The sequence below is a fragment of the Segatella bryantii genome, assembly GCF_022024215.1.
In the GTDB taxonomy this organism is placed as follows: domain Bacteria; phylum Bacteroidota; class Bacteroidia; order Bacteroidales; family Bacteroidaceae; genus Prevotella; species Prevotella bryantii.
This window is the reverse complement of record NZ_CP091798.1, coordinates 2207672-2323014: the sequence shown is the minus strand read 5'-3', so window position 1 is coordinate 2323014 and position 115343 is coordinate 2207672. Positions and strand designations below refer to the sequence as shown.

Below are 115343 nucleotides of genomic sequence, written 5' to 3'. Positions count from 1 at the left end.
CTATTTTTATTTGGTGGTCGCATAATCCAGATCATCCGGGTTTTAGTGGAATCCGCTGGAACCGTTTGTTTACTTTTGTAGATAATATCAAATAAACTCTAAAATACGCAGGGGTGGATTTTTATGTCCATCCCTCGTTTTGTCAATGCACATAGGGCAGATTTTTAAATTTCTTCTGGCTTTGATTATTGCCACGCTTGTGATGTTGGCTATCAGAACCTTTATATTCACTATCTATACTGTGCCTAATCAAGATTGGCGTCCTGATTTTGAAGCTGGTGATCGTGTTATAGTGAATAGAATTTCTAATGCTCCTATTCTTAAGGGTGATATCATAGCCTTTACAGATACAGTAGATGCTACAACTAATATAGGTAGGGTATTATATCTCCCCGGCGATACTATTAAGTATGGTAAGGAACTCTATCGTATTCCACTTATTTGTTGCAGGCGATGTGGGTGCAAGGATTGTAAACTATATTTGGTAAGGATTGGTAAACAACGTGTGTTGGTGCATAAGCATCAGATTATTGGCAAAGCTAAAAAAATATATCATTTAAAATTTTGAAAACAGCATTACTTTCTTCTACTTATTTCGGACCTGTTCAGTGGTACCAGAAATTGAATCGTTTTGAACATTGCTTGATAGAACAGCATGATAACTTTATGAAGCAGACGTTTCGTAATCGTTGTCTTATTCCTACTACTAATGGAGTTCAGGCTCTTTCTATCCCAGTAGAGCGTCCTGTTGATGGCAGACTGGATAAGACTCCGATGAAAGATGTTCGTATCAGTGACCATGATAACTGGCGTCATCAGCATTGGAATGCATTGTTATCTGCTTATGGAGAAAGTCCTTTTTTTGAGTATTATGCGGATGACATTCGTCCTTTTTTCGAAAGAAAGTGGGAATTTCTGCTTGATTATAATCAGGCGATAATGGAGAAAATGTGTGAATTGCTCGACATTCATCCATCTATTGATTTTACTGAGAGCTATGTCATGGCAGATTCTGTAATTGATATGACGGATTTCCGTGATGTTATTCGTCCGAAACACCCAGGAGAGGATACCGATTTTGTACCAAATACTTATTATCAAGTATATCAACAGCGTTTTGGGTTTCAACCGAATATGAGTGTTCTAGATCTTCTTTTTAACGAAGGTAATGAGGCTATATTCTATCTATAGTTCGGCTCATTAGTCCATCCTTATTATTCTTTCTATCAAAGCCATGAAGAAAATTATCCTATTATTTTTGTCGTTTTTAATGACAATATCTTTATCAGCTCATTCTTCTTTTGTAAAGGAGCATGCATTAAAAGATTCTTTGTTGGGCATGTTGGCTCGTTTTACTCAATATGTCAGTACTGATTATCAAGATATCGATGAAAAATATGGTTGTTTTCGTGGAGAGAATACGATGGGAAGTGATGAAAGAGGAGTTCGTACCAATGCTGATTTGAGCATGGTATGCGCATTCTTGTCCCATTATGCACAGGGAAAAGTAAAGCTGCCTCATCCGGTAACTTGGCAGAGAATAGATAGTATCGCCTATAAATCGCTTTCTTTCGCTTTAGATACGCATAAAGCGGTACATCTAAGAACTTGTAGGGATAAGCGTTATTGGGGCTCTGTAAGCAAGAAAGATCATCAGTGGGAAAGTAGTCTTTGGGCTTTGTCGGTAGCGTATTCTGCTTTTTTCCAATGGAACAAGTTGTCTTCTGCGCAAAAGGATAAATTATATCGCCTGTTAAAGGCTGAATGTAATTATGAGTTAGAGCGTGACATTCCTACTGGTTATCAAGGTGATACTAAGGCGGAGGAAAATGGTTGGGAAGTAGGTGTCTTGGCTGCTGCTATAGGTCTTTTTCCAAATGACTCTCTTGCATCTCATTGGTTTGAGCGTATGCGTGCTTTTGCTATCAATAGTTATTCTCATCCTTCTGATGCTACGAATAATAAGGTTATCGATCCTTGGTTTGATTCTAAAACGGTTGCCGATTTGTATCAAGGGGCTAATCTTTATGAGGATTGGACACTTCAGAATCACGGTTTTTTCCATACAAGTTATCAGAATGTTGTTATTCAGGAATTAGGTGAAGCTGCTTTGGCTCTGCGTCTGTTTCAAGGTGAATATATTAAATGGAAGTCAAATGCTTTATTGCATAATTGCGATCAAGTGACGAAGAATGTTTTGAATTGGCTTACGTTGCCTGATGGCGAGCAAGCTATGCCGAATGGAAACGACTGGAGCTTGTTTCTGTATGATCAGTTAACAAGTTATTCTACTATGGCTTGTATGCTTAGGGATGTTGATGCGCTTTATTTTGAGAATCAGGCTTATAAGCAGATTCGACATCGCCAGTTGACGACTTCTGATGGTAGTTGGCTTTTACGACCAGATGTAGGTGGACGTAGGATGGGGGTTCAGTCTCATCGTGTCATGATGAGTTGGTTGATGCATGAGATGTTATCTACTTCTGAGATGCAACCTACAGTGTGGAGTGAATTTCAGAAGCGACATGCTGAAGCTAAATTTTTTCCATGTCAAAGGATAGTTCGTACGTTAACTAAGAATTATTTTGCTTGTTTTTCATGGAGTGAGGGTAAAAATAGTTATACGGGTTATATTGCTCCTTTAGACTTGAGTAATAATAATTTGGTCGTTCCTTTTCGCAAGTTTAATACAGGTAACCTTTTAGGCTATATACAACTGCAGAATAAGAATATTAATGCACGTCCTATAGATACTCCTCATTTTATGCTTCAAGGAAATTATTTTCAGGTTAAGGGGCTTTTAATAGAGAATGATTCTACCTTGAAGCGTTCGTTCACATTAACTAGTAATGGGCATGGATTAGATTATCGTGATGAGGTTTTAGTGCTTCGTGATACAGAAATTCAGGCAGATCGTACTGGTATGATAGCTATTAGCACAGATGCTTTTACCTGTACAGAGAGAGAGATTTATCAGAAAAAAGGTAAAACAAGTATTGATGGCTTGTTGGAAGTTAAAGCTGATACGCCTTTGTCAGCAGAAATAGGCGATGGATCCGTGGAAAATTCGATTAATACGATTAAAGTATATCCTTTTGCCAAAAGTGAGAAAAAAAAGTTGTTTAAGGGAGAGCGTTTACATCATCGTGTCAATTTTACTATTAAATAAAATGCGATATATCTCATTTATTTGAAGATTAGAGTCGTCATTTTATTCTCGTCGAATATTTCTTGAGCTACAGCTTGTATCTGTTCAGCTGTAATAGCCTCTATTTGTGCATAGAGATTCGTAATATCTTTCTCCCATCCATAATAGAGAAAGCTTTTACCAAAGTCTATGGCGAAGTTTTCTCTATTATCACAGGCTACACCTACTTGGCCTTTAATCTGTTTCTTTGCAGCTTGTAACTGATGTTGGGATAGCGGTTTGTCTGTAAATTTTTGCAGTTCTCGGCGAACAATACGCAGACACCGATTTACATCGTTCGGATCACAACCAAAGTAGGTACACCATAGTCCTGTATCGCCATAGCTTACCATACTGCTTTCTACTGTATATACGAGACCGTTATGTTCTCGAAGCGCTAAGTTGAGTTTAGCATTCATACCAGGTCCGCCTAATATATTATTGAGCAGGTAGAGTGGCATGCGGCGTTGATCATGGATGGCATAGCCTTGATTACCAATCATGACGTGAGCTTGATGAGTACCTTTATCATAAATATATTTTCCTGGTTGATAGCGTAATGGTAGAGGTTCTTTTTCTGGTTCAATAAATGGCTTCTGTTCTGGAAAATCAGCTGTATACTTTTCAAGCAATTTTATTACTCGTTTAAAGTCTACATCCCCATAGATAAAGAATATTGCTCTCTCTGGACGATAATATTGATGTGTAAAGCGCAAGGCATCTTCTGTTTTAAATTGGCGTACCTGTTCAGCTTTTCCTAAGATGTTATGACCTAATGGATGACCTTTGAATACAATATTTTCGAATTCATCGTAGATAAGTTCAGCAGGAGAGTCGTTGTAGCTCTCTATTTCATCACAGATTACTTCTACTTCTTTATCTATTTCAGCTTGTGGATAAACGCTGTGAAATACGATATCGGTTAATATATCAACAGCGCGATTGATATGATCTTTAAGAACTGCAGCATAGTACACTGTTCCTTCTTTATTGGTAAAGGCATTCAAGTCGCCACCCACACTTTCTAAACAATTTAAAATATGCCAGGCTTTTCTTCGTGTAGTACCCTTAAAAGTAGTATGTTCACAGAAATGAGCTAATCCTTCCTCACCAGCTTTTTCCAGTCGAGTACCAGCATTTATTTCATATCCGCAATAAACAACAGGTGATGTACTTCCGAGGTGAATAACTCGGAGACCATTTTTCAACGTATACGTGTTATATTTCATATCATATACAAAATTACAAAAAAACTTTCATTAATTGGTTCGGGTGACTTTTCTTTTTGTTATATTTGCATTGCAAATATTTATAATTATGCGTAAAGTTATAGGAATAGGCGAGACCGTTCTCGATATTATATTCAAGCAGGGCAAGCCTGTAAGTGCTCTGCCAGGTGGTTCAACATTTAATGCCATTATTTCGTTGGCTCGTTCTGGAGTAAATACCACATTTATTAGTGAGACGGGTAATGATAGAGTGGGTGATCAGGTTATTAGTTTTATGAAGAAAAATGGTGTTAGCTCTGACAATGTTAGTGTCTTTCCGGATAGTCGGACACCATTAGCATTAGCTTTTTTGGATGAGAATAATAATGCTGATTATATCTTCTATAAAGATCATCCTCACGATCAACTCGAGTTTTCTTTTCCTGAGGTAAATCGCGATGATATTGTTCTTTTTGGTTCCTTCTTTGCTGTTAATCCTGTTGTTCGTCCACAGGTAGCTGGCTTTTTGGAGTATGCTAAAGAGCATGGTGCTATCTTGTACTACGATGTTAATTATCGCCCATCTCATCGTACAGATATTATGAAGATTACTCCAAACTTGCTAGATAATCTTGAGTTTGCGGATATTGTTCGTGGTAGTCATGAAGATTTTGATGTGCTTTATAAGATGCCAGATCCGGATAAAGTATATACGTCAGAGATTTCTTTTTATTGTAAGAAGTTTATCTGTACCCTTGGCGCTCAACCTATACAGCTGCGTGCGGAGGGTGGTTTCAAGAAAAGTTACCCTGTTTCAGATACGGATACTGTAAGTACAGTCGGAGCTGGTGATAACTTTAATGCGGGTCTGATTTATGGTATGATTAGAAATCATATTACCCGTGACGATATAGATCATGGATTGACAGAGGAACAATGGGATAGTATTGTTACGGCAGGACAGCAGTTTTCCACAGAGTGTTGTAAGGATATTTATAATTATATTTCACCTGAGTTTGGCGCAAATATGGAAGCGTTATTGAAATAATATATCACTTTCTATAGTGTCGAAACAATAAATCGGGTTCACTTCATAAGAAGCAAACCCGATTTATTGTTTCGAATAAACTTATTCTTATTTTCCTCTATTACCTTTGCGGGGACGGCGAATAGCCCAACCTTCTTCACTAAAATCAGGCTCATTATCCTTGAACTTTACATTTTTAGCTTTGTTTATCAGATCTCTCCAGTCCTCTTTTTTGCCACCTTTTGGGTAACTATTTTTACGGTCATGACGATCACCTTTACGTCCACTACCTCTACGCTCGCTTCTGCCGCTGTTTCTTCCGTGTCCAGCTTCGTCTGCATCATTACATCTTACCTCACGGCCCTTATATTCTAGACCATTAATCGTGGAGATAACCTTGTTGGCATCTTTTTCTGGAACTTCGATATATGAGAACTTAGAAAGTAAGTCGATATGACCTACAGCTTGGCGGTTCTTCATATTTTTGTTCAAGAATTGCATGACCTCACCAGGGTAGAAACCATCAGCTTTACCTAAGTTGATAAATAGTCGGCGATAACCAGGTTCTGCTTTGCGTGGACCTCTGCTCCTATCGTTTCGTCGATCACCTTTTCCACCACGTTCAGAGCGAATCTCACTACTCTTTCCTGTAGGCTGGATAATCTCTGGTGCATTCTTATAGTAATCTAAGAATTTGCCGAAAGTTACAGCTACCATCTTTTTGATGATATCTTCCTTGTCAATATATTCAAACTGGCGATTGATATCTTCCATATATGGAGCTATCATATCTTCATCTACATCAGTCTTCATGATATCGTTCATCACCTTGTAGAGCTGCTTTTTGCAGATTTCCTCTGCCTTAGGAAGCTCACCAGCAATGAATTCCTTACCAATTTGCTTTTCGATTTGGCGTACTTTCCACTTTTCCTTCACATGGATAATACTGATTGATGTACCCTTGCGACCGGCACGGCCAGTACGACCACTTCGGTGAGTATAACTCTCGATATCATCAGGTAATCCATAGTTAATAACGTGAGTCAATTCATCTACATCAAGACCGCGAGCTGCAACGTCTGTGGCTACGAGGAACTGGGTAAGATGATTGCGGAATTTCTGCATAGTAAGGTCACGCTGCTGTTGGCTCAAGTCACCATGAAGTGCTTCTGCATTGTATCCGTCCTTAATCAGCTTATCGGCAACCTCTTGTGTTTCAACCTTGGTGCGACAGAAGATAATACCGAAAATGCGTGGGTGGAAGTCTACGATACGCTTCAATGCCAAATATTTATCTTTGGCACTTACCATATAGTAGATGTGATTTACGTGTTCTGCACCTTCATTACGGCTACCTACTACGATTTCCTTATGATTATGGAGGTAATTCTTGGCGATACGCTCTACTTCCTTACTCATTGTGGCAGAGAAAAGTAGGGTAATATGGTCTTTAGACAATCCTTCAAAAATGGTATTGATACTTTCGGAGAAACCCATGTTCAGCATCTCGTCAGCTTCATCAAGTACTATATTCTGAACGTTTTCCAGCTTGGCTACACCGCGATTCATCAGGTCAACCAAACGACCTGGAGTTGCTACAATGATTTGTACACCGTGTTTCAGGGTACGAATCTGTGAACCAATATCTGTACCGCCATATACGGCAACGATGTGCATGCCATCTATGTATTTGGCAAACTCGTTTAAATCGTCAGCAATTTGCAGGCAGAGTTCGCGAGTAGGACTCAGAATAACTGTCTGTGTAATTTTGGTGGAAGGGTCTGTATTTTGTAATACTGGCAATCCATAGGCTGCGGTTTTACCTGTACCTGTTTGTGCCAATGCAATAACATCACTTTCGCGACTTAATAGGTATGGAATAACTTCTTCCTGGACTGGCATTGGATGCTCAAATCCAAGTTCACTGATGGCGCGGCAAATATCTTTGCTTACACCTAATTCTTCAAATGTCTTCAATCTTTTAACCTGTATTTAAATGTGAAGGACAAACACCCTTCCCAGCCATTTAAATAGAGTGTATTTCCTTCGTTATAAAAACGGAACTTACAAAGTGTAAGTTTTATCGGTTGCAAAGTTACTAAAAAACATTGGAATAATTTCCAAAAGTTGAATAAATAAAAAAATATTTTCCTTTTTTGCTTTTTTCTCCTATCATATTTTTATCTTTGCATGATATGAAAATAGCAGTATATTGTTCAGCAAATCGTAATATTGACCCTGATTTCTTCACAGCAACGGATGAATTAGGTAAATGGATGGGGTCTGAAGGCCATACATTAGTTTATGGTGGTTGTAATATGGGCTTGATGGAGTGTATCGGCAAAGCTTGTAAGGAGAGTGGTGCTATGACGATTGGCGTAATACCTACGCTGATTGAGAGCACTGGTCGTACCAGTAAGTTTGTGGATGTAGAGATTCCTTGTGAGAACTTAAGTGATCGTAAGGACTTGATGCTTACACAAAGTGATATTGCTATCGCTCTTCCTGGTGGTATTGGTACGTTGGATGAAATACTTTCTATGGCAGCTTCTCATACGATAGGATATCATCAGAAAAAGGTTATCCTTTATAATTTAAAAGGCTTTTGGAACCCTTTTATTCAAGTATTGGATGATTTGCAGCAGAAAGGATTTATCCGGGGTGATTATCATGATAGCATAGAGATAGCATCTTCTCTTGAGGATATTCAGAGAATAATAGCAGATATTTAGTGTTTCATGATATCAATCAGAATTTTATATATCAAAAAAAGGCTTACTTCCAATACGGAGCAAGCCTTTTTTTGATATATAAAATTTTCTTTATTTTGCGTTGATTTCTTTAATCAGACGGTCTGCATGTCCCCATTTGTCAATCATATAGAGTACATAACGAATATCTACACCAATACATCTTGCCAAGCGGCTATCGAAATTGATATCACTGCTCAAGCTATCCCAGTTGCCATCAAAAGCCAAACCGATTAGTTCTCCTTTACCGTTAAACATAGGGCTACCAGAGTTACCACCTGTAATATCGTTATTGGTCAAGAAACAGAGTTGCATCTTACCAGTCTTTTTATCCTGATACTGGCCAAAATCTTTCTCACTCATGAGCTGCTGCATAATAGGTTCAGCCTGATAATCGAAGATTTTTTCACCTTTCTTCATCTTTTCTACGATACTTTCAGCTACAGTGTAATAACCAGAATCTTTACCGCCAAGATCAAAGCTGCTAACCTGACCATAGCTCAGACGCATGGTAAAGTTGGCATCGCTATAGTGTGGTAAATCCTGTTCCATACGAATTTTTGCAGCGCAGAGATATTTCTCCTGTTCGTCGATACTATCGTTGAGGAGACCGATACCCTCGCGAAGGTCTTCACGTATATCCATGAGGTCTTCGCCATAGATGACACCTGGATCTTTCTTATAGCTTTTGCTATTGAAGTAGATTTTGGCATCCTTTTTCATGATGATAGACTTATTATAAAGGAAGTCTACGTATTCTGTATAGTTGCCACCAAATTTTTTATCAATAGTTTGATAGAATTTAGGCAGATATTTACTGTCTACATGTTCGCGATAATTCTTAAGCAGGGTTGCGAGTACTTCTTTGTCAAGAGGTGCGTCCCAGTCATTGCTATTATCTTCAAACTGGAAGTATTGTTTTTTGGCATTATCCTTAGGACCCTTTACTTCCATACCATTGTTCAATTTCAGTGCTCTTACAGAGAACTCAACATCACTTCTGCGGCTAAAAGATTCTGACCAGTTGGTCAGTACGTATGAAATCTCCATACGTTTCTTATAGAGACGAGCCAGAAGATCGAAATCTACTTTGTGTTCTAAATCCTTAGCAGTATCTTGCCAAGCTCGTATTTTAGCTTCGAATATTTGCTTCTGATTAATCAGACCGATAGAATCGATGCATTTGTTCATACCCAGTGAGTTTTTCCAGTAATTGGCACTATGAGCGAATTTTGAATCATACTTGATACGTACACCTTCGTCAGCACGCATGTGTTTCTGCATCACTTCTTGTTTTACACCACGAACTTGAGCCATTGGTGTGTTGAGCGAATTACGGCGTTCTTGAATGCCATAGCTAGAAAGATAACGACTAGTACTACCTGGATAACCGATGGTCATGGCATAATCTTTATCCTGATAACCCTGTAGACTTACTTGTGCCCAGCGTTCAGGCTTGTAAGGTACGTTGTCTTTGCTATAGGCTGCAGGACCATTAGTTTTAGGATCTGCATAGATACGGAACACAGAAAAGTCGCAAGTTTGGCGTGGCCACATCCAGTTATCTGTTTCACCACCAAATTTACCCATACTCTTAGGTACTGTAAAGACTAATCGGAGGTCGGTGAAGTCTTGGTAGGTGGTAGCATACCATTTATTGCCCTCATAGAATGCATCGATATCAATGTGTAGGGTTGAGTCGATTTTCTTGATAGAATCTGTCATGGCATTCTGTAGAGAGTCTATAAGTAGAGCTTTCTGGTCAGAATTTAATTTGTCAATATGTTGTGCGTTGATATAGTCTGTAATGTCTTTCTGTTCTTTCATAAAACTTACAAACATATCTTTATTAGGCAATTCCTCTGCATAGCTATTGGCTACAAAACCATTAAGCATGTAGTCATGTTCTATGGTAGAATGGCTACGGATAGCTTCGAAACCACAGTGGTGGTTTGTGAAGACCAAACCATCTGGAGACACAACGACACCAGAGCAAAAGCCCGAAAAGTTAACTACTGCATTTTTAAGTGAATTCTTACTATTATACAAATCGTTATAAGGCATAGTGAAGCCTTCTGCCTGCATAGTCTCATACACTTGTTGAGGCAGGTCGTAAAGAGTCCACATACCTTCGTCTGCATGAACTGCAGGTATGGATGCTGCTACGAGGAGAGACATTGTCAGTCCCTTCATCATTAATTTTTTCATCTCTCGTTATAATTTGTTTTGATTAATATTATTTTTTGATTTTTTTTATAATAGGTCCCAATGGAAGATCTCTCTTCACAATGAGAGCAATAAAAAGCATAATCAGTATAGTGTTGATAGCTAATGCAGCTATCATTGGAAGATAGTTATTGGTTGCAGATATAGCTCCAAAAAAGATAAGGGTTACACCAGCATAAAGTGCGATATCTTTTAATGGATATTTAATTGGATAATATTTCTGACCAAAGATATAGCTGATAATCATACTTATGGCATAGGATATAAATCCTGCCCATGCACAAGCCCAATAGCTGAATCTTGGAATAAGTAGAATATCTACTACAATCAGAATGACAGCTCCAATACCTGAAAAGTATGCTCCCCAAATCGTTTTGTCGATGAGTTTGTACCAGAAACTTAGGTTGAAGAAGATGCCAAACATGATTTCTGCAGCCATGACGATAGGTACAATTTCCAATCCATCCCAATAACTTTTTCCTACGATGTAGCGTAAAATATCCATATAGCCCATAACACAGAGAAAAGCTAATAGGGTAAAGATAATATAGTATTTCATGGCAGAAGCATAGGTGTCCTTATTATCTTTGTCTTTAGATTTACCGAATACAAATGGTTCATAAGCATAACGGAATGCTTGGGTTATCATAACCATAATCATGGCAATTTTGATGCAGGCGCCATAGATACCAAGTTGTACTCGGGCATCTGCCGCATTACCGTCATATACGTAAGGGAATATAATTTGTGACGCACATTGGTTAAGTTGGCCAGCTAATCCCATTACGAGTAAAGGCCATGTATAATTGAGCATGCGCTTGCATGTAGCTGCATCAAATGGGTTCTTGATTTCTTTTAATTCTCGTCCCAGCATAAGCAATACGATAGTAGAGCAAGCTAGGTTGATATAGAACACCCATACTACATCGAGAGTAAAGTTGGCATCATAGATACCAAATAAATTCCACTTGAAGTATGGTAGAATGATGAGATAGAGTAAATTGAAAGTTATATTTAACGTGATATTTAGTACTTTCAATGTTGCAAATTTCATAGGGCGATGTGCATATCTCAGATAAGCAAATGGGATAGCGGTAAAGGCATCGATAGCCACAGTGACATACATTACCAAAATGTATTCTGGATGATCTGTGTATCCTAGCCACCCTGCTATTTGCTGATTGAAGAGAATGATAATAGCTGCAAAGAGAATGGAAGTCGTAGCCACCATTTTCAGCGTTGTGGCATATACTTTTTTAGGTTCTTCACCATCTTTACTCATAAAACGGAAGAATGTGGTTTCCATTCCATAGGTCAGAATGATGATAAGTAGAGCTACATAGGCATATACGTTAGTAATAATACCATATTGTCCGCCAGCAGCATTAAATTTTGCGGTCTGAATCGGAACGAGCAGATAGTTGATAAATCGTGCCATAATGCTGCTTAATCCGTAGATAGCAGTATCCTTCGCTAAAGATTTTAAATTTGCCATTTATTTTATTGTTATTTTTATCTTATTTTTTTTTGTGCTTCTTTACGATGAATACCTTTTATGCAAAGAAAAGGTAGGCAATAAAGATTGCTGCTATGACACCTGCCAAATCAGCCAGCAGTCCACAAGCTACGGCATGGCGGGTATACTTGATATTGACACTACCAAAGTATACAGCCAATATATAGAACGTTGTGTCTGTTGATCCTTGAAAAATGCAACTCAATCGACCGATAAAACTATCCGGTCCGTAATTTTTCATAGCTTCTAACATTAATCCACGAGCACCGCTTCCAGAGAGTGGTTTCATGAATGCAGTAGGTAAAGCACCTACGAAATCGGTATTTAGCCCGCATTGTTCGATGCACCAAGCTATACCGTTAATCAGCATGTCCATAGCTCCAGAAGCGCGGAATACACCTATGCCTACAAGGATAGCAACTAGATACGGAATAATTTTCACAGCAGTGGTGAAACCTTCTTTTGCTCCTTCAATAAATGCATCGTATACATTGATTTTCTTCCATACACCAGCAAGGATAAAACTCAAAATAATACCTAATAAAATGAGGTTGCTGGCTAAACTGGTTACTTGGCCCATAGTGTCCTTATCCATTTGCCCGAATGCCCAGATGATGATACCTACAAAAGCGATGATACTGCCTAATGTGGCTAATAATACGGGTTGTAAGATATTAATTTTCTGCCATAGTGCGGTAATGATGATACCTGCTATGGTTGCTACGGCTGTAGCTAATAGAATAGGGATGAATACGTCGGTGGGGGTTGCTGCTCCATAAGAAGCACGGAAAGCAAGAATGGTAGTTGGAATAATGGTAAGTCCACTGGTATTGAGTACCAGAAACATAATCATAGGGTTGGTTGCGGTATCTTTCTGGTTATTAAGCTCTTGCATCTGGCTCATAGCCTTAAGTCCTGTAGGCGTAGCAGCATTATCAAGTCCAAGCATGTTTGATGCTATATTCATAAAGATACTGCCCATCACGGGATGGTTTTTCGGAATATCTGGAAATAGCTTTGAGAAAACAGGACTAAGTATACGTGCCAGTACATTTACAACTCCTGCTTTTTCTCCTATCTTCATGATGCCTAGCCATAAGGCAAGTACACCGGTAAGGCCGAGTGAAATCTCGAAGGCATTCTTAGAACTATCGAAAGTTGAATCGACAATTTTTTGGAAGATAGTTGTGTCTCCCATCAAAAGACCGATAATCGCAAAAATAAATGCGATAACGAAAAAAGCTATCCAGATATAATTTAGTACCATAGTGGTTGCAAAAATACGAAAAATAATGAATAATACCATCATTTACAGTGATTTATTCATTTTTTGCATGTTTTGCTTGTCCATCTTATAGTATCATTCCGATGATTTTTACTTTTTGATTTCGGGATAGATCACCAGGATTGCTTCCTGGGGCTCCTTCTGGTACTTCTTTGCCTACTTTGTGATAGTATTCTTTCCAATAATTGGTAATTTTACCGGTCTTATCGTGAAAACTCATTGGGATGGGCTCAAAAAGAAGGTGTCCTTGTTTGTCTTGGTAGCATAGTTGAACGAGCTCACTACAATAGATTGCACTGTCGTTGGGTTCAAAATAGAAATCATAGGGCTTTCCGATATATCTTTTGGCCTTGTCTATCGATGTCTTGATGTCCCATTTTGAATGGATTCTGCCGACATAAATATGCTCTTTTCGGCGATTTAATCGATTAAAAGTGCTGTCAATTGGCTGAAAGATAACTCCCTTGTGGGTAGCTTCTAGTATATATGGTTTACCTTGATTCTTTACGACTATAGACACATGACTAATGAGTGTGCCCTGAAAACCATTTGTAACATCAGTTATTGGATTGTCTGTTGCTGATGCATAAAAGAGCAAATCGCCTTCTTGGAGTTGTTCGGCAGTGTATATGCTCTGGCTATATGTGGGTTGCTGTGCGTAGCCTATGAGGGCTACACACAGCAAAATACAGTTTACTATAATTTTTTCCATTTATAGGGTAATGTTAATTTTTGCACCAGCAATAAACCAGAAACCTGGTTGTTTCAGACTTCCAAAGTCTACATAGCGATGCGAAATGAGGTTGTTCCCTTCAATATAGAGACTGTAGGTAGGCTTATTCCATGATAGACGAGCATCCAAAATGCTGTATGGCGAATATTTCTTCAGGATATTTGTCTTGGTCGTTTGGTCATAACCTGTAGCATACCTTCCATTTCTCTTTTGAAATCGGTAGTTGATGCCTAAATCCAGGTCTTTCCAAAGATTCATCTGCAGGTTGGCTACAAGTTTATGTTTCAGATACTCTAAAACATAGCGACTTGTAATGCCTTCATATTGCTTCTGATTTTGGTTCAAATAAGCATATTGTAGGCTGAATGTTTTCAGTATATGTTGGGTTGGCAAAATCTCTCTAAAGTTGAAAGTAAGGTTTGCCTCTACGCCAAAAGCGTTGATTTTTCCGAAATTTGTAGTCGTTAATACTGCAGAATCGGCCTTTTCATCGATAATCCAGTCAATCAGATTCTTATAGTGATTATAGAAAACACTAGCAGATGCTTGAAGGGCATTACCATTATATTTGGTACCAAACTCTAGGGCTGTTAATTCTTCTGGTTCCAGATTTTTATTGGCATTATAGCCTTTACTGTTGTAATAGAGCTCTGTAACCGAAGGCATACGCAATGAAGAATTATATGAAGCGTATATTTTCCAGTGCTCGCCAAATCGGTAATTGGCATCAATACCTGGATATACGCGCATATTCATTTCAGACCAGCTATTTTTAACAGCAGTTAGACCCAAAGATAGGGTAAAGTTGTGGAGTAGAATATTATGCTCGAGTACAAACTGAATGTTAGTTCTGTTGATACCGTTAGTATAGTTGCGGTCAGTACCAGCAATATGATGTACTCGGGATAGTTTTTCACCAAGATTTCCACTTACCAAATCTTCCTCGCGTATCTCAGCACCAAATGCAGTTCTACCAGCTCCCCAGTCAAAATAGCCGTTCAGATTTACGCCGAAAACATCGGTGCGATGATAATTATATGGATAGGCATCAGGATTATCGTGGAAAAGCTCAAAACGGTCCATATTTCTATTCCAGTAAATCAATGGATGGAAATGAAAGTTACCCGTTTTGTTTTCGGCTTGAATAGACGTGTAAGTTTTTGTAGTACGCTCGTACTGCTCATCAGAGTAGTTACTGTAGAAGGTATTACTTCCATACCCCTTTGTGCTTAGTCCTGCATGCCATCTTACGATAACTTGTTCGTCCTCATATCCTCCCTGATAGAAAGCCTTACCACCATTGAAATTCATGTTGAGATTGCCTGCATTGCTTCTGCTATAGCCATCACTCCGAGTAAAATTACCAGAAAAAGAGTGATTCCATCGGCCGTAATTTAGTTTCAGACGTGCTCCCATCTTGCCATAACCATAGCTTCCGCCTTCTGCGTATGCAGAAACCGAAGATGCGTCATGCTGTTTGGTTACAATGTTGATAGCTCCAAGGAGAGATGAAGTTCCATAAACACGAGCAGCAGGTCCTTCTAGAACTTCGATGCGTTCGATATCACTAATATCACATGGGAAATCGAAAGCGTTATGACCTGTCTGTGGGTCGTTAATGTTGACCCCGTTGAGGAGAACTGTAATCTGCTCATAGTTGCCACCTCTGATGCTGACATCTGTTTGGGCTCCGATAGGACCGCGCTGTCTTACATCTACGCTGGCTACGTATTTCAGCAGATCGTTAATACTTTGTACTGGAGCAGTCGCAATTTCTTCGCGACTCAGTACAGTTACCATTCTCGCTTGCTGACTCATGGTCAGTGGCGCTCTTGATGCAGTGACATTCACTTCATCAAGCTGCAGTACCTTCTGGTTGGTCACAGAGTCTACCTCTGCGAACTCTACCTTAGTACTCAGGCCTTCAGCTTTGGCATGACTTAGTGTAGCAACACTAAGAGTGCCTACAAGAACTTCTTTTCCCAAAACAGAGAAAAGAGAGTAGCCCTTGTTAGAGAAGCGTTTAAACTTCAGGCTGGAGCGCTTGTTTAAAATTGGTTTGTACATTTTGGTTAATTAATAATTATATTCTGCATTTATCGCAAAACGGTTACAAAGGTATGAAAAATAGTACAATTTTGAATAAAATTATTCAAAATTGTACTAAAAAATTATTTATGCAATGTTTTTACTGTCTTTTCTTCTGCTACTTTCGGTATTGTTCAGCATACCGTTGAGTACGAAGGCGACTATCGTTGGTGATCCTGGTGTTTTTAACTTTTCTCCATTTTACGATCCTGCATCAGGTGTCATCGGTCTATCACTTACGTTTTTCCCTTCTGAAGAGGGAGACACGGTTTACATTCCTGATTATATCTATGAGAATAATCAGTACAAGTATGTAGTTTGCATTAACACGGGCGCATTTTTTGACTGCCATGCAAAATACATTCGTCTGCCAAATAATAGATGTTTCCGACTACGACGATTGGCTGGACTAACAAATGATACCGAGCATGTCAAAAAACTGCGCGAATGGATTAAGCGCAATCCCAAACGTGCGAAAGAATTAGGTTATACCAATATGTAAAAAGACGATATGCCAGACGGCAAATGACATTAATATCGTACATACATAATTATTTATAACAAAGAAAGGGCAAAACTTCAATATGGGTTTTGTCCTTTCCTTTTTTGCTATTTATATTTCATGTAAGTTTTCTGCGGCTTTCTCATGGGTAGTGAACGCCTTTTTCAAACGTTCGTATTCACCCATACCTCCCTTGTAATGGCTTTGGATTTATCCACTAAACGTCATTCTTCGAAAACATATTTTTCGGACTGAGGCACTCTGACTTCTAACAAAAATGTATCATAGATTCTCTATGCAACTATGTTGCATAAAAGGGAAGACAGAAATAAAAATGTTTATGCAGACATAAAAAAGGAGTTACGCAAATTGCGTAACTCCTTGATTTTCAGTGTGGACCAGCTAGGGCTTGAACCTAGGACCTCCAGATTATGAGTTTGGGAGGATGATATTTAATGATTTTTAGCTAAAATAATTCGTGTTGATTATCAATGAGTTAGTAATTTTGTGATTGTTAAAGATAGGCTATTAAACCCTATATCAAACTTAATTTGTTTTCCCATTGTTTTCCCGGTTTTCCGGGAAAACATCGGGAAAACACAGATAGACTACAGTATGGGAGACAAGAAATTACAGACCACATTCCGTACAATGAGATACGGAGCCTGCACATTCTCGCTTATCCTCGATAAGCGCCATCCGAAGGTGAAGAAGGACACCTTCCCAGTAGCCATGCGCTATACGATAGACCGGAAGTCATGGTATCATTACATTGAGGGGGAGTATACGGAGCGTGACTTTTCACGCATTTGTACGCTTAATGCCCGATCGGTTCGGTCGGATGCCTACGAGAAGAAGTTGGAGTTTGACAGACTGTTCGACAAGTATAGTGGCATCATCTCGAAGCTTGGCAATAATCTGTCGTTAGACCGTATCAAAATGGTAATCCTTGGCGTAGGTACGCACAAGGAGGCTACCTTCATGAGTGTATGGGAAGATATGATCCATAAACTCAAGACAGAGAATGACGGAGCCCGTTGCACGACGGCTGAGTCGTATGAGTACGCTTTGCGTTCATTCCGGAAGATTATGTGGAAGCACCCTATAACTGGGTTCAAGATAGGGAAGGAGGAGATAGAGCAGTGGAGTGACGGGATGAAGAATGGGGTAAAGGATGCCCAGGGAGAGACTGCCGGCAAGATCAGTGATACAACTCGCGGCATCTATCTGCGCTGCTGCCGTGCAGTCTGGAACGAGTGCGTACGGCAAGGGTACCTTGTCAACAAGGAATATCCTTTCTCCAATATCCGACAGAAGGATCTTGTGGCTATTCCTAACGGGAAGACGCGCAAGGACCGTTATCTGACGGTTGAGCAGATGACACGGCTCTATCAGGTGTTCATCAACAATGAAAAGTCAGATAGCTGGAAGAGTGGCTATGCAGAGAAAGCTCACCGCTCGCTCGGGTTGTTCCTGGTCCAGTATCTCTGCAATGGCTTCAACCTTGTGGATGCCAGTGAACTGCGTTATAATTCCTATTACTTCAATTCTGAGCGAAGAGCGTTTAAGTTCAACCGCATCAAGACTACGAACAGGAGTGAGAGTGGATCAGAGGTCATCATCCCTATCATCCCGGCTCTTCAGCGTATCTTGGACGACATCGCTGCAAAACCCAAGTTGAATGCTCTCGTCTTCCCTTATATCCTTGATGGGGCAACAACGAAAGCGGAGAAGCGCGTGCGCACGTCAGCAGAGAACTCCAACATTCAGGACCGTGTCATCAAGATCTGTCAGGATGTGCTTCATTGGGAAGTAAGGCCTTCGGGTACCTGGTGCCGCCATTCCTTTGCCACCAATCTTCGTAATGCCGGTGTGGACATCAATTACATCTCTGAGAGTATGGGGCATAGTTCGAGTGACCATTCCATCACGGAACTCTACATAGACCACTATCCCTTGGAAAAGCAGATGGAATACAACTCTCTGTTGCTCAACCTTGAAGGGAAGAAGACCAAGCATGAGCTGCTCGTAGAGCAGTTGTCATCGATGTCAACAGAAGAATTGGCAGCATTGCTTGCGCAATCAAAATAAATGCCTTATATTTGTAGCCACAACAGAAAACGCCTATGGACAGTAATAAACCACATTTCGTTTCATCCGCATTCAAGAAGGATGAGGAGTATATACATTGGCTCCAGAAAGTCAAAGAGCAATATCGCAGCAGTCAGGCAAAGGCAGCTATGAGGGTTAACGATGCCATGATCGAGTTCTATTGGAAGCTCGGTCATGACATTGTGGATCTGAAGGCTGAATCCAAGTGGGGGACTGGAGTGATAGAACAACTGAGCCTGGATATGAAGACTGCTTTTCCAGATGTAAGAGGATTCTCAACTACAAATCTGTGGTATGTCAAGCAATGGTATGTATTCTACAGTAAGCAGTATTCAAAAATGCAACGGGCTGTTGCAGAATTACAAAAACTAATAAAACTCCCACAAGTTGTGGGAGAATTATTCGGTAAAGAAAAACTGCCACAACTTGTAGCAGAAGTAGGACAGTCGCCAAAAGTCCCACAAGCTGCGGGAGTTTTGGCCTATCCACGTTTCTTCAGTCTCGTTCCTTGGGGACATCATCGTCTCATCATCAATAAGTGCAAAGATATTGACGAAGCTATCTTCTATCTCCTTAAGGACATTGATGGTCATTGGAGCCGCAGTGTTCTTGAAGACTTCATCGCAGAGGGCCTATATCAAGCGCAGGGTAGTTTGCCATCCAACTTCGATACAACCTTGCCCGAGGACTATAGCGCGAAGGTGAAGGAAGTGTTGAAGGATCCTTATGACTTCGGTTTCTTGAAGATGCCTCTCAAATATCAGGAGCGTGACCTTGAGGATGCACTCACTCACAATATCACCCGCTTCCTCCTGGAACTTGGCAAAGGTTTTACTTTCTATGGCAGGCAGGTGGAACTGGTTGTGTCTGGCACGTCTTACTTCCTCGATATGCTGTTCTATCATGTTCGGTTGAAGTGCTACGTGGTAGTGGAGTTGAAGGTCACCGATTTCAAGCCGGAATATGTGGGCAAACTTAACTTCTATGTCACTGCCGTAGACCGTTTACTGAAACAGGACGACGATAAGCCGACAATCGGTCTCTTGATTTGCAAGTCGAAGGACAACACAAAGGTGGAATGGTCATTCGATGGGCTGAACAAACCTATCGGTGTTGCCGCTTACGACCTGAAGCGCTTCCTGCCAACCTCTGAGGAGATGGAATCACAGATCCGTCTGATGATGGATGAGCACGACAATAATACGTAAATAACCGTTTTATGAGCAATAAGAAATTCATCGCAGAATGCACAACATATGACTTCAAGCAAGCATTGGAGCGTAGAAAGGTTAAATCATGGCTGAAGTCAGTCTCCGCTTTCGCCAATACCGAGGGAGGCAGTCTGTTCTTTGGCGTTGCTGATGATGGTAGCGTCATCGGGTTGGATGATGTCCAGTCGGATGCAGAATTCATCAGCGAGATCATCAAGACGAGAATCGATCCTATTCCGGATATGGTTCTGACGCCATTTGAGCGCGAAGGCAAGCACTTGCTTGAGGTTGCCATTAAACCGGGACAGACGACACCTTATTATTACTACGAGAACGGTGCACGTACAGCTTTTGTGCGGGTTGGCAACGAGAGCGTAGAGTGTAATAGCCAGCAGCTATTGTCTTTGGTGCTGCGTGGCTCCGGTCATACTTGGGATAGCCTGAAAAGCCAGGAACATGCCGACAAGTATTCGTTCCGTATGCTTGCCAATACCTATGAGAAGCGGACACATCAGCAGTGGAATGACAAGTTGATTGAGTCTTTCGGTCTTGTCACTTCTGATGGGTACCTGACTAATGCTGGGTTATTATTTGCCGATAATTGTCCTGTCTACCAGTCGCGTTCCTTCTGTACGCGTTGGACAGGCCTGCAGAAAGATGATGCCATCAACGATTCAGAGTATCAGGGCAATCTCATCTATCTCCTTGAAATGACCACAAGCTTCATCAGAGCTAACACGGCAACGCGATGGTATAAGTTGCCTACGCACCGGATGAATATACCGGAATATTCTGACCGTGCCATATTGGAGGCAGTCGTTAACCATCTTATTCATCGTGACTATATCGTGATGGGAAGCGAGCTGCATGTGGATATCTACGACAATCGTATAGAGTTCTACACCCCGGGCGGAATGTATGATGGTGGCCAGCCTATCCAGAATCGTGATATCGACACCGTACCATCGCGTCGTCGTAACCCCGTCATTGCAGATGTCTTTGCCCAATTGGACTACATGGAGAAGCGTGGCTCTGGTCTTAAGAAAATGCAGAATCTGGAGTCGACACTTCCTACGTACAAAGGAGTACTGACGCCAACGTTCCGCAGTGACCCTCATGCATTCTTCACGACCTTCAGGAACATGAACTATGGTCTTACGGATGACGATTTCCTGCAGATTATTGGTGACCATGGGGAAGGTGTCATAGGGGTAGGTATACCAAAAACTACCCCCAAAGGTATACTAAAAGGAGAAAGTTCACCAGAAACCAGCTCTAAAGGTATACCAAAACAAGGTATACCAAAAGGAAAGGCTATACTAAAACGAGGTATACTAAAACCATTGGGTAAAACTGCTCAACTGATTATAGATATGATGGTCTCTGATCCAACATCAACTACGGAAGACTTTGCAGCTGCTGCTCATGTTTCAATTCCTGCTATCAAGAAGCATCTAAAGAATTTAACAGAAAAAGGAATCATAACCCGAGTTGGGGCTGCTCGTGGTGGTTTCTGGAAAGTCTTGAATCCGAATAAGGATCAATCATAGCTTGCTACTACTATTAGGGCAAGAGCCCGCAAGCTATCTAATCGAATGCTTGCGGGCTCTGTCATCTTAGTCGTTGTTCTCCTGGCGCTCCTTCCAGCGGCGGAAGGTGTTGGGATTGTTCTGTCTCATGTATATGCCGAAGGCAGCAGCATCCTTATTGGTTTTCTCCCGCTGATCAGCTTCCTGACAGCGCTCCTCATACTCTGCAGCCTTGTCAGCATATTCGTTAGCTTTTACTATTCCTCCAATAACTGCTGTGACTGCTATGATGACAATCAATACAAGTGTCAGAATATAGTAGACACGGTTCTTGTAGAATGAATTGAGCAGTTTGGCATGCTCGTCACAGAGGAACGCTTCCACTTTGTCAGGGATCTTGCTTAGCAGTTTCTTAATCCATGTCGCCAAATCCTTCTTGAACTCTTCCAACATATAAGTGTTGGCATGGATACAGTCCATGAGATCCTTCCGTCCCTCACGGTCTGCGAAGTCCTTGGGAGTGCCATCCTCATTGAGGTAGACATTGCAGAGCTCTGCTGAGAGGTCAAACATCCTGTCTGAGCTCTCCTTGTTCTCTTGAGCACTCTTCTCCATGGACTTGGCTGATTCTGCCATGGACTTGACGATCTTGTCAAGATCGGCCTTGGTGATGTTTCCTACCATACCGGTCATATCCTTTCCCGGCTTGTCTGCAACTGGGTTAGAGACATAGTCTCCGAGTCCCTTCTTCTTGTTGTTGAAATCCATACTCTTCATGATTTATCGAGGTTAGACTTAAGTTGTTTGATGTCGGTGATCAGTGACATTGCCTTGGCAATGTCGCTCTTGTTAGAGCCATTGGTATTCATGTGCCGCACCAATTGGTTAAGGTTGTTGCCCAGGTTGGTGAGCGTCTGACGGTAGCTGCGGGTGTCGGGACTGAGGTCTCTGACCTTCCGTCCAAGGATAACCTGACGGCAGTAAGCCGATGGCTTGTGTCCTTTCAGCGCTGCGTTGTTCGCAACCTGCTTCATCTGCTCTTCTGTCAAGCGGATGGTGATACGGCAAGGCATGGTCATCTTTGGCTCCACTGCCTTTACCTGCTGTTTTGATTTTGTTGTTGTCTTCTTTCTCATAGTGAAATGTGTTATTGAATATTTCAATTTAAGGACGAATTTGTTATTAGTAGCCGTAATAGCCGGATTCCAAGCGCCACTTCTCATCGAGATCGTCACTGCTTCCGTGATGCCCTCCGACTTCATGTTCCCGGTTTTGACCATGAGCAGCACCTCCTGAGGCATTGAGAATACCAGAGCCTTTTCGGCCATAGGAAGTCTTTGCGGTTTTGGTCGCCTTGGAATTGCCTGTAGTTCGCTTGACTGTCTTCCTACTCGTTGTAGCAGCCTTTGCTTCCGCAGCCTTGCGTTCTTTCTCTACCTTGGCTTTGAGTTCCTGATACTTCTTGGTGCCGACCTTATCAATGCGCTCCTTAACTGTCACGTTGACATTCAGTCTTTGGAGTAGTAGCAGATCTACGCCGAGTTCCTTCTCGATGGAGTAGGTACGAGTTTTATCGTCGTCCTCGTCGAAAATCTCGGCATACAGACACTGCTCATACGGATCGCGATAGAGGCTAATGCCTTCTGAGACTAGCCGACTGAGGAAGTTGGCATCGGTGGTAGTCTTGTCCTGTGCCAGTTTCTCAATCATGTACTTGCACCTCTGCTTGCGCTGCTGTGCCCTGATGGCTCTGCGCTGCCGCTCCTTTAATTCACCCGGATCTTTCTCTACACGTGTATAGGTGCGTTTCTTATTCTGCTCTTTGCATGACAGATGTCTCTCATCCGCATCGGAAGGTAGAGGATCTTCCTTCCTTGTTCCGACAGCCTTCTGATGTTGCCGTTCCAGATACAAGGCACGGGGTGCTGCCTCGAGTCCATATTCCTCACTGACCTTGGCTGCCGCGCGAACAGCATTCTTCTTGATGAAAGAATCACGTAGTCGTCTGCCATCGACCGTCGTTGTGAGGATAGCAATGTGAAAGTGCTCGTTGTCTGTGTTCTCATGATGGGCTACGACAAACGGACAGTCAAAGACATTGTTTCCCCTTTGGTCAAGCTCGCGCATGAAGGCATCTATCACATTGCGTTCGAACTCCACGCGGTCAGCCGGATTGTCAATACTTCTTATCTTCTCCGTGTCACCGTTACTCATCGAGATAATGATGTGGTAGCACATCGGTGAGTACTTATTGGCTATTGCCAGCCAATCATCAGCCATCTCCTTAGGCGTCTGTCCTTCGAGAGTCTCATTGAGGTAGAATACTTCACCTCCCTTCTCCGAATTTTGTCCGTAGCTGAGCGTGTAGGTCACGTTGTCTGATCGTAATACTTTTGCTATCATCTTAGATATATCTTTGTTGTTAATGTCAGACATTTCCCGCAAAGGAAGTCGAAGCTTAGCGAAGACTTCCCGGGTCTCGGGGTTTCCCTGAGCAAGGGTGGCTTGGCGGACAATCTCGGAGAGTTGTCAGACAAAGCCACATCTTGCACTATCAACCCGTTCGAGACATCATTTGCATGGCACTGTCATTCGTAGATCATACCTGTTGTCAGACAATGTCTGCCATCACAGTCCCCACCCTTTATGCTTGGGCTCCAAGGTGAGATTTTGAACAGGACCGGTACCCTTAGCAATCTTGTCGGACTTTTCTGCCTCCTGCTGTCCTTCTTCAGAAGATTGGTTCGTCAGACACTGTGAGTTCGATGTCTTGTCCGTTGTCAGACGGTTCGTATCTTTCAGCGATGGGGAGATAGCCTCTTCGTTGTCAGACATCTTAACGACATACTTCTCATAGATGTCTGACGGCATCTGCATCCTCATTCGGGAGGCAAGAGATTCGTAACCTTTGAAAATGTCAGAACGGTTTACTGCTGTCCCCTTGCAGGCATCGTTGATATCCTTGAACATTTGTCTGCCATCAGCCGTGTTGGGGAAGAATGTCTTGACCGACAAGAAGTCGGGATTGTCACGGATGAACTGCTGCGCCTTCTCGATGTTCTGTCTGCCATTGATGATGAGGTGGTAGGTACTGCTGAAGGACTGGCTCACCTGGTTCTTGTGCCACATCTCCATCATCGCGAGGAAGTCAGATGGACTGTCGTAGACAAAACAGTACTGGTTCTTCTTGATCTTGCCGATGGTGGTGATCGTACTTTCATCATAAGGTCTCCAGGCAGTGTCGCAGAAGACCATCCAGTTGTCGTTGTCGGCGGGGAAAGCCAACAGATACTTATCCTTCGACTTCTGAGGGTCATTGACCTCGACTTGCTTGCAGAACTGGTCAAGCACATCTGTGGAGATGCCGTGGCGGGTCATCAGTTCATAAACTGATTCATCGATGTCGTCGGTCAACGTCGTCCTGAACTTACCTAATCTTACTGTTGTCGTCGGGAAACTGCCCGGCAGAGTCTCAGATTCCTGATAGGCATTGAGCATGAGCTCCATGTGATCGTGGTAGTTGCCGTCGAAGTCACGAGGCTTGAAATTCAGATAGTCGATAAGTTCAGCCGTCTGACCATGAACACCGTCCTTACGGGATATCCATTCATTGCGGGCCATATTGACTGTGAAATCAGCAATGAAGCCGTTAGCGTTAACTACTGCACGGTAATGACGGAGCGACTGCACCTGCTCATAGTAGGGGAACCTCATGGCGGTGAGGAGGTCTGAGATAGGCACCTTGTTCATCTCAGAGCGTGAAACGAAAGTTGGAATGTTGTAAATCATAGTTCTTGAGATTTGAGGGTTAAACATTTTGTTCACTTGTAGATTGATTGAGACCTTTGCACAGATACTCATTGACATCATTGAATGGAAGCATCTTCTCTGAGCGGTTCTCTGCATTTACCTCCTTTCTGATGATGTCAAAGGCATTCTTTCCTGCATGGTCATTGTCCAGATAGCACCTAACCGACTTGTATCCTTTCAGAATCGGTATCGCCTTGTTTGCCATGCCGACACTGTTCAGAATCACATAATCGTATTTCTGACGGCACTCCGGCTTCATCATCGTTAGGAACGACAGATAGTCGAAGAAGCCCTCGAAGACACAGACGGTTGTGTTACCTTCCTTCTTGCATCGTGTGGAGATCGCCTTGCACGTGCAGATCTTCGTCGTCGGACTTCTAAACTCCCAACCACCCTTGTCGTTCTCGAAACCGATGGCCGAGTTCATGTGGCCGCTCAGTCGGTAGTCTACCTGATGGCATTCCTCTTTGGCTACATCAAGATCGATGCAACGCTCTTTGCAATAATCAAGGAAGTAGGTACTGGTTAGCGGAGATGCTCGTATATCGGTGAACGGTGAAGGACGCTGGCGTTCATAGTGTGTGTCACTGGGCCGGTAGAACATCTGCTTGTATGTTCCCTTACTGAGAATCTCCTTTGCCTTGATGAAATCCACGTTCCAGAGCTTCATCACGAGGTCGAAGATGCTGCCTCCTTCGCCGGTGCCATAGTCATGCCATACGTTCTTGTTGACATTGACACTGAAACTTGGCTTGGTCTCACTCCGGAACGGTGAGAGAAACTTCACTTCGCCGCGTGAGTTCTCCGGCTTGGCAGGTCGATAGCCCTGATGCTCCAGGTAGCTGACGATAGGTATCTGTCTCAGCTCATCTGTGTTGTTTAGGTTAGTGTTCATGACTTTTTATATAAATGGTTAGTATTTTTGTTGCTTTGTTGCTAAGCGCATCTAACTCTATGTTTATCAGAGTATACCGATAGCAACAGAAATTTCGATGCGTGTTGCTGTAGTATCAGTTCTGTAGCTATGTCAGCAACAACAGCAACATTAGAACGGTAGGTCCTTGTCGTCTTGTTGCTCCGTAACTTGTTCTGTATCAGTATTCTCACTGTTGTCAGCAACAAAGCAACAAAATCCGTATAGGTTCTGTAGTTTTTCTCTCGTCACTGTGTAGTATCTGCCCTTGCCCTGACTGCAAGTGTAGTTGCCAGGGATCATCACTCCGTAGGAGTACTGGTCGTAGGCGCTGGCAGAGGCACGGGGATGAAGATGCCACAGTTCCTTCAGCACTCTACGGATACCCGGGTCATCACACTTGATGCCTTTGTCTGAGAGCATAGCCTTGATGTCGCCCGATACGAAGGAGAAACTGTCGATACCCATACTGTCCATCAAGTCGAGACATAGCTCATACATTGCCGACTCAATCTGTGACCGCGAGTTCATCATAATCCGCGTCAGAGCCGGTGTCATCAGGTCCTTCGGGTTGAAGTACATGCGACTGGACTTGGGAACGGACAGACTTCTCTCATTCTTCAGATGATACATCAGATGAGGAATCTCCTTCTCGACCTTCGAGAGGAAGTTGACATCGTCACTCTCCAACTTCGGCACCTCACGCACCCAGTAGCGTGTCTCACCTGGATCGATGATCAACGGTTTATCGACGTTGTTGGAGCAGAAAATGAACTTGGCGAAGAACTCCTGCTGCACCTTGTCCTTCCCCTTAGCTTCTATCTTATAGATAGGAGAGGTACTCAGGTTCTTGATGCGCTCAGATGACTCCCGCTTGCTGAGCATCGCCTCGTCAACACAGATCAGAAGCATCCCCGCCCAGTCAGCGTTGAACTGACTACCGAAGTCCTCATTGGTGTTGAAGGTCACGTTGTCGCCAAACCACAGATGGAGGAAGTGCATGAAGGTCGACTTGCCCGTATTGCGCTCTCGCGAAACCAGTACGATGATGGGTAACTTCTGCCGTGGCTGCAGATAGAGCAATTGGAGATAGTCGTAGCCGAGCTCCTTCTGGTCACCGAAGATGTGCTGCATGAGTTTATCGATGTTCGGGAACTCACCTTGCTCCGGCTGGTACTTCATCGGGTGATAGAGGTTCCAGAACTTTCCATCTACCACCTGCTTAGGATGGACGTTGTCGGGAAAGATGATGAAGTCATCATAGCAAGGCACATCCTCAGCTACCTCCTGCCCATGATCCTTCTTGATGGTGCTGTACTTCCACCGGATGAGTTGCTTGGCACGAGTACCGTCGGTCATCGGCTTGTACACGATCTTATAATAATCGGTACGCACGCGTATGTAGAGGTCAGTATTCCCCTCCTGGGGAGAATACTGGTTTGCTGACTGCTGGGCTGTCATGCACACACCTCCTTTCCTTGTTTCTTGGCTTTGGCAGCCAACTCCAGAGCGAGGTCTGCGTCGATGACGATCTTACGGCCTACCTGGGTGATGGCACCGTCAATGATGCCACTACGCTTGATACGGTTGGCAGTCGGGATACTGCACCCGAAGGTGTCGGCGATACCCTTGATGCCATAGACTAAGTGTTTGGGCTTCTCAGCCTCAGTCTTGTACTTGTTCGCCTGATCAGAGATCAGTGATAGGTTACTGGCTAGGAAAGCGAACTGCTCTCCGGTCATCATGCAGAGCGGCGTCTGCATGAGTTCTTCAATGGAAAAGATTCCAAGTTTCATAGGTCGTGTGATTAATAATGGTTATACTTCTTGACAATACCCAAGGTACGCCTTATCGTTGTCGGTTGCAAAGTTAGGGAGGGGAAAATAATTCTTTGTCCTTTTAATTACAACTACAATTAAGAGGACAGAAAAGGGCATAAAAAATGGATAAAAAGGAGTGTCATTCCCTTTTATCCATCATTTTTCGTCTTGTTTGAGGTTCAAAGGTCCTCAATCGATCTCATTGAACAGTGGTATCCATTTCTGTGTCGCCATGCGAGCATTACGGTACTTCCCTTTCCTGTACTCTGCATAATTCTCAGCAGCCTCTTCAGTGATATTATACTCTTCGCATTTGCAGAGCAGATAAGCCTCACGGGCTCGCTTCAGGTCGCTTGGCATCTTATCTCCAAGAAACTCCGTGATTGCCTGACAGAAGTTTCCAAAGGTACAGCGCTGAATATGCACCTTTTGGATAAGTTGGAATTTCTTCTCTATCTCTTCTGGATCATTCATGCTGCGAGTCTTCTCGGAGGGTCGTCCGCCTAACAAGTAGAACAGGTAGCCCAGCGAGGTCGTATCCGGCTGACGCAAGCGATAAGCCCTGATTAAATCCTTCAGTCCCTCCTTATCGCCTGTCAGTAGATCGTCCAAGGAAAGGCAATCCTTCTTTCGCTTCCCTCCTGGGAGTCTAATCTTTGATAGAATACGGTTGATTAAGTTAGAAGACTCATCGGGCTCCGATTCTGCCGTTGCCTCCCATCCTTTTTTATCCCGCTCATAACCCAGTTCAAGGCTCTTCTTGACAAAGAGCTGTGTCAGCAGATTCTTCGCCACATACCCCATCATGCCGGACTTCTGCTTGTCTAAATTTAAACGCATCATAGTCATCATCTGTCTCATGCCACCGTCAAAAGCACAATAATAATAGAGACAATAGGAAAAGTCATCATCCGTGTGCTCGCCTATCATGACCATATTACGCAAAACCTCGGGGGCAAGGATCATAGAGTAGACGAAGGCCATTCGCTGTGCCATATCCACAAACATCTCACTGCTTCTCACGTTGCCAGTTTCATCTGTAACAAAGCCTTCATCATCCACCTCAGCATACAGGTCATCCAAGTAGCAACGTAGCAACTCTGGTTGTTCTGCCTTCAGTCGGTCAAAGTAGTCGTTCGTGATTAGGCATGTCTTGTTGTCTGGAGCCATCTCTTCTTCTGGCTTGAAGCACTTCACTTCTCCAGTCTCCGCATGGATGGAGAGAACCTTACCGCCTTGCAGAAACTCTGCAACGATAGGATCATACTGCTTGATAAATTCAGGGGTCTCTTTCTCCGAAGGGATATCTGCACAGTAGAGACGGAAGATGTAGCTGCACACCTCCAGGCGGTCTTGGGGTATACAGTCTGTAGCGAACTGCATAAGTTTCATGAAGAAGGAAAGATCCATCTTGCCGACACCCTCAGCTTGTTTTTTGAACGCATCGTACCGTTCCTTATGCATCTTGTGCCATGCCACTACTGTCTCCCTGAGCACTTTTGGGTCTGTGGGCGGAATCATTGTTTCTGTTGCCATAAACTCTCTTTTTGTTGCTTTTTGTGGTTACGATTTTAATAGGAATTGTCAATTCGCTTACAAATATACAATCTAATCTTGGTCGAAGCAAGCCTTTTACAAATTCTTCTTCCATTTTCACAGTCTTTCATAGTTTTCTTGTTAGCAACGCAACCTTAATTTATGCTAAATGAAAGATTTTCTTTAAATTTCCCTTGAAAAATTAATCGATTACAAAAATATACTTAACTTTGTTGCGAAATCCTTTTTCTCAAGCCAAATGGATGAAGTTTTTTTAGGCTGATATTCATGATATGGTGGAAAGAGACGCTCATGAGGAGTGTCTTGGAGAAGGATATTTTGATAAAGGCGTTTTATCTGACGCTTTGTTCTTGACGTATAGAAACTTCGCAAACTTCTTATCCTGTCAAGGAACATGGCAACGATAGATGTCCAGAGGTGTGTAATCACCAACTCGATGGTATACCTTATTGTAATGGTATATCAGAGATGTGATATACATATCGGCGTGGGCTTCTGCGTTGCTCGTTCTGACAGGATTGGGCAATGCGAAGGTCTCTATACGTGGAACGGGTAGCGAAAGTTCCACGCTTTTTTCATCCCCACCCTAAAAACTATATGGACACGTTGACTAAGTGGACAACCGACGGAGCGGCAATCTAACTCCGAGTGCTCGATTAATCTCTTGCACGATCCCCAGTGAGACTAACAATGGGGCGTCGGTAGAAAATGCCCCTATCGATTTAGCTGCCTGGTATGTTCTTAGAGTTTCTTATAGTCGGGAACAAAAGGTTTATGATTGGTTGAGAAATCAGGGATTTGAAGTCTATATTCCACTTCATTACGAAGAAGTTCTGAGTGATGGTAAGCGCAAACGAGTTAAAGTTCCTTTGCTTCACAATCTCATTTTTATCTATTCAACGCGCACAGACATTGACCTTGTGATGAAATCATCATCAAATAAATACATTTCGTATTATTATGCACATTTTAAAATGGATACTTTTGGGAAGAATCCTCCTTTAACCATCCCCAAGCGGCAAATGGACAATTTTATCCGTTTAACAAGTATCGAAAGCGAACACATACTCTTTGTATCTCCTGCCCACGCAAAGAGACCTATACACCTCGTAATCATCCGTCTGCAGGTAATCCTTGTAGTTTCCCAAAAGTTCTTCTCCTACTTTGCCGCCCCTTGATCCCTCGTACAAATAGTTGTACCGGACAAGGTGCAGCAATGGCGCTCGGAGCGTCCATATATATTCTTTACAGGCTTTATGCTTCTCCTTGTTGACCACCGGTATAGTCGTCCCGTCGCATTGGACATATCCTGTCTCATTGAGGATGGCCTTGGACAACTCTTCTGCAAGGGGTTTAAGCAACTCAGCCATAGGCTTGAAACACCCCTCCAAGGTCGTCTTCTTCAAATCGACTCCCAAATTGAGATATTTCTGGTGTTGTCTGTAGTAGGGCATATAATAGGCGAACTTGTCAAGCATGAACTCCACGATGGCGTTGTTCCCGAACATTCCTTGTCCGATAATCATCGGTGGCAGTTTTGCAATCATCATTCCCTTCTGTCCCTCCGGAACCAAAACCTGTCCGTTGACAAGGCCGTAGACTGGGCGGTCAATCCGGAGCACATAGACTTTGCCAGGTACTATCTCCACCTTTTCAGTATACTCATGACCGACAATCTTGTAATTCGACATGTCCACTCCGTCAGGCTCGACGACTACCGTAACGACGGGATAAGAGGGATTCTTGATGGCTGACCTCGTGGAACGCGGCTTTTTTGCTTGTGTGGATTTCAGCTCCTCCCGCTGTTTCTCGAGTTCCTTGTCAACCTCTTCCCGCATTTTCTCAATCTCCGCAGTGGGCTCATCCTGCCATTCTGGGAATGGGATGGTGAGCTGGTTCTTGTCCAGGGCACGTACTTTCTCACTGACTTTGCCGTAGAACTTGCGGACGAACCAAGCTACATTCTGCTTCAGCTTGAGGATCTCCTTGGCCTGCTCCTCTATCTTTGCATCTTTCTTCGCGATTTCTGCATCGTAGTGCTGACGCTGTTCCTCCGCCTGTCGCATGAGTGTGGACACCATGGCGCTGACCTCCGCAAACTGGTTTTGCAGAGTTTCTGTTTGTCGGCGTAATGTCTCAATTTCACTCATGTCTCATCTATTATTATGTACAAAGGTAACAAAAAAATACGACATCACAAAACGTAAACGCCTTTATTTACTGGCGTTTACAACGTTTTTTACCTTGGCGCACGAGTCCTTTTCAGCCGCTTGTCCGGCCTTTCCCTTATGCCCTCAACCATGACCATCAGGTCACGCCATTCCATATTGAAGGACTTCGTTGAAGGGTCATACTCGGGCAGTTTGAAGACTCCTGAGCTGAGTTTCTTCATATAGAGAACGAGGCCCCCGTCCTCGGCGGTAAGTATCTTACAGGTGTTTCTCCGCTTGTTGACGAAGATGAAGCAATCACCAAGCTTAAGCTCCATACCCATCTGGTTTATAACAAGGCCGGTCAGCGTGTTCCAGCTCTTCCTCATGTCGGTGGCCCCAGGACAGAGAAAGTAGCGCATTGTATCGTTAAGGCAAAACATAGGCCGAGATAATTGCGGAGATGATTTTCACTGCCTTCTGTTGAGCCTTGCCATTGAACCGAATGCTCATACCGTCGGGCAGATCAATGGCTATGCTGTCCTCATGCGGGAAATACAGAAGCCAAAAATATTTTTTATAATTTTTCCCTGAAAAGTTAACCATTATCAAAACATTTTCTTAACTTTGCGATTGTGAACCCTATCCTAAGCCTTCGAAGGATGACTGTCACAGAAGCAGAAGTCCACAAGTTGGTGGGAAGAGATGCTTATGAGGAGCGTCTTGATAGTGAGAATCATATATATGATTAAGGCGTTTATCTGACGCTTTGTTCTTGACGGCGCGAAATCTGGAAAATTTCAATTACAGTCAAAGAGCATCGCAACGATAGATGTTCATGGGTGTGTATTCACCAAGCCAGAGGTATACCTTATACTATAAGGTATGCCAATGGTGTGCTATACATACTGGCGTGGGCTTCTGCGTTGCTCGTTCTGACTGTAATGGGCAATTCCAGAGCCTCGCGACGTGGGACGGGTAACAGGTAAGGATCCCACGTCTTTTTTGTATATAATCACTGATTAAAAACTAATTGACTGTTTTGGGATCTGCAGTGGAGACGTATGAATATGAGGCATGTCTGCTTGATCTCTTTCTTAATGATGATTGCTTTATCTGCATGCACTACTAAGTCATCCGCATCCTATACAGAAGAGGAAATCCAAGAAATTGCATCTTCTGATGATTATGATGCAATGATAGATGCCATGTATGCATGTGTCGATGAATGCGGAGCTGTAAAAGATGAGTATCTTGATGGGAATATGCCAGATAAGGAGGCAAAAAGTAAGATAGATGAGATAACAGACAGATATGCTCCTGTATTATCATCACTGGAAAGTGCAGACTCAAGGGGCGATCTAAACTACGATCAGCACAAAGCCTTGATTGATATCACCAAGCAGGCGATGAATCACGTTATGGATGGTGTAAACAAAGTAATGGATGATATTGGAATATCCGGCGACGATATTGAGGATGCCGCTGATGATCAATAGCCTTTCAGGTATTATCTATTGAATCAATTAAACTAAGGAAATATGAAAACAAAAACTTTTCTCAAAGCCAAGTTAGCCTTCGCTGCGATGATTGTGGCAGGTTGTTTGACCGGCTGCGGTTCAAGCAATAATGGCTCTGATTTTCAAACTCAGTTGGTAAATTACCTGAAAAAAGACTTACCTGTTGTGACAACTTCCTCCAACAAGTATGCTGCTTACTTTGACTTTTCGGGCGTATACATCGCTTACAATGATCCAGCTACACACCAGACCTTTAACAGTCTTACTCAGAAGGTGACCGGCGAGGCAAGTTCGTTCGACATCTATTCCCTCGCCAACGCCAAGATTCAGTTGCTATCCGGTGCCAACTCTCCGGCAGCTCTCTTCCAGAAGCTGCACGACTCTAATCAGCAGGGACAGCTCTGGGCTCCTATCGAGAAGACACTACAGAAGATAGCTGACGAAGGTCGCCCGGCACTGTTGGTTACTGATTTCGAGGAATACACTAAGGACGGCGTCATCTATCGTCAGGCTTATGCCACTCCTTATTTTGAAAAATGGCTCAAGCGTGGCGGCGATATTCAGTTCTATGTGACTGACTACGTAGAGGGAAGCCTGCACAAGCATCTCTATTACGTGGTGTTCGACTACAACAACCACAAACTCAGCAAGATGGTAGCCGACGCCCTGCAAGGAGCCCCGAAGAACTACCGCACGTTCACGCTCTCTGTGAATAGCTATCCTATGGCTACCTCCTATCCTTCAGCAAACCAAGGTGGTACCTATCATGACGAGAATGGCGAGGACGTAGTGTCAATGTCTGCTGAAGACGGCAAAGACGGTTCATTCTTTATGATGGACAGTCTGCGAGCAGAAAGCTACAGTTTCGACGCTTCATGGCAAGATATTCTTAACAACGCTCATCAGCAGACCCTTGCCAACGGTGTACAGGTGCCTTTCCACCATCTCTTCAGCAATCTCTTCATCAACCTCTCCCATGCCGATTCCTACAATATCAAGCAGATGGCAGTGGTCGTTACCGATGTTGAGAAGGACTTCACGCTCTTCAACGACTGGAATACAGCTATGCTCAACAAGCCGGTCAAGAAGCACGATACCGACGGAGTATACCTCGACTGGGATGGTCATGAGGCCGGGCAGCAGTACTATGACGACAACGGAAATCTTCTGCCCGAATACAACTATCCGAAGATTGCCCAAAGCCAGCAGCCAAAGGTGATTAATGATATGCTGGTTTTCAACAACGGTCTTTTTGAGCAGACCAAGGCAAAAAATCCGGCACGGACCGAGCTCGCCATCGATTTTGACCCACGCTTTAACGGCACCATCGTCGGACAGAGTGAGAATCAGGCCAACGATCTACTGCGCATAGACATCGTGGTTGCCGATGCCGACATTTGTCCACAGGACAAAATAAACTCTCTCTTTGCATGGGATGGCAACGACTGCCTCTCTTCCGCCATCAAGAATGTGCTTCAGGACATGAAGCCCATCGGCAGACCCGTCTACAGTTATTTTGTAAGAATCAGATAATAACAAAAATCTATAATTATGGTAAACGTATCAAGTGCTTATATCTTAGCCATCATTGTATGTGCCGTCATGTTCATCATTTCGGCAGTAGTTGCTAACCTCATTTCCTTCAAGCCTGACATGAGTGATGTCGCCCAGCGCAAAGTTTGGTTCTGGGTGCTTGGTGTGCTGAATGTGGTCGTCGGATTAGGCCTGAACTATGGTATCTTCTTTACGAAGATCCATGCTCACTCTAAGCAGAATGACTTTCTCACGGCTATGGCCATTGCAGCGGCTGTATCCTTCATTCTCTATGTAGTGGCAGGATTCATTGCAGCCAAGATTTCCAAGACAGGAAAACTTAGTAACTGGTTCTAAAATAGTTGCTCATGAAAGATCAATTATTTGTCATTGCCATTGGCGGCACAGGCATGCGATGCCTCGAGTCGTTTGTGCATCTGTGCGCCATTGGCATGTTCGACAATGAAGAGATAAACATCCTTACCCTCGATACCGACCAGGGAAATGGCAACAAAGCCCGGGTCGAGAATCTGATAGACCTCTATCGGAAGGTCAAGAGTGATGATTCCCAGCAGGTAGACGGTGGCGACAAGAATACCAATACGTTCTTCTCTGCCAAGTTGAACCTGTATAAGTTCTTCACAAACTACTCCAACGATAACGCCAACACCTATCAGAAACTCTCAAACGTGTCCACGGCAAGCGTAGAGCAGCGTGAGGAAGATAAGGAATTGTCTGACTTGTTCTTCCAGGATGATACCGTCCAGACGTTCAATCTCGAGCATGGCTATAGGGCTCAGACCCATCTTGGCTCGATGCTGATGTATCATGCTATTTTACAAGCCGTGCGTAATGCCACGACCAATAAGGACAAGGCACACGACGAGGAGAAGGCTTTGCTCAGCTTCCTTACCCTTCTTGTGCAGGCAGGCCAACAGGCACGCGTTTTCATCTTCGGTTCTGTCTTCGGTGGTACAGGCGCTTCGTCGATACCTGTTATCCCACGTGCTCTCGCAGATGCCAGCAAGATAATGGGCGGCAATCAGCTCAGTCTGGAAAATGGAGCTAAGTTCGGGTCTACGCTCCTTACAGAATATTTCACCTTTGCCTCTCCTGATCGCAGTAAACTGCAGAAAGAAGGTGTCATTGCGTCAGCCGACAACTTTGCCATCAACAGTCAGGCAGCTTTACAGTTCTATCAGGACGATCCCACGGTGAAGAAATGCTATAAGAGGTTGTATCTAGTTGGTTGGCCTTTAAAGGACGAAGACTTCAGTGAGGATAATGGACAGTCTCCTACGGGTGGCGCTGAGCAGAAGAATCCTTGTCATGTTGTAGAGCTGATGTGTGCTTGTGCCGCTTACGATTTCTTTACCCTTAGCAGTGATACTATCGACAACATTAAGTCTGCCGAATACCGCTACCGTTGCATCGAGACAGTGAACAATGTGCTTAAGTTCAAGGCATCTGATTTCGTAGATCGGGGGGAGTTCTTCCTCAACAAGTTAGGTGCTTTCTTCTCGTTAGCCCATATCATTCTTGCCAAGCACCAAGCAGCATGGATTGGCACTAAGAATGGTGGCACTAAGTCGTTGCTTGATCGCTTTAGTACCCAGAACATCAAAGATTACAGCACAATCACTGATGAGCAGGCAGGCGAGATAGACGAATACATGAGAATGTTCGCATACTCAGTTTCCAGCAAGGGCGATGTCATTGTGCCAGGATGGCTGTGCCAAGTCAACAATTCTGTTGGTTCGAGTGAGTTTCTCTTTGCTCCATCCGCCTTTCCTCATTCTGCTAAGGATATACAAAAGATAGATCCGGGAGCTATATTCATTGACAACAGTCATAACTGGGAAAATCCATTGTTGAGCAATCGCTACGATTATTTCATCAAGCATACGATCACGGATTCCAACAGTCGGCCAAAATCGGAACAGAATGTGAAAACGACGAAGGAACGCTTCTTAGCCCATCTTTTCAATGGAATTACTATCGCCCAGAAATTTAAAATTTAATTTTGCTTCATGGACACTAAAGCTCTTATAATAGATACCAATTCTAACGGCAAGCTACAAGGAAATCTCGGCGCTTGGGAGGATGCTACAACACAGATGGGGCGTGTTACCCCGAATATCATTACTCCTGACGTTCAGAACTCAGATGACATAGAGGCCACCAGTATCGCCGCAGCCGTCTCCGGTATGCCTACTCCCTTTGCCCGTCCTACGCTCTTTGCCCGTGCGCTCGCAAGCCAGAACTCAGGCTCTGGCATATCATCCGGTCTCGCGAAATACTATGCTTCTCTTGTCGATGAATGGAGAGGCTTGATAGCCTGTCTGGCCCTTGATGCTGCAAATGGCAAGCTATCTGTTGACACCATTGAGCTCGCTTACTCCGACGGAAAGGATGTATCGCAGACAGCGAATGTGCTTGAGCCAAAGGGAGCCTTTGGCAATATGCTCCTCGATAAGCGCAGCCAGTGGTGTGACCAGAAGGCTGCAAACATGAACCTTGCCAAACCGCGGATTTGTATCATCAAATACAACGGCATGGTTGTCGGCGGTACGTCGCCAGACGTGCTGCTTTTTACGGCTCCGAAATATCAGATCGATGAGCCTTTAGCTTATGTCAACCCAAAGACCCACCGATTCACGGATCCGCAGACGCTTGGCAGGCTCACTCAAGACCAGTGGCTCGCCCTGGATTCTTACCTCCATTTGCTGATGGGCAGATTCCAGAGCCTGAACGGTTATTTCATTGCCGACGACAATAAGCCTGACTACACAAATCTCCAAGCCGAACTGCAGAAGTGGACCAGTGAGGTAGACGCTAAGGTCAGCGAGAAAAACTTCGACAAGAGCAACGCCTCGCCGCTGCCTGTCAACTATTTTACAATCGAGCCGTTTAAGTCCTTCTTCAATTATAGCGACAATCTCTTCGCCATCAACGGTGTCATCTTCAGCCAGGAGCAGGAGCATGCTCAGGCTTTCTCACCCGACGAGTTGTTGCTTCCCAACGATGTGGAGCTTGTCAATATAAATATACCTCTGCCCGCCACACGCGACCTATCGTCGTATCCTCTCACAGTGCTTAGGGCTACGAAGAAAGAAAGTACCGGTTTCTCATATTTCGCTCTGCCACTGAGTGAAACGGGTATCCGTGTGTTTGAAAAGAATATGGACACTTTGCTCGGACTGAATCCTAACGCTTCCGCTGTAGGCTCTTCTCTTGTAGGAGAATTCGACGAGAGGGCAAACACGCTGAAGGTGACCCTTACCATCAAGACAAAGGAAGGTACCGTGAAACCTATCACCGTCAACTATAGAGTGAGCCGCGACATCCTTCAAAATAAGGATGTTATCATCTGGCCTAACTTCGCTTCTGCTCAATGGAATAGATATTTCCTCTACTCCGAGATGCCACATAATGACCACTCTAACGACTGTCCGTTTGAGTCGGTACCATTCTGTGGAGACAACAGTACGCCAAGTCTTGACATTATCACTACTACTGCCACTACACAAGATGAAGAGGAAAAAATAGCAGTGCTCGCAGTGGATGGAAAGGCAAAAAGCTTAGATGGCAAGCTAACTGCCAAACTCGACGTATTCTCAGACTATCGCACATCCGACCAACGCTACAAGTATGAGATTTATGAGGCTGACAAGCCTTTCCGTGGCGTTGAGATAAAGAGAATGGGCAAAGTGTGCGGATTCTTTCTCATCAGGTATTCCACACAGCAGGACAACCATATCCTGCCATACAACTATGCCGGGATAGAGAGCCAGCTCAACGACGTTTCTCTCGGCATCGACTTCGGATCTACAAACACCTCCATTGCCTACTATAGTGATATGGATGGCAAGGCGAAAGGGTTCGATTTCCACAACCATCGCATATCACTTCTCCAGTGCCTTCATACTATCCCCGAGGGCAAGTTGCCGACGATGGAGAGTAGTGTATTCTTCTTCCAAAGGAACACAATGAGAAGCAATACTGTGAAGAGTATTCTTACCCTGCACGACCCGCGTCGTCTGCCCGAGGGAAACATCGTACGCCAGGAAGCAGTGTCGGGTGGGCTACCTTGCTTCAGCAGAGATTTGCCTATCAACGTTGTGAAGGACGGACATATCTCGCTGCTTTTCAGAAATACAGGCACAATAGCCGACCTTGTAAACAACATGAAGTGGCGTGGAGACGATCAGGACAAGGAGCATAAGTCGGCCTTTCTTTCGTCGCTTCTGCTCCATGTTTATGCTGAGCTCTTTGCGGAGGGAAGGGTGCCTGTTGAACTAAAGTGGAGCTATCCTTCATCTATGGGCGAGACTCTGCTTATGCAGTATTCACAGGTATGGGATTCACTCAGCAAGATTTCTCCCGTTGAAGGCAAGAACCTTACGGTATCCAAGAAGCCGGGCGGCAGAGTAGATTTTGGCGACTCAGGCAAGAATGCCTTTGCTGATGCCCTCAATGACGTTGGTGGTGATCCTTTTGGAAGTGCCAGTTTCCCTGGTGGAGACGCTTTTAGTGCCCAGATTCAAGACAATTCAACGCCATTCGGTGGTGGCGACTCTTCCGATCCGTTTGGAGCCGGAACATCATCTCCATTTGAAGGTGGTGCATCGTCTGACCCATTCAGCGGGGGAAACTCTGATCCGTTCGGCGGAGGCGATCCGTTTGGCAACAATACAGGTGGTGGATTTGGAGGTTTTGGAAGTACACAGCCGAAAGTACAGAAGAAGGTGGAAGACCTCAAGCCAGACGATGGCCCTATTGAGTTTAAGATAGAGCCGCTGAAGAAAGGTACGAGCCTTACCGAAGCATGCGCAGTGGCAAACTATATAGTTGGTACTCTCGACTCTCGAGTTCTGACTCTCTGCTTTGATATTGGTGGTTCTACAACCGATATATCAGCGATATGTGTAATTAAAGGCTCAGATGGGCAGATACATCCTACATTGATCAAGCAGAGCTCTGTTCGCTTCGCTGCTCAAAGAGTATCCGGTGCTACTGCCTACTTGTCTAATCAGTTCAAGAAAGTTCTCTTGGATACCTGTCAGCAGTTTGGCATCAAAATGACTGGTCTCAACTTCTTGGAAGACAAATACAGTGCATCTACTGCATCTTATTTCTATGAGCAGATTGTAGATTTGTTGCCCAAAGATCAGTTGCCGGCATTCTACCAGAAGATTGCCGCCGATTGCCGTGATCTTTTCAGCGTGAATCTCTATGTGACCGGTCTTATAATGTATTATGCCGGTCAGATCACCGAAAAGCTCATCAAGGAAATACGTCGTGCAAAGGATGGTCTTGGAGAAAATTGGAAGACTTTTGTCGATATCAAGTTTGTAGGAAAAGGCTCCCGCATTTTCGACTGGCTGAGCGTGATCAACAACAATGTAGCCCAGCAGTACTGTCGTGAGCAGTTCGTCCATGGTATGGGAGGAATGCAAGCTATTAGTCAGATGCTCAACAACTGGCCGCACTTCAACCTTCGCACTGCTGCCGATCTGGCGGGAAATGATATCGATAAGTCAGAAGTGAAATACGAGGTTGCCAAAGGCCTTGCCATGCCTGTCAACGAGCTCTATGTGCCTCAGGATAATGTGGGTATCGAGATACTTGGCGAGGAAGGATTCAGCATTGTGGCTGCATCGACGGGTAAGAGCACTCCTCTACAGTTCGACAACTCTATCACACCGCAGATGATGGAGCAACTTGGCAAGTACTTTATGGCTCCGACAATGGGCCAGCCATGCAAGCGTTTCATCGATTTTGCCGGCGTATTCTATAAGTACGCTTCGCATCTCTTCGAACTGAAGATGACGCAGAACGACTTCATGACGGCTTTCCGCAATATGTCGATCAACAGTTACATACAGAATCAGCCTGAGTTCCGTGCAGCCAAGAACCGCAAGGATGGCAGTTTCGACTATGTCAACCCGATAATCATTCTCGAAGGCATGAAGTTCTATGAAGAGTACCTGCTCAAGGGTATCGCAGAAAAGTAGTGCACGTATGAAGTATGCTGTATTGATAGAACTATCCCGTAGCAGGCTCTCCTTCCGCTACTACCGCGATGACGCAGGGAGATTCTTCCTTCCCTTCGACGAGAAAAGCGAGTCGTTGCCTCTGGCCATCTATTGCCAGGGCAATGACTTGCAGATAGGGCAGTATGCTCTGGAGGAAGCCGAGAAGCATAATCCCTGTGCGTGGAAGGATATCTTCGACGTGGTGAAGCAGAAAGGAAATTTCGTGTGTCGTGGTATCACCATGGGCATGAACGAACTGCTGCTCGTGGCGGTGAAGAAGTATCTCGATGATTTCTTCGACCGTATCCTCGTGCGCGCTAAGGGCGGACTGGAAGCCAACATCAGTTCCATGCCTCTGATCTTTCTTTTGCATTCAGACATAGAGATCAACGACAGATTGTTCGTACGCAAATCGTTCTACGATGGCGGATTCGTTAATCTGGCGGTTTGGGACTTTGGTAGCGAGATTGTGAAACGACTCTGTGGTGAACACAAACTCGACAGGAAGAAGTATGCCCTGACAGTGTTTGCAGAAGGAAGCAACCTCTATGTGGATGCCATTGATGTGAAACAGAAAACGATTCTTCGCACCTTGCCTCTACAAGGTAAGGGCGTGGATCCGCGGATAGACTATGCCGTTGATCTGATGTGGCAGTCGCTTGGCTATCAGAGTTATGCCCTCGTAAGAGAAAATGAGACTGATATTCTGAGGCGTGTAGCTGCGACGTTCTTGCAGAGCTCAAGGATAGAATTCAACGATCCTGTTGTCTTTAGCGATGGCGTAGAGAGAATAGTCTACTTGAGCCGTAACCAGCTCGAGGGAAGGTCCGTTGGTATTGATGTGGCCATTAGAGGAAGTATTCAGAACTTCATGTCGCAACTGAATATAGCCGAACAGGATTGTGCTATCATCGCTTGCGGGGCAGTCTCTGCGAGTGACTACTTCCTGACTAACCTCCGCAATGTGGGTCCCGAAGTGATAGTCGACAGCGACAATGGCTATCAGAAAACATTGGCAAGCATTCTGAATGAAGCCATAGCCAAAGACTTCCTGTTCGGTACCTCGGCAAGTGTGGCTCCAACCGGTCATCCTCTTGACGATAAACTGAAGGCGAAGGTCAACAGAGCTTTGCGCGAAGCAGCACTGATGACTCCGCAAAATGCGCAGATAGAGCTGATGAAGATTGAGCAGGAACTGATGGAGATAACTCCTGCTCCTACAGATTTGAAGGTTTATCTTGGCAAGGTTAAACTGGCGAAGGAGAATCTGAGACAACGCTCAACGGTCAACTCTCAGTCTCGTAGTACCAATACTCATGACCAGAACGCCTCGAAGCCAAAGGCGAAGGAGTCACTGCCACAATCTGATGTTAGGAGAATTGAGAACATACTGCGCATTGCTTCAAGGATTATTCCTGAGAATGCTATCCAGCAAATACAGTTGGAGAAAGATCGGTTGCTGCAAAAAAGTTCTTTCGACATCCAGGAATGGTTGGAAAAGCTAGACCGGGCACTGTGCGAGGCGCAAAGTCGACAGAGCCAGGAAAAGCCCAAACAGCCACATACACCTCCACCACTGCCTGGTATGAACAGAACTGCGAGGGTAGTCCGCCCGGCAGCTTCTCACATAAGTAGACCGATCAATGGAACTCCACAACCTGCCAAACAAGTAAGTGGACTGTCAATGGTGGAAGCTCGGAAGTTGTTTGCTGCTGCTATCTCCGATTCCTACAAGTCGCCGAAGTCAGTGGCTATTAAGAACTTGCAAGATCTGCTCGCGAAGTTTCATGCCGCAAACATTCACAACTTCGATGTGCAGATGAATGGAAGAATAAAAATACTAAATAAATAACCAAAATCTTAAAATTATGGGAAGATTTAATTTGAACAAAGGACAGACCTTCAATCTCAGTAAGGAGTCAGGTCTGAGCAAGATCAGAGTAGAACTCGGTTGGAAATCTGGCGCCGATCTTGATGCGTGCGCATTCCTACTTGGTTCGGATGGAACCATCCAGAACAATGCAGATTTCGTTTTCTACAATTCAGAGAACCGTGAGCAGCCCTTCGACCGTCAGAAGTTCCTCAATAAGAAGAACTGGCGAGCTAAGACCCGCCCTATGTCTGCTGATGGCTCCGTCTTGGGATCTCTTGATGATTTAGGAGACGAAGACGAAGGTGAAGATGCATCAGAGGAAATGTCGGTTGACCTTAATAAGGTAGACCCGAGCGTAACCGAGATTGTATTCTGCGTTACCATTTATAATGGCGACACTCAGGGTACAACATTTGGTAGTGTCCGCAACCCATACATCTCCATCATCAATGAGGAGAACAACGAGGAACTCTGCCGTTACAACCTTAACGAAAACTTCTCTCAGGAGACAGCAGTCGTTGCAGGCAGTCTTCTCTGTGACGAGAATGGTGACTGGAATTTCCAGGCTACAGGACAGGGCTACATGGGTGGCATGCAAGGACTGATCGATATCTATGCTGGTTGATAACTAAAACGATTGATTATGGCAGAAGATAAAGAAAAGAAAGGCGGCTTCAACCTTGACAAGGGCGGTGAGAAGCCAAAGTTCAATCTCGGAAAGGGCGGCGACAAGCCTAAGTTCGACCTCGGGAAGGGTGGTGACAAACCCAAGTTCGACCTTGGAAAAGGTGGCGACAAGCCTAAGTTTGACCTCGGAAAAGGCGACAGCAAACCGAAATTCAATCTTGGAAAAGACGATGACGAACCGAAGAGCGAGCCTAAGAAGAGTGAAACTACGAGTAAGCCGAAGATAAATCTTGGCAAGGAAGAAAAGTCAAAGTCGACTCAGCTGAACGCTAAGCCAGAGCCAAAGTCAACTAAGCCTACTCAGAAGCCTTCTACTTCTGGTCCTCAAGGTTCCTCTTCCACGGATGAGCAGCCGTCTAATGGCGGTTCTGGAAAAGGTAAATGGATTATAGCCGCGATAGTAGTCGCAATTCTTGTGATTGCCGGCATCTGGTATTCCAACAGGGATAAGGGTACCACAGCCAATGAGCCTACGGAGCAAGTGGCTTCAGACTCCACGAAAAATGGTTCTGATTCTACCCAGACTGCTCAAACCCCTGACGAAACTTCGGCTCCATCGGCAGGGCAGAATGAATCTGGCCAGAATAATGGCGGAGAGATCTCACCTTCACAGGGTGGCTCATCAGCTGATAACTCTGCTACTGAGGGCGATCAGCTCACTCAGCCAGCAAAGGCTTCTGAGTCTAAAGCCAGTCAGCCAGCAGGCACAGCAAACACAAGTGCTTCCTCTGCAGATATCCCATCTTCTGTTCGCGAAGCTGCTCAGCAGGTCTGGGATGGCAAATACGGCAATGATCCTCAGCGCCGCCATCTTCTTGGAAGCCGCTATGCAGAGATTCAGCGTGAGGTAAACAGAATGCATAAAGCAGGTTATGTTCATTAATCCCTAAAAGATGAGCGAAATACCTGTATTGTCAATTGTAATAGGCCTGATAATAGCCCTGGCAGTGCCGGGGCTGTTTGACGGCCGCTTTAAAAGAAAGAAAAAGAAACAAGCTTTTGCACGTCTATGTCGCATTATCGGATTTGCGATAATCGTGGTAGCTGTGCTGAGATGGCTATTCTAATTTAATGCTATTTCGAATATGATTAATCTGAAGAAGAAAGAAGAAACGATAGTGGTTCCCGAATCTAATGGTCCAGAGCATCTTGGAGTTGGCCTTGGATGGGACCCGGACGATAATGGTCAGCCTTTCGATCTTGATGCGTCAGCATTCATGCTTGGCGCAGATGGTCAGATAGTAGATGAGCCATTTTTCGTGTTCTACAATAATCCGTCTTCACCTGATGGAGCTGTTATGTCGTCAGGCGATGATCGTACAGGAGATTCCAGTGATGGCGGTGATGACGAGACTTTGTTTGTAGACGTTACTCTCGTAGACCCGCGTGTGCAGCAGATTGTTTTTGTAGCAACAATCCACGAAGCCGAAGAGCGCCATCAGAGTTTCGGTCAGGTGCACAACAGTTTTATCCGTGTCTACGACCAGGATACGCAGGAAGAAATTGCTCGCTTCAACCTTGGCGAGGACTTCACCAATGAGACTGGCGTTCAGGCTGGTCGTCTTTATCGTGATGGCTCCACATGGCATTTCGAGGCTCTTGGGCTCGGTGTCAATGGAGGACTTGAGGAGCTTCTCGGCATCTATGCCGCAAAGTTCTGCTAATTAACATTAAGTACATGGAACAAAAACACCACTACATTGGCTTGACTGAGGCACAGGTGCAAGAAAACCGTGCCAAGTATGGCGTGAATATTCTCACACCACCAGAAAAGGATCCTCTCTGGAAACAATTCTTAGAGAAGTTTACCGATCCATTGATTATCATTTTGCTCATAGCTGGTTTCCTATCGGTAGGTATATCATGTTATGAATATTTCGGGCTGGGTAAGAGTTGGGAGACTTTCTTCGAGCCTGTCGGCATCTTCGTGGCTATACTGCTGGCAACGGGCATTGCATTTATTTTTGAATTAAAAGCTGACAAGCAGTTTTCAATTCTTAATAAGGTCAATGATGATGAGCTCGTGGAGGTGATCCGCAATGGTAATGCCACTATGGTTCCCAAGAAAGACATTGTAGTTGGTGATATTGTTGTGCTCTCTACCGGTGAGGAGATTCCTGCTGACGGCAGACTGCTCGAGAGTGTCAGTCTCAGCGTGGACGAATCTACACTCACTGGTGAAACCTTCCCGCGCCGCAAGAGCACCCGTGAGGAGGAATTTGAAAAGGATGCCACCTATCCTACCAATCAAGTACTGCGTGGCACAAAGGTGATGGACGGCCACGGCATTTTCCAAGTGGAGGCTGTTGGAGACAAGACTGAGAATGGTAAAGTCTTTGAGGCAGCGCAGATAGATAACAGTGTCCGCACGCCGCTCAACGAGCAACTCGATGGCCTAGCCGATCTCATCACGAAGGTGAGCTACGTCTTTGCGGCCTTGATCATCGTGGGCAAACTGATGGTCTATTTTGACTGGGCGCCAATAGTCCTCACCCTGATCATCCCTACTGCCATCTTCTTCTATCTCGTTATCAAGAAGTTTGACGACTGGAAATGGCAGGCTGTCACAGTCTCCATCATTGCCTACTTCGTCATACTCATGGCTATGGTGACATATTTCTTCAACGTGCTCACACCGGACAAGCAGGTGGCTGACCTCATCACCTATACTCTCGACACGCTGATGATAGCTGTCACGCTGATCGTTGTAGCTGTACCTGAAGGACTTCCTATGGCAGTCACCTTGAGCTTGGCTTACAGTATGCAGCGAATGCTGAAGACAAATAACCTCGTGCGCAAGATGCATGCCTGCGAAACGATGGGCGCCACGACAGTGATTTGCACCGATAAGACCGGTACACTGACCCAGAATCAGATGCAGGTGTACGATACTCGCTTCTATGGGCTTGACAATCAGAAACTCAGCGATTCCCAAGAGAGCAAACTGCTCGAAGAAGGCATTGCCGTGAACTCTACGGCCTCTCTCGACTTCTCCAACAAGAATGCCATCTCTGCCCTTGGCAATCCTACCGAGGGTGCTTTGCTCCTGTGGCTACATAATAATAATGTGGACTACCGTGAGTTGAGGGAGGATGCAACGATACTTGCCGAACTGCCTTTCTCTACCGAACGAAAATATATGGCAACGGTCGTGGAATCATCGCTGCTACCACAGAAAAAGATACTCTATGTGAAAGGCGCGCCGGAGATAGTGCTGTCTCTCTGCAAGCAGGTGGAGGGCAACGTGAAGAACGAAGAGATTGCCAAGCAACTCCATGACTATCAGAACCAGGCTATGCGTACACTGGGCTTTGCTTATCAGATACTTGACGACGGAGACAAGACCATCGCTGACGGTAAAGTCGTAGCTAAGAATCTGACATTCGAGGGTATCGTTGCCATCAGCGACCCAGTGCGTGTAGAAGTGCCGGATGCCGTACGCGAATGTATGGACGCTGGCATCAATGTGAAGATTGTTACGGGTGATACCTCTGGCACTGCAAAGGAGATAGGACGCCAGATAGGTTTGTGGACAGACAAAGATACTGACCGTAACATCATCACAGGACCTGAGTTTGCGCAACTTTCAGATGATGAACTTGACAAACGGGTGCTCGATCTGAAGATTATCTCCCGTGCTCGGCCTATGGATAAGAAACGCCTCGTGGAGTCACTTCAGCGTAAGAACCAAGTCGTAGCAGTTACTGGAGATGGCACCAATGATGCTCCTGCGCTTAAAGCTGCCCATGTAGGCCTCTCGATGGGTGATGGCACTTCGGTGGCTAAGGAGGCGTCGGATATCACTATCATCGATAATTCGTTTACGAGTATCGGTAAAGCCGTGATGTGGGGACGCTCGCTCTATCAGAACATTCAGCGGTTCCTCCTCTTCCAGCTTACTGTGAATGTGGCAGCTTGCTTCATAGTACTCTTTGGTGCTTTCATGGGCACGCAGAGTCCGCTTACGGTAACACAGATGCTCTGGGTGAACCTGATTATGGATACTTTCGCTGCAATGGCTCTTGCATCGTTGCCTCCTTCGGAGAGCGTGATGAAGGACAAGCCACGCGACCGCAAAGCATTCATCCTCAACAGGACAATGTGCGAGAACATCTTCGGCGTGGGAGGTTTCTTCTTCGTGATGTTGCTTGTGCTGCTTTATGTCTTTGAGCATTCTGACATTACGCGGCTTACCGATCTTTTGCATGTCCACCTTGGAAAAGCCAACGGTTTGTCGCCTTACGAGTTGTCGCTCTTCTTTACGATCTTCGTGATGACTCACTTCTTCTATCTCTTCTGTGCCCGTGCCTTTGAGACCAATAGAAGTGCTCTTCACTTCAAGGGATGCAAGGGACTGCTCACAATAGCCACGATCATCCTTCTTGGACAGATTGCTATGACCGAGATTCCCGGTCTCCAGGAGTTCTTCAATGTGGCGAAAGGTGGCTTGAGGCTCGACGACTGGATTATTATCCTCGTGGGCTCTTCATGCGTCCTCTGGGTGCGTGAGATTTGGCATCAACTGAAGAGGGTTGTTGGTAAAGCTTAATATTTCAAAGTGCTATATTCTTTTTGTGGATATAGCACTTTGTTTAATTACATTTTAATCACTAAATTTTCTGGAATGGAAAAGATATTTAAAATAGCAGAGTGGGTGGGAATAATAGCACAAGCTGCAGCCCTCTATTTGGTATTCTTTGGCTCAGGTAATAGTGACATGTTCCTTTTAATCATCAGTCTTTTATTTAGCCTTAGTTATCCGATCTCTAAATTCCTGAATAGTGAGGCTGAAAATTATAGGAATGGACTTTACTCTGCAATAGGAGCAGCAATTGTAATTATTATCCTTGGTCTTATCTTTAAGGACTCTGGAAATTTTATTGATACTTTCTTTTATGAAATTTGTAAGCCAGGTTTCTTGATTCTCTATCTGATTTTATTGGCTCTGGCTGATTACTATGCACCGAAAGGTCAAGATTGGGCTGTAGGATTAGTCATAGGGGCCTTACTCCCTTTAATGTTGCTATTCATTATAGCAATTGTCATTTTGGTAGCATTGGGCGCCTCTGGTAGTAGGGCGGGATCAAGATCAATATCATCTTTAACATCATCTTCTCAGTCTTCAAATCGGGGTGAAAATAGAGGTGGTGATGGCTTTGGACGTGGCCTCAGTTACTATTGCATTTGGACAGATGGAAATACTGTTATAAGCAAGATGCCTAATGATTTCCATTTTCAGTGTGACCATGATCCTTCTTATGGGGAGGTAGAAAGATATCTGAAGAGACAAGGATGGCGTAGTTGTCATGTGCTTATGGTAAAACGTTCTGGAAGTAATGACTCAGTCCTTAACTATCTTAATGATTTAAAGGCTACTTATGGTGATAGACCGTTATAAAATTTTAGATTCAGAGGAGAGTATGTGATGATGTCATTAAGCACGCAATACGCATAGCTCCTTCGTAGATGAAAATTGATAAAGTATTAAAGCTTATGAATATTAAAGTTTTCTCAAAATGGTTGATAGTACTTGCCATCTCTCTGCCTATTGTATCTTGTAATCAGGGTAAGGGCAAAGAGAAATATAGTAGTGTAAATGAAACCCAGCAAAGTGGCAACTCTAAAGAGATTGGTAATACTCAACCTAACCAAGCAAATGAGATAGACCAGGTTAGTGATAATGGTGAACGCTACGAAATTCCTGCTCTTCGGGAAAAGTCTGGTGAGATAATCTTACACAGAAGAGGGTATACCGTTTCTTATAATCCAAAGACCCTCATACCTAACTGGGTGGCATGGCATCTATCCGCATCTCACACCGATGGTCCTTACAAACGGGGAGGAATACAATTCCATGAGGATGACGATATACCAGAGCCTCGTGTTAACACATATGATTATATTCAATCTGGCTACGATCGTGGACATATGTGTCCTGCAGGTGATAACAAGTGGGATAAGGAGGCCATGGAACAGTCTTTCTTGATGACTAATATATGTCCTCAAGCACATTCTCTCAATGTAGGTAGCTGGAACAGTATAGAACAACACTGCCGTAAATGGGCTAATCAATATGGCGATCTCTATATTGTATGTGGACCTATATTATACCGTCAGACACATAAAACGATTGGTCAGCATAAAGTTACTGTTCCGGAGGCATTTTTTAAAGTTATTATGCGCCTTGGTAAAAATCCGCAAGCTGTCGGTGTCATTTTCCGTAATGATGACAGTAGACATGAATGGGGTGACTATGTGAATAGCGTAGATCAAGTGGAAAGAATCACAGGATATGATTTCTTCCCAGCTTTGCCTGACAACATAGAAAATAAAATAGAGGCTAAGGCTGACTTCGATCAGTGGCCGAGATAATACATCAAAAGCTATGAGTAATAACAATAATCATCCTTTAGGCGAAGCTCCGTGGTTCCATGTAATAATCTCTACCGGTTTGGGTACTGGCTTTTGCCCGGTAGCACCTGGTACGGCAGGAGCTTTGCTTGCTCTTGTTGAATGGTATATTGCGTATCTGTTTCTTCCTGAGAGGACATTATTTCTTGCCACACTCATAACTATTATTGTTGTAACGTTAGTGGGAGTGTGGACATCTAACGTTATGGAAAAATATTGGGGGAAGGATCCTCGTACGGTGAATATAGACGAATTTGTTGGAACATGGATTCCTCTATTGGTAGCATCTTATGGCAAGTATACGTTGCTACTCGCTGTATTAGGCTTTTCTGCATTCCGTATTATTGATATATTCAAGCCTCTGGGATGCCGTTGGATAGATCAAAATGTTGAGGGCGGATGGGGTGTTATGTTAGATGACGTCCTAGCAGGATTATATGCTCTCATAATTGTTGTATTGGTTAGGCTGATGTTGTAATTTAATGAGATACTTTATAAAGGAGAACAATTTAAAATTTTATAAGGAGCCGGCAGAGTTCAACAAATATACTCCCAAGGAAACGCTGCAATATGCTGTGGGAGCAAATCTCTATATGCCAGCCACTCAGCATGATATTTTCAGGAAACTATCTAATGGGGCCTTCGGCGACTTGGGCTCCATTACGCTTTGTATGGAGGATGCCATCTCGGACGAGCAACTGCCAGAGGCAGAGAAGGATGTGCAAAAGCTTCTGAGCAGAATATATGAATATGGGCGAAAGGACAGTCTGCCTCTCGTTTTCATCAGGGTAAGGAATACTGAGCAGTTCATGTCGTTCTCGTCAGTACTTTCCGATGAACAGTTGAGCACGGTCTGCGGCTTCTGCTTCCCAAAATTTAATAGTGCCAATGGTCGAGAGTACTTCCGAATCCTTGACGAACTTATCCGGCGCAGCGGAGCCACGCTCTATGCCATGCCAATCATCGAAGACAGGAAAGCAATGTATAAGGAGTCACGCTTCCAAGAGCTATCGGATATCAGATGCATTTTGGAGGAAAACTATTCGCGGGTGCTGAATGTGCGTGTCGGAGGAACGGACTTCTCGTCCATCTATGGCCTTCGGCGGCAGTTGGACACGACGATATACGATATTAAAGTGGTGGCAGACTGTCTGAAAGATATACTTAATTTTTTCTTGCGCGATGAGAACAACTTCGTCGTTTCAGGACCTGTTTGGGAGTATTACTCCTGGAATGAAAATTCTCCCGAGATCAAAGGCTTGAAGCATGAACTGTCACTGGATATCCAGAATGGCTTTCACGGCAAGACTATTATCCATCCTTCTCAGATAGAGGCAGTCAACAAGGCATATATCGTGGATTACGATGAATATCAGGACGCTGTCAATATCTTGCATTCTCATGGCGGCGTTTTTGCCGGAGTGAATGGAAACAGGATGAATGAGACCAACCCTCACCGCAGTTGGGCTACAAAAGTGATGGCGAAAGCCGAAATCTTTGGAGTAGTGGAGAAAAATGTTATCATCTGAGAATATGTACAGAATCGTTAGCAATACCCTGAATATACCTATCGACGACATGTTTGTCGTTGGCAAGAGAGATAACAACACGAAGCGCAGTTTCCTCTTTATCAGTAAGCTGCTGGGTAAGCATCTCGCTGTGAAACCGAGCACAGTGAAGGATACTGGCGCTCGGTTAGCGTCGCTATACAGTGATGATGGCCACAGGGTTCTGGTCATAGGCTTTTGTGAAACAGCTACGGCGCTCGGACTGTCGGTGGCTTCTGCCATTAACGGCGCTGACTATATCGCTACAACACGTGAACCTGTCATCGGATTGCGGCAGATTTTGTCCTTTGAGGAGTCTCATAGTCATGCGCCGAGCCATTCGATGTTCAGCGATTCCATCTGTCTATATGACTACGATGAAGTCGTCTTGGTCGATGACGAGATAACGACGGGACACTCGATGTTGCATCTCATAGAGCAACTTGTCGGTCAAAGCAGTATACGTAGGTTCTCGGTTCTGACGATATTAGACTGGCGACGAAATGCCGATCGGCAAGCATTTAATGACTTTGCATTGCGCCATGGCGTCCGGATACATGTCCACGCGCTTGTAACTGGTGAAATTACTGAAGAAGATCACGTGGTGTATCATAACAAGCCTATAACAATGGTGGAGAATGACATTCCTTCGAAAGCGACGAGTGTATTCCCAAGGCGCATGGTTATGACTACGGATGGTCCTCTTCCATATCTTGTCCATTCTGGCAGATTTGGTATCTCTCATGATGAAATCGAACAGATAGAAACGCTCTCCCAACGTGCCGCCAACCGTATCGCTGAGGATCTGCAAGGCAATACTGTTCTCGTGCTTGGACATGGAGAGAATATCTACATTCCTTCGAGAGTAGCCGCCAAGTTGCAGGAAGCAGGGTTCAGCGTAATGTTCAAGACCACATCGAGAACTCCCATATTCGTAGACGAACAAATAATAAAGGATGCGGAGACATTCATGGACAGAGGCGTGCGATATCATTTCTACAACCGAGAGGAGGCAGAAGAGTTTGACAATGTGATTCTGCTTGCTGACACGCCTTTTCATGCTCACTTGTGTAATAAACTCAGAATTTACGATTTATGATGAAGAGCTCTTTTCGCGATGACGACTGCTTTTTCCTGCTGAAGGATCTTACAGGCATCATCCCTTTTACACCTTTCGACGAGAAAGAAAGTCTGATAGCCGAGGGACATAGCTATTCAGAAATGATAACTGAGGAGGAGCCTCTGCCCATGGAAATTAACGATATCTTCAAGTCGATGGTTTCGCTTCATGCCTCAGATATCGCCCGATACGTCGCTACAGTCTCTGAGGAAATACTCCGACGGTTTGGTGAGAACGTTGTCATTGTCTCATTGGCACGAGCCGGTTCACCTGTCGGAGCTCTGATTCGCCGGTATATCATCTTCAAATACAACATCCCTTTGCCGCATTACAGCATCTCTATCATCCGTGGACGGGGCATAGACCGAAATGCTCTCAACTACATCTTGAGGCGTCATCCTCAAGGTCGGATGGTGTTTGTAGACGGATGGACGGGCAAGGGCTCCATTTCAAGTGAACTCAAGAAGGATATTAAGGCATACAATAGCGATTGTGGCACCTCCATCAGTGACTGCCTTGCCGTGCTTGCAGACCCCGCACATGTGGCTGAATTTGTAGGGACAAGAAATGATGTGTGTATTCCAAATGCCTGTCTCAACTCCACTGTCAGTGGACTTGTTAGCCGCACTATCCTCAATAACAGTTATATTGGACCGAATGATTTCCATGGAGCAGTGAGATACGACAATTTCAGGGAGGATGATATGACGAATTTCTTCTTGAGCGCGATAGAGCATTGCTTTTCAAGGGACAACATCTGTCCTAATTCTATTCAGGGAGAAAGTCCAGTTGGAGAGGTTATTGAGCGATTGGCCCGAGATTTTCCTTTGGCAAACATCAACAAGGTGAAACTGAGTATCGGCGAATCTTCGCGTGCTCTCATCAGAAGGAAGCCATACATCGTACTTGTCAAGAATCCATCCAATCGGGATTTGTCCTTTGTCCTGTTTATGGCAAAGAAAAGAGGAGTCGAAGTAAGACAATATGACACTATGAATTACGAATGTATAACGCTATTGAAGTAGAATCATGTTTCTCATTTCCGATCTTGACAGCACACTGATATACTCGCACCAGGACGAGGGTGTATGTGTAGAATATTTAGATGGAAGGCCTATAACGTATATGACGGATCGGGCTTTTAATATGTTAGATATGCTATTGACTGTTCGCAGCTTTCATCTTGTGCCGTGCACACTTAGGTCTTGGGAGCAGACATCAAGGGTGTCTTTCGTTCGCGAAGGAAGAACACCCATTGTCGTTTGTGATAATGGTTTTTCCATTATCAGAGAAGGCTTCTTAGATAAAGATTGGGATAGACATATGCATTCAATCATCGAAACTGATAAAATAGCGGCTCTTCGCTCAAAAATCCTTCGCTTTGTAGAAAAATTTGAGATTCCAATTAAACAAGTGAAAAGTAATAGAGATTCTTTCTTAACTCTGATCTTCCAGGATGCTCAATCTTCAAAACGTTATGCAGATGGCATCCTTAGTGTAGTTCCCGATGACTACAAAATATCCAAGCAAGGACGAAAGATTTATATCATTCCTCTTGCTTTGGATAAATCTCTCGCTGTGAAGTATTTACAAGGTATTTATAAAGATGAAAGGTTTATTACGGCAGGTGATAGCGATGTAGACAAAAAATTTGTTCTCTTAGGAGACATTCGTATTATTCCACGCCATTCTTCAATAGAATTAAAGAATGCAGTCATTACCAAACAAGCTGGGGCATTAGCTGCTGAAGATATTTTAGAATATTGTATCAAGTCTAACGACCTTATTCCGGAGTAGTACTGAAATTTTTTAGATATTTGTACTATAATCTTGAAATTTTACTATAATCTTTCTATATTAGGGTGGAGGTAGAAATACCGCACGAGGACTCCAGAGGGTCCTTCAATTTATCGGCGCAATTCTTGACTTTATCGGCAGTCTTCCTGAAACTGGTAAACCTATTGCTTGAAACACTTAGTTGGGTCTATTACCTATAATCTGTAAAGAAGCATCTGTGCCTAATCTGATTTACTTGTCAGTTAAGCATAGGATGCTTTTTTCCTTTATTCTCACATCGATTTTCTGAATTCTTTCCTCAATGCCTTCTTGATACCCCATGATCTGTTTTCCCACTTGTTTTCCCGCCCTATTTTGGTGTCAAGATAAACGAAATATCAGGGACGTATCAAGGAAGAAGTGTTTTCCCATTGTTTTCCCTAAAAGAAAATCAGCAACCTAAGAATCGTCTTAAGTTGCTGATTTTCAGTGTGGACCAGCTAGGGCTTGAACCTAGGACCTCCAGATTATGAGTCTGTTGCTCTAACCAACTGAGCTACAAGTCCAATATTTGTATTTTTATTTTCGGGTGCAAAGATAATCTTTTTATCTTTAATATCCAAATATTTAGGCTAGAAATGTGTATTTTTCATTAAATGTAAGTATTTTTTTTGTTTTAGTGTAGTATATTGACGGTGATTATTTTATTTTGGCGCTTAGTTCTAATAATAAAAGTTCTTTTTCATGATCTTAATTTGAGTCGAATATATAGTATATTTGGTTAATTTTAAGGGAGAAAATGGTGTATGTAATTTTTTATGGGTAATTATTCATATCATGATGACGATTTCTCCTATATATATTTTTTATCATATCGTATTTTTGTAGTCCAATTAAGAATTAGGTGATTTGATACAATAGCGGATCGAATTTATGTAATAATTTCAATTTAAGTTTGTACAATAGATGTTTGATGCGAATATAGGTTAAGCGAATGCATAGTTACTTCAATTGTAATGCGAATGAAAAGGTGTACCGAATGGTGCACCTTTTTCGTTTATCATTTACAATCTAAAATTTTTTAGTTCTTCTTGAATACAATAGTTGGGAGACGTTAAATATTATTGATTGCTGATGTAAATAGATTGATTTTGAGTATCTTTGCATTTACTATATTCCATTATTAAAAGTAGAAGATGAAAAAAGAATCATATAATCCAGGTCTTGACGACCAGCAAGTAGCCGATAGTCGAGCAAAGTATGGCTCTAATCGACTTACTCCACCTCGAAAGACTTCTCTTTGGATGCTTTATCTTGATAAATATCGTGATCCGATAATCCAAATACTTCTTGTTGCTGTTGCCATATCTTTGATTATGGCTTTCCTGGAGAATGATTTTGTAGAAACTATCGGAATCTTTATTGCTGTTATTTTAGCTACTACTATCGGTTTCTATTTTGAACGTGATGCTGCTAAAAAATTTGGTTTGTTAACGGCAATGAATGATGATCAGATGGTAAAGGTTCGTCGTAACGATCATGTTATTGAAATTGCCAGACATGAAGTCGTCGTTGGTGATGTCGTGTTAGTAGAGGTTGGTGATGAGGTTCCTGCTGATGGAATACTTCTTGAGTCGACAGATTTACAAATAGATGAATCAAGTTTAACAGGTGAGCCTATTATTAATAAGGATGTTCTCGATGAAACCGGAGATTTTGGTGATGCAACTTATCCTAAGAATCTTCTTTTGCGTTCTACTATGGTTATGAATGGACGTGGTGTATTTGAAGTTGTGGCCGTCGGTGATTATACGGAGATCGGTAAAGTGGCACAAAAATCAACTGAAGAGACGAATACTAAGACACCTCTGAATGTACAGTTGGATAAATTGGCTTCAATGATATCTAAAATTGGTTCCGGTGTAGCTGTAGCGGCCTTTTTGATATTTTTGGTTCATGATATCTTAACTCAATCTGTATGGCATTCTGGTGATTACTTGAAAATGGCTGAGGTGGTACTTGGGTATTTTATGATGAGTGTTACACTGATAGTCATGGCTGTGCCAGAAGGTCTTCCTATGGCTGTTACCCTTGCTTTGGCCTTGAATATGCGTCGCATGTTAAAGTCGAATAATCTAGTACGTAAACTACATGCTTGTGAAACGATGGGGGCTGTTACTGTAATTTGTACAGATAAAACAGGTACACTAACTCAAAATAAGATGACCGTTAGTGATATGGTAATTCTCCATATGAAGGATAAAAATGTATCAGAAACAAGTGAATTGTTGAATGTTGGAATTGCCCTGAATACAACAGCTAATCTTGATGGTGATAAAGGTATCGGTAATCCTACAGAGGTGGCTCTGTTAAGTTGGCTGAAGACAAAACAAATAGATTATCGTAAGATTCGTCAAACTATTCCTGTTGAGCATCAAGTACCATTCTCTACAGAAAAAAAATATATGGAAACTGATGTTATTTGGGAGGGCAAAACATATCAATTTATTAAAGGTGCTCCAGAAATTGTTATCGGTATGTGTGAAATTTCCGATGAAATGAGGGAAAAAGTGGAAACGAAGCTTTTGGAATATCAGCAAAAGGCTATGCGTACACTTGCTTTTGCTATAGGTAAGGAGTTAGTGGCAATATGTGAAATATTTGACCCAGTTCGCGAGGATGTACCTGAGGCCGTAAAGCGCTGTCAGGAAGCTGGTATTGAGGTGAAAATCGTTACGGGTGATACTACTGCAACGGCTGCAGAAATAGGTAGGCAGATAGGTTTGTTTGCTGCTGACGAAAATAGCAAAGACGTTAGATATTCGATAACAGGTCCTGAATGGGCAGCTTTGAGCGATGAGGATGCCTATCAGCGTGCCACTGAGATTCGTATTATGTCAAGAGCACGTCCTACTGATAAGCAGCGCCTAGTGCAGATGCTTCAAAAACGCGGTGAAGTGGTAGCTGTAACAGGTGATGGCACAAATGATGCTCCTGCTTTACATTATGCACATGTGGGATTATCTCTTGGTTCTGGTACATCTGTAGCTAAATCTGCTTCTGATATGACCTTGCTTGATGATTCGTTTGGAAGCATTGCTAATGCTGTCATGTGGGGGCGTTCACTGTATAAGAATATACAGCGATTCCTCTTTTTCCAACTAGTGGTCAATTTAACAGCTTTGTTATTGGTACTGGGAGGTTCTTTAGTGGGTACGGAAATGCCTCTTACTGTAACGCAGATACTATGGGTAAATCTGATTATGGATACATTTGCCGCTATGGCTCTTGCTTCATTGCCTCCTTCTCGTGAGGTGATGAAAGACAGACCACGTGATCGTAATGACTTTATTATATCTCCAAAAATGGCAAAATATATATTGTCATGGGGACTAGTCTTTTTCGTATTAATGCTGACCTTTTTGGTATATTGTGAATATCATGGTGCGGGAGTGGATATACGAGAGCTGACCATGTTTTTTACCGTATTTGTCATGCTTCAGTTTTGGAATCTTTTTAATGCGAAGAGTTTTGGAAGCCATTTTTCTGCATTTAGAAGAATATATGCAGATCAGGGATTGGCCTTGGTGCTTTGCATTATTTTATTGGGCCAATGGTTGATAGTTACTTTTGGTGGTAAAATGTTTCGTACGGTACCGCTTACAGCGATGGAATGGGGGATTATAATTGCTTCTACATCGCTTGTCATGTGGATTGGTGAAGGCATACGTTTAATTCAACGATATATAGATAAAAAATAAGATGTTGATAAAAAATATTATATTTGATTTGGGGGGAGTCTTAGTTGGGCTTGATGATCAGCGTTGTATTGATGCTTTTAAAGCGATAGGTGCTCCCCAAATAGCTCAGTATATAGAAGATCATCGTACAGAGGATTTGTTTTATGATACAGAAGTTGGTAATATTTCTCAGCATGAATTTTGCAATGAGGTAAGACGTATTGCATCGTGCAACGTTCGTGATGAAGATATTGTTTGGGCTTGGAATCGGTTGCTTACGGTTATTCCGAATGAAAAGAAGGTGAGATTGCTCGAGTTGCATGATAAAGGGTTTAGATTGTTCCTGTTAAGTAATACCAATGAAATGCATTGGAATTATTGCGCAGAGGAATTATTCCCTTATAAGCGCTGGATAGCTCAGGATTTTTTCGATGAAATTTATCTATCTTATGAACTTCATAAGATTAAGCCTCAGGAAGATATTTTTGCAACTGTGCTAGCTGATGCAGGTATTAAAGCAGAAGAAACTCTGTTTATTGATGATAATGAGGCAAATATTGCTGCTGCGCGCGAATTGGGTATTCAGACATTTTGGAATGAGCATCCAGATGATTGGTTGAAGATTTAATACGGTTTCATCGAAAATGAATATTATTCATATTAGTGCTAGACACGTATCTGATTTACCTTGTGTAGCTACTATAGGTTTTTTTGATGGTGTGCACCGTGGGCATCAGTTTCTACTTCATCATGTCGTTGATGAGGCAAAAAAGTGTGGACTTAAGTCTATGGTTATCACGTTCGAAAGTCATCCACGTAAGGTGTTGCATCAGGATTATCAGCCTGAAATGTTGAGTACCCTCGATGAGAAACTTAATTTATTGGCAGGTTTAGGTGTGGATACTTGTGGGCTGCTTCGTTTTGATCAGCAAACTGCAAGTATGTCGGCTTTTTATTTTATGGAAAAAGTGCTTCGCGATCAGTTGCATGTGAGGAAACTTTATATTGGTTATGATAATCGGTTTGGTCATAATCGGGAAGAGGGATTTAATGACTATGTAAAGTATGGTAAACAGTTAGGTATTGAGGTTATTAATACCTCTGTTTTTCAATTGCAGCAGGTAAACGTAAGTTCTACGGTAATTCGTAAAATGCTGTATGAGGGTAAGGTTGAAGAGGCTCATGCCTGTCTAGGTTATCCTTATTCTCTTACAGGTGAGGTTGTTTGTGGTTTTCAAGAAGGTCGTCGTTTAGGTTTCCCTACGGCTAATATTGACCTTTCAGCCTGTGAAAAGTTAATACCCGCTAATGGCGCCTATGCTGTTTTAGTTCACATTGAGGGTGACAGTAGAGTATATCGTGGTATGATGGATATTGGTAATCGTCCCACATTCTGTGGCTTAAAGCGCTCGTATGAGGTAAATATCTTCGATTTCACGGGCAATATATATGGTAAGCGAGTATCTGTAAGTTTTATGCATTTTATTCGCACAGAGCAAAAATTTGAAAGTGTAGAAGCTTTGAAAGCTCAGTTAGAGAATGATAAGCGTGTTGTAAATGATAAATTGGATAAAGATTAATATTGTTTTATGAAAAAGTCGACTAAAGGTATACTTGATAGCATATTATATGCTATTGTCTTTGTTTTGATACAGCTGTTTGTTCAGTTAGCTGTTGCTTTGATATATAATCAATTTGAGAATGTTGGTTATGCAAATGTCGTTAATGGTATGGCTAGTGGTATTTACGGAGAAGCATTAGCTATAAGTACAGTTTTGAGTAGTGCTTTGACTATTCTGTTGTTTATACGTTTGAAGTGGTTTCCATTTTCTCTTTCTTATTTGAAAACACGACCTTGGGCAGTTATTATATGGACTGTATTGTTATCTTTTGGACTGATATTGCCATCGGAATGGATTATGGAGAAGTTACAGTTGACAATGGATCCAACATATACTAAGATTTTTGAGAGTGTGATGAAAGAACCTTGGGGTTTTATAGCAATAGGTGTATTGGCTCCTTTAGCAGAAGAAGTGGTATTTCGGGGAGCTATTCTCAATGCATTATTAAAAATATTCCCTAAGAAATATTATTGGGTATCTATATTGGTTTCAGCTTTAATGTTTGGCGCAGTCCATGGTAATTTGGTTCAGTTTGTCTTTGCTTTTTCTGTGGGTATTTTGTTGGGATGGATGTATTATCGTACCAATAGTATAATTCCTGGTGTTGTTTTACATTGGATTAATAATAGTGTCGCTTATGTCATGTTTAATTTAATGCCAAAGATGCAGGATGGTAAACTGATAGATCTGTTTCATGGTAGTGAAAAGATGATGGTGGAAGGACTTTTGTTCTCATTATGTGTCTTTATTCCGAGTTTGTTTCAGCTTGCTACTCGTATGAAATCTGCAGACCAACTGTAAAGTTTCCTGCGATAATGGCATATGGCAACAGTATGTTGTAAGCGATTGACAGGAAAAAAGCCCCGCAACTCTCGACAGAGTGGCGGGGCTTTACGTTAGTATGTTATGAAAAATTTGAGAGAATAGAAACTTCACAGTTTCAAGTAATTGTTTTACTAAAAAATGATTTTTATAGAGAAAGCATAGAAATAATCTACTTTAGTATGTTTTCGGCTGCAGTCGTTGTTTCGATACTGCTATGCTGCATGCTATCGATAACGGCAGAGTCACCCATGGCTACAGAAGCTCCCTTATAGAGTTGTTCTGTGGTGCCAGTATTGATGATTTCATCCTCTTCATTAAACGCTACTTGAGATGCATTTCCTAAAGTCAGGAATATAGCTACTATAGCAGCTGCCTTGAATAAAGGCTTCAAGTTGTTTGAAATGGTAACAAATCGAGCTTTGTGCAGATGAGCAATATGCTCGTTGTTATCAATAAGAGTCATCATCTTTTGGTCAAAGTCATCATCCAGCACATCTGTAACCTTTTCATTCTGTTCATAAATAAACAGTTCTTTATAAGTTTCCAGTTCTGCTGGTACATCCTTTTGACTAAAGAAGGCACGAAGTATTTTCTCTTCTTCAAGAGAAGTTTCGCACTTCCAATAGCGATCTAAAAGTTGATTGATGTACTTATAATCCATATTTGTCAAATTCTTGAAATCTTTTTTTTATTGCCTGTCTAGCTCTGAAGATATTTACTTTTACTTGTTCTTCAGTAATGGCCAGAATCTCGGCTATTTCTTTATACGATTTGCCTTCAAAGTCTCTAAGTTGCATACAACTTCGTTGTTTCTCTGGCAATTCGTTTACTAATTTTTTGATGATGTTAACCTTTTCTTTTCGGTCTATTTCATCATAAGGATTAGATGCATGGTCTGTATTGTCTACTTGTTCCTCATCAATAGATGGATTGTTATTTCCCATTTTCTTATTTCGGTCAAGAGCCAAATTTCGAGCAATGGTTAAACTATAAGCTTCTATTGATTCTATTTTGTCCCATTTATCTCGATTATTCCAAACCTTAATCAGCGTATCCTGTACAATGTCTTCAGCTTCTGCACGGTTAAGTGTGATTCGAAGAGCTAGCCGATAAAGTATATTCTTCAACGGCAATACATCGTTACGGAAACTGATATTTTTCATCTTGCCTCTATATTAACTGACGATTGTGTTTCAAGAAAGTTACAGTAAATCATACTTTCTTCTCAAATTTAATATTCATTAACGTTTAAGAAGGTGTTACTTCTTTATAATAGTGCCATGTTTGCCATCGATGGCTGAAGCCAGTGTGATAATAACTTGACTCACACCACTGTCTACTGCAGCAAGTGCGTTTTCTAATTTAGGAATCATGCCACCGGCTACAGTACCATTAGCAACATATTGCTCAAAATCTTGACGTGTAATTGTTGGAATCACGGTTTCATCATCTTCAGGATTGCTGAGAACACCTTTTTTCTCAAAGCTGTAAATTAGTGTTACATCATAAAAGCGGGCGAGAGCTTTAGCGGTTTCTGAGGCAATGGTATCTGCGTTAGTATTCAGCATGTTGCCTTTACCATCATGGGTTAAGGGTGCCATGACAGGAGTAATACCTTGTTCGATGATATTACGAAGTGCAAACCCATTAACATGTTCTACATCGCCTACAAACCCATAATCTATGCCGTTTTTTTGTGGGCGTTTATGGCTATGTATAACATCCATATCTGCACCAGTTAGGCCTAATGCGTTAACTCCCTTAGACTGAAGTTGGGCAATAATATTCTTGTTGACAAGTCCACCATAAACCATGGTTACTACTTCAAGCATTTCTGCGTCGGTAATGCGACGCCCATTAACCATCTTACTTTCTATGCCTAATGATGTAGCGACTTTGGTAGCTCTTCTGCCACCACCGTGAACTAAAACTTTAGGACCTTCGATGGCTGCAAAATTCTGAAGCAGCTGATCAAGACTTTGTGGATCTTCTACAATTGCTCCACCAACTTTAACGACTGTAATTTTCTGTTTCATAGTAGTAAGGAATATAAAAAATCAGGCCTCTTGTTCGAGGTCTGATTATATATTTATTCTAGATATGTATATCCATAGAGTCCCGAACGATAATTATTGAGGAATTCTTTTCCTTCTTCAAGCGAAATTTTACCAAGTTTTACGCTTTTCGTAACCCATTGTTCTAGTTGTCGTACGAGTTTTTTCGGGTTGTATTGAACGTATTCGAGTACTTCTTCAACTGTTTCACCATCGAAAATCTGATTGATTTCGTATTGACCATTTTTCACGGTGATATGTGCAGCATTCGTGTCACCGAAGAGATTATGCATATCGCCCAAAATTTCCTGATAAGCGCCCACGAGGAAAACTCCCAAATAATATGGATCGTTTTTCTTTAATGAGTGTACAGGTAATACCTGGCCCACATGACCGTTAGTAACGAAGTTGGCAACTTTACCATCGCTATCACAAGTGATATCTTGTAATGTCGCATTTCGTGAAGGACGTTCGTTAAGACGTTGTATAGGCATGACTGGGAAAAGCTGGTCTATAGCCCAACTGTCTGGTAGGCTTTGGAACAGAGAGAAGTTACAGAAGTATTTATCTGCCAGCAATTTATCGAGACCTCTCAATTCATCAGGTACATGCTTGAGTCCTTTAGAAAGACTATTAATCTCATGGCAGACACTCCAATACATGGATTCGATTTCAGCACGAGTTTTGAGATCAACCATACCATGTGAGAATAATTCCAAACATTCTTCTCGAATCTGTTCTGCATCGTGCCAATTTTCAAGCATCGTACGAGGACTCAGATTATCCCAAATCTCATACAAGTCTTTTACCAGTTGATGATCGTTGTCTTTAGCCTCAAATTCCTCTGGCATTTCTGGCAACGATGCTGTTTCCAATACATCGATGACCAAGACAGAATGGTGAGCTGCAAGACTTCTTCCACTTTCCGTAATGATGTTAGGATGTGGTATGTTATTCTTGTTGGCTGCATCTACAAAGGTGTATACACAGTCATTTACATATTCTTGAATAGAGTAGTTTACAGAACTTTCACTGTTAGATGAGCGGGTTCCGTCATAATCTACACCAAGACCACCACCACAGTCTACGAAATCTACATTGTAGCCCATTTTGTGAAGATTGATGTAGTACTGTGAGGCTTCACGGAGAGCCGTTTGAATACGACGAATTTTGGTTATTTGGCTACCAATATGAAAATGAATAAGGCGTAGACAGTCGTGTAGGCCTTTTTCATCAAGCATATTGAGTGCTTCGAGCAATTCTGAAGAGGTAAGACCAAATTTAGAAGCATCACCACCACTTTCTGCCCATTTACCAGAGCCAGAAGATGCCAATTTGATACGGATACCGATGTTTGGTTTTACATGAAGTCGTTTAGCAATTCGAGCGATAATCTCCAGTTCGTTTAGTTTTTCGATAACGATAAAGATTCGCTTGCCCATTTTTTGGGCTAATAAAGCTAATTCGATATAATTTTCATCTTTATATCCGTTACAAATAATTAGTGAGTCGCTTTGACACTGTACAGCGATGACTGCATGAAGTTCGGGTTTAGAGCCTGCTTCCAAACCTAGATTAAACTTGCGGCCATGAGAAATAATTTCCTCTACGACAGGTTGCATCTGATTAACCTTAATCGGATAGATGATGAAGTTTTCTGCCTTAAAGTCATATTCCTTTTTAGCTTTGGCGAAACAGCTAGCCGTTTTTTCGATACGGTTGTCAAGGATGTCCGGGAAACGAAGCAATACCGGTGGCGTCACATCGCGTAGCGCCAATTCATCCATGACATCACGGAGGTCGATTTGTACATTGTCCTTGCATGGAGTTACAAAGACGTCACCTTTTTCGTTGATGTCAAAATACGAAGTACCCCAACCATTAATGTTGTAGAGTTCTTTCGAATCTTCAATTGTCCATTTCTTCATTTACGATTGCTTATATATTCAATAATGCTCTTGCTTGTTTTACTGATATCTTTATTTTGTCGAAGTTGTCCATAAGGCTCACATCAAGGATATGTTTGGCTTTGTTGTAAAAAGGTTCGCGCTTTTGCAACTGCTCTTGGATAAACACTTTTACTTCTTCAGGTGTTTTGTTAAGGAGTAGCGGTCGAACGCTTTTTCCCATTCTCAAATGGCCATATAAAACTTCAGGACTAGCTTTCAGATAGAGTGTTTCTCCCTGTTCATTCATGTAATCCATGTTATCGAAGAAGCATGGTGTTCCACCACCACAGCTAATGATGACATTTTCAAACTCTGCTACTTCATGGAGCATGTTATGTTCTATTTTGCGGAATCCTTCTTCTCCAGATTCATCGAAAATTTGCTTGATAGTTTTTCGCATACGATTCTCGATGTACCAGTCTAGGTCATAAAATGTAAGTCCGAGGTCTTCAGCCAGGGCTTTGCCGACGGTAGTTTTGCCAGCGCCCATGTATCCTATGATAATAATTCTTTTCACTTGCGAGCTTTTCTGGTTCTTGCTTTTGGTTCTGGGGCATTGTTCACGATTTTTATGCATTCCTCGAGGGTGAGTTCTGCTGCTTTCTCGTGAAGTTCTTTTGGCAAACGGTAGTTTTTGCCGTCATAGGCAATATATGGACCGTAGCGCCCATTAAGAATCTCCAATTTATCGTTTTCTTCAAATTTCTTGATATGTTTTTTCTTTTCCTGTTCACGTTTATCATTGATAAGCTGTATTGCTTCTTCCAACGTGATTTCCATTGGATCAATGGTCTTAGGTATAGATACATATTTCTTCATATGGAGAACGTATGGTCCGAATCGGCCTGCACCAATGGTTACGGTTTCGCCTTCGTATTCACCCAGTTCTCTTGGTAATTTGAAGAGTTCTAATGCTTCCTCTAGTGATATGGTTTCGATGCTCTTATCTGCTGGCATTTGAGCAAATTTAGGCTTTTCTTCATCGTTAGCAGAACCTATCTGTACTACTGGTCCGAATCGGCCAATCTTGACAAATACAGGCTTTCCACTCTTAGGGTCTGTACCCAGTTCGCGTTCACCTGCTTTGTGCTCGCTTCGAGCTTTCATTACCTTTTCAACAATTGGCTCGAATTTAGTATCGAAGTCCTTCATCATGGTTGTCCACTCTTCTTTACCTTCAGCTATCAAGTCGAACTGTTGTTCTACTTTGGCTGTGAAGTTATAATCCATGATGCCAGGGAAGTTTTCTATAAGGAAATCGTTAACCACGATACCGATATCGGTAGGAACAAGTTTACCCTTGTCAGAACCTGTGTTTTCCTTTTTAGTCTTTTGGGTAATTTGGATACCTTTTAGAGTATCTACTGTATATTGGCGTTCTGTTCCTGGATGGTCACCTCTTAATACATATTCACGTTGTTGTATAGTACTTATAGTTGGTGCATACGTAGATGGACGTCCAATACCGAGTTCTTCCAGTTTGTGTACCAAACTAGCTTCTGTATATCTTGAAGGTGCTTGTGAAAAGCGCTGGGTAGCTGTAATTTCACGACGTTGTAAATTGTCGCCTTCTTTCAGAGAAGGAAGTATACGCAAGTAGTCTTCCTGATTTTCTTCATCATCATTGGTGACGTTATATACTTTCATGAAGCCGTCGAACGCGATAGTTTCACCATTGGCAACAAATTTATCGTCAGCATTGCTAATAGTAATATTTACAGTAGTCTTTTCAATCTGAGCATCTGCCATCTGTGATGCTGCAGTACGTTTCCAAATTAGATTATAGAGACGTTTCTCCTGGGAAGAACCTTCAATCTCAGATTTGCTCATATCTGTAGGACGGATGGCCTCGTGGGCTTCTTGTGCACCTTTAGAATGAGTTGTGAAATTACGTGGTTTACTGTATTCTTTACCATAATGCTTAATGATAGCGTCCTTGCTGGCATTGATACATAGCGTAGACAAGTTTACGGAGTCAGTACGCATGTAGGTTATTTTACCTGCCTCATAAAGGTGCTGAGCTATCATCATGGTTTGACTTACTGTAAAATTGAGCTTGTGTGCTGCTTCCTGTTGTAGAGTTGAGGTGGTGAAAGGAGGTGCAGGAGAACGCTTCAAAGGCTTCTTGGTAACTGATTCAACGGTAAAAGTTGAATCCTTGCACTTCTCAAGTAAGGCAACCACTTCGTCATGGGTCTTCAGGCGCTTATCGAGTTCAGCTTTTACTTCTGTAGCTGACCCGTCAGGAGCAATGAGTGCAAAAATAGCACTTACACGATAGTATTGTTCACTGTTAAAGTGCTGAATATCTCTTTCGCGCTCTACGATAAGTCGTACAGCGACACTTTGTACACGACCGGCAGAGAGCGCTGGTTTTACTTTTTTCCATAATACTGGAGAAAGTTTGAAACCTACCAAACGGTCGAGTACACGTCTTGCCTGCTGAGCATTGACAAGATTCATATCTAGATGTCTAGGTGTCTTGATTGCATCAAGAATCGCTTGTTGTGTAATTTCGTGGAAAACAATTCGGCTAGTTTTTTCTTCATCTAATCCTAATACTTCGCAAAGGTGCCATGAGATAGCTTCTCCTTCGCGGTCCTCATCGGATGCTAACCAAACTTTTTTAGCCTTTTTGGCGGTCGACTTTAGTTCTGAAACCAATTTGATCTTCTCTTCAGGAATCTCATAATGAGGTTCGAGTGTCTTTTTGTCTATGCTTAGCTCTTTCTTTTTCAAGTCACGAATGTGACCATAGGAAGACATAACCTTATAGTCTTCTCCTAAGAACTTTTCGATTGTCTTTGCCTTCGCAGGGCTCTCGACTATAACTAGATTTTCTTGCATAATCGGATATTTTCTTATTTAGGGCGCAAAAATAATTAAAACTTTTGCTTATACCTTATTATATGGAAAATTTTTATTTTTTTTAAGTTTTACGGCTCTTTCAACAAAAACGCTTTCTTACTCAGTAGAGTAGGAAAGCGTTCTCTTTATTGTTTTTTGCGTGTTGCTAAAAAACGAGTGACTGCTTCTTTGGCAGATTTTAGTCCAAATAGGTTTGGATTGATGTCTTCCAAATTCATCCAATAATAGGCTTCGGCATCATCCATGGCCTGTAGTTTACTACTATCACTGATATGTGCTTCGTAGAACAAATCTAGTGTAGGAATATCGATGCCGGAGTAATAATATTGGTTAGGTATACTAAAAAGATATTGTATATTGTTCAGTTCCAGACCAGTTTCTTCTTTCACTTCCCGAAGAGCTCCTTCTTCTGCTCCTTCTTCGATATCAGCAAAACCGCCAGGTAAATCAAATGTACCTTTGGCGGGTTCTATCTTGCGTCGTATAACAAGTAGCTGGTTAGCTGAATTGAGAATAAAAGTTGCGTTAGCCGAACTGGGATTCATAAAATATTCGAAGCCGCATGCATCACAACGCAAACTTTTGAAACTGTTTTTCTTAAATTGATGGCTGCCACATTGTGGACAGAATTTCCACTTGTCTATAATGTTCATTATAGTAATGCCTGTATTTCAGCATCAATATCATTAATTTGCACATCTCTCTTCTGAAGTGTGTTGTTACGATCAATCAAGAAGAAAGTAGGAATGTTTTGAACATTATATTTTACAAGACTCTGGCCTTCGAGTCCTCCTTCTTCATGGACACTAATCCATGGTAGAGCAGCAGTTTGAGTCTTCCAAAAATGTTCGTTAGGGTCTACAGAAACTTGATAGATCTCAAAGCCCTTGGCATGATACTTGTTATAGAGATCGCGCAGCATCATAATACGCTTGGTAGACTGCTCATTTTGGAAAAGATGGAAGTCGAGCATAACCACTTTTCCTTTGAGTTCTGTAAGATGTCTCAAATTACCCTTATTGTCATACAAAGGAAGGTCAATGATTCCTGATACAGAGACTTTGCTTGCGTCAATATTTTTCTGAGCATTATTGCTGGCGATGATGCGTACATCCTTCATTCCTTCTATAGCGATATTATGCAAGTTTTTGCCACGTTCTGCACCTGGATAGAATGAGTCCCAACTTGTTGCTACAGCCGCAAATACTTGAACATCTTCCTTGTTGTTTCTTGGATTAAAAATCAAAGATGTCTGTCCGCCGATAAATAAGGTTTGGAATAAAGCAAAGTATGAGTAGGCTTTGTAAGGCTCTTTGAATATATAATTCTGCTTAACGTTGGCTTTGTAGTTGTTGAGTAACTGTGTGATAACTACCTGAGCAGAATCTGTACCAATATTTGGATTTTGGGTAATTGCGTTAATTTGTGCCTGTAGGGTCATCTGTAATTGAGACAGTTGCTGAATCTTAGTACAATTATCGCTACCTTCTACTGTATATTTGGCAGACATAGTAGGGTAGGCTGCTTTGAAAGTAACTGTTTCTGTAGAATCGATAGACAGATTGATAATTTGATCTGCAATACGTAATCGATAGAATTCAGGTGTAATGGTGTCGAGAGCATTCTCTTCAAACTGAAAAGAACCATCCTCGCCAAGTTTTATAGAGTCGATGATAACAGGACCGTTAAGGCTGATGTTCTCTAGGTATAGTGTAGAGTCTTTAGCCTCTGAAATAGAGCCATTTACATGAAATTTCTTGTTATTGCAAGATGTTATGGTCAATAATGCGATAAAAAGCGCAGTTACCGATAAAAATTTTGATATCTTCATGATGTTTTATTATTTCGCAAATTTACTTGCAAAGATAGTAATTTTATGACAAAAGTCGAGAGAATTGACTAAAAACTTTAAAAAACAAAAATTCTTCCTTTTTTCTGCTTGTTTTTATTATAAAAGAGGTATCTTTGCCCTAATTTAAATTATTTGATGTTTAGTCAAAACAATAAAGTTTTAATTTTTTAGATGAACGTAATTACGAAAACAGTTCAATTGCCTGATGGAAGAACCATCACAATTGAGACCGGAAAGGTTGCAAAACAGGCTGACGGTTCCGCAGTATTGAGACTCGGAAATACCGTACTTCTCGCAACCGTTTGTGCAGCCAAAGAGGCAGTTCCGGGTACAGATTTTATGCCTTTACAGGTAGACTACCGTGAGCAGTATAGTGCTGCAGGTCGTTTCCCAGGTGGTTTTACTAAGCGTGAAGGCAAAGCAAGTGACGAGGAGGTCTTGACATCACGTCTTGTTGACCGTGCTCTTCGTCCTTTATTCCCATCGGATTATCATTGTGAAGTTTATGTACAGGTCATGTTGCTTTCTGCAGATGGCGTAGATCAGCCTGATGCACTTGCAGGTTTTGCCGCATCAGCTGCAATGGCTTGTTCTGACATACCTTTCGATTATACTATTTCTGAAGTTCGTGTTGCCCGTATTAATGGTGAGTTTGTTATCAATCCTACATTCCAGCAGATGGAAGAGGCTGATATGGACTTGATGGTTGGTGCTACCAAAGATAATATTATGATGGTAGAGGGTGAGATGAAAGAAGTTTCAGAACTCGACCTTATTAATGCATTGAAGGCTGCTCACGAGGCTATCAAACCTATGTGTGATCTTCAGGATGAACTGGCTAAAGAACTCGGTACTGACGTTAAGCGTGAGTATGATGACGAAATCAATGATGAGGAACTTCGTCAGCAGATTAAGGACGAGCTTTATCAGCCAGCTTATGATATCAACCATAAGGCTCTGCCTAAGCAGGAGCGTAATGATTCTTTCGATAAATTGCTTGCAGATTTCCTTGAGAAGTATGATGCTGCTCACGAAGATCTTTCTGCAGATGATTTGGAAGAGAAGCATGCTGAGGCTAAGCGTTACTATGATGATGTATTGCGTGATGCTATGCGTCGCTGTATCCTTGATGAAGGTCTTCGTCTTGATGGTCGTGCTACTACTGATATTCGTCCTATTTGGTGTGAGGTTTCTCCTCTGCCAATGCCTCACGGAAGTGCTATCTTCCAGCGTGGTGAGACGATGTCTCTTTCTACTTGTACACTTGGTACCAAGATGGATGAAAAGTTGGTTGATGGTGTTCTTAACCGTAGTTACCAGCGCTTCCTCCTTCACTATAATTTCCCTCCATTCTCTACTGGTGAAGCAAAGGCTCAGCGTGGTGTAGGTCGTCGAGAGATTGGTCACGGTCACTTGGCATGGCGTGCGCTTAAGGATCAGATTCCTGCTGATTATCCTTATACTGTTCGCTTGGTAAGTCAGGTACTCGAGTCTAATGGTTCTTCTTCTATGGCTACAACTTGTGCTGGTACTCTTGCTTTGATGGATGCTGGTGTGCCTATCAAGAAACCTGTTTCTGGTATTGCTATGGGACTTATTAAGAACCCAGGTGAGGATAAGTATGCTATATTGAGTGATATTCTTGGTGATGAAGACCACTTGGGTGATATGGACTTCAAGACCACAGGTACACGTGATGGTTTGACTGCTACTCAGATGGATATCAAGTGTGATGGTCTTTCTTTCGAAATCTTGGAAAAGGCTTTGATGCAGGCTAAGGCTGGTCGTGAGCATATCTTGAATGAGATGATGAAGACTATCTCTGAACCACGTGCAGAGCTTAAACCACAGGTTCCTCGTATCGAGGTGTTTGATATTCCTAAGGAATTCATTGGTGCTGTTATCGGTCCTGGTGGTAAGATTATCCAGCAGATGCAGGAAGAGACGGGCGCAACTATTACTATCGAGGAGACTGAGGGTAAAGGTCACGTTCAAGTTTCTGCTCCTAACAAGGAGAGTATCGATGCTGCGCTATTGAAGATTAGAGCAATTGTTGCTGTTCCTGAGGTAGGTGAAGTATACGAAGGTACTGTTCGTAGCATTATGCCTTATGGCTGCTTCGTAGAGATTCTTCCTGGTAAGGATGGTTTACTTCATATTTCAGAGATCGATTGGAAACGTCTTGAAACTGTTGAAGAGGCAGGTTTGAAGGAAGGTGATAAGATTCAAGTTAAATTGATGGAAATCGATCCAAAGACAGGTAAGTATAAGTTGTCTCGTCGTGCTCTTCTTGAAAAGCCAGAAGGGTATGTAGAGCGTGAGCGTCGTCCTCGTCGTGGTGGCGATCGTCGTAACAACGGTGGTGAGCATCGTCGCTTCGAGCATCAGGATAACAATGATGCACAGGGTGCTGAATAATCGATAACGATTGATCATATATGTAAAAGAGGTGTATTCCAATAGATACACCTCTTTTTTATATTATAACTTTACTGAACTTTCGCAAGTGAATATACATTCATCAAGCGACTAATTTATACATTTGAAATAGGCTCAAGCGAAAAATTATAGGGGTAATCCTTTATTTGGATTAAATTCTTTACCTTTGTCGCATGGAAGACAAAGGATTATGCTAGCCCGTATGGTACTGCCTAAGGAGGTGCTTGATCACTTCATTATTGTGAAAATCGAGTATGTTGACACAAAGACTTATGATGAGCCTGAAATGCACATCCATCTTGACGAGAATATGAATGTAGAATTGCAGAGTGACTCTCATTTCGAGTCCAAAGGTTTCATAGCTCCTGTTGAGGTGACAGACTTTCCCATCCGTGACCACAAGGTTGTACTGGTTCTTCGACGTCGCCGATGGGTTGATACTCGCACAGGTAAGAGCTTTGTTCTGCCTCTAAAGGTGACGGCTGATGGCACCCACTACTCGAAGGAGTTTGCGGCTTTTTTAAAAGAGACGTATGGAGAAATCCCCAGTGACCTGCCGTACGCTTGAGGATTTCTACTACATTGACGCATACACGTTTGAGAAGCAGTGCAAAGAAACACTGAGCGACTACCGTACCTGGAGTGAACTTTCCCATTCATCAAACGCTGCTGCTGAATCTTTCAATGCAAAGGTCAAGGCTTTTAGAACTGCACTAAGGGGAATTAGAGATGAGAAATTCTTCTTATACAGACTTTTTATAATTTATGTTTATCCCCACTAAATTTCTACTGACCCATTAATATTTTACTATTATTGGGTATGAGATGAAAAGAAAATAAAAAAAGGAATTACCTAAGTAATTCCTTTTCTGCGCTTCAAGATGGGCTTGAACCAACGACCCCCTGATTAACAGTCAGGTGCTCTAACCAACTGAGCTATTGAAGCAATTTGCAATTCTCAACAAAAAAGGAATCACTGGCGTAATTCCTGAAGGCGCTTCAAGATGGGCTTGAACCAACGACCCCCTGATTAACAGTCAGGTGCTCTAACCAACTGAGCTATTGAAGCAATTTGCTTAATTGCGAGTGCAAAGGTAAATATATATTTTAATTCTACCAAATTTTTTAGAAGAAAAATTCAATATTTTTTTGAAATATGTAATTTTTTGACCAATTTCGTTCAGTTTCTGCACATATTATATTATTTTTGCATCTATTACTTAACAAGGCATGGCTGCCTGAAATATACATTTGCATGAAAAAAGTAACATTATATCTCTTATTATGGTTGGCTACTATTCCTACTTTAGCACAGCAAAACAAGGAACACGATTTTGATGTGGCCAAAAACATGGAAGTATTTACCGATATCTACAAATATCTTGATTTGATGTATGTCGATACACTCGATGCTAATGAAGTCATTGGTAATGGTATTAATGCCATGTTGCGAAGTCTTGATCCCTATACTGTATATTATCCAGAAAGTAAAGTGAAAGAACTTAACCAGATGATTACCGGTAAGTATGCAGGTGTAGGTGCGCTGATTCGTTATAATATGCAACTTCAGCGTGTGGTAATTGATGAGCCTTATAAAGATATGCCCGCAGATGAGGCTGGATTGAAAAAAGGTGATATCATTTTGAGTATTGATGATTCTACGATGGTGGGTAAAGATGTTAGTTATGTTAGTGATCATCTGCGTGGCGATGCAGGTACCAGTTTTATTATAAAAATAAAGCGACCAAGTACAGGTAAGACGATGAAGATGAAGATTACACGTAAAGCCATTCAACTACCATTTTTGCCTTATTATGGTATGTGGGATAATAAGGTCGGCTATATAAACCTAAGTCAGTTTACTGATAATTGCTCAAAGGATTTTCGTCGTGCTTTTATTGATTTAAAACGACAAGGGGCTCAGTCTTTGGTGCTCGATTTACGTAATAATGGTGGCGGCTCTTTATCAGAAGCTGTAAATATCATTAATATGTTTGTGCCTAAAGGCATTACTCTAGTGAAAACAAAGGGTAAATTGAAGCGTGCCAATCATGACTATATCACATCAGTGGAGCCTATCGATACAGTTATGCCAATAGTGGTACTCGTTAACAATAATACGGCAAGTGCTAGTGAGATTACTAGTGGTAGTCTGCAAGATCTCGATCGTGCAGTGGTAATGGGTACTCGTACCTATGGTAAAGGCTTAGTTCAGATGCCTGTAGATATTGCTTATAATGGTAATCTCAAGTTGACTACTAGTAAGTATTATATTCCAAGTGGTCGATGTGTTCAAGCATTAAATTATAAACATGGAAAGGGTGGCTATGTGGAGCATGTACCTGATTCTCTAACTCGTGTGTTCTATACGGCTCATGGCCGTGAGGTTCGTGATGGAGGAGGTATTAAGCCAGATATAGAGGTCAGACCAGACTCTTTGCCTAATATAGCTTTCTATCTAGCTGGTGCTCGCGACTCATCTGAAATCTTGTTTAATTATGAATTAGATTATATAGCTAAGCATCCTACAATAGCCTCACCTGAAAAGTTTGAACTTACTGATGCAGACTATGAAGAGTTCAAACAACGCGTAGTAAGTTCTAATTTTAAGTATGATCGTGAAACAGAGAAATATTTGAAAGATTTGGTAAAGCTGGCTAAGTTTGAAGGTTATTACGAAGATGCTAAACCGGAGTTTGAGGCTTTGCAGAAGAAATTGAATCATAATGTGGCTAAAGAACTGGATTATCATAAGCCGACTATAAAGCAAATGATAGAAAATGATTTGGTGACAGCCTATTATTATCAACGTGGAGCTATTCAGAATGCACTTCGTTATGATAAGCAGATGAAAGCTGCAGTAGATTTGCTGAATAATCCTGAAAAATATAATAAACTACTTCAGCCAACAGAAAAGAAAAAGAAGTAAAATGTTGAAAAATAATTGTGTTTGACGATACCTGTAGAGGTAAATACAATCAAAAATACTTGTTTTTAAGTCAAAATTCAAAGAAAGTTAATAAAATACTTGCTTGATAATAAAAAACTTTGTAATTTTGCAATGTTCAGAGGAATGAGGGGCTCACAAAGAGTTCCTCATTTTTTTATAATAACATTTATATGATAGACAAAAACGTCGTAAAAAAGTTAGTTGATGAATGGTTGGAGGATAAAGAGTATTTCCTCGTTGACATTCAAATTAGTCCAGACGATAAAATCGTAGTTGAAATTGACCATGCTGACGGCGTGTGGATAGAAGATTGTGCAGAATTAAGTAGATTTGTCCAAGAACATTTGGATCGTGATCAGGAGGATTACGAATTGGAAGTTGGTTCTGCAGGCGTCGGTCAGCCTTTTAAGGTAGCTCAACAATATGTTAATAATATTGGCAAAGAGGTTGAGGTACTTGATAATACGGGTAAAAAGATTAAGGGTATCCTGAAATCTGTTGATGGTAATAACTTTGTCGTTTCTGTATCAGAAAAGGTAAAGGTAGAAGGTAAAAAACGTCCTGTTCTACAGGATGTAGATTATGCATTCCTCATGGATCAGGTGAAATATACTAAATACGTAATAAGTTTCAAATAAGATATGGCAGTTAAAAAGAATGAAGGTGAAACCATGAGTATGATTTCGACATTCAAAGAGTTCAAGGAAACTAAGAATATCGATCGTACAACATTGGTAAGTGTACTGGAGGAAAGCTTCCGTAATGTACTCGCCAAAATTTTCGGTAGCGATGAAAATTTCGATGTGATAGTAAATCCAGATAAGGGTGATTTTGAGATTTACCGTAATCGTGTAGTTGTTGCTGATGGCGAAATTGAAGATGAAAACAAGCAGATTTCTCTGACAGAAGCTCGAAAAATAGAACCTGATTATGAGGTAGGCGAGGATGTAAGTGAAAAGGTAGATTTTTCAAAGTTTGGTCGTCGCGCTGTATTGAATCTCCGTCAGACACTTGCTTCTAAAATTTTGGAATTGGAGCATGATTCATTATATAATAAGTATAAGGATCGCGTAGGTCAGATTATCTCAGGTGAGGTATATCAGATTTGGAAACGTGAAGTTCTTATCGTTGATGATGAGAATAATGAACTTATTCTGCCTAAGTCTGAACAGATACCTGCAGACCAGTATCGTAAGGGTGAAACAGTTCGTGCAGTTATCGCTCGTGTTGATAATGAAAATAATAATCCTAAGATTATTTTGAGCCGTACAAGCCCTATGTTCCTTGAGCGTTTGCTTGAGGCTGAGGTTCCTGAAATTAACGATGGTCTTATTGCTATTCGTAAAATTGCTCGTATGCCTGGTGAACGTGCTAAAATCGCAGTTGAGAGCTTCGATGAGCGTATTGATCCAGTTGGTGCCTGTGTCGGTGTGAAGGGTAGTCGTGTACACGGTATAGTACGTGAACTTTGTAACGAAAATATCGATGTAATTAACTATACTTCTAACATCAAGTTGTTTATCCAGCGTGCGTTGAGCCCAGCAAAGGTTTCTTCTATTAATATCAATGAAGAAGAGAAGAAGGCCGAGGTATATTTGCAGCCAGAGGAAGTTAGTCTTGCTATTGGTCGTGGCGGTTTGAATATCAAGTTGGCTTCTATGCTTACAGAGTTTACTATTGATGTATTCCGCGAGATAGATGAAAATGAGGCAGAAGACGATATCTACTTGGATGAGTTCTCTGACGAAATAGATCAATGGGTTATTGATGCCATCAAGGGAATTGGTCTTGATACAGCTCGCCAGGTGTTGAATGCTCCTCGTGAAATGTTAGTAGAAAAGGCTGACTTGGAAGAAGAGACCGTTGATAATGTCATAAACATATTAAAAGCAGAATTTGAATAATAAGGAATATTAATGAGCATCAGATTAAATAAAGCATTACGTGAATTAAACATAGGACTTCAAACGGCAGTTGAATTCCTAGAAAAAAGAAGTGACCTGGGTGAGGTCAAAGCTGAACCGAGTTTCAAACTGAATGATAAGCAGTATGAAGCTCTGAACAAAGCATTTAAGCAAGATGCTGAAGTTCGTAGTGAGGCGGAGAAACTTTTCCAGAAAAAACCAAAAGAAAAGAAGCGTTCAAACGAGCAGAAGAGTCATCATGCTGAAGATTTCCTAAAGTCGGATAAGCCACAACAGAAATTTACACCGTTGGGCAAAATCGATTTGGATAGTATTGGTAAGAAACCTACTGCTAAGTCTGCTGCTCCTGAACATAAAGAGACGTCCTCAAAACAGGCTGCTGCCGTCAGCCAAGCGTCTGTAAACAACGCCGCTCCTAAGGCTCCAGAGAGTAAAGTGACGGAAACTCCTAAGGCTCAGAAGGTTGAACAAACTCAGTCTCAGGAATCGGAAGCTCCAAAGGCTCAGTCAGCAGTTCATACTCAGCCTGTTGCTCAGAAGCAAGAGAATTCGGCATCAACTCCAAAACCAGTGGAACAAAAAAATCAGACTCCTGTAGAAAAAAAGCCTGTAGAAAATAAACCTGTACAGGCAAGTAATCAGACTGAAGAAAAGTCTGAAGTGTTTACCCTCAAGAGCGAGCGTAAGATTGTAGCTAATGAACCTAAGGTTCTTGGTAAAATCGATTTGAGCGCTCTTAATCAGAGTACTCGTCCTAAGAAAAAATCTAAGGAAGAGCGCCGTAAAGAGCGTGAGGAAAAAGCTGCTCAGAATGGTCAATCAAAGAAGAAGCGTGTCCGTATTAATAAGGAACGCGTAGACATTAATGCAGCAGCTAATCAGCAGGGTGGTAATGCTAACAACAACCGCAACAATAATAACAATAACGGCGGTGGTAAAAAGAATAATCGTAACAAGCGTGGCAATAACAATAATAACCGTAATCAGAAACCTTTAGAAGTAGATGATGAGGCTGTTGCACGTCAGGTAAAAGAGACACTTGCACGTCTTACTAGCAAAACTCAGAACAAGAAGGGCGCTAAGTATCGTAAGGAAAAGCGTGAAGCTGTTCAGGAGAAATTGGCTAAAGAGGCTAATGCTATGAACAAGGAAAGTAAGACTCTGAAGCTTACCGAGTTCGTAACTGTAAGTGAATTGGCTACAATGATGGATATCAGTGTTACTCAGGTTATTTCTACCTTGATGAGTGTTGGTATCATGGTATCTATCAATCAGCGCCTTGATGCAGAAACCATTAATATGGTTGCTGGCGAATTCGGCTTCAATACGGAGTATGTTAGTGCAGATGTACAGGAAGCTATCAGCGAAGAGCCAGATGATGAAGAATCTCTGACTTCACGTGCTCCGATTATTACGGTTATGGGTCACGTTGACCATGGTAAGACCTCTTTGCTCGACCATATTCGTAATACTAATGTTATTGCTGGTGAGGCTGGTGGTATTACACAGCATATCGGTGCTTACAGTGTAACCTTGAAGAATGGTCGTAAAGTAACCTTCCTGGATACTCCAGGTCATGAGGCCTTTACTGCGATGCGTGCTCGTGGTACTCAGGTTACAGATATCGCCATCATTATCATTGCTGCCGATGACTCAGTGATGCCTACAACTAAGGAGGCTATCGCTCATGCACAAGCTGCTGGTGTACCTATGGTTTTTGCAATTAATAAAATAGATAAACCTGGTGCTAATCCAGATCGTATTCGTGAGGACTTGGCTAATATGAACCTTCTCGTTGAAGAGTGGGGTGGTAAGTATCAGTGTCAGGAAATCAGTGCCAAGAAGGGGCTTGGTGTAGAGGAACTGCTTGATAAGGTTCTCCTTGAAGCTGATATGCTCGAACTCAAAGCAAATCCAAACCGTAAGGCTACGGGTAATATCATAGAATCTTCTTTGGATAAGGGTCGTGGTTACGTTTCTACAGTGTTGGTAAGCAATGGTACCTTGAAAATTGGCGATATTGTGATTGCCGGAACTTCATGGGGTCGTATCAAGGCTATGTTCAATGAGCGTAATGCTCGTATTGAGACAGCTGGTCCTGCAGATCCATGTATTATTCTTGGTCTCAATGGCGCACCTACAGCTGGTGATAGTTTCCATGTACTCGAAACTGAGCAGGAAGCACGTGAAATTGCTAATAAGCGTGAACAGTTACAGCGTGAGCAAGGTTTACGTACTCAGAAGCGTCTTACTTTGGGTGATATTTCACATCGTATCGCACGTGGTGAGTTCCATGAACTTAATATCATTGTCAAGGGTGATACTGATGGTTCTATTGAGGCACTGTCAGACTCTTTCTTGAAGTTGAGTACTGAGAAGGTTCAGGTAAATGTTATCAACAAGGCCGTAGGTCAGATTTCAGAAAACGATGTTATGTTGGCATCAGCTTCAGATGCGATTATCGTAGGTTTCCAGGTTCGTCCTTCTTCTGATGCTCGTAAGCTTGCTGATCGCGAAGGTGTAGAAATCAATACATACTCTATCATCTATGATGCAATCGACGATGTAAAGGCTGCTATGGTAGGTATGCTTGATAAGGTGAAGAAGGAGGTTATTACTGGTCAGGTAGAAGTTAAACAGGTATTTAAAATTTCCAAGGTGGGTACTATTGCTGGTGGTCTTGTTACTGAGGGTAAGGTACATGCTAAGGATAAAGCCCGTGTCGTACGTGATGGTATTGTTATTCGCACGGCTCCTATTGCAGCATTGAAGCGCTATAAGGATGATGTGAAGGAAGTACCAATGGGTATGGAATGTGGTATCAGCCTCGTTAACTATAATGATATCCTTGAGGGTGATGTTATCGAAACCTTCACGGAAATCGAAGTTGAACAGAAACTATAGTAACAATTGTTACCATCTCTAGGGGTGGTACACTTTTTGCTATCATATATTATAGGGGCGGATGTGGCATCCGACCCTATAAACGTAAAAATAGGTATTGATATATTATGGCAGAAACACAGCAAAATGAGTTTGTACGTGAAGTGGCTGAGAAGAAGTATGAGTACGGCTTCACTACCGACGTGCATACCGAGATCATCCCTAACGGACTCAATGAAGATATAGTTCGTTTGATCTCGCAAAAGAAAGGGGAGCCGGAATGGATGCTCGACTTTCGACTGAAAGCCTATAATTATTGGAAGACATTAGAACAGCCTTCGTGGGGTCATGTTCATGTGCCAGAAATAGATTATCAGGCAATATCTTATTATGCCGATCCTTTGGCAAAAAAGCCAAAGAATAAGGAAATCGATCCAGAGTTAGAGAAAACATTTGATAAGCTTGGTATTCCGTTGGAAGAACGTTTGGCGTTGAGTGGTACTGCTGTTGATGCAATTATGGACTCTGTATCTGTCAAGACTACTTTTAAGGAGAAGTTGGCAGAGAAGGGGGTTATATTCTGCAGTATCGGTGAAGCTGTGAAGAGTCATCCTGATTTGGTTCAAAAGTATTTAGGTACAGTTGTACCTTATCGCGATAATTATTTTGCAGCATTGAATAGTGCTGTGTTTAGCGACGGTTCTTTTGTGTATATTCCTAAGGGAGTACGTTGTCCGATGGAATTAAGTAGTTACTTCCGTATCAATGCTCGTAATACAGGTCAGTTTGAGCGTACATTAATCGTTGCCGAAGATGATGCCTATGTTAGTTATCTTGAGGGATGTACGGCCCCTATGCGTGATGAAAATCAACTTCATGCAGCTATCGTCGAGATCATTGTCATGAATAATGCTGAGGTGAAGTATTCTACAGTTCAAAACTGGTATCCTGGTGACGAGAATGGTAAAGGTGGTGTGCTCAATCTGGTGACTAAGCGAGGCGACTTACGTGGTACTAACTCCAAATTAAGTTGGACGCAGGTAGAAACTGGTTCGGCTATTACCTGGAAGTATCCTTCTTGTATTCTTCGAGGTGATTATAGTCAAGCTGAATTTTATTCAGTTGCGGTAACTAATAATTATCAGGAGGCAGATACTGGTACTAAGATGATCCACATGGGTAAGAATACCAAGAGTACTATTATCTCTAAGGGAATCTCTGCAGGTCATAGCCAGAATTCTTATCGTGGTTTGGTACGTGCTACTTCAACAGCAGATAATGCTCGTAACTATAGTTCGTGTGATAGTTTATTGTTGGGTAGCAATTGTGGTGCTCATACTTTCCCATATATGGATATTCATAATAATACAGCAGTTGTGGAGCATGAGGCTACAACCTCTAAGATTAGTGAGGATCAGCTATTTTATTGTAATCAGCGTGGTATCCCAACCGAGGAGGCAGTTGGACTTATTGTGAATGGTTATGCTAAGGATGTCTTGAATAAGTTGCCTATGGAGTTTGCTGTAGAGGCTCAGAAGTTACTTTCTGTATCTCTTGAGGGAACTGTAGGATAAACATAAAAACTAGAGAATTATGTTAGAAGTTAAAGATCTGCACGCAACTATCGCGGGCAAAGAAATATTAAAAGGTATCAACCTTACAGTTAATGATGGTGAAATTCATGCCATTATGGGACCTAATGGTTCTGGTAAGTCAACCTTGTCAGCTGTTCTGACAGGTAACCCGCTCTATACCGTAACAGGTGGTGAGGCTATCTTCAACGGTAAGAATTTGCTCGATATGAAACCAGAAGATCGTGCTCGTGAAGGCCTTTTCCTTTCATTCCAATATCCTGTAGAAATACCAGGAGTCAGTATGACAAATTTCATGAAGGCTGCGGTAAATGCAAAACGAGAATATGAAGGAAAAGAACCACTGAAAGCAGCTGATTTTATGAAGCTGATGCGTGAAAAACGCCAGCTTGTAGAACTCGATGCAAAATTGTCACATCGTTCTGTAAATGAGGGCTTCTCTGGTGGTGAGAAAAAGCGTAATGAAATCTTCCAAATGGCTATGCTCGAACCAAAACTGAGTATCCTTGATGAGACCGACTCTGGTCTTGATGTTGATGCTATGCGTATTGTAGCTGATGGAGTCAACAAAATGCATAATGAGCATACTTCTGCTATTGTTATCACACACTACGAGCGTCTGCTCGATATGATCAAGCCAAGTGTTATCCATGTTCTCTATAAAGGTAGAATTGTGATGACAGCAGGTCCTGAACTAGCCAAGGAAATCGAAGTAAAAGGCTACGAGTGGATCAAAGAAGAGGCTGATGCTAAGTATGGTGATTAACTAAGGTAAGAATATGTCAAGCGAGAAACAATATATTGAATTATATACGACAGCCCGAGAGATAATCTGCAAGCATGCTGCAGAGCCTCTTAATGCTATTCGTGACAAGGCCTTCGAGGACTTCAAGAAGCAGGGCTTTCCTTCGAAGAAGGTAGAACGCTACAAGTATACCAATATGGATAAGTTGTTTGAACCTGATTATGGTTTGAATCTTAATCGTTTGGAAATACCTGTTAATCCGTACGATGCCTTTCGTTGTGATGTGCCAAATTTGAGCACTTCTCTTTATTTTGTTGTCAATGATGCTTTCTATACCAAGGCTCAACCTAAGACGACTCTTCCTGAGGGTGTTATCGTCGCCTCTTTGAGCCATGTAGCTGCTACATGTCCTGAGTTGGTTGCTAAGTATTATGGTAAGCAAGCTAAGACAGAAGAAGATGCCATAACTGCTTTGAACACGATGCTGGCACAGGATGGTCTTATGGTATATGTACCTAAAAATGTCAAGATTGATCGTGCTGTTCAGGTTGTTAATATCCTTCGATCTGACGTGGACCTGATGATTAATCGTCGTGTTCTTATTGTGCTCGAAGAGGGTGCTGAGGCTACGTTCTTGTTCTGTGATGACTCTGCTGATGATCGTAATTTCTTGACTACTCAGGTTATTGAGGCTTTTGTAGGTGAAAATGCTAAACTCGAACTGAATTGTTTGGAAGAAACTCATCTCAAGAATACGCGTGTCAGCAATGTCTACATCGAACAGCAGGCCAATAGTCGAGTTTATCACAATGTAATTACTTTGCATAATGGAATTACTCGTAATAAACTTGACTTGGTATTTAAGGGTGAAGGTGCAGAGTGTTATTGTAATGGCTGTGCCATTGAAGACAAGAATCAGCATGTTGATAATAATACGCTGATAGATCATCAAGTTCCTCATTGTGATAGCCATGAACTTTATAAGTATGTGCTTGATGAGAATGCTGTAGGAGCCTTTGCAGGTAAAGTACTGGTTCGTAAGGAAGCGCAGAAGACAACATCTCAGGAAACCAATCAGAATCTGGTAGCCACCAAAACAGCTCGTATGTATACACAGCCTATGCTCGAAATATATGCTGATGATGTGAAGTGTGCACATGGTTCTACTGTAGGTCAGTTAAATGATGCTGCTATGTTCTATATGCAGCAGCGTGGTATTGACCAAAAAGAAGCTAAAATGCTGTTAGAATTTGCTTTTATTAATGAAGTTATCGATCAAATGACACTTGAGCCACTACGTGACCGCCTTCATCATTTGGTAGAAATGCGTTTCCGTGGCCAGCTTAATAAGTGCGAAGGTTGTAAACTTTGCAAATAATAGAAAGGAGTTTGAAATGTATGATATTAACCAGGTACGTGCTGATTTTCCAATACTATCGCGTCAAGTATATGATAAGCCTTTAGTATATCTGGATAATGGTGCTACCACCCAAAAACCTTTGTGTGTACTCGATGCAATGCGTGCCGAGTATCTTAATGTAAATTCAAATGTTCATCGTGGTGTGCATTGGATGAGTCAGCAAGCTACTGAACTGCATGAAGCAGCTCGTGAAACTGTGCGCAAATTTATTAATGCAAAATCTACTACAGAGATTGTCTTCACCAGAGGTACTACAGAGGGCTTGAATCTTGTAGCATCATCATTCTGTGATGAGTTTATGCAGGAAGGCGATGAAGTGATAGTATCTACAATGGAGCATCACTCTAATATCGTACCTTGGCAGTTACAGGCTCGTAAGAAGGGTATCGTGCTCAAAGTCATTCCGATGACAGATAAGGGCGAACTTATCATGGATGAATTTGAAAAACTGATAACACCTAAAACCAAATTGGTCAGTGTGATGCATGTCAGTAATGTTTTGGGTACAGTTAATCCTGTAGAAGATATTATTCGTATTGCTCATGAGCACGATATTCCTGTAATGGTTGATGGTGCACAGAGTACTCCACATTTCAAGGTTGATGTACAGGCGTTAGATTGTGACTTCTTTGTTTTTAGTGGTCATAAGATATATGGTCCTACAGGTATCGGTGTTCTTTACGGTAAAGAAGAGTGGTTAGACAAGCTACCCCCTTACCAAGGTGGTGGTGAGATGATCGATCACGTGAGTTTTGAGAATACTACTTTTGAGCGTCCACCTTTGAAGTTTGAAGCAGGAACACCTGATTATGTTGCTTCTCATGGTCTGGCTGTAGCCTTGGATTATGTGAGTGCATTGGGTATGGATGCAATCTATGCCCATGAGCAGGAGCTTACCCGTTATTGTACAGAGCGTTTCCAGGAAATAGAGGGAATGCATATCTTTGGTCAGTCCGACCATAAGGATGCGGTAGTAAGCTTTCTTGTTGGCGATATCCATCATATGGATATGGGTACCTTGCTCGATCGTTTAGGCATTGCTGTCCGCACAGGTCATCACTGTGCGCAGCCATTGATGGACCGCTTAGGTATCCTGGGCACAGTCCGTGCTAGTTTTGGTCTGTATAATACCAAGGAAGAGGTAGATATCCTGGTAGAAGGTATCAAGCGTGTTAGCAAAATGTTTTAATATCATGCTATTTCTCAACGAATCATATAGGGGGCTGATTATCATGGGATAGTCAGCCCTTATGTCATGTAGGAATAGAATTAGATATCTGCATTTTTGCACTGTATGAAAGTATAAACCATCCAAATACCAAGTGCGAAGCGTAGTAGAATAGACATGTCAGCTGGGAAAATACCGAGAAAGAAAGCTGTTTGTGCTTTAATGAGTAACCAAGTCTGTTGCATGGTTATGTTTTTTCCAAGTATGCCACTATAATATAGGCGCAACCATTCTGCCGGCATTTTAACTTTTTGAGTGATGGATGTCCAAGTCCCAATCATTCTTTTAAAAATGCTTTTAGTTGTTTCGCGGTTGCTCATGTTTACTGATAAAGTCACATTCTTTTCCATAATCTTTGTCTTTAACTAATTACTGTTTGCAAAGATATAGAATGGTTGTGCAATAAAAGTTCACTTAAAATATTAGTGTGTTAAAAACGAAATTTATTAAGAATTATTAAGAAAATAGCCCAATGTTAGAGTCACATTACTATACAGATTTAATTGAGGCCGGTTGTGATGAGGCTGGTCGTGGATGTTTGGCAGGTAGTGTATATGCAGCAGCAGTGATTTTGCCAGCCGATTATAACAATCCAGAATTGAACGACAGTAAACAACTATCGTTGAAGAAGAGATATGCGCTACGTGAGCAGATTCAGAAAGATGCTGTAGCTTGGGCTATTGGTGTTGTTACCCCTGAGGAAATCGACAAAATCAATATATTGCATGCTAGTTTTCTGGCGATGCATCGGGCTATAGAACAGCTCCAAGTAAAACCTCAGGCTTTGATTATCGATGGTAATCATTTCGATCCATATAAGGATCTTCCTTATACAACAATAGTCAAGGGAGATAGTAAATACCAGTCAATAGCAGCTGCCAGTATTCTTGCCAAGACCTATCGTGATGACTATATGAAGGCTTTGGCCGAAGAGTATCCTTATTATGACTGGGCAAGCAACAAGGGTTATCCTACCAAGAAACATCGTCTGGGTATTCGCGAGCATGGAGTAAGTCCATATCATCGTAAGAGTTACAATCTTTTGGGAACAGGAGAACTGAGTTTAGACTTTAAAGACGAGTAGTAATGCGACACGATAAAATGGAAAAGGAGCTCCGCCTGATGTTAATTCTGGTGGAGAATCATAAACTTGATGTGAATGCCATTTGTGAGAGAATGGATATTTCCCGTCGTATGTTTTATTATTATTTAGAGAGTTTTCGTACATGGGGATTTAAAGTGGAGAAGGATGAAGCGAGTGTATATAGTATCGATCGCGAATCACCATTTTTGAAGCAACTCTATGAAACCATTAATTTTACGGAGGATGAAGCTATTACGATCCGTAAGGCACTTGATGTGGCTGGTGGCAATAATGCTATTGTAGACCGTATAAATCGTAAATTGGCTAATTTTTACGACTATAAAATTCTATCAGATCCAGAAGCTCGTCTACAAGCGGCTCATAATATTACAGTACTCTATGAGGCTATCAAATATAAACGATTGGTAAAGATAGAAAAATATTCTTCCCCGCATAGTCAGTCGGTATGTGACCGAATTGTTGAACCATTTCTGTTGATGAATAATAATAATGACGTACGTTGTTATGAGTTGAAATCGGAGATGAACAAAACTTTCAAGATATCCCGGATGGGCAACGTTACGATGTATGATTTGTCGTGGGAGCACGAAGAGCGTCATAAGCAGGTGTTTACCGATATATTTATGTTTAGTGGCGAGAAAATATATCCTATAGAGTTGCGGTTAGGACAACTCTCTCACAATTTGCTAGTAGAAGAGTATCCAGCTTCAGCCAAGTATATAACGCAAGAAGACGAACATCATTGGCATTTGCAAATGAATGTTGCCAGTTATCTTGGTATCGGCCGTTTTGTTTTAGGACTCTTATCAGATATCGATGTCCTCGGCGATGAGGCATTCAAGAACTATTTGAAGAATCAGTTGAAGGAAAATGTTAAACGCTTTTGACACTTCTATTGCTTATTTTGTAAAAATTGCGTATAAACCTAATTATAGTATACTAATTATTACATTTTTCATGGATATTCTAACAGTTTTAAAGAGTTTATATGATTTTTACTGCTAATGAATGTTAAATATTTATGGTTTTATACGCAATAATTTGTTTTCCTTATTAATATATGGTAATTTTGCCAATCGTTTGCCTGCATGGGTGAATTGTATCTTGAAATGTAGTGTACGACAATATGATACGAGCTGTTTTTTGTGAGAGAAATTAGCAGGATTTTATGAGAATAAATTAGTGTTATATGTCGCAGAAAGAAATTATAACTATAAACATTTTAATTAAAAAAATCGAGAGGGATTTATGGAAAAAAGACTAAAGATGGTTTTAGCTGGTCTTGTCCTGTCTGCAGGGATGGCTATGGCTCAAACACAAATTAGTGGTACAGTGATCTCTGCTGAAGATGGACAGCCTGTTATTGGTGCGTCTGTAAAAGTAGTAGGCACAAAAATGGGTACAGTTACCGATATTGATGGTAACTTTTCTTTGAATGCTCCTGCAGGTTCTAAGTTGGAGATTTCATACATAGGTATGACATCTCAAACAGTTACCTCAAAGGGTGGTAAGCTTAATGTGAATCTTCAGCCTGATCGTCAGAATCTTGATGAGGTTGTAGTTGTAGCTTACGGTACAGCGAAACGCCAGAGTATTACTGGTGCAATCTCAGTTGTTGATGGTAAAAAGATTGAAGACCGTATTGGTACATCAGTAACCGGTGCTCTTGAGGGTAGTGCTCCTGGTATTCAGGTGAACAACTCATATGGTGAGCCAGGTGCTGAGCCTACTATTCATATTCGTGGTGTCGGAACCTTGGTTAATAATGGTACTAGTCATAATTCCGATGGTGTTCGTAATGCAGACCAGCCTCTTTATATCGTTGATGGTACTCCTTACGAAGGAAAGATCTCAGAGTTGAATGCTGCCGATATCGAGAGTATGTCAGTTTTGAAGGATGCTTCTTCAGCAGCTTTGTATGGTAACCGTGCTGCAAATGGTGTAGTCTTGATTACTACTAAGCATGCAAAGTCTTCTAAACCAACAGTAACTCTTAATATTAATCAGGGTATTTATCAGCGTGGTATTCCAGAATACGAACGTTTGGGTGCAAACCAGTGGATGGAAGCTTCTTGGAAAGCGATGAAGAACTATGTTATGGATGTAGCTGGTTATTCAGAAGCTCAAGCAGCAGCTTATGCAACTAATAATTTAGTTGGCGACTTTGCCCGTAAGAATATCTATAACGAGGCTGATAATGCTTTGTTTGATGAAAATGGTAAATTGATCGGTACTTTGAATCCTAATTATACCGATTTAGACTGGAATGATATCGTAGAACGTACTGGTTATCGTCAGGAGTATACCGCTACAGCAAGTGCTTCTAGCGAAAAATTCAATGTATATACTTCTGTTGGTTACTTGAATGAGAAGGGTTACATCCAGAACTCAGCGTTCGAGCGTTTTACTGGTCGTATTAATGCCAGATACGATGCAACGAGTTGGTTGCAGGTTGGTTTGAACCTCTCTGGTGTTTCTTCAAACCGTGACTTTAACTCAAATGCTTCAGGTAGTGCTTATGCTAACCCATTTAACGTAGCTCGTTATATGGCTCCTGTTTATTCTTATTACAAACATAATGCAGATGGTACCTATGCACTTGATGCAAATGGTAACAAGCAGTGGGATACAGAGTCTTCATATTTGAGCAACCGTAACATCGGTTACGAAATTCGTACAGATAAAGATCGTACAAGACGTAACGCTATCGATGCTACAGGTTTTGCTAAGATTAAGTTGCCTTATGGTTTTGGAATCTCTTTGACCAGCAACTTAAATACAACAACATCAAACCGTCAGAGGTATAATAACCCTAACATCGGTGATGGTGCTGCCAACAATGGTCGTCTTTCAGAATATGATTATAACTATGAAAAGAAGACTGGTCAGGAACTTCTCACTTGGAATCATGATTTCGACAAGCATAACGTTGACGTCATGCTTGGACATGAAAATAATGGTTGGAGACGTAAGTCTCATGAAGTGATGAATACGAATGCTGCTATTGATGGTCTCTTGTCATTGAGTAACTTTGTAACAAACTCTTCTACTGAAGGTTATACTTACGAGTATAAGACAGAATCTTATATGGGTCGAGTACGTTACAATTATGATTCTAAATATTTTGCAGATTTCTCTTATCGTCGTGATGGTTCATCTAAGTTTAAGGATGGTCATCGCTGGGGTGATTTCTTCTCTTTCGGTGCTAACTGGAATATGAAGAAAGAGAATTTCATGAAAGATGTAAAATGGGTAGATGCTCTTCGTCTTCGTGCTTCATATGGTGAAGTAGGTAATGATATGGCTGTAGATTACTATGGTTATCAGGGTCTTTACTACATCACTAAAAATGGTGATAACCCAGCATTGGTTCGCCAGAAATTAGCTGCCGATGATATTAAGTGGGAAACTACTCAGACTGTTGATTTTGGCGTAGAGGGTACACTCTTTGATCGTTTGAACTTCAGTATTGGTTACTATGACAAGCGTTCTAAGGATCTTTTGTTTGAAGTTCGTATGCCTTTGTCTGCAGGTTCATTCCCTTATGACAGCAATATTGCTAATATGACACTGTATAAGAACATTGGTACTCTTTCTAACCGTGGTTTTGAGTTCTCTTTCAACGGTGATGTCGTAAGAGGTAAGAACTGGACATGGAATTTAGCACTTGATGCAACTACTTTGAGCAACAAGGTTATTTCTCTTCCAGATCACAAGGACATCCTTCATGGTCAGCAGAACTATTCAGAGGGTCATTCTGCTTATGAGTGGTATACTTATCACTTCGAGGGTGTAGATCAGATGACAGGTAACTCTTTGTATACTTTGAATACATCACTTGAGTCTACTGCAGCTGCAGACGGTGCATTGGTTGAAATCAATGGTAAGAAGTATACTACTTCTACAGCTTATGCTGCACGTGTATGGGCAGGTACAGCACTCCCATCTGTATACGGATCATTTGCTTCTAACTTGTCTTGGAAAGACCTTTCTTTGAATCTTCTTTTCTCTTATAGCCTTGGTGGTAAGACTTACGATGCAACATATCAGAGTTTGATGTCAACATCATCAGCTTCTTCAGCATCAGCTCTTCATGAAGATGTGTTGAAGTCATGGAATGGTGTGCCAGCTGGTATGACAGAAACTTCTGCTAACCGTATTGATCCAAATGGCATCCCAGTATTGAACTTCAATCGTAGTACAGATACTAATGCTACTAGTGACCGTTGGTTGACAAGTTCTTCTTATTTGATTTTGAAGAATATTACATTGGGTTATAATTTGCCAAAGGCTCTTGTTTCAAAGTGGGGTCTTCAGGGTGTTTACGCAAAGGCTGGTGTTGAAAACCTCTTCACCCTTACTTCACGCAAGGGTCTGAACCCTCAGTCTTCATTCACAGGTTCTACAGATGATACTTATGTATCAGCTCGTGTATTTAACTTCAGCTTGCAGTTCACTTTCTAATAGGTAAAAGCAATTATTATAATGAAAAAGTATATTAATAAAATATTTTCAGGTGTAGTGCTGACTTCAGCACTTATCCTGTCATCTTGTGGCAGTGATTATCTGAATGTCTCTCCATCTGAGTCAGTTGAAACTGATCAGGTATATGAAACAACAACTGGTCTTCGTAGTGCCCTTAATGGTATTGCTAAAGAGATGACCACACAGCAGTATTATTATGGTTCTCCTTTTGTAGGTGAGAGTGGTATTATTCGCCTCTATGAGAATTTGCCAAGCCAGAACTATAATTATAACTACTATGCTTCTGGTTGGTCACCTCTCCATAATCAGACCTTCCACCTTCGTGGTACATCTATCTATGATAGCTATGCTTGGGCATATTACTATCAGCTTATTGTTTCAGCCAATGCTATTATCAATCATGCTGATGATGCCGAGGGTACTGAAGACGATAAGAAGTTTGTGAAAGCTTCTGCACTTGCTTTCCGTGCATTTGCTTATGAGAAATTGATTCATTATTATTGCTACCGTTGGCAGGATAGTAACAATGGTGCTAGTCGTGGACTTCCTTTGCGTCTAGATGAGTCTACCAATGAAATTGCAGCTTCTACTTTGGCTGAAACTTATCAGCAGATCTACAAAGATCTAGATGAGTCAATTTCACTTTTTGGCTCAACTAAATCTAATCGCAATGCAAGTGAGGTTTGGATACCTAATGTAAATGTTGCACATGCTGTATATGCTCGTGCTGCATTGACCAAACAAGATTATAGTAAGGCTTTAGAGCAGGCTAAGTTGGCTCGTGAAGGTTTTGAGTTGATGTCAAGAAGTGATTATCAGCAGGGCTTCTGTGATCCTACTAGCGAATGGATCTTTGGTAGCTATGGTAGTACAGCTGAGAATAACTGGTATTGGGCTTTTGGTACCCAGGGCGCATGTAATGGTTACTATGCTACAACTCAGCCTACTGGTGCTGGTACTATTGGCCATGAGCTCATCGAGCGTATTCCAGATAATGATGTACGTAAGCAGATTTTTATTACAGAGGATAAAGTATTCCCTGAGTTCTCAGAGAAGTTGACTTTGGCTAAGGAAAAATTGGCTGAAGCTAGAAAATCAGGTTCTGCAGATTCTGCAGCTTTGAAAGCTTTGATCGCTGATTCTACCAAGTGGGCTGCTACTATCAATGCAGGTGTAAATCAAACTTATGGTATCATCGGCATGGGTTCAGGTGAGGCTTATGACAAGGCATGGGAATCTGCTGATTCTGTTATCAAGGCTCATAATGTAAAGGGTAAGTCTGCAGCTTATCAGTCAGAATATTATTACCTTGATGGTCAGATGAAGTTCTGGGTAAACGATCAGCCTGGTGTTGGTTATGTACCATTTATCCGTTCAAGCGAAATGTATCTTATCGAGGCAGAGGCAAACTATTTCTTGGGTAATGAAGCAGCTGCCAAGAGTGCTTTAGAGGCTCTTAACGTGGTAAGAAATCCAGAGTACACTTGCAATAAGACTGGTAAGGAACTCTTCAATGAAATCAAAGACTATCGTGAGGTTGAACTTTGGGGTGAAGGTTTCGCATGGAGCGACTATAAGCGCTGGAATATTCCTGTAGTTCGTCACAGTTTTGCTCAGGGTGGTAATGCCCATACTGCAGTTGCTGTAACGGTTACTCCAGAGTCTGGTAATAAGTGGACTTGGGTTGTTCCTAATGGTGAGGTCGATTACAACTCATTAATCAAGAATCAGGAATAATTTTTGCGTAGCAAATTCGTTATTCAATATATGGAGTGTCATAAGTTTATCTTATGGCACTCTTTTTTTACATAAAATCTTCTATATATAAGGAGTAAGTAAAACTCACAAATCATATCATGGATAAGAAATTGAAATTTACATTTGACATGGTGCCACCATCGTGGCCTTTATGTTTCGTTCAAGACTGTCCAATGGCTACAGCCTGTATTAGTCATTTAGCAGGGGAGCATGTTCCTGCTAACGTATCCTTTGGTCCTGCTGTTTATCCTACAGCACTTCATGATGGGCATTGTGTACATTTCAAGCAGATACGTATTATGCGTGGTGCCTGGGGCATGAATGAACTCTTCCGACAGTTAACACGAGCGGATAGTGCTACTTTGCATAGGCGAGTGAAGGCTTATCTTGGGGGGAATGGTACTTATTATCGCTATAATAGGGGAGAGCGAGTGCTTACTCCTAATCAGCAGGAGAATATCCTTGCGATGTTTAAAAACTTTGGGTATACGAAATGTCTAGAGTTTGATCATTACCAAGATGTATATGACTTTTCCTAAGTTGTAGCTATCCTTGATTTGAAAACCTTAATTTATCCTCCCATCCTCCATCTTGATGTAGAGTGAGAAGAACAAATCATCTTATTACCATTATGTGGTAATGTCGTTACCAATCTTTGGTAACGTTGTTACCACATATTGGTAATCATGTTACCAAAGGTTGGTAATTGTTATTTGTACCATGCGTTTGGTGTGAATAAGTAGTAAAATTTACATAAAAATAGCGTTTTACCTATTAGATTATTACTTTTTTATTCAGAATAGTAACTTTTTGGTTATAAAATTTGTTTAAATTTAAAAAATAATATAACTTTGCACCCAATAAGAGGGAAATATTTTATTTAAGATATTTTGATTTGTACAGATTAAATTTTTCGTATTTATTATAACTTTAAAACAGAGAGAGATTTTATGGAAAAAAGACTCATGACTTTTTTCGCCTGCTTATTCCTTAGTTTAGGAATGGCTTTGGCTCAGACACAAGCCTCAGGTACCGTACTTTCTAGTGAAGATGGAGAACCCGTTGTTGGTGCTTCACTGAAGATTGTGGGTACTAAAATAGGTGCAGTGACCGATATCGATGGTCACTTCTCAGTTGTTGTGCCTACAGGTAGCAAACTTGAAGTATCTTACTTAGGTATGATTACTAAGGTGGTTTCTGCTTCTAGTAACATGACCATCAAACTTGATCCAGACAATAAAGTGTTGGATGAAGTTGTAGTTACAGCTATGGGTGTTTCACGCGACAAGAAAGCCTTAGGCTATGCTGCTCAGTCATTGAATGCCAGCGAATTGAACAAGGCTGGTACATCTTCTTTGGCAAGTGCCATGCAAGGTAAACTTACTGGTGTTGATATTCGTACTTCATCAGGTGCACCTGGTGCTTCTGCCCAGATTACAATTCGTGGTGCACGTTCTTTCGATGGTAACAATACTCCATTGTATGTAGTTGATGGTATGCCTATTTCTTCTCAGGCTGACTATAGTACTGGTAACTCTGTAACCGGTGCTGACCAGGCAAGTCGAACTATTGATATCAACCCAGAGGATATAGAGTCTATCAATATCTTGAAGGGTCAGGCAGCTTCTGCTCTTTATGGTATTCGTGCTTCTAATGGTGTTGTTTTGATTACTACTAAGCGTGGTCACAAGCAGTCTAACAAGCCAGTGATTACTTTCTCTACAGATTTGAGTGCTCAGACTGTTAGCCGTAAGTTCAAACATCAGGATGTTTATGCTCAGGGTAACAGTATAGATGCATATAATCCAAACTCTTCAATGACATGGGGACCTAAGATTAGCGAATTGGCTAATGACCCAACTTATGGTGGTAATACTAATAATAAGTATACCAATGGTGATTTGACTTCACATGCTGGTCAGTACTATAATCCTAAATATGCATCTGCCGGTTTAGATGGTTGGACTACTCCTCAGACTTATGATAATGTAAGTGATTTCTTCAGAACTGGTTTCACCCAGAACTCTACCTTCAACATCTCTCAAATGAAAAATGATGTAAGCTACTCATTTAGTATCAGCGATACTTATCAGAATGGTATCATCCCTTCTACAGGTATGACCCGTACTGGTGCTCGTGGTGCTGTAGACTGGAAGGTGAACGATCAGTGGAAGACGGGTTTCTCTGCTAACTATAGTGCAGTGAAGATTACCTCTGCTCCTGGTGCTAACAATGGTATTATGAACGTGGTTTACTCTGCTCCTGCTGAGTATAATTTGAAGGGTACTCCTTACAGTGTTCCTGGTGACCCTACCAGTCAGGTCTTATTCCGTAGTACTACATTTAATAACCCATACTGGTGGGCTGACAATGATGAGTTCTCTCAGCACACCAACCGTGTATTTGGTAATGCATACGCAGAGTATCGCCCTAAGTTCAATTGGGATACAGATAAATATAACCTCGTTTTCCGTGAGCAGGCTGGTATTGATGTCTATACTACCAACAACAGTACTGTAGCTGAAATCGGTTCTGCTTATAACAATAAGGGTGAAGTAGAGAACTATGGTGTTCAAGTTAATATCTTCAACAACTTGTTTACTGCTAATTTCACAGCTAAGTGGGGTGCAGATAAAGAATGGGATTTCGGTTTCTTGCTCGGTAACGAGTTCAACCACGAAAGCAAGCGCTATTGGGATTACGATGGTTCAGGTTTGGCTTTCTATGGTCAGCCAGTTATTGGTAACACCACTTCTATCGATATTCATTCAGAATACAACCATCAGGAACGTACCGTTGGTACTTTTGGTCAACTCTCTTTATCTTGGAAGAATATGTTGTTCTTCACAACAACAGGACGTAACGATATTGTTTCTACTATGCCACGTGGCAACCGTTCTTTCTTCTATCCATCTGTATCATTGGGTTGGATTTTCACAGAGATTCCTGCTTTAAAGAGTGATTTCCTCTCTTATGGTAAATTGCGTACCTCTTATGCTCAGGTAGGCCAGGCTGGTCAGTTCTACAGTAACTATATGTATGTACCTTCTTATGGTAGTGGTATGTATATCTATACTCCTATTTCTTATCCTCTTGGTGGTGCAACGGCTTATTCTCCTTACTATGTCAAGTTTGATGAGAATTTGAAGCCACAGAATACTTCTAACTGGGAAATGGGCCTCGACTTAGGTCTCCTCAAGAATAGAGTAAAGGTAGAATACACCTTGAGTTATCAGGATGTAAAAGATCAGATCTTTGATGTTCCTACTGCTGGTTCTACAGGCTATCAGTATCTTCGTACCAACGCTGGTCGTATGACAACATGGGCTCACGAGCTTTCTGTTAAGGCTGCTATTGTAGAAAGTAAGGATTGGAATGTTGACTTAGGTGTTAACTTTACTTCAGTAAACAACAAGGTTAAGGAACTCGCTGAGGGTGTAGAAAGTATCATGTTAGGTGGTTTCGTAGAGCCACAGATACGTGCTCAGGCAGGTTACACCTATCCTAATATCTATGGTTACGCATTCAAGCGTGCAGAAGATGGTCAGTTACTCCTCGTAGATGGTCTTCCACAGGCTACTTCTGCCAGTGTAAACCTGGGTGAATGTACTCCAGACTTTAACATGGGCTTCAACCTGAATGTAAACTACAAGCGTTTGAATCTTGCTGCTACATTGGATTGGCAGAAAGGTGGTCGCATGTACAACGGTACTATCTTGACCATGAATTATTTCGGTGCAACAGAAGAATCTCTTCCTTACCATGAAGGTACTATGGTAGCTGAGGGTATCGATGAGGCAACTGGTCAGAAGAATACCGTGGAGGTAAGCAAACAGGAATACTACCAAGCTTACAACGAGGTTACTGAAGCAGGTATCTTCGATACAAGTTATTTGAAACTTCGCGACTTAACCTTGTCATACAATTTGCCTAAGTTCGCTGGTATTGATATGTCTGTATATGCTTTCGCAAGAAACATTCTGTTGTGGTCTAAGATGCCTAACCTTGATCCTGAAAGTTCACAGGGTAATGGTAATATGAGTGGTTATTTCGAGCGTTTCTCTGTACCTAACACTTCAAGCTTTGGTGGTGGTTTCAGAATTACATTCTAATTAAATTTATCAATTAAGAGAAAGGATTTCAATTATGAAAAAAATATATATGCTCGGATTTGCACTGGCTCTTTTCGGACTTGTTTCTTGTTCTGAAAACCAGTTGGATTCCATTAATAAGGATGAGGCTCACTCTGGTGTGGACATCGTGAATGCTAAGTTCCAGATCACAGAGGCTGAAACTTCTACCGTTTACTCTTTGCTTTGTGGAAACTACGCTTGGTATGTTTCTTCATATACAGAGCAACTCTTTGGTACAGGTAATAACCAGTTGAAGAACGTAGAGCTTCGTCATGCTTCAGAATTGGCAGGTAGTTCCGTATTCAACAATGAGTGGAACTCTACTTATACTAGTTTGAATAACATCGTTAATATCCGTAAGAAAGCTACAGACGGTATCAATGCTGGTCATAGTGATGTAATGGGTATGGCAGAAGTGCTTGAGGCTATCAATTGGGGTGTTTTGACCGACCTTCATGGAGATATCCCTTATTCTGAGGCTTTTGGCGAAGTTGCAGCTCCTAAAATAGACAGCCAAAAAGATGTATATGACCATATTTTTAGTCTGCTTGATGATGCTATTGTTAATCTGGCTAAGGGTGGTTCTGAAGTTGGTTCTCAAGATATTCTTTTTGGTGGTAAGACTGCGAAATGGTTGGGCTTGGCTCACGCAGTTAAGGCTCGCTACTTGCTCCATACCTATGGTGTAAACAAAACTGATGATTTGCTGAAACAGGTTCTTGCAGAAGCTAATGCAGCTGTAGAGGCAGGTTTTGATGGTTGCAGTTTGAATGTATTCAATGGTGTAACAGCCGATAATTCTTGGTCTGCTTATTGGTGGAGCCGTTATTATATTGGAAGTTCAACAACTGTTGGCAACTTGATGAAGGACCGTAATGACCCTCGTTATGCACTGTATAACTTCAATATGTTTGAAAATGATGTAATCGCTACACCAGGTGATGACAAAATGGCTCAGGAGACAAAATATGTAAATGCTCCTGCGTGGTTGGAGAATGGTGCAGCTTCTTTACACATCTTCAGCAAGTCAGAGCTTTACTTTATCCTCGCAGAGGTTAAGGCTCGTTTAGGTCAGGATGCTACTGCAGATTTTGAAACAGCTGTTACTGCTTCTATGGAAGATTATTCTGACGCTTGTAGCCCTGTAACAGAAACAACAATCTCTGATTCTGAGATTGCAGACTATCTTGTAGCAGAGAAGGTACTTTTTACAGCTAATCCTCTGAAGGAGATTTTTGTTCAGAAGTATTTGGCTCAGACTCGTGATGAGCAGTTGGAAACCTACAATGATATGCGTCGTTGTAGTTATGTAGATGGCAGCTATGCTGTTACCATGACTAACTCTAAGAATACACAGGGTGGTTTCAACCGTTGGCCTTTACGTTTGCCTTATGGTGACAGTGACGTGGTTTCTAATCCTAATGTTGCTGCTGCATTCGGCACTGGTAATGATGCTGGTAACTATGTATTTACAGAACCAGTATGGTGGGCTGGTGGCAATCGTTAATAAAAATAACAATACTCTCGATATTTAGGGCTGACCTTTAGGTTAGCCCTTTTTTGTACAAAATTGCTATAATACTTTCAGAATAGAAGCATAAATGTTCAATAAAACAATAATATGAAAGAAAAATAAGTAAAAAAGTTGCTTTTTGATTATATTTTTTGGGTAATTTCAAAAATATTAATATCTTTGCACTCAATAAGAAAACAAAATACTTACAGAGAGAGAATTCAAAATTTATCTATTTATAAGAGTGATGTTCGTAAATTACCAATAAAACAAGTTCATAGTTATACCATTTTCTGGGATTGAAAGTGGAGAAGTCGTATCATGTGTTCAGAGTCTGCTTCTTCAAGAAGCACGCTAAATACTTCTAAAGACGACTATGTTTTTAAGTACACTACATTACAAATACATAAAAACAACACAGATTGCAGCAGTTGTAATCTGTAAGTTGTTATATAAGGAAATATGGTTAATCTTCTATGATTAACTAATTTCTCTCTCGACACGGGCTAGCAGGCGTGCTAGCCCTTAATTTATCTATAAACAGTCGCACATAATCGCAAAAAAAGAAGTAACTTTGCATATATTATGAAAAGAATATTATTAGCTTGGTTTTTGTTGTGTGCCCTGTTTACTCAGGCACGGGTTAAGACGACTATTGATGAACATTGGGTAGGTACTTGGGCAACGGCTCAGCAGATACCTGTAAAATCGTATATGCCATACAATAATGACATGTCTAATCGTTCGGTTCGTCAGATCGTTAAAGTCTCAATAGGTGGTGATATGATTCGCCTTCAATTGTCAAATGAATTAAGTTCTGAACCGGTATATATACGTTCCGTATATGTTGCTACTTCTGTAGATTCTTTTACGATTCTGCCAAAGACGGCAAAATATCTAAAGTTTGGTAATCAGTATAAGGCTGTTATTCCTGCAGGTAAGACTTTAACAAGTGATGCTTTGCTCTTTAAACTGGTCCCATTGCAAAAACTGGCTATTACCATCAATTACACGAAAGCTCCTTCTAAACCTACGGTACACATGGGGTCTCGTACTACTTCTTATATCATGAAGGGTGTAACCAATGCGCACAGCAATTTTGCACCATCTTTTCGCGAAAATCACTGGTTTAATATCTCGGCCATAGATGTCTATTCTACCAAAGCTCATGCTATCGGTATTATTGGCAATTCGATTACAGACGGAAAGGGTAGTACCGATAATGCGCAAAATCGCTGGCCGGATATGCTTTCTGAATATCTACAGTTAAAACATAAAGTAGATAACGTGGGTATTCTGAATATGGGCATTGGTAATAATCGTGTAGCTACTACCGGTGGCTTCGGAACAATGGCCAAGTTGCGCTTCAATCGTGATATTTTAGAGCAGCAGGGCTTAGAGAGCGTGGTGATCTTTGAGGGGGTGAATGATATCGGCAATAGCAAAGGTAATAGTGAGGCTGTAGCGGCGTTGCTTATTGCTACCTACGAAGAAATGATTAAAAAATGCAAAGCCCGTAAACTGAAAGTGTATCTAGGTACCATAACTCCGTTTAAGGGAGCTGGCTACTATTCTCCATTCCACGAGGCCGCCCGACTTACGGTGAACGAATGGATAAGAAGTCAGAGAGGTAAGGTGGATGGTATACTCGATTTCGACGAACTGCTACGCGATCCGGTAGAGACCGACAGAATGATGAAAAACTATCAGAGTGACTGGCTACATCCGAATGCAGAAGGCTATAAACTGATGGGACAGTATGCTGCAGAAATTCTGCGATAGAAAACAGGCGTTTTGTTTCGCTATTTGAGTGATTATTGTTAATTTTGCACGAAAATAAAATCTTAAGATAATAATTTTTATATAGTTATGGCAAAGAAAGCTTTATTGATGATTCTCGATGGATGGGGAATCGGTAACAACGGTGCTGGTGACGTTATCTTCAGAACTCCTACTCCTTATTTGGATTATCTGAATGCAGTATCAGCTCATTCTGAACTCCAGGCTTCTGGTGAGAACGTAGGTCTTCCTGACGGACAGATGGGTAACTCAGAGGTAGGTCACTTGAATATCGGTGCAGGTCGTGTAGTATATCAGGACCTCGTGAAGATCAACAAGGCTTGTGAAAGCGGTGATATCCTTAAGAATAAGGGTGTTGTAGAGGCTTTCTCTTATGCTAAGGAAACCGGTAAGAAAGTTCACTTGATGGGACTAACTTCTACAGGTGGTGTTCACTCATCTTTAGATCATCTCTTCAAGTTTGTTGAAATTGGCAAGGAATATGGCTTGAAGAATCTCTTCGTACATTGTTTCATGGATGGTCGTGATACAGACCCTAAGAGTGGTAAGGGTTTCATCGAGCAGCTTCAGGCAGTTTGTGAAAAGAACGATGCTAATATCGCTTCTATTATCGGCCGTTTCTATGCTATGGATCGTGATAAGCGTTGGGATCGTGTGAAAGAAGCTTATGACCTGCTCGTTGAGGGTAAGGGTAAGCAAGCTACTGATATGGTTAAAGCTGTAGAGGAAAGCTATGCTGAAGGTGTAACTGATGAGTTTATCAAGGCTATCAATAATGCTAACGTAGATGGTACTATTCAGGAAGGTGATGTTGTTATCTTTATGAACTTCCGTAACGACCGTGCTAAGGAGCTTACTCAGGTGCTTTCTCAAGAAGATCTTACTGCAGAAGGTATGCATACTATTAAGGACTTGAAGTTCTACACCATGACTCCATACGATGCTCACTTTAAGAATGTAACTGTTCTTTTCCCAAAGGAGAATGTTGCAGATACTTTGGGCGAATACTTGAGCAAGTTGGGTAAGAAGCAGCTTCATACTGCAGAGACAGAGAAGTATGCTCACGTAACCTTCTTCTTTAATGGTGGTCGCGAGGAGCCTTATGAGGGTGAGGATCGTATTCTTGTTCCTTCTCCAAAGGTAGCAACATACGATTTGAAGCCAGAAATGAGTGCCTTTGAAGTTAAGGATAAATTGGTAGCTGCTATCAAGGAAGATAAATATGACTTCATCGTAGTTAATTTTGCTAACGGTGATATGGTTGGTCATACAGGTGTATACAATGCGATTGCTAAAGCAGTATATGCTGTAGACCAGTGTGTACGTGAGGTTATAGAAGCTGCTAAGTCTACAGGTTATGAGGCAGTGATTATCGCTGATCATGGTAATGCTGATAATGCTATCAACCCTGATGGTACTCCTAACACAGCTCACTCATTGAATCCGGTTCCATTCATTTATGTCACAGACAATAACTCTGCTAAGGTAAAGAATGGTCGTTTGGCAGACGTAGCTCCTTCTATTCTCCATATTATGGGTTTGGAAAAGCCTGCTGATATGACAGGTGAAAATCTGATTGAAGATAAATAATCAAGATATGAACGTAAAGATTGAAGACAGTTGGAAAGCGCATATTGGTGAAGAATTTGACAAACAATACTTTGTTAATTTGACCAATTATGTTCGTGAGGAGTATTTGCATTATCGTTGTTTTCCTCCAGGCAACAAGATTTTCAATGCCTTCAATCTTTGTCCTTTTGATCAAGTGAAGGTGGTCATTATCGGTCAAGATCCTTATCATGAGATGGGACAGGCTATGGGATTAAGTTTCTCTGTGCCAGAGGGTATCCTTATGCCTCCTTCACTGATTAATATATTCAAAGAGATCCAGATGGACCTTGGTAAGTCGATGCCTGCCAATGGTGATTTGACCAGATGGGCTCAACAAGGTGTACTTCTGCTTAATGCTACTTTAACGGTACGTGAACATCAGGCGAATAGCCATCAAAAATTGGGGTGGAACCAGTTTACGGATGCGGCTATCAAGGCTCTTAACCGTGACCGTGAGCATATCGTATATTTACTCTGGGGAGGATATGCACGAAGCAAAGCGGCTTTAATCGATTCTTCAAAGAATTTAGTATTACAGTCGGTTCATCCCTCGCCATTATCAGCTAACCGTGGAGGTTGGTTTGGTAATCATCATTTTTCTCGTTGTAATGAATACTTGCAACAGCAGGGAGAAACACCTATTGAATGGTAATCGAATGGTAAACCTGAATTCTTATGGTTTACCTTCTTTTTTATATACGCAATGGATAATCAACAACTTCATATTTTACAAGTAGGTAATGTGCTGGTGTCACCAGATATATTTACTGAAAAATTTTGTTGCGATCTGGAAGCCTGTAAGGGGGTATGCTGTATCGAAGGGGATGCAGGTGCTCCGGTAACTATGGATGAGATTGCAGATATCGAGGATGTTTTAGACGATGTATGGGCTGACATGGCAGCTTCTGCTCAATCTGTAGTAGATAAGCAAGGAGTGGCTTATGCAGACCAAGAAGGCGATTTGGTGACTAGTATTGTTCATGGTAAGGACTGCGTCTTTACTTGTTACGAAAATGGTACGTGCCTTTGTTGTTTAGAACGCGCTTTTAGACAGGGTAGAACGAAATTTGTAAAGCCTATTTCGTGTGCATTATATCCAATACGAGAAAAGAATTTTGGTAATAACTTGTATGGTATTAATTATCACAAGTGGAAAATCTGTAAGGATGCTGTTAAAAAGGGTAGAGAACTTAATTTACCTCTTTATAAATTTCTTGAGGGACCTTTAAAACGCAGATTTGGTGAAGAATGGTACCAAGAACTGTTAGATATTGCAGCAGAGCTTAAAAAAGAGGGCTTGATTGATGTATAGAAGGCTAATGGAGCCTTCTATACTCTGTAGGTGACATGCCTACGTGTTCTTTGAAGAACTTTCCAAGAAATGATTGGTTAGCAAAATTCATTTCTAGGGTTATTTCTTTTATGCTTTTTCCAGAGTTTTTGAGTAATACTTTAAGTTCTCTAGTGACGTAATAGTCTATCCATTCATTAGGTGTGCGATGGCTTACCTGTTTGATAATCTCAGATAGATATTTTGGGGTTATACATAGTTTCTGTGCATACCAGCTTACTCGTCTCTCACTTTTGAAATTCTGTTCTACCAAATAAATGAATTTTGCTAGTATAATTTCTCCTCTTGATTGTCGCTTGATATTGATGTGCTGTATGCGATAGATAGCGTTGCTGACATCGTATATCATAGAAGAAATCAGCATTCTGACAGTATCTTTGCGAAAATGATGGTTTTTATTTTGAACTTTCTCTTTGAGCAGTTGAAAGTAGTTAATGATAGCATTAACTTCTTCAGGTTGCAGGCTGAGGATAGGGTGGGTGCGTGAGAATAAAAATAAAGATGAAATCTCATTAACTCCTTCGATGATTTCTTGTAAAAAGTCTTGTGAAAGCATTATTGCAATGCCACTGCAATCTTCAGAAAGTTTATAATCTTCTGTTAATTGTCCTTCGTTGATAATCATCAAGTCATTCGGATGAACAATGAGTTTATCTGTATCTACAATATATTCCGCATGACCTTTTAGGCATAAAGCTAATAGTATGCACCCCATTTTACGACTTTCTGCAGGCAACGGTAATTCGTTGACTTCGTCAAAGAGGATGAGGTCATTTTCAATATATAAATCCTTTTTACTGGCTATTTTTGCAGAAAAAATTGTAATGGGCTCTATTTTATCCAATATCATTTATAAAAGAATCTTATTTTATTTCTCTTTTAATAGAGATAACTATTATGAATATATGGTACGATTTCCAGACCTTCTATAGACTGTATTTGTTCTGGTTTAAAATCGCTGTCACCCGTTATTAATACAGTTTTCTGGGTGTCATAAGTAAATTTTCGGCAAGCTTGTTCATCCATTTCACCTGTACAGATGTAGGTAAGGCCTCCTATTTGGATTTCTTCACCCATTTTGGCCTCCCTTAAGGTAATTCGAATCCAGCCTGTAAATGTTCGACCGAAATCTACGTGAGTACCAAGGTTGTCAGTACTGATATTTACAGGTTCCAGATGCTTTACGATGTGCTGTGATGGATATATGGATGTGTTTAAGATGTACGTAAAGTGAGTTGTATCAGAGGAAGTGCATGGATTTTTCCAATCGAGGTTCCCTGTATCTGTACTTTTCCATAAGGCATTTTTTCTTCTTCCGTCTATATATTCTTCGTTGCCCGGTAAAGTATACATTCCTGTTGTCTTACAGTTCCAGCTTCCATCAGCAAAATGGCTGAATGGTTTGCCATCGTAATCCAAGCCTGAATAACATGCTGATATCTGTTTGTCAGTCTTAATCCCTTCTATAGGTGAATACCATATAGCGATGGTGTTATACTGTTCATCTAAAAAGCGTGTTATGTCGAAACTGATAGCTTGTGCAGTATTGTTAGAATGCGCCATGGATGGTAAAAGAACATCCCTGGATACATTTCTCTCGTTCACAAAGACTTGAAACCGTCCTGTACTGGCAACAGTCAGTGATGCTTGTTGGGGGCGTTTTATCGATCGGTAAGTGTGCTGAAATTGTATTTGCGATGAATCATCAGCTTCTGGATGACAAATCCAGTAACAATTAAATTCTTGAGCCTGTAAGTGTGTAAGTTGTAAAAGTAAAAATAATAGTAATGAAATTCGCATGGGAATGCATAAAAAAATGATAGGCGGACGGAAAGCCGTCCGCCTATATCTATTATTGTTATGCGTCGATATTTGCATAGGTTGCGTTCTGCTCAATAAATTCGCGACGTGGTTCAACATCATCGCCCATAAGCATAGAGAACGTTTCATCAGCTTCTGCTGCATCTTCAATAGTTACCTGCTTCAGTAATCGGCTAGTTGGATCCATTGTCGTTTCCCATAACTGTTCAGGATTCATCTCACCAAGACCTTTGTATCGCTGTGTGTGAATACTCTTGCCATCATCGATACCATTGCCATATTTGTCAATAAATGCTTGTCGTTGTTGGTCTGTATAGCAATATTCACTCACTTTATTCTTGAAAGTACATTTATAGAGCGGTGGAGTAGCTATGTATAAGTGTCCCTCCTCGATAACTTTAGGCATAAAGCGGAAGAATAGTGTCATGATCAGAGTGTCGATGTGAGAACCATCGACATCGGCATCGGTCATGATAATAATCTTGTCATAACGGAGCTTATCGATGTTTGCCTCACGGTCTGCCTCACCTTCTACGCCAAATCGAACACCAATGCTCTGAATGATATTCATAACAGATTCAGCTTCGAATACTCGGTGCCATGGCACTTTTTCAACGTTCAAAATTTTACCGCGTAGTGGAAGGATAGCCTGTGTATAACGGTCACGGCCCTGTTTAGCAGAACCACCAGCCGAATCACCCTCGACAAGGAAAATCTCACATTGTTTTGGGTCTTTGTTAGAACAGTCTGCTAATTTACCAGGAAGACCGCCACCGGTCATTACATTCTTACGCTGAACACTTTCACGTGCTTTTCTAGCTGCGATACGCGCTGTAGCTGCAAGAATCACCTTTTCGCAGATAGCTTTAGCTTCAGAAGGATGTTCTTCAAGATAATCGCTTAATGCTTCTCCTACAGCTTGCTGTACAGCACCAGCAACTTCACTGTTACCAAGTTTGGTCTTAGTCTGACCTTCGAATTGAGGTTCTGCTACTTTGATAGAGATAACAGCAGTTAAACCCTCTCGGAAGTCTTCACCAGCAATTTCAATCTTAGCTTTTTCTATCTGTTTTGAGATAGCAGAATCGTTATCTGCATAAGCTTTCAGCGTTCGAGTAAGTGCAGTACGGAATCCTGTGAGGTGTGTACCACCCTCGATAGTGTTGATATTGTTAACATAAGAGTGAATATTCTCAGAGTAGTCAGTATTGTACATTACGGCTACTTCGATAGGCACACCCTGTTTTTCAGTTTTCAGATAAATAACATCATCGAACAAATGGGTACGATGACGATCGACATAGCGAACGAATTCTTTCAAGCCTTCGACAGCGTGGAATACTTCTTGACGAGTTTTTCCTGTTTCAGCATTTGGACGAAGGTCAGTCAGTGTAATGCGGATACCAGCGTTTAGATAAGCAAGTTCACGCATACGTCGAGCTATGATGTCCCACTGGAATGTTGTTGTTGTGAAAATCGTAGGGTCTGGCCAAAATTGCTGGCGTGTACCACGTTTATCTGTTTCGCCGACAATTTTTACAGGATAAAGAGGCTTACCCTTTTCGTATTCTTGCTGATATATCTTACCGTCGCGAAATACTTGAGACTTCATGTGTGTAGAAAGTGCGTTAACACAACTTACACCTACACCATGGAGACCACCTGATACTTTATATGAACCCTTGTCGAATTTACCTCCAGCGTGTAGAACTGTCATGACAACTTCAAGGGCAGATTTGTGTAATTTCTTATGCTCGTCAACAGGAATACCACGACCATTATCTTCTACAGTAATAGAACCATCTTCGTTAACAGTAACTTGAACGTCTGTACAATAACCAGCCATAGCTTCATCAATAGAGTTGTCTACCGTCTCATTGATCAAGTGATGGAGACCTTTTTCGCTTATGTCTCCAATGTACATAGCAGGACGCTTACGTACAGCTTCAAGTCCTTCTAGAACTTGAATATTACTGGCCGAGTAATTTGCCTCGTTATTCTGATTTTCTGCCATTTGTTTTGATTAGTATTATTTACGTGCAAAGATACTAAAAAACAATGAAATAGGGAATAAAAGACGACTAAAATAGCCCATAAAATATGCTAAAAAAGTCTTTAAAAATGGTTTCTTCGTGATATGGATAATTGAAGGATATGTAAAAAGAACAAGGCTGAAATCTATATAGACTTCAGCCTTGTTCTGACAAAATAGCTAAATTAAGCTAATTTGTTGATATGAAGTGCTAAACCTGATTTGAGGTTTGCAGCCTTATTAGCGTGAATAATATTGGTTTTAACCAACTTATCTAACATCTTCTGAACCAATGGATAGAGCTTAACTGCTTCATCCTTTTCAGAAGTAGCGCGCAACTTACGGACAGCATTGCGCATAGTCTTTGCATAATACTTATTGTGCAAAGCCTTCTTCTTATCCTGACGGATTCTCTTGATTGATGATTTGTGATTTGCCATCTTTGTTTCTTCTTTTTATTTTTCGTAGTCCCTAGGAGAGTCGAACTCCTCTTTAGAGAATGAAAATCTCTCGTCCTAACCGATAGACGAAGGGACCTTGGCTTTATTTTGCGGGTGCAAAGTTAAGATATTATTTTTATTCCTCCAAACTTTTGAACGAAAAATTTTAGAAAACTGATGTTTTTTTGTATTTTTGCCCTAAAATAATTGAATTATTCGAGATGTTGGTAAAAACTAGAGCAATTGTGCTCCATTCGATTAAATTTAAGGAATCGCAACAGATTGTGGATATGTTGACCGAGGAGCAGGGAAGAATTTCATTTATTTGCCATGTTTCTTCTTCTAAGAAAGGCAAATACAAAAAGCAGTTTTTCCAGCCTTTAACGCTACTTTTGGTTGAATATGACTATCGAAGTAACAGTAAGTTGCAGCATCTTCAAGATATTGCCATTGAATCTCCTTATTGTTCAGTCCCTTTTGATGCATTCAAGTTGGCTATTTCAATGTTTATGGCTGAATTTTTGCTATATGCTACTCGTGATGAGCAGCAGAATATCCCTTTGTTCTCTTATATACACAACAGCATGAGGTGGCTTGATGGTGCAGTTTCTTCTTTTTCAAATTTTCATTTGGTGTTTATGATGAAGCTTTCTTTATTTTTGGGTTTTTATCCTAACTTAGAGGATTACCATCCGGGGGATATCTTTGATCTTAGAAATGCGTGTTTTTCTTCTTTGGTTCCTATTCATAAAGATTATGTATCCTCGAAAGAATCTAGCTTGATAGCTTTATTGATGCGATTGTCCTATAAAACAATGCACCTCTATACGATGTCACGCGAGGAGCGTAATCATTGTACAGAGGTGATTCTTTTATATTATCGTCTTCATATTCCGGGATTTCCGGAATTAAAATCTATAGATGTCCTTAAAAGTCTTTTTGCTTAAGCAAAGCTAATGACTCCTGGTGTAGGTGAATCTGGTTTGTCATCGTTATTATTTTCCATAACTAGTCCTGTTGCTTGTTTACGGATTTCCTCAAGCATTTGGTGAGTACGCTTGTAGGTTGGCGTATTCTCTACAGATATGATAACATCTTCATTATCAAGATCTTCAGGACGGAAGAGATAGATGTTAGGTCTGCGTTTGTACAGATTTGTTTTTCCGTCTTTGCCATAATAATGGATACGACGTTGGCGCATTTGCTCTGCTTTTTCTTCTTCTTCTGCGCGTTGAGCTGCTTCTTCCTGAGCAGATTTATTGAGACGTGTACTCATTCCATCTACATTTTCCAAGCCAAAACCTGTTGCTAAGATGGTTACTTTTACGCGTTTGCCGAGTTCAGGATCAAGAGCAAGTCCCCATTTTATTTCGAAATCGCTGCCAAACTTCGCCATGAAGTCGTTTACATCGTTCATTTCTTCCATCATCAAGCCTGCGCCTTCACCATTATTTTTGTCGCTGCTAAAGTTGATGCTTAACAAAATTTTCTTGGCATTGAAAATATCGTTGTCATTCAACAAAGGAGAGTTGAGTGCATCTTCGATAGCTTTTTTAACGCGGCCTTCGCCTTCACCGTATCCAGTACTCATGATAGCTACACCACCATCTTTTAATACAGTCTTAACGTCATTGAAGTCAAGATTGATAAGACCATGGTTCGTGATGATTTCTGCAATACTTTTTGCAGCTACACTTAGTGTATCATCTGCTTTGCCAAATGCATCGAGTACAGTAAGAGCAGGGTATATTTCGCGGAGTCGCTCATTATTGATGACCAAAAGAGCGTCTACGTGTTTAGACATCTGTTCTACGCCGTCGAGAGCCTGATCTATTTTCTTGTCTCCTTCAAATCGGAATGGTATAGTTACGATACCCACAGTAAGGATACCGAGTTCTTTTGATTCACGTGCAATTACTGGAGCTGCTCCTGTACCAGTACCGCCACCCATTCCGGCTGTTATGAATGCCATTTTCGTGCCATCGTTGAGCATGTTTTTGACATCTTCGATACTTTCTTCGGCAGCAGCTTTTGCTCTTTCTGGTTTATTACCGGCACCAAGACCTTCTGCACCTAATTGAAGATGTACTGGTACAGGTGAGTCGTTAAGAGCCTGTGCATCAGTATTACACAATACAAATGATACATCGTGAATACCTTCGCGGTACATATGGTTAACAGCGTTTCCACCGCCACCACCAACTCCGATTACTTTGATGATGCTATGTTCCTGTTCTGGTTCTCCGAAATCAACGATCGGACTATTTATATTATTATCAGCCATTGTCGTACTATTAAATGTTTTAAACTATTTCTGCAAGAAGAAAGATTATTCATCTTCGGGTTCTATCATCTTTTTGAAGAATCCTTTGATATTGTTCATAGCCTTATGAGTGAAACTATTTTTTCTTTTCTCTTCAGCGATGCGTTTTGCTTCTTCTTCCTCAGCAATGCGTTTTGCTTCATCCTCAGCTTCTTTTTTCTTTCGAGCATCTTCTTCTGCTTGTTTTTTTTCTGCAGCTGTTGGAACGATACCTGTGGTTATGGTTTCATTGATGTTACGTGTGTTGCGATTGTCTGTATTGTTTGCATTTACCGGTTTCTGATCGATTCCGCTAAAGAGATCATTTCTGATTTCATCGCCAGCACAGTTCATATCACCTTTCGCTAAAAGACCAAGAACGGTATTTAGTCTTCCGTCTTTTTCTGTGATGAGTGGATCTGTTGAGTGAATCGTGGTGTTTACAAACTTTGCTATTCTGATTTTCTCTATCTGAATATGATTGTTAAATGTGCGGAAAGCTTTCTCTATGTTAGGCATATTGGCACCACCACCTGTAAGAATGAGGCCACCTAACAGTTTGCCACTGTATTCATTTGGTACTTGGAACCATACGTTCTCAACGATTTCCTGTACTCGACCTTCGATAATCTCGATAAAGGTTTTGCTATCAATCTTGCGATCCTTATCGATAGAGTAGGTGAGCGTTTCATCAATCGCACTATTCTCTGTATAGGCACATGCATATTTTAGTTTCATCTTTTCTGCATCGAGCTCGTCCATTTGGAGCGAAGTGATGTCTTTAGTGATATTGTTGCCTCCTAACGGAATGACTGCAAGATGGCGGAGGATATTTTTGTAATATACTGATACAGTCGTAGTTTCTGCACCGAGGTCAACAAGGATACAGCCAGAGCGTTTTTCTGCATCTGTTAGTACAATATCTGCCAAAGCTAAAGGTGCTAGATACATTTCTGCAATAGCGATACCTGCGTTATCGAAGCAAGTATTCAGGTTACGATAGAAATTTTTACGCCAAAGGATGTTCAGGAAGTTTCCTTCCAATCGAGAGCATTGGATACCTACAGGATCAGCTTGATATTGATAGTCTACTTTATATTCTTGAGTAGCAGCATGCAGTATTTCCTGATCTGGATAACTCATATTGCGATTGGTATCCATGAGTTCATCTATCATTTCTTGTGAAACAATAGTATCAGTAACAAGGTCTTTTACAATAACGTTTTTCATGCTTCGGATAGATTGGCCGCCTACTCCGACATAGACTTGAGCAATATCAGCTTTCAGGATATTTTTCAACTTGGTTATGATGTGTGTGAGACATTGACCTGTCTTGTCGATGTTATAAACCACACCTTTACGAATGCATGACTCTGCGTTTTCCTGGACGGTAGCAAGTACGGTAATACTTCCGTCAAGGTTTTTTTGCCCTGCAATTCCTGTCATCTTAGATGAGCCAAGTTCAATAGCTACGATAAATTCCTTTGCCATACTTATTTTTATATGATTTTCTATTCTTTATTCTGTTACTTGATTCATATCCTGAACTTCAGGTTTTTCCTCAACTTTTGCTTGTATTTTCTTACAGATAATCTGATTATCGAATTCGAGGCTTATATGAGAATATTTGTTCCATCCAGCCTGAGATAATCCATATTTGTAGAATTTTTCTAGACGTTCCATTTTGGTCTTGGTAAATTCCGCAATTTGCTGATTTCTTTCTGCTTGTTTGTTACTTGTAGGAAGATACCCAAGGAAGACAATATGGTGTCCTATTCTCGGAATAATTTCGATTCCACGATCGGGGAGTACATTGATTTGTTCAACCAAATTTTTCCACAAATCGTTATTCATTAATTCTTGACAGAGCACTGATATATACTTCTGTGCATACCATTTGCTAATATATCCTGTAGCAATGATCATGTCGCTTGTATATTTAGTATTTGGCATAATTTGGTGGTGATCATCGACGTAATAATCATCACCATTAGCAGCTTTAATGCGAACGATAGGCATTCGTTGGGTCAGACTGATATAAATGTGCCCATCTTCTGTCTTATAACATTCGGCAGTTTTTACAAATGCGCTTGATTTAAGCATTTCTTCTATATTTCTGCTGCTAATGTATTTCATTGGCTTGGCCAATGGATACATATTATTCTGTTTCAGTCTATGCTTGATTTCATTGACGTCAAGAAAGCCATTGGTCGTTTCATCTTGTATATCAATCGTGACTTTTGTGCATATGCGATTGCTTTCATCGGGTTTGTTAAACGCGGTGAAAGCAACTACGATATATACAGCTAGTATGATATCAAAGAATATTATTAGAACTTTCTTCCAATGAATTCGCATTGTTTGTTATTTGTTTTCTAGAATTTTTGCAATTTGTGGTACATAGTTGTCTAAGTTTCCTGCACCAAGAACAACTAAGACATCGAAGTCTCGATTCTTTACATAGTCGAGAACGTCGTCTTTTAAAATCATATCTTTTTCAACACCTTCTTTTAAATTGTCGTATATCAGCTTACTGGTTACGCCAGGGATTGGTTCTTCGCGTGCTGGATAGATTTCTGTTAGAACAACTTCGTCGAATAAACTTAATGCTTCTGCAAAATCTTTATAAAAGTCACGTGTTCTTGTATAAAGATGTGGCTGAAACATGGCAGTAATCTTTCTGTTTGGATATAATTCTTTCAGACTCTTTGCGCTCTGCATTACTTCCTTAGGATGGTGTCCGTAATCAGATAAGAAAACATGCTTGTTGTTCTTAATCTTGAAATCAAAACGGCGGTCTACACCTGTATAGGTCTGCATACCATATTTGAGTTCTTCTGCAGTACAACCGTTAAGTTGTGCCATAGCCATAGCTGCGATACTATTCTCGATATTGATAGGAATAGGTTGTCCTAATTGAATATCTTTCACATTTTCGATAGGTGAAACCAGATCGAAAGTAATCTCTCCATTGTTTATGTTAATATTCTCAGCATGGAAATCACCTTCGTCACGACTGTAAGTAAATGTTTTTACCTTATCGCTAACGTTTGGTTTTACTTCAAGATTGGTGTGGATAATGAGAGCACCGCCATCTTGAATTAACTCGGTATAATGACGGAAACTTTCGAGGTATGCTTCTTTTGTGCCATATATATCCAGATGATCTGGGTCTGTGGAAGTAATGACACTCATCCAAGGACGTAGCCAGTGGAAACTTCTGTCAAATTCATCAGCTTCAATTACTACATAGTCGCTCTTATCTGAAAGGATATAGTTTGTACCATAGTTCTTAGAGATACCACCTAAGAAAGCGTTGCAGTCTAGATGACTTTGATGCATGATATGTGCGCACATGGTAGAAGTAGTCGTCTTACCATGTGTACCGGCAAAGCATAAACCTTTGTGAGTACGTGTTAGTGTGCCAAGTACTTGTGCACGTTTTACGACTTCAAAGCCATTTTCTTGGAAATATAATAGTTCCTTATGACTAGCAGGGATGGCAGGTGTATAGATAACCAAACATGAATCTTTTTTTCTGCAGGCATGAGGAATTTCGTCAAGATTTTCTTCGTAATGTATCAACATACCTTCTTTCTCTAACTGGTGAGTTAAGTCTGAAGGTGTCTTGTCGTAACCTGCTACAACAAGACCTCTGTTGATGAAATAGCGGGCGATAGCACTCATGCCGATACCACCTGCGCCTATAAAATATACAGCCTTAATATCTTTAAGTTCCATATTATTTATTTTGTAGCCAGCTTGATAACTTCATCTGCAATAATATCAGCAGAATTTGGTAAAGCCATTTTTTTTATGTTTAAACTAAGTGAATTTAGTTTGTTATTGTTGCTAACTGTTTCGATTGCCTTTTTGAGCAAAATGTCTTTAGCTTCAGAGTCTTTAACATACAATGCTGCATCTTTATTAACCAGTGCCATTGCATTCTTGGTCTGATGATCCTCTGCAACATTTGGTGAAGGTACTAGAATAACGGGTTTACCAATTAGGCAGAATTCTGAGATACTACTTGCACCAGCTCTGCTGATGACAAGGTCTGCAGCCTGATAGGCAGCACCCATATCGCTGATGAAATCTGTTATGATGAGCTGAGGCATTTCTTTGCCTTTCATTTGCTCTTGGATTGCCGCTGAATAATATTTTCCAGTTTGCCAAATAAATTGTATGTCACTGTTTTGAATAAGATCGAGATGATTGAGCACACTTTCGTTAATGGTACGTGCACCGAGACTTCCTCCAACAAGAAGTATCGTCTTTTTTTCTGGATCTAAACCAAATTTTTTGCGTGCTTCTGCTGGTGTCATTTCTGAATTCAATACATTCTGACGAACAGGATTACCAGTTTTGATTATATGGTCAGCAGGGAAAAAGCGTTCCATGTTATCGTATGCTACACAGATTTTACTTGCTTTTTTTGCTAAAATCTTGTTGGTTACACCGGCATAAGAATTTTGTTCTTGCAATAAGCATGGTATACCCTTGCTTGCACATACATTGAGAGTAGGTCCACTTGCATATCCTCCTACACCGACAGCAACCATTGGCTTAAATTCGTTTACGATTTTTTTTGCCATTCTCTGGCTCTTCCAAATCTTGTAAAGAACTTTAATATTTTTCAGTAAATTCTTGCGGTCAAAGCCGCAGATAGGGAGTCCTTTGATCTCATAACCTGCAGCAGGAACACGCTGCATCTCCATACGTCCTAAAGCTCCGATAAATAGTATTTTGGCGTCAGGACGTTTGGCTTTGATGGCATTGGCAATAGATACTGCTGGAAATATATGTCCGCCAGTTCCTCCTCCACTTATTATGATTCTAAGTTCATTTTCCATATCTTCTTTTATATTTTATTGGCAAAAGTAATCAAAAAAATCGTTTTTTTATAATTTTTGACCACTTATCTTTTATTGATTTTCCACCTTTGTAAAACTAGTTCCCTACTGGAACGTCTTCTTTGGTTTGCTCTCGTTTAGCAGCAGATCGACTTATACTCAAAATAACGCCTATATATACGCAATTGATAACAGTAGAAGTACCTCCTTTGCTGACGAGTGGAAGTGGTTGTCCGGTTACCGGAACCAATCCTACTGCTACTAGCATATTGAAAAGTGCTTGGGTGACAAGAAGTATCGCAAGTCCCATGGCTAAAAATGCTGGAAAATTGTTGCAGCATTGTCCTGCTATCCTTCCGGTTCTAAATAGTAGGATGATGTAAAGTATAGCTACGAATGCTGCTCCCTCTATACCTGTTTCTTCGATAATGATAGCGTAGATGAAGTCTGAGAACGCCTGTGAGAGAAAGTCTCTTTCTACGGAGTTACCTGGACCTTTACCGATGATATTGGATGAGGCTATGGCAATATTAGAATGAGCCACCTGAGCATCCTTGTCGAGGTCTACTTCTTGTGGTGGAATAGGTTTACTGTTTGTAAATTTTAGAATACGAGATTTCCAAGTGTCAGCTCGGTGGAATATTTTGCCAAATGTTCCTGATTCTTCTTTCTGCTCTTTGATTTCTTCAGTAAGATTTTGTGTAGACGCTTTGTCTGGAAGCTCATGACCAAAAATCATAATCGATGCTAAAGCGAGTACTATGCAGACTACAATCACACCGATAAGTTGTCCTATTTGCTTGCTTGGTACACGTCCTAATATCATCATACATAGGATAGTAGCACAGAGCAAAATGGCTGTTGACATATTTTCGATCATAATAGGAAGAACAAAAAATATACTGACAAAAAGAATATACTGAAAAGCCTTTTTATCAGCACCATGTTCTGTCTGCATGGCACTGAGTATCTGTGCAACAGCCAGTACCATGGCTCCCTTTGCGATCTCCGATGGTTGGAATTGAACGCCTAACAGACTAATCCATCTTTGTGCACCATTAGTGGATTGACCTGCAAAAAGTACCCATATCAGTGTGATAAAGGAAAAAGCCAATAGGAAGGGTGTGACGATTTTAAAATATTTGCACTTTACATTTAATGTGCAGAGCATAAAAAATAGTCCCAAGGCTAAAATACCGATGTGCTTAATCATTGGCGCCCAAAAGTTTCCTCCCTGGTATGACAGTGAACTTGAAGCTGAATATACTTCAACGATACTGAACATACAGAGGAAGAAAAATACCATCCAAATGACTTTGTCCCCCTTGAAAATATTGCCTAATTTCTCGTTATTCATTAATTGTTTTCCTCTAATTTTAGAGTGATCTTACTAGAGTTTTGAATTGTTCACCTCTGTCTTCCATATTTTTGAAGAGGTCGAAACTTGCGCAACATGGGCTGAGCAATACAGTATCGCCCGGTTGGGCCAAGTCACGACATGCCTGAACGCATTCTTTCATACCGTGTGTGTCTTTTACAGGTATGCCAAATTGGTCGAAGTTTTCGTGTAACTTTTTATTGTCAGCACCAAGATATACCAGTCCTCTACATTTTTCTTTTACTAAGTCATAAATTTGACTGTAATCATTACCCTTATCCTTACCACCGAGAATAAGTATGGTTGGAGTTTTCATGCTTTCCAAAGCATACCAGCATGCATCAACGTTTGTTGCTTTCGAGTCGTTAATGTATTGTACGCCATCTACTTTGCATACTTTTTCTAGTCGATGTTCTACGCCAGGGAAACTGCTAAGACCTTTGCGGATATCTTCTTTCTTGATGCCAGCAATATCCGCTGCAATGCCAGCAGCCAAACTGTTGTAGATATTGTGTTTGCCAGTTAGACTCATATCATCCT

91 protein-coding genes, 4 tRNA genes and 2 pseudogenes (2 of these 97 running past the window's edge) are annotated in these 115343 nt (G+C 41.6%); 55 read left to right on the top strand and 42 right to left on the bottom strand.

Annotated elements, in window-relative coordinates; all coding sequences use genetic code 11:
- The 4 genes in view from lepB (L6471_RS13950) to L6471_RS13935 are tightly spaced (at most 50 nt apart) and all read left to right on the top strand, a layout consistent with a single transcriptional unit that may run on beyond the window.
- A protein-coding gene (lepB, locus tag L6471_RS13950) for a signal peptidase I (RefSeq protein WP_027453201.1) crosses the window boundary here: on the top strand, nucleotides 1-95 show its final stretch. The gene continues 1351 nt to the left of window position 1, outside the view; 95 of the gene's 1446 nt are visible here — the last part of the coding sequence; the start codon falls outside the window, past its left edge; its stop codon occupies nucleotides 93-95.
- Nucleotides 96-145: 50 nt separating this feature from the next.
- Nucleotides 146-568 (top strand): signal peptidase I, encoded by a 423-nt coding sequence (gene lepB / locus L6471_RS13945; RefSeq protein ID WP_006282754.1) that lies wholly within the window; start codon nucleotides 146-148, stop codon nucleotides 566-568.
- Nucleotides 565-1191: a WbqC family protein gene (locus L6471_RS13940; protein ID WP_006282753.1), complete on the top strand. Its 627-nt coding sequence runs from the start codon at nucleotides 565-567 to the stop codon at nucleotides 1189-1191. Before lepB (L6471_RS13945) ends, L6471_RS13940 begins: the two co-directional genes overlap by 4 nt.
- 43 nt (nucleotides 1192-1234) lie before the next feature.
- Nucleotides 1235-3169 (top strand): hypothetical protein, encoded by a 1935-nt coding sequence (locus L6471_RS13935; RefSeq protein WP_094448274.1) that lies wholly within the window; start codon nucleotides 1235-1237, stop codon nucleotides 3167-3169.
- Nucleotides 3170-3186: 17 nt separating this feature from the next.
- On the opposite strand, the gene L6471_RS13930 is transcribed toward L6471_RS13935, so the two are convergent.
- On the bottom strand, nucleotides 3187-4416 hold the full coding sequence (locus L6471_RS13930; RefSeq protein ID WP_074614404.1) for a M16 family metallopeptidase: 1230 nt from the start codon (nucleotides 4414-4416) through the stop codon (nucleotides 3187-3189).
- Nucleotides 4417-4504: 88 nt separating this feature from the next.
- Here L6471_RS13930 and L6471_RS13925 point away from each other — a divergent pair, with 88 nt between their 5' ends.
- Nucleotides 4505-5443, top strand: a complete 939-nt coding sequence (locus tag L6471_RS13925; protein ID WP_074614403.1) for a carbohydrate kinase family protein — start codon at nucleotides 4505-4507, stop codon at nucleotides 5441-5443.
- Between the two features lie 87 nt (nucleotides 5444-5530).
- Here L6471_RS13925 and L6471_RS13920 read toward each other — a convergent pair whose 3' ends face one another.
- On the bottom strand, nucleotides 5531-7399 hold the full coding sequence (locus L6471_RS13920; RefSeq protein WP_006282749.1) for a DEAD/DEAH box helicase: 1869 nt from the start codon (nucleotides 7397-7399) through the stop codon (nucleotides 5531-5533).
- 218 nt (nucleotides 7400-7617) lie between these two features.
- Here L6471_RS13920 and L6471_RS13915 point away from each other — a divergent pair, with 218 nt between their 5' ends.
- On the top strand, nucleotides 7618-8154 hold the full coding sequence (locus tag L6471_RS13915; protein WP_027453198.1) for an LOG family protein: 537 nt from the start codon (nucleotides 7618-7620) through the stop codon (nucleotides 8152-8154).
- A 90-nt stretch (nucleotides 8155-8244) separates the two neighbouring features.
- Here the strand turns inward: L6471_RS13915 and L6471_RS13910 are convergent, their stop codons facing one another.
- The 5 genes from L6471_RS13910 to L6471_RS13890 form a co-directional block, all read right to left on the bottom strand.
- Nucleotides 8245-10365, bottom strand: coding sequence for a S46 family peptidase (locus tag L6471_RS13910; RefSeq protein ID WP_237797742.1), 2121 nt, complete (start codon nucleotides 10363-10365; stop codon nucleotides 8245-8247).
- 43 nt (nucleotides 10366-10408) lie between these two features.
- Nucleotides 10409-11893, bottom strand: a complete 1485-nt coding sequence (locus L6471_RS13905) for an oligosaccharide flippase family protein (RefSeq protein WP_237797471.1) — start codon at nucleotides 11891-11893, stop codon at nucleotides 10409-10411.
- A 58-nt stretch (nucleotides 11894-11951) separates the two neighbouring features.
- The gene (locus tag L6471_RS13900; protein ID WP_006282745.1) at nucleotides 11952-13181 is read right to left on the bottom strand and encodes a nucleoside recognition domain-containing protein; all 1230 of its coding nucleotides are present in this window, start codon (nucleotides 13179-13181) and stop codon (nucleotides 11952-11954) included.
- Nucleotides 13182-13266: 85 nt separating this feature from the next.
- Nucleotides 13267-13911 carry a YiiX/YebB-like N1pC/P60 family cysteine hydrolase gene (locus L6471_RS13895; RefSeq protein ID WP_027453195.1) on the bottom strand — a complete coding sequence of 215 codons (645 nt, stop codon included), beginning with the start codon at nucleotides 13909-13911 and terminating at the stop codon, nucleotides 13267-13269.
- A complete protein-coding gene (locus L6471_RS13890; protein ID WP_237797470.1) occupies nucleotides 13912-15999 on the bottom strand; it encodes a TonB-dependent receptor plug domain-containing protein in 2088 nt (695 codons plus the stop codon).
- Nucleotides 16000-16114: 115 nt separating this feature from the next.
- Between L6471_RS13890 and L6471_RS13885 the strand changes: the two genes are divergently transcribed.
- The 4 genes from L6471_RS13885 to L6471_RS13870 all read left to right on the top strand — a co-directional run bounded on the left by L6471_RS13885 (nucleotide 16115) and on the right by L6471_RS13870 (nucleotide 21395).
- The gene (locus L6471_RS13885) at nucleotides 16115-16522 is read left to right on the top strand and encodes a hypothetical protein (RefSeq protein WP_237797469.1); all 408 of its coding nucleotides are present in this window, start codon (nucleotides 16115-16117) and stop codon (nucleotides 16520-16522) included.
- A 615-nt stretch (nucleotides 16523-17137) separates the two neighbouring features.
- Entirely contained in the window at nucleotides 17138-18613 is a 1476-nt protein-coding gene (locus L6471_RS13880; protein ID WP_223928516.1) for a tyrosine-type recombinase/integrase, read from the top strand.
- Nucleotides 18614-18648: 35 nt separating this feature from the next.
- Entirely contained in the window at nucleotides 18649-19842 is a 1194-nt protein-coding gene (locus tag L6471_RS13875) for a PDDEXK nuclease domain-containing protein (protein WP_223928517.1), read from the top strand.
- Between the two features lie 11 nt (nucleotides 19843-19853).
- Entirely contained in the window at nucleotides 19854-21395 is a 1542-nt protein-coding gene (locus L6471_RS13870; RefSeq protein WP_237797468.1) for an RNA-binding domain-containing protein, read from the top strand.
- 66 nt (nucleotides 21396-21461) lie between these two features.
- Here L6471_RS13870 and L6471_RS13865 read toward each other — a convergent pair whose 3' ends face one another.
- From L6471_RS13865 to L6471_RS13830, 8 genes are all read right to left on the bottom strand, one after another.
- Nucleotides 21462-22142 (bottom strand): hypothetical protein, encoded by a 681-nt coding sequence (locus L6471_RS13865; protein WP_237797467.1) that lies wholly within the window; start codon nucleotides 22140-22142, stop codon nucleotides 21462-21464.
- A 5-nt stretch (nucleotides 22143-22147) separates the two neighbouring features.
- Nucleotides 22148-22510, bottom strand: coding sequence for a plasmid mobilization protein (locus L6471_RS13860; RefSeq protein WP_223928520.1), 363 nt, complete (start codon nucleotides 22508-22510; stop codon nucleotides 22148-22150).
- 46 nt (nucleotides 22511-22556) lie between these two features.
- Nucleotides 22557-23777, bottom strand: coding sequence for a relaxase/mobilization nuclease domain-containing protein (locus L6471_RS13855; protein ID WP_143007188.1), 1221 nt, complete (start codon nucleotides 23775-23777; stop codon nucleotides 22557-22559).
- A gap of 225 nt (nucleotides 23778-24002) precedes the next feature.
- Nucleotides 24003-25163 carry a hypothetical protein gene (locus L6471_RS13850; RefSeq protein ID WP_237797466.1) on the bottom strand — a complete coding sequence of 387 codons (1161 nt, stop codon included), beginning with the start codon at nucleotides 25161-25163 and terminating at the stop codon, nucleotides 24003-24005.
- 19 nt (nucleotides 25164-25182) lie between these two features.
- Nucleotides 25183-26079 carry a toprim domain-containing protein gene (locus tag L6471_RS13845; protein WP_237797465.1) on the bottom strand — a complete coding sequence of 299 codons (897 nt, stop codon included), beginning with the start codon at nucleotides 26077-26079 and terminating at the stop codon, nucleotides 25183-25185.
- Between the two features lie 150 nt (nucleotides 26080-26229).
- A complete protein-coding gene (locus tag L6471_RS13840) occupies nucleotides 26230-27558 on the bottom strand; it encodes a primase-helicase family protein (RefSeq protein ID WP_237797464.1) in 1329 nt (442 codons plus the stop codon).
- A complete protein-coding gene (locus L6471_RS13835) occupies nucleotides 27555-27893 on the bottom strand; it encodes a DUF3853 family protein (protein WP_237797463.1) in 339 nt (112 codons plus the stop codon). The genes L6471_RS13840 and L6471_RS13835 overlap by 4 nt, the downstream gene beginning before the upstream one ends.
- A 213-nt stretch (nucleotides 27894-28106) precedes the next feature.
- Nucleotides 28107-29453 (bottom strand): hypothetical protein, encoded by a 1347-nt coding sequence (locus tag L6471_RS13830; protein WP_237797462.1) that lies wholly within the window; start codon nucleotides 29451-29453, stop codon nucleotides 28107-28109.
- A 635-nt stretch (nucleotides 29454-30088) separates the two neighbouring features.
- On the opposite strand from L6471_RS13830, the pseudogene L6471_RS14290 reads away from it, so the two are divergent.
- Nucleotides 30089-30493, top strand: a pseudogene (locus tag L6471_RS14290) (transcription termination/antitermination NusG family protein); the annotation flags it as partial.
- A 21-nt stretch (nucleotides 30494-30514) separates the two neighbouring features.
- On the opposite strand, the gene L6471_RS13825 reads toward L6471_RS14290, so the two are convergent.
- Both L6471_RS13825 and tnpB read right to left on the bottom strand, forming a co-directional pair.
- Entirely contained in the window at nucleotides 30515-31624 is a 1110-nt protein-coding gene (locus tag L6471_RS13825) for an IS66 family transposase (protein ID WP_237797461.1), read from the bottom strand.
- 89 nt (nucleotides 31625-31713) lie between these two features.
- On the bottom strand, nucleotides 31714-32046 hold the full coding sequence (tnpB, locus tag L6471_RS13820; RefSeq protein WP_237797460.1) for an IS66 family insertion sequence element accessory protein TnpB: 333 nt from the start codon (nucleotides 32044-32046) through the stop codon (nucleotides 31714-31716).
- Nucleotides 32047-32724: 678 nt separating this feature from the next.
- Between tnpB and L6471_RS13815 the strand changes: the two genes are divergently transcribed.
- The 14 genes from L6471_RS13815 (at nucleotide 32725) to L6471_RS13750 (ending at nucleotide 51215) form a co-directional block, all read left to right on the top strand.
- Nucleotides 32725-33123 (top strand): hypothetical protein, encoded by a 399-nt coding sequence (locus L6471_RS13815; RefSeq protein ID WP_143007184.1) that lies wholly within the window; start codon nucleotides 32725-32727, stop codon nucleotides 33121-33123.
- 42 nt (nucleotides 33124-33165) lie between these two features.
- Nucleotides 33166-34677, top strand: a complete 1512-nt coding sequence (locus tag L6471_RS13810; RefSeq protein WP_237797459.1) for a hypothetical protein — start codon at nucleotides 33166-33168, stop codon at nucleotides 34675-34677.
- A gap of 18 nt (nucleotides 34678-34695) precedes the next feature.
- Nucleotides 34696-35034 (top strand): hypothetical protein, encoded by a 339-nt coding sequence (locus L6471_RS13805; RefSeq protein WP_074548015.1) that lies wholly within the window; start codon nucleotides 34696-34698, stop codon nucleotides 35032-35034.
- An 11-nt stretch (nucleotides 35035-35045) separates the two neighbouring features.
- A complete protein-coding gene (locus tag L6471_RS13800) occupies nucleotides 35046-36698 on the top strand; it encodes a tubulin-like doman-containing protein (RefSeq protein WP_237797458.1) in 1653 nt (550 codons plus the stop codon).
- A gap of 9 nt (nucleotides 36699-36707) precedes the next feature.
- Entirely contained in the window at nucleotides 36708-40694 is a 3987-nt protein-coding gene (locus L6471_RS13795; RefSeq protein ID WP_237797457.1) for a hypothetical protein, read from the top strand.
- Between the two features lie 7 nt (nucleotides 40695-40701).
- Entirely contained in the window at nucleotides 40702-42567 is a 1866-nt protein-coding gene (locus L6471_RS13790; RefSeq protein WP_237797456.1) for a hypothetical protein, read from the top strand.
- A gap of 16 nt (nucleotides 42568-42583) precedes the next feature.
- Nucleotides 42584-43213 carry a TerD family protein gene (locus L6471_RS13785; protein WP_074548006.1) on the top strand — a complete coding sequence of 210 codons (630 nt, stop codon included), beginning with the start codon at nucleotides 42584-42586 and terminating at the stop codon, nucleotides 43211-43213.
- A gap of 18 nt (nucleotides 43214-43231) precedes the next feature.
- On the top strand, nucleotides 43232-44158 hold the full coding sequence (locus tag L6471_RS13780; protein ID WP_237797455.1) for a hypothetical protein: 927 nt from the start codon (nucleotides 43232-43234) through the stop codon (nucleotides 44156-44158).
- 202 nt (nucleotides 44159-44360) lie between these two features.
- The gene (locus L6471_RS13775) at nucleotides 44361-44939 is read left to right on the top strand and encodes a TerD family protein (RefSeq protein WP_083331664.1); all 579 of its coding nucleotides are present in this window, start codon (nucleotides 44361-44363) and stop codon (nucleotides 44937-44939) included.
- A gap of 14 nt (nucleotides 44940-44953) precedes the next feature.
- A complete protein-coding gene (locus tag L6471_RS13770; RefSeq protein ID WP_237797454.1) occupies nucleotides 44954-47824 on the top strand; it encodes a cation-translocating P-type ATPase in 2871 nt (956 codons plus the stop codon).
- A gap of 75 nt (nucleotides 47825-47899) precedes the next feature.
- Complete coding sequence (locus L6471_RS13765) at nucleotides 47900-48673, top strand: hypothetical protein (protein ID WP_074548000.1); 774 nt, start codon at nucleotides 47900-47902, stop codon at nucleotides 48671-48673.
- Nucleotides 48674-48768: 95 nt separating this feature from the next.
- Nucleotides 48769-49647 carry a DNA/RNA non-specific endonuclease gene (locus L6471_RS13760; RefSeq protein ID WP_074548219.1) on the top strand — a complete coding sequence of 293 codons (879 nt, stop codon included), beginning with the start codon at nucleotides 48769-48771 and terminating at the stop codon, nucleotides 49645-49647.
- 13 nt (nucleotides 49648-49660) lie between these two features.
- Entirely contained in the window at nucleotides 49661-50164 is a 504-nt protein-coding gene (locus L6471_RS13755; protein ID WP_074547998.1) for a phosphatidylglycerophosphatase A family protein, read from the top strand.
- Nucleotides 50165-50168: 4 nt separating this feature from the next.
- Complete coding sequence (locus tag L6471_RS13750; RefSeq protein ID WP_074547996.1) at nucleotides 50169-51215, top strand: HpcH/HpaI aldolase/citrate lyase family protein; 1047 nt, start codon at nucleotides 50169-50171, stop codon at nucleotides 51213-51215.
- Here the strand turns inward: L6471_RS13750 and L6471_RS14145 are convergent.
- A complete protein-coding gene (locus L6471_RS14145) occupies nucleotides 51208-51339 on the bottom strand; it encodes a hypothetical protein (protein ID WP_262500634.1) in 132 nt (43 codons plus the stop codon). The genes L6471_RS13750 and L6471_RS14145 overlap by 8 nt on opposite strands.
- Here L6471_RS14145 and L6471_RS14285 point away from each other — a divergent pair.
- From L6471_RS14285 to L6471_RS13735, 4 genes and pseudogenes are all read left to right on the top strand, one after another.
- Nucleotides 51316-51756, top strand: a pseudogene (locus L6471_RS14285) (phosphoribosyltransferase domain-containing protein); the annotation flags it as partial. The gene L6471_RS14145 and the pseudogene L6471_RS14285 overlap by 24 nt on opposite strands.
- Nucleotides 51757-51861: 105 nt before the next feature.
- Nucleotides 51862-52332, top strand: a complete 471-nt coding sequence (locus L6471_RS13745; RefSeq protein WP_237797453.1) for a TRSP domain-containing protein — start codon at nucleotides 51862-51864, stop codon at nucleotides 52330-52332.
- Nucleotides 52329-53378, top strand: a complete 1050-nt coding sequence (locus L6471_RS13740; RefSeq protein ID WP_237797452.1) for a cysteine protease StiP domain-containing protein — start codon at nucleotides 52329-52331, stop codon at nucleotides 53376-53378. Before L6471_RS13745 ends, L6471_RS13740 begins: the two co-directional genes overlap by 4 nt.
- 4 nt (nucleotides 53379-53382) lie before the next feature.
- Nucleotides 53383-54150, top strand: a complete 768-nt coding sequence (locus tag L6471_RS13735) for an HAD family hydrolase (RefSeq protein WP_074547991.1) — start codon at nucleotides 53383-53385, stop codon at nucleotides 54148-54150.
- A 471-nt stretch (nucleotides 54151-54621) separates the two neighbouring features.
- On the opposite strand, the gene L6471_RS13730 is transcribed toward L6471_RS13735, so the two are convergent.
- Nucleotides 54622-54695, bottom strand: a tRNA-Ile gene (locus tag L6471_RS13730).
- 630 nt (nucleotides 54696-55325) lie between these two features.
- Here L6471_RS13730 and L6471_RS13725 point away from each other — a divergent pair.
- The 4 genes from L6471_RS13725 to L6471_RS13710 are packed head-to-tail and all read left to right on the top strand — an operon-like array spanning nucleotide 55326 to nucleotide 60292.
- Nucleotides 55326-57890 (top strand): calcium-translocating P-type ATPase, PMCA-type, encoded by a 2565-nt coding sequence (locus L6471_RS13725; protein WP_237797451.1) that lies wholly within the window; start codon nucleotides 55326-55328, stop codon nucleotides 57888-57890.
- A 1-nt stretch (nucleotide 57891) separates the two neighbouring features.
- Nucleotides 57892-58497, top strand: coding sequence for an HAD family hydrolase (locus L6471_RS13720; protein ID WP_006282740.1), 606 nt, complete (start codon nucleotides 57892-57894; stop codon nucleotides 58495-58497).
- 16 nt (nucleotides 58498-58513) lie between these two features.
- Nucleotides 58514-59449, top strand: coding sequence for a bifunctional riboflavin kinase/FAD synthetase (locus L6471_RS13715; protein ID WP_237797450.1), 936 nt, complete (start codon nucleotides 58514-58516; stop codon nucleotides 59447-59449).
- Nucleotides 59450-59458: 9 nt separating this feature from the next.
- Nucleotides 59459-60292, top strand: coding sequence for a CPBP family intramembrane glutamic endopeptidase (locus L6471_RS13710; RefSeq protein ID WP_006282738.1), 834 nt, complete (start codon nucleotides 59459-59461; stop codon nucleotides 60290-60292).
- Between the two features lie 193 nt (nucleotides 60293-60485).
- Here L6471_RS13710 and L6471_RS13705 read toward each other — a convergent pair whose 3' ends face one another.
- The 8 genes from L6471_RS13705 to L6471_RS13670 all read right to left on the bottom strand — a co-directional run bounded on the left by L6471_RS13705 (nucleotide 60486) and on the right by L6471_RS13670 (nucleotide 69018).
- Complete coding sequence (locus L6471_RS13705) at nucleotides 60486-60977, bottom strand: pyruvate ferredoxin oxidoreductase (protein ID WP_074614398.1); 492 nt, start codon at nucleotides 60975-60977, stop codon at nucleotides 60486-60488.
- Nucleotides 60967-61479 (bottom strand): RNA polymerase sigma factor, encoded by a 513-nt coding sequence (locus tag L6471_RS13700; protein ID WP_006282736.1) that lies wholly within the window; start codon nucleotides 61477-61479, stop codon nucleotides 60967-60969. Before L6471_RS13700 ends, L6471_RS13705 begins: the two co-directional genes overlap by 11 nt.
- 96 nt (nucleotides 61480-61575) lie before the next feature.
- A complete protein-coding gene (gene argB, locus L6471_RS13695; protein WP_237797449.1) occupies nucleotides 61576-62352 on the bottom strand; it encodes an acetylglutamate kinase in 777 nt (258 codons plus the stop codon).
- 53 nt (nucleotides 62353-62405) lie between these two features.
- A complete protein-coding gene (speA, locus tag L6471_RS13690; protein ID WP_006282734.1) occupies nucleotides 62406-64298 on the bottom strand; it encodes a biosynthetic arginine decarboxylase in 1893 nt (630 codons plus the stop codon).
- A 10-nt stretch (nucleotides 64299-64308) separates the two neighbouring features.
- Nucleotides 64309-64836, bottom strand: coding sequence for a shikimate kinase (locus tag L6471_RS13685; RefSeq protein ID WP_006282732.1), 528 nt, complete (start codon nucleotides 64834-64836; stop codon nucleotides 64309-64311).
- A complete protein-coding gene (topA, locus tag L6471_RS13680) occupies nucleotides 64833-67166 on the bottom strand; it encodes a type I DNA topoisomerase (protein ID WP_074614397.1) in 2334 nt (777 codons plus the stop codon). Before topA ends, L6471_RS13685 begins: the two co-directional genes overlap by 4 nt.
- A 146-nt stretch (nucleotides 67167-67312) precedes the next feature.
- Nucleotides 67313-67840: an NUDIX domain-containing protein gene (locus L6471_RS13675; RefSeq protein WP_006282730.1), complete on the bottom strand. Its 528-nt coding sequence runs from the start codon at nucleotides 67838-67840 to the stop codon at nucleotides 67313-67315.
- Nucleotides 67840-69018, bottom strand: coding sequence for a thioredoxin-like domain-containing protein (locus L6471_RS13670; protein WP_094448265.1), 1179 nt, complete (start codon nucleotides 69016-69018; stop codon nucleotides 67840-67842). The genes L6471_RS13675 and L6471_RS13670 overlap by 1 nt, the downstream gene beginning before the upstream one ends.
- A gap of 192 nt (nucleotides 69019-69210) precedes the next feature.
- Between L6471_RS13670 and pnp the strand changes: the two genes are divergently transcribed.
- Nucleotides 69211-71457: a polyribonucleotide nucleotidyltransferase gene (gene pnp / locus L6471_RS13665; protein WP_027453188.1), complete on the top strand. Its 2247-nt coding sequence runs from the start codon at nucleotides 69211-69213 to the stop codon at nucleotides 71455-71457.
- A 211-nt stretch (nucleotides 71458-71668) separates the two neighbouring features.
- On the top strand, nucleotides 71669-72046 hold the full coding sequence (locus L6471_RS13660) for an ISAon1 family transposase N-terminal region protein (protein ID WP_237797448.1): 378 nt from the start codon (nucleotides 71669-71671) through the stop codon (nucleotides 72044-72046).
- 304 nt (nucleotides 72047-72350) lie between these two features.
- On the opposite strand, the gene L6471_RS13655 is transcribed toward L6471_RS13660, so the two are convergent.
- Together L6471_RS13655 and L6471_RS13650 are read right to left on the bottom strand one after the other, a co-directional pair.
- A tRNA-Asn gene (locus tag L6471_RS13655) sits at nucleotides 72351-72424 on the bottom strand.
- Between the two features lie 49 nt (nucleotides 72425-72473).
- Nucleotides 72474-72547 (bottom strand) — tRNA-Asn (locus L6471_RS13650).
- Between the two features lie 186 nt (nucleotides 72548-72733).
- On the opposite strand from L6471_RS13650, the gene L6471_RS13645 reads away from it, so the two are divergent.
- The 8 genes from L6471_RS13645 (at nucleotide 72734) to L6471_RS13610 (ending at nucleotide 84182) form a co-directional block, all read left to right on the top strand.
- Complete coding sequence (locus L6471_RS13645) at nucleotides 72734-74407, top strand: S41 family peptidase (protein ID WP_006282726.1); 1674 nt, start codon at nucleotides 72734-72736, stop codon at nucleotides 74405-74407.
- A 191-nt stretch (nucleotides 74408-74598) separates the two neighbouring features.
- The gene (rimP, locus tag L6471_RS13640; protein ID WP_006282725.1) at nucleotides 74599-75066 is read left to right on the top strand and encodes a ribosome assembly cofactor RimP; all 468 of its coding nucleotides are present in this window, start codon (nucleotides 74599-74601) and stop codon (nucleotides 75064-75066) included.
- A gap of 3 nt (nucleotides 75067-75069) precedes the next feature.
- Nucleotides 75070-76332 (top strand): transcription termination factor NusA, encoded by a 1263-nt coding sequence (nusA, locus tag L6471_RS13635; protein ID WP_006282724.1) that lies wholly within the window; start codon nucleotides 75070-75072, stop codon nucleotides 76330-76332.
- Between the two features lie 12 nt (nucleotides 76333-76344).
- The gene (infB, locus tag L6471_RS13630) at nucleotides 76345-79257 is read left to right on the top strand and encodes a translation initiation factor IF-2 (RefSeq protein ID WP_006282723.1); all 2913 of its coding nucleotides are present in this window, start codon (nucleotides 76345-76347) and stop codon (nucleotides 79255-79257) included.
- Nucleotides 79258-79364: 107 nt separating this feature from the next.
- Nucleotides 79365-80810 (top strand): Fe-S cluster assembly protein SufB, encoded by a 1446-nt coding sequence (sufB, locus tag L6471_RS13625; protein ID WP_006282722.1) that lies wholly within the window; start codon nucleotides 79365-79367, stop codon nucleotides 80808-80810.
- A 19-nt stretch (nucleotides 80811-80829) separates the two neighbouring features.
- On the top strand, nucleotides 80830-81594 hold the full coding sequence (gene sufC / locus L6471_RS13620) for a Fe-S cluster assembly ATPase SufC (protein WP_006282721.1): 765 nt from the start codon (nucleotides 80830-80832) through the stop codon (nucleotides 81592-81594).
- Nucleotides 81595-81607: 13 nt separating this feature from the next.
- Entirely contained in the window at nucleotides 81608-82951 is a 1344-nt protein-coding gene (gene sufD / locus L6471_RS13615; RefSeq protein ID WP_237797447.1) for a Fe-S cluster assembly protein SufD, read from the top strand.
- 16 nt (nucleotides 82952-82967) lie between these two features.
- A complete protein-coding gene (locus L6471_RS13610) occupies nucleotides 82968-84182 on the top strand; it encodes an aminotransferase class V-fold PLP-dependent enzyme (RefSeq protein ID WP_074547981.1) in 1215 nt (404 codons plus the stop codon).
- Nucleotides 84183-84262: 80 nt separating this feature from the next.
- Here L6471_RS13610 and L6471_RS13605 read toward each other — a convergent pair whose 3' ends face one another.
- Nucleotides 84263-84571 (bottom strand): hypothetical protein, encoded by a 309-nt coding sequence (locus tag L6471_RS13605; RefSeq protein WP_036857994.1) that lies wholly within the window; start codon nucleotides 84569-84571, stop codon nucleotides 84263-84265.
- 122 nt (nucleotides 84572-84693) lie between these two features.
- Here L6471_RS13605 and L6471_RS13600 point away from each other — a divergent pair, with 122 nt between their 5' ends.
- The 11 genes from L6471_RS13600 to L6471_RS13550 all read left to right on the top strand — a co-directional run bounded on the left by L6471_RS13600 (nucleotide 84694) and on the right by L6471_RS13550 (nucleotide 101938).
- Complete coding sequence (locus L6471_RS13600) at nucleotides 84694-85305, top strand: ribonuclease HII (RefSeq protein WP_006282717.1); 612 nt, start codon at nucleotides 84694-84696, stop codon at nucleotides 85303-85305.
- A gap of 2 nt (nucleotides 85306-85307) precedes the next feature.
- Nucleotides 85308-86213: a helix-turn-helix transcriptional regulator gene (locus tag L6471_RS13595; protein ID WP_006282716.1), complete on the top strand. Its 906-nt coding sequence runs from the start codon at nucleotides 85308-85310 to the stop codon at nucleotides 86211-86213.
- Nucleotides 86214-86574: 361 nt separating this feature from the next.
- Complete coding sequence (locus L6471_RS13590) at nucleotides 86575-89790, top strand: SusC/RagA family TonB-linked outer membrane protein (protein ID WP_027453184.1); 3216 nt, start codon at nucleotides 86575-86577, stop codon at nucleotides 89788-89790.
- A gap of 21 nt (nucleotides 89791-89811) precedes the next feature.
- Nucleotides 89812-91548: a RagB/SusD family nutrient uptake outer membrane protein gene (locus L6471_RS13585; protein ID WP_237797446.1), complete on the top strand. Its 1737-nt coding sequence runs from the start codon at nucleotides 89812-89814 to the stop codon at nucleotides 91546-91548.
- Nucleotides 91549-91667: 119 nt separating this feature from the next.
- Nucleotides 91668-92108: a DUF6078 family protein gene (locus L6471_RS13580; protein WP_027453182.1), complete on the top strand. Its 441-nt coding sequence runs from the start codon at nucleotides 91668-91670 to the stop codon at nucleotides 92106-92108.
- A 411-nt stretch (nucleotides 92109-92519) separates the two neighbouring features.
- Nucleotides 92520-95681 (top strand): SusC/RagA family TonB-linked outer membrane protein, encoded by a 3162-nt coding sequence (locus L6471_RS13575; RefSeq protein ID WP_094448258.1) that lies wholly within the window; start codon nucleotides 92520-92522, stop codon nucleotides 95679-95681.
- 34 nt (nucleotides 95682-95715) lie between these two features.
- Complete coding sequence (locus tag L6471_RS13570; RefSeq protein ID WP_237797445.1) at nucleotides 95716-97209, top strand: SusD/RagB family nutrient-binding outer membrane lipoprotein; 1494 nt, start codon at nucleotides 95716-95718, stop codon at nucleotides 97207-97209.
- A gap of 591 nt (nucleotides 97210-97800) precedes the next feature.
- Entirely contained in the window at nucleotides 97801-98997 is a 1197-nt protein-coding gene (locus L6471_RS13565; RefSeq protein WP_074614392.1) for an SGNH/GDSL hydrolase family protein, read from the top strand.
- A gap of 87 nt (nucleotides 98998-99084) precedes the next feature.
- Entirely contained in the window at nucleotides 99085-100605 is a 1521-nt protein-coding gene (gpmI, locus tag L6471_RS13560; RefSeq protein WP_006281611.1) for a 2,3-bisphosphoglycerate-independent phosphoglycerate mutase, read from the top strand.
- Between the two features lie 7 nt (nucleotides 100606-100612).
- Entirely contained in the window at nucleotides 100613-101278 is a 666-nt protein-coding gene (gene ung, locus L6471_RS13555) for a uracil-DNA glycosylase (protein WP_006281610.1), read from the top strand.
- Between the two features lie 51 nt (nucleotides 101279-101329).
- The gene (locus tag L6471_RS13550; protein ID WP_006281609.1) at nucleotides 101330-101938 is read left to right on the top strand and encodes a DUF3109 family protein; all 609 of its coding nucleotides are present in this window, start codon (nucleotides 101330-101332) and stop codon (nucleotides 101936-101938) included.
- A gap of 4 nt (nucleotides 101939-101942) precedes the next feature.
- On the opposite strand, the gene L6471_RS13545 is transcribed toward L6471_RS13550, so the two are convergent.
- From L6471_RS13545 to L6471_RS13525, 5 genes are all read right to left on the bottom strand, one after another.
- On the bottom strand, nucleotides 101943-102827 hold the full coding sequence (locus tag L6471_RS13545; protein ID WP_006281608.1) for a helix-turn-helix domain-containing protein: 885 nt from the start codon (nucleotides 102825-102827) through the stop codon (nucleotides 101943-101945).
- 29 nt (nucleotides 102828-102856) lie between these two features.
- Nucleotides 102857-103777 (bottom strand): alpha-L-rhamnosidase N-terminal domain-containing protein, encoded by a 921-nt coding sequence (locus L6471_RS13540; RefSeq protein WP_039869706.1) that lies wholly within the window; start codon nucleotides 103775-103777, stop codon nucleotides 102857-102859.
- Between the two features lie 58 nt (nucleotides 103778-103835).
- Nucleotides 103836-105812, bottom strand: a complete 1977-nt coding sequence (gene gyrB / locus L6471_RS13535; protein ID WP_094448255.1) for a DNA topoisomerase (ATP-hydrolyzing) subunit B — start codon at nucleotides 105810-105812, stop codon at nucleotides 103836-103838.
- 203 nt (nucleotides 105813-106015) lie between these two features.
- Entirely contained in the window at nucleotides 106016-106270 is a 255-nt protein-coding gene (gene rpsT, locus L6471_RS13530) for a 30S ribosomal protein S20 (protein WP_006281605.1), read from the bottom strand.
- Between the two features lie 25 nt (nucleotides 106271-106295).
- A tRNA-Glu gene (locus L6471_RS13525) sits at nucleotides 106296-106367 on the bottom strand.
- Between the two features lie 124 nt (nucleotides 106368-106491).
- On the opposite strand from L6471_RS13525, the gene recO reads away from it, so the two are divergent.
- The gene (gene recO, locus L6471_RS13520; RefSeq protein ID WP_173651928.1) at nucleotides 106492-107217 is read left to right on the top strand and encodes a DNA repair protein RecO; all 726 of its coding nucleotides are present in this window, start codon (nucleotides 106492-106494) and stop codon (nucleotides 107215-107217) included.
- Here the strand turns inward: recO and ftsZ are convergent.
- The 7 genes from ftsZ to murD all read right to left on the bottom strand — a co-directional run.
- Nucleotides 107214-108554 (bottom strand): cell division protein FtsZ, encoded by a 1341-nt coding sequence (gene ftsZ, locus L6471_RS13515; RefSeq protein WP_027453175.1) that lies wholly within the window; start codon nucleotides 108552-108554, stop codon nucleotides 107214-107216. The two genes, recO and ftsZ, sit on opposite strands and share 4 nt — an antisense overlap.
- A 45-nt stretch (nucleotides 108555-108599) precedes the next feature.
- The gene (gene ftsA / locus L6471_RS13510; protein ID WP_006281602.1) at nucleotides 108600-110063 is read right to left on the bottom strand and encodes a cell division protein FtsA; all 1464 of its coding nucleotides are present in this window, start codon (nucleotides 110061-110063) and stop codon (nucleotides 108600-108602) included.
- 27 nt (nucleotides 110064-110090) lie between these two features.
- Entirely contained in the window at nucleotides 110091-110930 is an 840-nt protein-coding gene (locus tag L6471_RS13505) for a hypothetical protein (protein WP_006281601.1), read from the bottom strand.
- A 6-nt stretch (nucleotides 110931-110936) separates the two neighbouring features.
- Nucleotides 110937-112313 (bottom strand): UDP-N-acetylmuramate--L-alanine ligase, encoded by a 1377-nt coding sequence (gene murC, locus L6471_RS13500; RefSeq protein ID WP_094448253.1) that lies wholly within the window; start codon nucleotides 112311-112313, stop codon nucleotides 110937-110939.
- 5 nt (nucleotides 112314-112318) lie between these two features.
- Nucleotides 112319-113425, bottom strand: coding sequence for an undecaprenyldiphospho-muramoylpentapeptide beta-N-acetylglucosaminyltransferase (gene murG, locus L6471_RS13495; protein WP_094448252.1), 1107 nt, complete (start codon nucleotides 113423-113425; stop codon nucleotides 112319-112321).
- 97 nt (nucleotides 113426-113522) lie between these two features.
- Nucleotides 113523-114782 (bottom strand): FtsW/RodA/SpoVE family cell cycle protein, encoded by a 1260-nt coding sequence (locus tag L6471_RS13490; protein WP_006281598.1) that lies wholly within the window; start codon nucleotides 114780-114782, stop codon nucleotides 113523-113525.
- Nucleotides 114783-114801: 19 nt separating this feature from the next.
- A protein-coding gene (murD, locus tag L6471_RS13485; RefSeq protein WP_027453173.1) for a UDP-N-acetylmuramoyl-L-alanine--D-glutamate ligase crosses the window boundary here: on the bottom strand, nucleotides 114802-115343 show its 3' portion. 790 nt of this gene lie beyond the right edge of the window; 542 of the gene's 1332 nt are visible here — the last part of the coding sequence; its start codon lies off the right edge, out of view — the gene reads right to left on this strand; its stop codon occupies nucleotides 114802-114804.

What these genes read in the sequence shown, in the direction of transcription:
- L6471_RS13885 (WP_237797469.1), top strand. Translation starts at nt 16,115, where the DNA reads ATGTTTTTACTGTCTTTTCTTCTGCTACTTTCGGTATTGTTCAGCATA.
- L6471_RS13610 (WP_074547981.1), top strand. Translation starts at nt 82,968, where the DNA reads ATGTATGATATTAACCAGGTACGTGCTGATTTTCCAATACTATCGCGT.
- L6471_RS13835 (WP_237797463.1), bottom strand. Translation starts at nt 27,893, where the DNA reads ATGAAACTTGGAATCTTTTCCATTGAAGAACTCATGCAGACGCCGCTC.
- L6471_RS13830 (WP_237797462.1), bottom strand. Translation starts at nt 29,453, where the DNA reads ATGGCAACAGAAACAATGATTCCGCCCACAGACCCAAAAGTGCTCAGG.
- L6471_RS13740 (WP_237797452.1), top strand. Translation starts at nt 52,329, where the DNA reads ATGATGAAGAGCTCTTTTCGCGATGACGACTGCTTTTTCCTGCTGAAG.
- L6471_RS13585 (WP_237797446.1), top strand. Translation starts at nt 89,812, where the DNA reads ATGAAAAAGTATATTAATAAAATATTTTCAGGTGTAGTGCTGACTTCA.
- murC (WP_094448253.1), bottom strand. Translation starts at nt 112,313, where the DNA reads ATGGAACTTAAAGATATTAAGGCTGTATATTTTATAGGCGCAGGTGGT.
- infB (WP_006282723.1), top strand. Translation starts at nt 76,345, where the DNA reads ATGAGCATCAGATTAAATAAAGCATTACGTGAATTAAACATAGGACTT.
- L6471_RS13810 (WP_237797459.1), top strand. Translation starts at nt 33,166, where the DNA reads ATGAAAACAAAAACTTTTCTCAAAGCCAAGTTAGCCTTCGCTGCGATG.
- murG (WP_094448252.1), bottom strand. Translation starts at nt 113,425, where the DNA reads ATGGAAAATGAACTTAGAATCATAATAAGTGGAGGAGGAACTGGCGGA.
- L6471_RS13870 (WP_237797468.1), top strand. Translation starts at nt 19,854, where the DNA reads ATGAGCAATAAGAAATTCATCGCAGAATGCACAACATATGACTTCAAG.
- ung (WP_006281610.1), top strand. Translation starts at nt 100,613, where the DNA reads ATGAACGTAAAGATTGAAGACAGTTGGAAAGCGCATATTGGTGAAGAA.
- L6471_RS13840 (WP_237797464.1), bottom strand. Translation starts at nt 27,558, where the DNA reads ATGACAGCCCAGCAGTCAGCAAACCAGTATTCTCCCCAGGAGGGGAAT.
- L6471_RS13700 (WP_006282736.1), bottom strand. Translation starts at nt 61,479, where the DNA reads ATGAAAAATATCAGTTTCCGTAACGATGTATTGCCGTTGAAGAATATA.
- L6471_RS13605 (WP_036857994.1), bottom strand. Translation starts at nt 84,571, where the DNA reads ATGGAAAAGAATGTGACTTTATCAGTAAACATGAGCAACCGCGAAACA.
- L6471_RS13845 (WP_237797465.1), bottom strand. Translation starts at nt 26,079, where the DNA reads ATGAACACTAACCTAAACAACACAGATGAGCTGAGACAGATACCTATC.
- L6471_RS13900 (WP_006282745.1), bottom strand. Translation starts at nt 13,181, where the DNA reads ATGGTACTAAATTATATCTGGATAGCTTTTTTCGTTATCGCATTTATT.
- L6471_RS13905 (WP_237797471.1), bottom strand. Translation starts at nt 11,893, where the DNA reads ATGGCAAATTTAAAATCTTTAGCGAAGGATACTGCTATCTACGGATTA.
- L6471_RS13825 (WP_237797461.1), bottom strand. Translation starts at nt 31,624, where the DNA reads ATGAGTGAAATTGAGACATTACGCCGACAAACAGAAACTCTGCAAAAC.
- L6471_RS13910 (WP_237797742.1), bottom strand. Translation starts at nt 10,365, where the DNA reads ATGAAGGGACTGACAATGTCTCTCCTCGTAGCAGCATCCATACCTGCA.
- L6471_RS13590 (WP_027453184.1), top strand. Translation starts at nt 86,575, where the DNA reads ATGGAAAAAAGACTAAAGATGGTTTTAGCTGGTCTTGTCCTGTCTGCA.
- L6471_RS13785 (WP_074548006.1), top strand. Translation starts at nt 42,584, where the DNA reads ATGGGAAGATTTAATTTGAACAAAGGACAGACCTTCAATCTCAGTAAG.
- L6471_RS13880 (WP_223928516.1), top strand. Translation starts at nt 17,138, where the DNA reads ATGGGAGACAAGAAATTACAGACCACATTCCGTACAATGAGATACGGA.
- L6471_RS13670 (WP_094448265.1), bottom strand. Translation starts at nt 69,018, where the DNA reads ATGAAGATATCAAAATTTTTATCGGTAACTGCGCTTTTTATCGCATTA.
- L6471_RS13705 (WP_074614398.1), bottom strand. Translation starts at nt 60,977, where the DNA reads ATGGATTATAAGTACATCAATCAACTTTTAGATCGCTATTGGAAGTGC.
- L6471_RS13790 (WP_237797456.1), top strand. Translation starts at nt 40,702, where the DNA reads ATGAAGTATGCTGTATTGATAGAACTATCCCGTAGCAGGCTCTCCTTC.
- L6471_RS13580 (WP_027453182.1), top strand. Translation starts at nt 91,668, where the DNA reads ATGGATAAGAAATTGAAATTTACATTTGACATGGTGCCACCATCGTGG.
- L6471_RS13570 (WP_237797445.1), top strand. Translation starts at nt 95,716, where the DNA reads ATGAAAAAAATATATATGCTCGGATTTGCACTGGCTCTTTTCGGACTT.
- L6471_RS13850 (WP_237797466.1), bottom strand. Translation starts at nt 25,163, where the DNA reads ATGATTTACAACATTCCAACTTTCGTTTCACGCTCTGAGATGAACAAG.
- L6471_RS13915 (WP_027453198.1), top strand. Translation starts at nt 7,618, where the DNA reads ATGAAAATAGCAGTATATTGTTCAGCAAATCGTAATATTGACCCTGAT.
- L6471_RS13675 (WP_006282730.1), bottom strand. Translation starts at nt 67,840, where the DNA reads ATGAACATTATAGACAAGTGGAAATTCTGTCCACAATGTGGCAGCCAT.
- L6471_RS13545 (WP_006281608.1), bottom strand. Translation starts at nt 102,827, where the DNA reads ATGATATTGGATAAAATAGAGCCCATTACAATTTTTTCTGCAAAAATA.
- L6471_RS13745 (WP_237797453.1), top strand. Translation starts at nt 51,862, where the DNA reads ATGGTGGAGAATGACATTCCTTCGAAAGCGACGAGTGTATTCCCAAGG.
- L6471_RS13575 (WP_094448258.1), top strand. Translation starts at nt 92,520, where the DNA reads ATGGAAAAAAGACTCATGACTTTTTTCGCCTGCTTATTCCTTAGTTTA.
- gpmI (WP_006281611.1), top strand. Translation starts at nt 99,085, where the DNA reads ATGGCAAAGAAAGCTTTATTGATGATTCTCGATGGATGGGGAATCGGT.
- L6471_RS13710 (WP_006282738.1), top strand. Translation starts at nt 59,459, where the DNA reads ATGAAAAAGTCGACTAAAGGTATACTTGATAGCATATTATATGCTATT.
- L6471_RS13780 (WP_237797455.1), top strand. Translation starts at nt 43,232, where the DNA reads ATGGCAGAAGATAAAGAAAAGAAAGGCGGCTTCAACCTTGACAAGGGC.
- L6471_RS13925 (WP_074614403.1), top strand. Translation starts at nt 4,505, where the DNA reads ATGCGTAAAGTTATAGGAATAGGCGAGACCGTTCTCGATATTATATTC.
- L6471_RS13505 (WP_006281601.1), bottom strand. Translation starts at nt 110,930, where the DNA reads ATGCGAATTCATTGGAAGAAAGTTCTAATAATATTCTTTGATATCATA.
- L6471_RS13715 (WP_237797450.1), top strand. Translation starts at nt 58,514, where the DNA reads ATGAATATTATTCATATTAGTGCTAGACACGTATCTGATTTACCTTGT.
- sufD (WP_237797447.1), top strand. Translation starts at nt 81,608, where the DNA reads ATGTCAAGCGAGAAACAATATATTGAATTATATACGACAGCCCGAGAG.
- L6471_RS13765 (WP_074548000.1), top strand. Translation starts at nt 47,900, where the DNA reads ATGGAAAAGATATTTAAAATAGCAGAGTGGGTGGGAATAATAGCACAA.
- L6471_RS13660 (WP_237797448.1), top strand. Translation starts at nt 71,669, where the DNA reads ATGCTAGCCCGTATGGTACTGCCTAAGGAGGTGCTTGATCACTTCATT.
- L6471_RS14145 (WP_262500634.1), bottom strand. Translation starts at nt 51,339, where the DNA reads ATGCTTACCCAGCAGCTTACTGATAAAGAGGAAACTGCGCTTCGTGTT.
- L6471_RS13865 (WP_237797467.1), bottom strand. Translation starts at nt 22,142, where the DNA reads ATGGATTTCAACAACAAGAAGAAGGGACTCGGAGACTATGTCTCTAAC.
- sufC (WP_006282721.1), top strand. Translation starts at nt 80,830, where the DNA reads ATGTTAGAAGTTAAAGATCTGCACGCAACTATCGCGGGCAAAGAAATA.
- rimP (WP_006282725.1), top strand. Translation starts at nt 74,599, where the DNA reads ATGATAGACAAAAACGTCGTAAAAAAGTTAGTTGATGAATGGTTGGAG.
- L6471_RS13890 (WP_237797470.1), bottom strand. Translation starts at nt 15,999, where the DNA reads ATGTACAAACCAATTTTAAACAAGCGCTCCAGCCTGAAGTTTAAACGC.
- L6471_RS13600 (WP_006282717.1), top strand. Translation starts at nt 84,694, where the DNA reads ATGTTAGAGTCACATTACTATACAGATTTAATTGAGGCCGGTTGTGAT.
- L6471_RS13645 (WP_006282726.1), top strand. Translation starts at nt 72,734, where the DNA reads ATGAAAAAAGTAACATTATATCTCTTATTATGGTTGGCTACTATTCCT.
- L6471_RS13860 (WP_223928520.1), bottom strand. Translation starts at nt 22,510, where the DNA reads ATGAGAAAGAAGACAACAACAAAATCAAAACAGCAGGTAAAGGCAGTG.
- L6471_RS13800 (WP_237797458.1), top strand. Translation starts at nt 35,046, where the DNA reads ATGAAAGATCAATTATTTGTCATTGCCATTGGCGGCACAGGCATGCGA.
- L6471_RS13595 (WP_006282716.1), top strand. Translation starts at nt 85,308, where the DNA reads ATGCGACACGATAAAATGGAAAAGGAGCTCCGCCTGATGTTAATTCTG.
- L6471_RS13935 (WP_094448274.1), top strand. Translation starts at nt 1,235, where the DNA reads ATGAAGAAAATTATCCTATTATTTTTGTCGTTTTTAATGACAATATCT.
- L6471_RS13725 (WP_237797451.1), top strand. Translation starts at nt 55,326, where the DNA reads ATGAAAAAAGAATCATATAATCCAGGTCTTGACGACCAGCAAGTAGCC.
- sufB (WP_006282722.1), top strand. Translation starts at nt 79,365, where the DNA reads ATGGCAGAAACACAGCAAAATGAGTTTGTACGTGAAGTGGCTGAGAAG.
- ftsZ (WP_027453175.1), bottom strand. Translation starts at nt 108,554, where the DNA reads ATGGCTGATAATAATATAAATAGTCCGATCGTTGATTTCGGAGAACCA.
- topA (WP_074614397.1), bottom strand. Translation starts at nt 67,166, where the DNA reads ATGCAAGAAAATCTAGTTATAGTCGAGAGCCCTGCGAAGGCAAAGACA.
- L6471_RS13540 (WP_039869706.1), bottom strand. Translation starts at nt 103,777, where the DNA reads ATGCGAATTTCATTACTATTATTTTTACTTTTACAACTTACACACTTA.
- L6471_RS13930 (WP_074614404.1), bottom strand. Translation starts at nt 4,416, where the DNA reads ATGAAATATAACACGTATACGTTGAAAAATGGTCTCCGAGTTATTCAC.
- L6471_RS13895 (WP_027453195.1), bottom strand. Translation starts at nt 13,911, where the DNA reads ATGGAAAAAATTATAGTAAACTGTATTTTGCTGTGTGTAGCCCTCATA.
- argB (WP_237797449.1), bottom strand. Translation starts at nt 62,352, where the DNA reads ATGAAACAGAAAATTACAGTCGTTAAAGTTGGTGGAGCAATTGTAGAA.
- L6471_RS13875 (WP_223928517.1), top strand. Translation starts at nt 18,649, where the DNA reads ATGGACAGTAATAAACCACATTTCGTTTCATCCGCATTCAAGAAGGAT.
- recO (WP_173651928.1), top strand. Translation starts at nt 106,492, where the DNA reads ATGTTGGTAAAAACTAGAGCAATTGTGCTCCATTCGATTAAATTTAAG.
- pnp (WP_027453188.1), top strand. Translation starts at nt 69,211, where the DNA reads ATGAACGTAATTACGAAAACAGTTCAATTGCCTGATGGAAGAACCATC.
- L6471_RS13855 (WP_143007188.1), bottom strand. Translation starts at nt 23,777, where the DNA reads ATGATAGCAAAAGTATTACGATCAGACAACGTGACCTACACGCTCAGC.
- L6471_RS13735 (WP_074547991.1), top strand. Translation starts at nt 53,383, where the DNA reads ATGTTTCTCATTTCCGATCTTGACAGCACACTGATATACTCGCACCAG.
- L6471_RS13550 (WP_006281609.1), top strand. Translation starts at nt 101,330, where the DNA reads ATGGATAATCAACAACTTCATATTTTACAAGTAGGTAATGTGCTGGTG.
- L6471_RS13490 (WP_006281598.1), bottom strand. Translation starts at nt 114,782, where the DNA reads ATGAATAACGAGAAATTAGGCAATATTTTCAAGGGGGACAAAGTCATT.
- L6471_RS13815 (WP_143007184.1), top strand. Translation starts at nt 32,725, where the DNA reads ATGATGATTGCTTTATCTGCATGCACTACTAAGTCATCCGCATCCTAT.
- nusA (WP_006282724.1), top strand. Translation starts at nt 75,070, where the DNA reads ATGGCAGTTAAAAAGAATGAAGGTGAAACCATGAGTATGATTTCGACA.
- L6471_RS13805 (WP_074548015.1), top strand. Translation starts at nt 34,696, where the DNA reads ATGGTAAACGTATCAAGTGCTTATATCTTAGCCATCATTGTATGTGCC.
- L6471_RS13770 (WP_237797454.1), top strand. Translation starts at nt 44,954, where the DNA reads ATGGAACAAAAACACCACTACATTGGCTTGACTGAGGCACAGGTGCAA.
- L6471_RS13795 (WP_237797457.1), top strand. Translation starts at nt 36,708, where the DNA reads ATGGACACTAAAGCTCTTATAATAGATACCAATTCTAACGGCAAGCTA.
- gyrB (WP_094448255.1), bottom strand. Translation starts at nt 105,812, where the DNA reads ATGGCAGAAAATCAGAATAACGAGGCAAATTACTCGGCCAGTAATATT.
- ftsA (WP_006281602.1), bottom strand. Translation starts at nt 110,063, where the DNA reads ATGGCAAAGGAATTTATCGTAGCTATTGAACTTGGCTCATCTAAGATG.
- L6471_RS13775 (WP_083331664.1), top strand. Translation starts at nt 44,361, where the DNA reads ATGATTAATCTGAAGAAGAAAGAAGAAACGATAGTGGTTCCCGAATCT.
- L6471_RS13720 (WP_006282740.1), top strand. Translation starts at nt 57,892, where the DNA reads ATGTTGATAAAAAATATTATATTTGATTTGGGGGGAGTCTTAGTTGGG.
- L6471_RS13755 (WP_074547998.1), top strand. Translation starts at nt 49,661, where the DNA reads ATGAGTAATAACAATAATCATCCTTTAGGCGAAGCTCCGTGGTTCCAT.
- L6471_RS13565 (WP_074614392.1), top strand. Translation starts at nt 97,801, where the DNA reads ATGAAAAGAATATTATTAGCTTGGTTTTTGTTGTGTGCCCTGTTTACT.
- tnpB (WP_237797460.1), bottom strand. Translation starts at nt 32,046, where the DNA reads ATGCGCTACTTTCTCTGTCCTGGGGCCACCGACATGAGGAAGAGCTGG.
- lepB (WP_006282754.1), top strand. Translation starts at nt 146, where the DNA reads ATGCACATAGGGCAGATTTTTAAATTTCTTCTGGCTTTGATTATTGCC.
- speA (WP_006282734.1), bottom strand. Translation starts at nt 64,298, where the DNA reads ATGAAGAAATGGACAATTGAAGATTCGAAAGAACTCTACAACATTAAT.
- L6471_RS13760 (WP_074548219.1), top strand. Translation starts at nt 48,769, where the DNA reads ATGAATATTAAAGTTTTCTCAAAATGGTTGATAGTACTTGCCATCTCT.
- L6471_RS13750 (WP_074547996.1), top strand. Translation starts at nt 50,169, where the DNA reads ATGAGATACTTTATAAAGGAGAACAATTTAAAATTTTATAAGGAGCCG.
- rpsT (WP_006281605.1), bottom strand. Translation starts at nt 106,270, where the DNA reads ATGGCAAATCACAAATCATCAATCAAGAGAATCCGTCAGGATAAGAAG.